Consider the following 115,343-nt stretch of genomic DNA (forward strand, 5'->3'; position numbering starts at 1 on the left):
CAACGCCATGGCCGACCAGCCGATCGGCGAGTCGAGCTATCAGCACCCCGCCTGGACTGCGGAGCGGGTGCGCCAACACGAGGCCGAGATGCTCGCGGTCGGGAAGTCACAGCGGTACGTCATGGCCGTGGACAAGCGCAGCGGGGCGGTGGCGGGCTTCACCGAGATCGCCATCGTCCCCGGGCAGTGGAGCTACTGCCACCAAGGCGACACGGCCGTGCTGCCAGAATTCCGCGGACTCGGGCTCGGCCTGGCCATGAAGGCCTCGATGATGCGTTGGCTCACCGCCGACCTCCCGCAACTGGAACAAGTGCGCACGATGACGGCAACCGAAAACCTCCACATGATCCGCGTCAACAGCCAGCTCGGCTACAAGACCGACTACACCATGGCCAGCGTCGAGGCCGAGGTCAGCACACTCGAAACCCGCCTCGCCGACCTTCTAGCGACAGGTCCTCGGTATCCGTTCCCGAACGGGGTGACTGGAGAGCATGAGCTGCATGGATCCGCAGGTGGCGCAGTGGCGTGACTACCAGGCCGCTCTGGACCACTGCGCCGTGGCCGAGGGCTGTGCCCGGCGTGTCCTGGAGATGTCCGAAGCGCTGGGAGTCCCCGCCGAGCAACTTCCCAGGGATGGCTGGCACCAATCCAGCAGCACGAGCGGCTCCCCCGCCATCGGGTGCGCGCCTACCGAGAGACTCTGCGGGCGTGGCGCGAGTGGCTTGCCGGACCGCCCGGTCCGCTGTGAAGCGGAAGTGTCTGATTTTTTGTGGGTGGCCTGATGCTGGTGGTGTGGTTTAGCGGTCGGTGACGGCTCGCCGTAGTAGCTGGCGAGGCTGTTGATGGCCTGCTTCCTGGCGGCGGTCTTGCCGGTGACGTTGGGCTGGTTCTTGATTGGGTTGCGGATCACCAGGTAAAGCGCCTTGAGCGCCGCGTCTTCGTCCGGGAAGTTTCTGCGTCGTCGAGTGACCTGACGGAAGCGGGGGTTGAGGGGTTCGATCATGTTGGTGGTGTAGACATCGGGGCGGGAGAGCGGAGGAAGACGATCACGTGTTCCCAGCTCCAGCGCCAGGTGTCCACCACGGCCGGATAGCTCTCGCCCCACTCGGCTTCGAAGAGCGCGAACCGCTGCTCGGCCTCGTCGGGTGTCTTGGCTGTGTAGACCTCCCGCAGCTGCTTGGCGATGGCGCCCCAGTGCTGCTTGGAGGCCTAGCGCAGGCTGGTGCAGACCACGTGGACCACGCCGAGTTGAACGTCGGCCTGGGGCCAGATGTCGTTGATCGACTCCGGCAGGCCCTTGAGGCCGTCGCAGCAGGCGATCAGGACGTCCTGGACGCCGCGGTTGCGCAACTCGGCCCGCCAGGTCATCCAGGTCTTGGCGCCCTCCCCGCCGCTGCCGACCCACATGCCCAGGACGTCGCGCTCGCCCTCGAGGTTCATCCCGACAGCGATGTAGACGGGCTTGTTCGCCACCGCCCCGTCGCGGATCTTGATGTAGATACAGTCGGTCAGCTGGACCGCATACACGCGGTCCAGAGGGCGGGTGCACCAGGCTTCCAGTCCGCGCTGACGTGGGCGGTGGCGCGGGAGACCAGGTCCCGGGAGACCTCCACCTCGTCACGCCCTCATGGGCGGGCACGCCACCCCATCAGTCCCCTGAGTCAACCCCTATGCCGTCGAAGGCTCCGCGATGGACATGTTGATCTCGTTGTTGGCTTGGTGGGTGGACGGGTCGTAGCAGGTGCCGTCGCGCCAGCAGGCCCACATCACCCGCAGCCAGGCCCGGGCCAGGATGCGGGTCGCGTGCGGGTGGCGCTTCTTCCGGTCCCGGGCGTCGTTGTAGATCTTCGCGGCACTCGCTGCCGTGCCGGCTGTTGTCAGCGAAGGTGGTCAGTGCCTGCCGGACTCTGCGGTTGGCGGCGAACCGGAAGGCGACCGTGTGGGACTTGCCCGAGGAGCGGGTCTCGGGGACGACGCAGGCCTCCGCGATGAGCTGCTCGCAGGACTGGGCGCGTTCCAGGATCGGGCCGAGCTCGCCGATGATCTGCCCCAGGTTCACTACCGGTCGATGCGCTTGCCGGACTCATCCATGACCGTCACGTCGTGCGTGCCGGTCGCCCAGTCCCATCCGATGAACACGTGCGTCGTACTCCACTGCCGATCCGGGAGCACCTGCTCGGTGGTGAGGTCGTCTGCCGGGAGCTCATTAATCGGCCCTCTGCGGGGCGTGTCCCTGAAGCCGATCAGACGGCCTCGGCCCGGCGGGGCTGGCGTCACTGATGGTGGACGTCGGACAGCTCGCAGTCTTGTCCATGCACCCACCGGGACCGAGAGGTCACAACCCTACCTGTCAGGGCTGCAGGAACCATGGTCCGCTAATGAGCGGTCTGGCCTCCCGGCCGACCAACAGGGGGCACGGTCTGATCCCAGAAGTCGAATGCTTCCGGCTACGAAAGTGCTCACCCGCTGGCGGCTACGACAACGAGTCTCTACGACCCGTTACTTCCCATTAGGATACGGATGGTGATGAGGGCGGCGGCCAGGGGGATGAAGAACTCCACGCAGGCTCGGCGGCGTTCTGTGCAGCGGCGGAGCTTGCCGAAGTTGTTCAACCACGAGTTCGTCCGCTCTACGACCCAACGGCCGTCCGCTTGGATCGGTGTCTGCTCGCCGCGCTTGGCGATCTTCGCGATGATCTGCCGCTCCGCCAGATCGTCGTAGACGCAGCGGTAGTGGTAGCCCGCGTCCAGGTAACGGCCCCAGCGCCTTGGCGAGTTCGCTGAAGCGGCCCAATGTGCCCGGGAGCAGGGTGTGGTCGCGGATGTGGCCGGGGCCGGGTCGGAGACCAGCGGGATGCCGTAGGTCTCGGTCAGCTGCTAGCGCTTGACGCCCTGCTTGGCACGGTCCACCGGGCTCTTGCCCGCACACTCCCCGCCACAGGGTGCCTTGGTCTGGCATCCGTCGGCGGCCAGGTGCTCCAGCTCCAGGCCGATCATGCGGTCGTAGGCGGCCAGCGCCGCCAGGCGCAGTGCCTCGCCCACTCCCGCGGCGATCCACGCGTCCTGGCGCCGCCGGATCGTGGTCGCCGAATATGCCTCGTCCGCCACCCGCTCGTAGCCCATCCCGGACACAGGACCAGGACCAACCGATCGAAGACCAGCTCATCGGCGATAGGCGGGTTGTGACACCCCCAAGGATGGCCGTCGCGATGCTCGGGCAACAGCGCGAGGAACTCCTCACGCAGCGGCTCCAGGACGCGTGCTGGAACAGCAGGCACGGCCCCTCCCCGGTCGCAGAGCGTCAGCAACTCCACGATGGGGACGCCGTGCCAGTCTGACTACCACCCAGCCCTGGCCACGCCCTACTGGCGGACGCTCTACATCAGTCTTATGGCCGAGTGATTCCAGCGCTGCTGACGCCTCGATGCGGTCGCCTACGGCTGGCGGTTCGCAACCTTGCTCCAGGTCAAGATCCGGCTGCTACGACGGCCGTCTCCACGGGCGCGATCACCATCGCTCGCTGTTCCCGACGCGTCATCAAGTAGACTGCCGAAAGTCCCAGCACCGCGGCCGCGGTGATGCAGAGTACTTGGTAGGGCAACACCGAAATCAACGCCGCGCCCGTCGCGATCCCCATCGACTGGCCACCCGCAACGAGGAAGCTGTCCGCCCCCGAGACCCGTCCCATGAGCTCGCCGGGCGTATTCAACTGCACTGCGGTCAGGGCTCCGACAACGACGAATGGGATACCCAATCCCATTAGCAGCGCGCCCCCGATGACAATCCAGTCCGTATGGGCGATCATGGCCAGCACGCCGGCGCAGATCACACCTAGCCCGAGCGCTGTCAACCGCCCCGGACCAGTGCGTTGCATCAGCGGTCCGGCCAGCATCCCGCCGACGATCCCCGTGATACCCATCGCGGTCACAATTACGCCAGTCCAGGACGGGGCATGGTGCAGGCCGACGGTGGCCACCGCGATACCTAGCGTCTCAAAGAAGCCCAAGACGAAGAGCGCTACCGTGAGCGTGACGGTCAACTGACGTAGCAGCGGGGTCCGCAGAAGGAAGGCAAAACCGGCCGTAGTCTCCCGCAGCCACTGCCCAGCAGGCGGCTGGGGCTCTTCCTCCTCGACCCTGATGGCCGCCCAGCATAGAACAGCCGCTGCGAAAGTTCCGGCGTCCAGCAACGCGACCGCACCGCCGCCGTAGAGGGAGAGCAGACCGACGCCGAGCGCGGGGGTGACCAGACGCTGCCCCTGCGTCAGTGCCTGCGTCAGCCCATTGGCCGTCCCTAGCACCTCGGAGGGCACCAGCTGCGGCAGTAGCGCGGCGGTCGCAGCGCTGGTGACCGACGAGGAGAGGCCGTAGAGGAACATCACCGTGTAGACCAGCCAGACCTGGTCTGCATGGTGAACTGTGACCAGGCTGAGGACTAGTAGTCCAGTCACTGCGTTGGTGGCTATCAGCAGCGGTCGACGCCGGATTTGATCGACCAGCAGGCCAGTGAGCGGGGACAGCAGCGTGCCGCAAGTGAGGCAGAGGAAGCTGAGCCCCGCGGCGGCCGTGGAGCCGGTCAGTTCCTTGACCCAGATGCCGGCCGCGAGCCAGAGCGCGTAGTCCCCGATGGTGCTGAGGGTGTTGCCAAGGAAGAACAGCCGCATGCGTGATGTTGCGAGGAGCCCGCGCATTGTCGTAGGTCATCCTTCCGGATTGTCGGGGTCTTCCGCGCCCGCGGGTTCGAGCTCGAACGGGAAGGTTGATAGGAGCAGTTCGAAGGGCAGCGCACCGAAGGGCCGCGCCGACGGCTCCTCGACCCGGTGCTGGTAGGCGAGTAGCACCTCAAGGATGTCCGCTTGAACCTGTTTGAGTTCGTCGGGCGTGCAGAAGAGCACGAATTGGCTGTCCCCGGTCACCGCGCGTACAGCGGCCGGGTACTGTTCGCGCCGCTGCCGGTATCGCTGGTGCCGACTCGACCAGCGCGTGGCCATGATCTCGGACAGGGCACGCGCAGCCTGCGCCACGGTCGGATCCGCGTCGTCGTCATCGAAGGTCATGCCAGTCGAGCCGAGCTTCCACGGCCTCTCGCGGCCGCTGCCCCCCTCGGCCTCCACGACGTAGCCGTGGCTCGCCAACGTGCGCAGATGGTACGAGGCATTCGAGGCGTTGCCGCCTACCGCCTCCGCAGCCTCGGTTGCGGTCAGCGTGCCGCGGACAGCGAGAACCTCGAGGAGTGCGATGCGCGTCGGATGCGCAAGGGCGCGTAGGACCCGCGCGTCTCGCAGCTCACGCAGGCGACTCTTCGCCCCTTGTGGATTTTCGGATGCCGTAGCGCTTCGGCCTTCAGTGCTCACGGTGCAAGACGCTAGCATCGAAGCATCTCTTTCGAAAGGCTTCTTGCGAAAGAAGCGCTTCGACTCTCTTCGGGTGCGCTACCCGCTCGCAGCCGAGCCGCCGCGAGGTTCCGGCCAATGAAGCTACGTAGGGGCAATGGACACCTCCGAGGCGGACCAGTCGGCCCTGACCCAGTCCGCTGGCAGTGCGTGCACGAGCAGCGACGGCGACTGCTCCACGGGGAATGCCACTGCGGCGCGGTGCAAACGACCGCACGGCACATCCAGGACAGTCCAGTCGGCTGGTCGCGCCGCCAGGGTCGCACCGAAGTAGTCCGCAGTCGGGTCACGGGCGAGTCCGGTGCCCAATGCTTTGAGATACGCCTCCTTGCGGGTCCAGATCTGCGCAAATGCGGCGGGATGGGCATCCAACGGCAAACCCTGGATCTCCGCGTGCTCCCGCGGGTGCAGGGCAGGTGAACAAGTGGCCACCGATCGAGGGTCGGGTAGTGACTCCACGTCCACACCCACGAGCGTTGCCGCGATACCGATCAGGACCATGCCGCGTCGGCGGGAGAGCGAGAAGTTCGCGGTGCGCGCACTGAGAGAGACCACCGGACGTCCGTGGGGCTCCCTGCAGGACGGGCAGAGCTCGCGCGCGAAGTCGACGTCCTGTGGAGGCATCCCCATGTAAGCGCCGAGCAGTCGGCGTAGGGCGATGTGTGCGCTCGCGAAAACGTCGCGGTCGGCTGTACGCAGAAATCCGGCCGCGCGTCGCCGCTCAGTATCGTCGAGGATGTTCCAGGCCAATTCGGCGGGGGCGTTCACGTCCGGCAGCTGCAGCAGCCACAGATCGAATTGGCCCTCGCATAGCTGGAACGATGGGGCGCCGGCGATGCGTTTGGGTCTTCCATTCGCGAATTCACTGGGACAGTCCAGCGGTACCCTCTCGTCGGCAGGAATGGACCTGCCTGTGGACGGGGCGGTGCTAAGGGCGCTAGCGAGTGATCCACCGAGCCGGTGGATCGGCTCCTCTTGGATCCCATGGCAAGCAGCGCGCGGGTCAAGTCGGACCGTCTCAACCTTGGACCCCTCCATGCGCAGTCGCTGATTCCCAGCGGAATCCATGTGATTCATAAGGTGTTCTCCTTTCGCTGTCGACCGCGTACTCGCCGCGGGCTCTCCAGGGATCTTCGGCGCCCTGTCAGGTGATCGAGACCAGTTCGCCGTTCTTGAGGAACGACCTGCCGAGGGAGCGCAGTGGCTCAGCGTCGCGGCACACGACGTACTCGGGGCGGGGCTGCTCCGGCCAGCTTGGCTGGTTGGCGACGTCGTTGTAAGTGGCGATGAGCAGTCGGCGCGGGTGGGGCGACATGTTCGGGGCGGAGCCGTGTACGACCTCTGAGGAGAAGAACACCACTGAACCTGCGGGGCCCTTGGGGCTCACCATCCCGCGCCGAGCGACGTGGTCAGACAACTGCTGCGGGGTCAGAGCGATATCGTCTGGGTCCAGGTGCTGGACGGACTTGGAATCTGCGGAGCGACGATCGTTCAGCATCCCTCCGTGGTGGGAACCGGGCAAGTAGATGACCGGACCATTGAATTCGGTCACATCATCGAGGAAGACTCCGACGTTGACTTGCCGCGGCGCGGGAAGATTATCTGCAATCCTCCAGGCGAGATAATCCTGGTGCCAGGACCACTTCTCTCCGCCGAAGGCCGACTTGGAGTTGATCTTGAATTGGTAGATGTAGACGTCTTTCGTGAGAATTTGCTGCACGGGCGCGAGTAGTCGGTGGTCGCGGACGAGGTCGGCGAACTCCGACTGGCGCCGATGGGAAGCGTATATGGCACGCACGCGCGCACTGCCCTCTTCGGTGATGAGGTGGGGTCCCGGCGATTTGCAGTCGCGAGTGAAGGCGGAGCGAAGCGCCTCAACCTCCTGCTGGTCCAGCAGCGATTCGATGAGGAGGAAGCCGTCGCTCCGGTAGCGCTCCAGCTGCTCGTTGCTCAATAGCATTGCAGTACTCCTGACTGATCGAAGAAATGGAGATGAAGGGATAGGAAAAGGACATGAAGATGCGAAATGACTGAATGGCGCAAATGACAACTTGGGGAATGCAGGCTGGGACCGATCACATAGGGACAGCGCTAGTCGCGGAGTTCGAGCGTGCAGCACTTCACGCTGCCACCGCCTTTGCGCAGTTCCGACAGATCCACTCCGATCGGCTCGAAGCCCCGAGCCCGCAATCGGGCGGCCAGAGCAGCTGCAGTCTGCGGCATGACCACGTGCAGTCCGTCGCTGACTGAGTTGAGGCCAAACACCTCGGCATCCGCGCGCGAGACAAGGACGGCGTCCGGGAAGAGACGCTCGAGTACCGCCCGGCTACCAGCCGAGAAGGCTTCGGGGAAGTACATGATCTCGTCACCGTCGAGGACGGTCAGCGCCGTGTCGAGGTGGTAGAAGTGCGGGTCGACGAGCGTGAGGCTCACAACCGGACGGCCGAAAAACTCCTGGGCCTCGGCATGTGCCTCATGTGCGCTGCGGAATCCAGTGCCGGCCAGCACGCACGTGTCGGTGACGAGCAGGTCCCCCTCGCCTTCGTTCACGTGGGTCGGTTCGAGGGTCTGTCGGTAGCCTTCAGCCCGGAACCACTCGAGGTAGGCGGGGCCTTCGGCTGCCCGCTCGGGGTTACGGAAGCGCGCTCCGAGCACTCTGTTGTCGATCACCGTGGCACCGTTTGCGGCGTACACCATGTCGGGGCAGCCGGGGAGCGGTGAGATCTGCTCCACCTGGTGTCCCAATGACTTGAAGAGATCGGCGAGGACTTCCCACTGAGTGACGGCCAGTTCGCGGTCCACCGGCTTGGAAGGGTCCATCCACGGATTGATCGCGTAAGCCACCTCGAAGTGAGTCGGGCGGCACATCAGGTAGCGGCGGGACTTGGCAGTGCGTGACCGCGGTGTACGGCTCATGGATCTCCTGGGTCAATGACTGTCGGATGAGGGCCGGGCGGATCCGCCCGATTGCATGGCGCAGGCAATCAGGCGGATCGTGGTCAGCGTCGGGTACCGACGCCGGCGGGCACCGGGAGCGTAGGCAGGAATCCGGACTCGGCGAGATAGCTGAAGTACCGGTTCAGCAAGTGGGGGTCGATCGACGGATCTACGATCCCGGCCCCCCGGAGTCCATTGAGCAGGTTGCTCCGGTCGAAGACGCTGGGCTGACGTCCTCGGCCCACGCCAGTTGTTGAGCTGTTCATGAGGACGACGGCCCGGAGCGAACTGCGCTCTCTGATGCCCGCAGCCTGCGCTGCTGATTCCAGCCGCTGCAGCCACTGCTGATAAGGGAGTGGGTCGACCGGGTACCCCAGGGCTCCGGCGTGATCCAGCACGTCGCCCATTCGCACCGGTGCTGCAGGAGCGACGTTGACCACCGTGCCGTCGGCGGATCGGGTCTGGATCATGTGCACGACAGCTCGGGCGACGAAGTCGACCGGGACCAGGGGGAGGAGATCGTCTTCGTCTTCCAGCAGTGGTCGAGCACCAATCTCGATACAGGCCCTGACGTAGTGCCAGAGTGCGTCCTCCGTGCCGACCACGCCGGTAAGCGAGTGCCCGCTGATTCGGGCCGTGCGGTAGATCGCCGTGGGGACCCCTCGCTCGTGGGCCAGCGAAGTGATCTGTTCCGCAACCCACTTGCTCCGCGCGTATCCGCTGGCCCCCAGGTATTCAGGGGCAGTGTGCCATTGCTCCGGGAGCACCTCGGGGTCGCCTGGGCCAGCAACAACCGTGCTGAGAGTGGAGACGTAGTGCACCGGCTTCACCCGGTGCAGCGCCGCCAGGCGCATGATGTCCTGGGCACTTGTGGCGTTGGCGGCCCGCAGCTGCGCGTAGGTGGCCATGACGTTTACCTGAGCGCCGTTGTGAACGATCAGATCCACCTGCCTGGCGATCTGGTCGAAGCGCTCCGGTGCCAGCCCGAGCAGGGGCCTGGCCAGGTCCCCCGGCACCGGCCTGATCCGATCGCCCAGCTCGTTGCTCCACAGCCCGTACCCGGCCATGCTCCGCTCGATCCGGGCCATCGCTGCCTGCGCATCGTCTGCCCGCACCAGGCAGAACACTTCACAAGCGGTGCGATCGAGCAACTCTCGCAGGAGGAATGAACCAAGGAAGCCAGTGGCACCAGTCAGGAAGACCGCCCGTGGCTCCGATGGTGGTGAGGTCGCGGGTGTGGCATCGCAGCCGCCGGCCGCAATCTCCCGGTCCAGGACTACGTCAGCGAGGAAATCGTCCGCGTAGTTGGAATCGGATGCCGCATCAGGGCCTACGGCAGCGTCCAGCAGGGGATCAAGCGCGGCCACGGTCTTGGCCTTAAAGACGACGCTCAGCGGTAGCGATACACCCAGCCGCTGATTGATCAGCCACACCAGCTGCGGGACGAGCAGCGAGTGGCCCCCAAGTTCGAAGAAGTTGTCGTCGATACCGACTCGCTCGACATCGAGGACCTCAGCGAACATATCGCAGAGGAGCTGCTCGCGTGTGGATCGGGCGGCCCGGCTGCTGATGGCTGATGCGTACATGGGAGCGGGGAGCGCTCGCACATCCAGCTTGCCGTTGATAGTCAACGGCAGCGCTTCCAAAATCACGATGGCGGCCGGCACCAGGTGACTCGGCAGTTCGGCAGCCAGCGCCGTGCGAAGCTGTGCGATTTGTACCTCGGCACCCGCGCTCGGGACCACGTACCCGACCAGCTGCGGCTCGCCACGTCGGTCCTCACGCACTACGACGGCGCCCTGGGCGACGTCCGGCAGAGCGTCCAGAGCGGCTTCAACTTCCCCTGGTTCGATCCGGAACCCACGGATCTTCACCTGGCTGTCGGCACGTCCGACGTAGTCAAGGTTGCCGTCCTTGCGCCATCGCACCAGATCTCCGGTTCGGTACATCCGTTCGCCGGCCTGGCCGAACGGGTTGGCGACGAATCGCTCGGCGGTCAGCAAGGAACGGTTGAGGTAGCCGCGGGCCACCCCCGCTCCCGCGAGGTACAGCTCGCCTGGCACCCCTACGGGCACCGGCCGCAGTGCGGTGTCAAGCACGTAGGTCCGGCTGTCCCAGATCGGCCTCCCGATCGGCGGTACCTCCGACCCCGCAAGCGGTTGACTGAGCGTGGCGCACACGGTGGCCTCAGTCGGCCCATACGCGTTGACCATGAGAGTACGAGCGGACCAGCGGTCGACCAGCGCGGGCGGGCATGGGGAACCGCCGACGATCAGGACTCGAAGGTGCGGCAGTCCTTCCTCAGGGAGCACAGCCAGTGCGGCTGGCGGCAGGTGCGCATGCGTGACACGTTTCTCGGAGAGCAGCTCTGCCAGTGGCGCCCCAGGCGCGACCCGCTCCGGAGGACCCATCACCAGGGTTGCGCCAGACAACAATGTGATCAGGACTTCCCAGATCGAGGCATCAAAACTGGCCGACGCAAACTGCAGGAACCTGTCGCCGCGCCGCACCTCGAACCGATCGATGGACGCGGCCGCCAGTGACGCCAGTCCCGTGTGCGGGACCACTACCCCTTTGGGCCGTCCAGTGGAACCGGAGGTGTAGATCAGGTAAGCCGGGTGTTCCGGCAACAGGGGTGTGATGTGGTCCTGCATTGTGAGCACGGCGCCCGGATGAGTCAGCAAGCGGGCTTGCTCCTCGGGATCATCCAGTACGACGACCGGCAGCCCCGGGCTCTGCGGCAGCCGGGACATTGTCTGCAAGTCCGTGAGCATCAGCAGTGGCTGGGCGTCGCCGAGAAGGAAGGTGATGCGCTCGGCTGGGTACGCAGGGTCGACTGGCAGGAAAGTCGCGCCTGACTTGAGTACGGCAAGGAACGCGACGATCGTGTGCTGGCTGCGCGCAAGCGACACGGCTACCGCCTGTTCCGGTCCCGCCCCCAGGCTGGCCAGACGTCGGGCGAGACGGTTTGACGCAGCGTCGAGCTCCGCGTAGCTGAGCTGGGAGTCCTCGAAGACCACTGCGACGGCATCGGGTGAATGCCGGGCTGTTTCCCCGAACAGCGCCGGCAGGGTCGCCGGCGCGATGCCTCGGGTGGTGTCGTTCCAGTCGTGCACGAGCGTGTGCAACTCATTGGCTGTGAGCACATCGATGGCGGCGACGGGCAGGTCTGGCTCGGTGGTGACACCGTCCAGGATCTGCTGGAACCTGGAGACGATCTCCTGAGCCGTGGCCCGGTCGAACAGGTCCGTGGCGAACTGCAGTTCACCATAAAGCCCTTGAGGGTGCCCGTCCGCATCGTGGGCCTCGCGCAGGGCGAAGGCGAGGTCGAATTTGGCCGTCTCGGGTGAGACCTCTTCGACCTCGGTGACTGTAAGACCCAGCAGCGCGTGCTCCGGGCCGTCGGTGTTCTGAAGCACGAGCATGACCTGGAAGAGCGGGTGGCGAGCCAACAACCGGTCGGGGTTGAGGATCTCCACCAGCCGCTCGAAGGGAAGCTCCTGGTGATCGTACGCAGCAAGGTCAGCGTTGCGTACGCGGGACAGCAGTTCCCGGAATGTAGGGTTACCTGAGGTATCGGTCCGCAGCACCAGCGTGTTGACGAAGAACCCCACGAGGCCATCGAGATGCGCGTCAGTGCGGCCTGCGACCGGGGCGCCTATGGGGATGTCAGTGCCTGCCCCGAGCCGGGTGAACAAGGCAGCGAGCGCTGCCTGCAGCACCATGAACGTGGTCGCGCCGGCCTGGCGTCCCAAAGTGGACACGCGTTCGTGTATGTCGGGGCCAAGGGTGAACATCAGGGTCTCGCCACGGCGGCTGGCGACCGCGGGGCGGGGTTGACTGCCGGGCAGGGTCACTTCATCCGGCAGGTCAGCCAGGGTCTTGACCCAGAACGCCGATTGCCGTGCTGCTGGGCTGTCGGGATCCTCTTCTGCACCCAGCATCGTCCGCTGCCACACGGCGTAGTCCGCGTATTGGACGGGCAGCGCCTCCCAGGTTGGCGCGGTGCCCGCCAGCCGGGCGTTGTAGGCCGCGGCCAGATCGCGGCGAAGCGGTCCCAGGGACCATCCGTCGCAGACGATGTGGTGCATCAGCAGCACGAGGACGTGCTCGTCATCACTGGTAGAGAAGACTGTGGCACGGACCGGCAAGTCACGTGCGAGATCGAAGACTTCGGCGCACACCCGGGCGATCTGCTCCCTCAGGTTGGCCGTGTCGGTCGCGCACCAAGCGATGTCGAGAGCCGCCAGGCGCGGAGGCAGGATGCGTTGGAACGGCTCGCCCTGAACAGACGGGAACACGGTGCGCAGGCTCTCGTGCCGCTCGACGACGTCGCGCAGTGCATCCTGCAGTGCGTCCGGGTTGAGCGTGCCACTCATCCGCAACACCAGCGGCGCGTTGTAGGTGGCGGACTGCCCCTCAAGCTGGTCGATGAACCACAGCCGTCGCTGGGCAAACGAGAGCGGCGGGTGCTCCTCACGTGGACCTGGGGTCAGGACGATCCGGGGCGCCTTGTTCTCCTCGCCGAGGTGTGCCGCTAGCCCGGCAACGGTAGGCAGGTCGAACAGGTTGCGGATGTTGAGGTCCCGGCCCATGGCCGCGCGCACGCGGCTGATCAGGCGCGTGCCTGCGAGGGAGTGACCACCCAGGCTGAAGAAGTTGTCGTCGATACCGACGTGGTCCAGGCCCAGAACTTCCGCGAACAGCTCGCACAACGCCTGCTCGGTTGGCGTCGTAGCCATCCTGTGTTGCTTGGCGGCGTAGTCGGGAGCTGGGAGTACCTTGCGATCGATCTTGGCGTTAGCGTTCATCGGGAATGTATCCAGAACTACAAACGCCGAGGGCACCATGTAGCTTGGCAGCGACTGGGCGGCGAACGTACCCAGCTCCGCGGCAAGGTCGGCCTTGTCGCCGACCGATGTGTAATAGGCGACCAGCCGTATGTCCAGTGGCTTGTCCTCACGGGCCATCACCACAACCTGGCCGACGCCCTCGTGCTGCGCGAGTACGGCCTCGATCTCGCCGAGTTCGATCCGGAAGCCCCGCAGTTTCACCTGAGCGTCGACTCGGCCGACGTAGTCCAAAGTGCCGTCCGCGCGCCAGCGCACCAGATCCCCAGTGCGGTACATGCGCTCGCCCGGAGCGAATGGGCAGGCCACGAAGCGTCCGGCCGTCAGTCCTGGCCGCTTCCAATACCCTCGGCCCAGACCGGCGCCGGCCAGGTAGAGCTCACCGGGAACGCCCGGCGGGACCGGCTGCAGCCACGCGTCCAGGACGTAGGCCTTCGTGTTGTTCAGCGGACGGCCGATCGGCACCCGCCCGCCCGCCAGGTCTTCCTCGGATACCGCTTGGACTATCGAGAACGTGGTGGTCTCGGTCGGCCCGTAGACGTTGGTGAGCGGCAGGCCTGGCAACGCCTGAAGCACACGGCGCATGGGCGCCGCAGAGGCCGCCTCCCCGCCGGTACACACCTCGTGAAGGCCGCGGAACGCCTCCGGGTTCTCCTCGGCAAAGAGGTCGAACAAGGCCTTGGTGATGAATATGGCGGTGACGCCGTAGCGCTCGATCGCATCGCTGAGCACCCAGTCATCCAGGACGCCCGGGGGGGCCACCACTACTGTGCCGCCCGACAGCAGTGGCACCCACAACTCGTAAGTGGAGGCGTCGAAGGCATGCGGCGAGTGGAGCAGGATCCGTTCGTGCGCCCCGCCCTGCCAGCGCCGATCGGCCACCAGGTCGACCACGTCACGGTGCCGGATGGCGACACCCTTGGGCACCCCAGTCGAGCCAGAGGTGAACATCACGTAGGCCAGCTGGTCTGGGTGGCACATGACCGTCGGATCGCCTACGTCACCTTTGGGTGCGTCCGACATGCGCACCACCTGAGCGTCATGGGTGAAGCCCACTTCGGCCCGGTCGGTCACCAGGACGGCCGCGCGGGTATCTGCAACCACCAGGGCCATCCGGTCCGGCGGAAAGCTCGTATGCAAGGGCACGTAGAACCCCCCTGCCTTCACAATTGCCAGCGTCGCGACGACCAGGTCTACCGACCTGTCCATCACCATCGCTACCGGCGTCTCGGTGGTCACCCCGAGCCGGATCAGGTGCTGTGCCAGACGATTGACCCGCGCGTTCAGCTCCGCATAGGTGAGATCACCGTCATCGCCGGTCACCGCAACCGCGTTGGGAGTGCGAGCAACTTGCTGCGCGAAGAGCGCCGGAATGGGGAGGGCGGTCACCGGGGTGGCGGTGGCGTTCCAATCGGACAACACACGAGATCGCTCCTCGGCTCCGAGCACGTCGAGCCGGCCAATCGGCGTCAGCGGGTCAACCGCCGCAGCGGACAGCAGACGCGCCAGGCGCACTGCGATCAGTTCCACTGTGCTCCGGTCGAACAGGTCCGTTGCATACTCGACGGAACCCCTGATGCCTGCTGGCTGGCCTTCGGGCCCGAACGACTCCTGCATGCCCATAGTGAGATCGAACTTGGCAACTCTCATGCCAATGGGCTCGGCCGCACACTCCACGCCGGGCAACTCCAGCGCGGCGGCCGTGTTGTTCTGCATCACGAGCAGCACCTGGAAAAGGGGATGCCTGGCGAGCGAACGCGCGGGATTGAGCTCCTCTACCAGCCGCTCGAAGGGCAGGTCCTGGTGCGCAAGGGCGGCCAGCTGGGTCTCCCTGACCCGGTCGACTAGTTCGGAGAAGGCCGGGTCCCCCGAGGTGTCGGTTCTCAGCACCAGAGTGTTCACGAAGAACCCGACCAAGTCCTCCAGTTCATCGTCGGACCGGCCAGCGACGCCGGTACCGAGCGGGATGTCGGTACCGGCTCCCAACCGCGAGAGCAGTGCTGCGAGGCCCGCCTGCAGCACCATGAACACGGTCGTCCGGCGCTCTCGCGCGAGCTGGCGCAGGGCCGCGTGCAGTTCGGCGTCCAGGCGGAAGTCGACTGCCTCCGCGCCGCCGCTCATCACGGCCGGCCGCGGCCGGTCGGTGGGGAGTTCAAGTTCCTCGGGAAGGCCAGCCAGCTGGTTACTCCAGTAGCGCAACTGCTTCGCCTGCAAGCTTTCCGGGTCGTTCGAGGCACCCAGATGCTCTCGCTGCCACACGGCGTAGTCGGCGTACTGGACGGGCAGCGGATCCCATGCTGGGGCTCGACCCAGGGTTCGCGCCTCGTACGCGGTGCGCAAGTCGCGCAGGAAAGGTGCCAGGGACCAGCCGTCTCCGGCGATGTGGTGGAGGACCACCAGCAAAACGAACTCGTCGGGCCCTACTGCAAACACCGTCGCCCGCAGCGGGGGCTCGCGACACAGGTCGAAAGGTCTCGCCGCAGCCGCGTCGCGGAGGGTCGGATACTCATCAGCAGAGCAGTGGACGACGTCGAACCGGAGCTCCGCCTCTTCCGCCGGGAGCACCTGTTGCACTGGGATTCCCCCGACTTGCGGGAAGACCGTGCGCAGTGATTCATGCCGGGCCATGACGTCGGACATCGCTTCGCCAAGCGCCGACAGCTTGAGGGAACCGTGCAGACGCAGGGCGAACGGGAGGTTGTAGAGCGGGCTCGGGCCCTCGAGCTGATCGATCAGCCAAAGGCTTTGTTGGGCGAACGAAACCGGTATCACGAGTCTTCCTTTGAACATAGTGTCGCGTGCCTGGCTGTGCGCCGGTCGCGGCGGACACCCTCGGAGTTCGAAGTCGACGACTGCGGCGGAACGGACGGCGCGTTGCGAGGCTTGCCCGGATGGCGTCGCCGGACAGGAGCTAGCGCACGGTGGCCGCAATCAGGCTGGCGGGTCGGATGTCGGTCCAGTTGGCCTCGATGTAGGCCAGACAGTCCTCGCGGCTCTGCTCCCCGAAAGCGACGGACCACCCCGCCGGCACCTGGATCCAATGAGGCCAGAGCGAGTGCTGGTTTTCCTTGTTGACCAGGACCAGGTAGGTGGCGTTGTCGTCCTCGAACGGATTGGTCATCGAAATGATCCTTTTCTGATGTCAGGTGATTCAGCGAGCGACTAGAGAGACCGGAAACGATTCCAGGCCGAAGTTGATGAGCGATCGGTTGTAGACGGGCTCGCCCAGGAGCTTGATCTCCGCGATGCGTTCGACCGCGGTGGAGAACAGGGCACCCAGTTCGACCTTCGCCAGCGGAGCCCCGATGCAGTAGTGCGCTCCCAGCCCCAAGGCCAGGTGGCGATTGGGCGAGCGATCGAGGATGATCTCGTGCGGTTGGGAGAATGCCGCAGGATCATGGTTGGCCGGCCAAGTCCACACGACCACCCGGTCGCCGCGCCGGATCTGCTGTCCGCCGAGCTCGACGTCCTGGGTGGCGGTACGCAGGGTATGTAGCCCGACGGAGGTCCAGCGGAGTAGTTCATCGACGGCCCCGCCCATGTCGACTGATTCGTCCTGCAGCAATCGCCACAGGTCTGGGCGACGAGCGAGTGTCAGCAGGCACATCGACGCGGTGTGCCTCACCGTCTGAACCCCGCCAACGACGATGTTGTCCAGGTTCAGCACGATATCTTCCACCGGCAGTAGCCGGCCGCCGACCTGATGGGTCGCCATGGTGCTGATGAGGTCGTCGCCGGGGTCCAGCCGCCGCTGCATGACCTGGTAGAGAAGGTAGGGGATGAGCTGTTGGTGGCCTGCCCTGCGTTCCTCGGCGGTACGGCCGAGGAACGCTTGGTCGCAGACGCGGACCACCATTTCGCGGTCCCCCTCGGGCACGTCGAGTAGGTCGCACATGACCGCGAGGGGCAACGCAGAGACGACATCGACGAGGTCGACCTCACTGCAGGCCAGCGCCTGGTCGAAGAGTGTCCGCGCACGCTCGTTGATCCCGGGGGCCGCCACGCGGGCGCTGCCGGGCGAGAACGCCGCCATGGCCGGGGTACGCAGCTCGCGGTGCCGGGGCGGGTCGCACAAAGCCATCATTTTGCCCGCACCAGCGGGCGTCAGCCCTTCTCCGGTCCCCAGCAGCGAACCCTGCTCAGAACTGAAGACCGCGGGGTTCTTCAGCACCTGAGCGGCGATGTCGTAGGAGATCACCGACCACACTGGGCCGTCGTCAGTGGCTTCTGTGCGCTGCACCGGGCCCGCGCTGCGCGCCCCGTCGATAAGCTCGGCCAGGTCCGAACGGGACCACAGCTCCGGGTCACTTAGGTTGATTACCGTGTTGACCACTGGACCTCCTCGCGGGTGGGAGCGGCGCGCCGGGAGATGAGGGAGTTGAGCAGTTCCACCGGACCGGTCTCGGTCACGGTTGCCAGCAGGTGGCCTCCGGGGACAGTCCACTTGTCGAACAGGCTGGTGGTGAGTTCCGCCCAGCCGTCGAGTTGCGCCTCGTCCAGCATCGGGTCCGCGCTGCCCACCACCGCGTACAGATCGGATTCGACGGGTCCGAGCGACAGGTACCTGTATGTGCGACGAACGTCGAGGTCAGCCTGGATGGCACCCAGCGCGAGCTGCCGTAGCTCCGGCTCGGCGTCGATGAGCTCGCCCATTCCGGCACTGCCGAGCAGTGCCTCCGCGTTGCGCTCCTCCGGGATACCGTCGACCCACCGGTTGGGGGGCGGGGACGCAGCGGCCACCAACAGTTCGGGACGCCGCCCCGGCAGCAGGGCCAGTGCCACTTCGTACGCAAGAAGTGCGCCAAAGCTCTGCCCGTAGAACCCGAAGCGCCTGCCGCGGTGCCGGCGGACCTGTGCTGCGACGGTCCTGACGAGCTGGTCGAAGGTGGCAGGCATGGAGTCGCAGCGCCGCCCCCCTCGGGCTGGCATCCGAAGCGCCCACACCTCGGTGGTGGGGCCGAGGGCGCGTGCCAGCAGGGTAAAGGCTGTCGCGTCGCCGCCTGCGTGCGGAAAGCAGAACAGCTGGAAGTCCGGGTCCTCCCGGGGCGCTGGTACCAGCAGCCAGTCTCCCGCGATGTACGGTCGCGCTGCGGTCACCGAGGGCCACCGGCCCGGCTGATCGGAGCCCTACGCGGAGCTCCTGTGCGCAGCTTCTCGCGCAGCGTTTCGGTGAAGTCGGCAAGGTTGTTTGAGTTGAGTAGCAGCACCAGGTCGATGTCCAGGTCCAGTTGGCGCCGGAGTGTGTGCACGATCCGCAGTGCGTGCAGCGAGTGTCCCCCGCAGCCATAGAAATCGTAGAAGGGCTCGACTGTCTCCAGGCCAAGTACCGTGCGCCAGGCCTCTGCGACCAGCTCGTCCAGTTCGGGTGTAGCCGTCATGGGGTCGGCAGCCAAATCGAAGGCTGGCACGGCCTCGGCCTTCTGTGCGTCGATCACCTCAGGGCCTCTCTCTTTCGTCGTTTCAGCGAGTTGATTGCGCGGCCATCTCGTCGAGCGCGGTCTCGTAGGCTTCGAGGTACGCGGTGGCAACCTCGTCGGGGACCAGCGACCTCTGGTAGTCCACGGCCAGCAGCACGCGCTGGGTGGCAGAGTCTTGGATCAGCGCCGCAGTGAAGCTGAAGCTGTTTGGCTCGTGTCGCAGCGTCGGCTCGCAACCGATCTTGCTGTCCAAGATCCGTGCGGACCTCAGCCGCCCGAGTGCGTGGAAGCTCAGGTAACCGAACTGGCTGTCCAACCGTGAGTCCGCCATCAATCGAGCCAACTGGGCAAACGGGACACGGCGGTGGGGCATCATCTCGAGTTCTGCTTGGTGCACGGCCCGCGCGAGCTCCAGCGGCTCCATCTGCGCCGGCTGGCAGACCAGCGGAAGCGAGTTGACGAACAGCCCGTAGACCTCGGTACCGCCAGGACGCTCCAAACGGCCGTTCGTCGCCAAGCCGGTAGTGATCCGGCGCCGCCCGGTGACGTGGTGCAGCGCCCGCATGTGGGCGGCGAGTGCCACTGATTTCACGGGGACACCGGCGGCGGCGGAAGCCAGGCGCAGTTGCTCAGGGGCCTCGGGCAGCACTCGATCGGTGGTAACCGGCACGTCGTGGACGTCCGCGGTTCCGGGCCACAGGTCGCCACTGACGTTGGCCAGTCTGTCGCGCCAGAACGCGAGGGATTGCGGATCGGATGCTGCCTCCTGCTCGACGGCCACGAACTCTCTAAAGGAGGACCTCGGCGCGGGGGGTGCCTTGCTGAACGGATCGGCCGAGAGCTCGGCGTGCCGCTGGAGCAGCTCGGTCAGCAACGATGTGAAACTCCAGCCGTCGAGGATGGCGTGGTGCTCCGACACCGTGAGCTGGAAGGTGTTCGCGTCCAACCACTGGACGGTGATCCGGAATAGCGGGGCCTGAGACGGTTCGAACGACCTTTGCCGGTGGTATTCGAAGGCATCTCGCACCGCCATGTCCTGTGCGTCGCTGCCGCGCAGGTCCTCGAATTCGATGGGCAAGGGAACCGATGCGTAGACGAGCTGGAGCGGTTCGCTGTACCCGGAGACCTCCAGGCCCGTGCGCAGCAACGGATGGCGATCGATCGCCTCGGCAACTGCCTGCATGAAGGCAACCTCGTTGAGGCACCCGGCAATGCGGTAACTGTTGACGTTGTGGTAATGCGCGGTCTGCCCGGAAAGCTCCATGTGGTAAACCATGCTCAGCTGCATGGCGGCCATCGAGTAGGCGTCCACGACGCCGGGCGGCAACGCGGCCCGGTCTTCAGGGCTCAGCGGCGGCCGGAGTTCGTGCGCCGCCGCCTCGGGCTCCGCAGGTTCCGCGGGACGCGCCAAGGCTATGAGGCCAGTGATCGTCGGTGCGTCAAAGACGTCTCGGAGCGCCACCTTCCAGCCGGCTTCACGCAGTCCCCCGACCAGTTCAACGGCGCGGATCGAATCACCGCCGAGGTGGAAGAAGTTGTCGGTTACACCGATGCCCGTCACGCCCAGCACGCGGGACCAAACCCGGGCGAAGAGCTCCTCGGCCGGTGTCTGCGGCGGCTCCTGGGCTCCGCCCTGCGAGGACGGCAAGTCAGGCACCGGGAGTGCGGCTCGGTCGATCTTGCCGTTGACAGTCAGTGGCAGCGCATCGAGGACGGTAACGCTCGCCGGGATCATGTAGTCGGGCAGGGAGTTCGCGAGGAACTCCCGCGTGCGCTCGGGTGCGGCGCCGGTCACATAGGCGGCCAGCCGGTCGTCGTGGACGGTGACCACGCAGGCCGACACAGTCGGATGCGCACTGAGCGCGTTCTCGATCTCACCGAGTTCGATGCGGAAGCCGCGCAGCTTGACCTGATGGTCCGCGCGTCCGAGGTATTCAAGGCCGCCGTCCTCCAGCCGCCTGGCCACATCGCCCGTCCGGTACATCCTGGAGCCGGGAATTTGGCTGTCGGTGTCGGCCACGAAGCGCCCTGCAGTGAGCCCCGGCCGTCCCCAATAGCCATAGGCAAGGCTACCGCCGTAGACGTAAAGCTCACCCGGCGTGCCCACGGGGCAGGGGCGCAGCCAGGTGTCGAGGACCTTCACACCCAGATGCGACATGGCTTCGCCGATCAAGCTCCGCTGGAAGCCACCCTCAGTTCCGGGCACGTCGAAGGTAGTGACGTGGACGGTTGTCTCGGTGATGCCGTACAGGTTGCAGAGCCGGGCAGACGGGAGCCGATCGAGCTGGATCCAACGGCTGACCACGGCGGGGTCCAGGGCCTCACCACCGAGCATGATCTGCTTGAGCCGGGGAAGGCTCCGTGGAATCTGCCGCAGCACCTTCTCCAACTGCCGTAGGGCCGACGGCGTCAGGCACAGGAAGGACACGCCTTCGCGCTCCAACAGCTCGGCGAAATCCTCTGGCGACCTACTGGTCAGATAGGGCACCACCACCAGCTTGGAGCCGTGGTGCAGCGCGCCCCATATCTCCCAGACAGTCCAGTCGAAGGCGTAGCTGTGGTAGAACGTCCAGACTTCATCCGGGCCGAATTCGAACCTTTCGGCGCCGGCAGCCATCAGGCGGCTGACATGCTCGTGGGCGACCGCCACGCCCTTGGGGCGCCCGGTAGAGCCGGACGTAAAGATCACGTAGGCGATGTCGTCAGAGCGGACCGGGTGCTGCGGCCGACTCGGCGACATCGCCGCCACGAAGGTGGCGCGCTCCTCCAGGTGGAACCGCTGCCACGGTCCTTCAGGTACCGCCTCGGGTTGGTCAGTGACGACGAGGACAGTGCCTGTATCCGCGAACACCAGCTTGGCACGTCCGGCGGGTGCCGCCGGGTCGACCGGGACGTACGAGGCGCCGGCCTTGAGCACGGCCAGGATCGACACCAAGACATCCGGTGTGCGCTCCAGCAGCAGACCCACGCGGTCGCCATGCCCTACGCCCGATGCTGTGAGCGCTCGGGCTAGCTGATTGGCCCGCTGGTCCAGCTCGGTGTAAGTCAGCTCCGCGCGCCCGAAGCTGACGGCCGTGCGTTCGCCGTGCCTGTCCACCGCGTCTTCGAACAGACGGTGCAGACAGCGGTCCTGGCTCTGCAGGAGCATGCCGACCGCTGGCTGCATAGCTGCCGGGGAAGTCAGTCTACGGACAGACTGCGAACTGTCGTCCAGGGCCGCGTCCAGCAGAGTCCGCCATTCCTGGATCATTCGCAGCACCGATGCTGTGTCGAACAGGTCCGAGCTGAACTCCACTTCGCCGCGCAACTCCCCGCTGTCGTAGACCGACCAGGTGAGGTCGAACTTGGCCGTGCCGTTGGCCCGGACGCCGCGTGTCGCCACGGCTGTGCCGAACCGCATGGGTCGGTGGTCCTCGGCGTGGGCGCCAAATACCACCTGAACCAGCGGGTGGTGCTGCGTGGAGCGGTCCAGGCCGAGGGAATCGATGATCGTGTCGAGGGGCGCCTCCACATAGGCGTAGGCGTCGAAGGCCACCTCCTGCACGTGCTCGAGCAGGTCCAGGAATGTCATGGTCGGTCGAAGCCGGATCCGTAGCGGGAGCAGATTGACGAAGTACCCGATCAGGTTCTCCAGCTCCGGACGGTTGCGCGTTGTAGCTGGCGTGCCGATGACCATGTCCTCGGCCCCGGTGTAGCGGCTCAGCAGCAGCGAGAAGGCTGACAGCGTCACGATGAACGGTGTGACGCCTTGGGCTTCAGCGAGCTTCCTAACGCGCGCGGCGGTTCCGGGCGCCAAGCCAAACGGCTCTGTCGCGCCGCGGTAGCTCTGCACCGGCGGTCGCGGCCGGTCGCTGGGAAGCTCCAGCGGCGTCGCCTCGGCAAGCTGCCCTTTCCAGTAGGACAGGTGCTCCTCCAGGGAGCCGTCCAGTTGCTCCTGCACGTAGTCCGTGTACTGCGCCGTGAGCTCAGGCACTGCCGGAGCGCGTCCGTCTACGAGGGCGGAATATGTCTCGGACCACTCGTGTTCGAAGGCGTCGGCCGACCACCCGTCCCAGACGATGTGGTGGACCACGAGGACCACGGTGACCTCGCGATCGGAGCGTCGAATCGCGCTTACGCGCAGCAGCGGCCCCGATTCCAGATCGAAGGGCCAGCCTGCCTCCGTAGCGATCAGGGTTTCCGTCGTTTTGTCCCGCTCAGGCTCCGCGAAGTCCCGCAGGTCCAAGACAGCCATGCGGAGCGTCAGTCGGTCGTGGACCAGCTGTACGGGCCCGCCGTCCCGCAGCGCGAATGTCGTGCGCAGGGAATCATGCCTCTGCACCACCAGCTCGAGTGCCTCCTGCAGTTGCCGCAGGTCCAAGTCGCCGTCGAACTGGAGGATCCAGGGGATGTTGTAGGTTGCGGCCTCCGGGTTCCAGCGATCGAGGAACCATAGGCCTCGCTGCAGCCCCGACACGGGGGCGGCACGTACCACGTCTCCGTATCCGGTCACTGTCCCACTCCACTTCCTGCGGTCGCCCTGGTTGTACTGGCGCCTGACTGCGCCAGAGCGACCAACTGTTCTGCGATGGCTCGTACGGTCCGGGCACGGAACACCAACTGCGGTTGGACTCGGCTACCGATCTCCCGAGAGAACCGCATGGTGGCCCTGAGCGCCGCGAGTGAGGTGCCTCCGATCCGGAAGAAGTCGTCGTCGAGGCCGACCTCGGCCGCGTCGAGCACCTCACGCAGGGTGTCAGCGACCAGGCGCTCCATCCGGACTTGTGCAGTCTCGGTAGTGTGTGACGCCCTGACTTCGGACAGGTCTGCGACGGGTGGCCTCACCACTTCGGCGAGCGTCGCCAGCCAGGCGTCGCACAGGCCTGTGATCGCATCGGCGTCGAACAGGTCGCAGTCGTACTCGAAGCGGCCGGAGAAGTCGGTGCCGCGGTCGTCCACGGAGATCGTCAGGTCGAACCGCGATACGGCGTTGAGATGGAGTTCCCGGGACACGGGTGTTCCGCCGATGGGCAACCGGGTTGCATCCCATGGATGCAGCTCGAAGACGATCTGGCACAGCGGGTTGCGGCCCGCCAGCCGGTCGTCGAGAACAGCCCCCGCAATCGCGTCGAATGGGGCCTCCTGGTGGCGGTAGGCGCCCACGGAGACCTCGCGAACATGCCGGACAAGCGCTCGGAACGACCCGCCGGGATCGACCCTCAACCGTAGTGGCAGGAGATTGACGAAGTACCCGATCATGTCGGCTAGTTCCGGCCGGTTCCGGACGCTCACGGGCGCGCCTACGACCAGGTCGGTGTGGCCTGAACGCCGCTGAAGGGTCAAGGCCAGCCCGGCCAGCAGCACCATGTACGGGGTCGCGTCCTCACTTCGGGCCAGCTCGCGAACGGCAACGGCGGTCTCCGGCGCGATCGCGTAGTGGTGCTGCGCTCCGCGGCCCACCTGCATCTCTCGACGCGCGTTGTCGGTCGGCAGCACACTTTCAGCCGGCACGTCACGAAGGACGCCCCTCCAGTAGTCCAGCTGCTCCGCGGCTATACCCTCCGAGCTTTGCCACGTGCTGTAGTCGGCATACTGAACTGGGAGTTCCGGTAGCCGGTGGGGACGGTCTTCGGCGAGTGCGGCGTAGATTTCCTGCAGCTCCCGCTCAAGAACCGGCAGCGATCCCTCATCCCAAATGATGTGGTGGAAGTTCAGCACGACCGTGAGCCTGCGGTCAGGTGACCGGAAGACGTGGGCTCGGAAGAGGGGCCCTGCCTCCAGATCGAAGGGCTCTGCAGCCGCATCGGCGATCAGCTCCTCCACGCGGTCAGCGGAGGTGTCCACCAGCGTGAACGGAAGGATGACCCGGGCCCGGACCAGCTGCTCCGGATGAGCGTCGCCGAAGACGAAGACGGTCCGCAGAATCTCATGGCGGCCGACGATGACCTCAAGGGCGGCACGAAGCAGGTCCGGGTCGGCTGGCCCATCGAAGCGGAACACCCAGGGCACGTTGTAGGTAGGGGCACATGCATTCCAGTGATCGAGGAAGAACAAGCCGCGCTGGAACTTGGAGAGCGGTGCCGACTTGTGGCCCATCGATGTGAGGCCGCTCTGCTGTGTTGCCGAGGTTCCAGTCACTGCCGCAGCAAACTCAGCGAGTGTCGGGGCATCGAAGATTGCGTAAGGTGAGACTGCCCCGAAGTCCTCGTATACCCGGCCGATCATTCGGACCGCAGTGAGGGAGTCGCCGCCGAGATGGAAGAAGTTGTCCCGAGTGTCAACCGCGGCCACACCCAGGACCTCGGCCCAGACTTCGGCGATCCGCTGTTCGACAGGTGTGCGCGGTGCGCAGTACTCGGCCCGTACCGCCGACGGGGACACCGGGGTGGGCAGTGCGGACCTGTCGACCTTGCCGTTGCCAGTCAACGGGAAGGCCTCGAGTGGGGTGAGCGTCGTGGGGATCATGTATTCGGGAAGTCGCTGCGCCAGAAACTGCCGTGCGTGTCCGTACTCCGGCACGGACCCGGTGGCGTAGGCGACGAGGCTGCCGTCACGGGCTACCACCAAGCACCCGGTCACACCTGGATAGGCGGCCAGGGCCCGCTCGACTTCACCGGGCTCGATGCGGAAGCCGCGGATCTTCACCTGGTGGTCAGAGCGCCCGATGAACTCCAGCACGGCGCGCGGGGATTGCTGCCTCACGAGGTCTCCAGAACGGTACATCCGGGCTCCCGGAAGTCTGGAGAAGGGGTCCGCCACGAAGCGCTCAGCGCTCAGCGCAGCGCGGTTAAGGTAGCCCCAAGCGAGCAGCGGCCCACCAATGAACAGCTCACCTGCAGTGCCGTACGGGCACGGCTGCAGCTGCTCGTCGAGGACGTACAAGTACCGCTCCCCTAGAGCCTGGCCGATGCCGACCGACTGCCCCACATCCTGCTGTGACACGTCTTGGACGGTCGTCGTAACCGTCGTCTCGGTCGGCCCATAGGCGTTGAGAAGAGGGACGCCAGTGAGTTCCCGCCAGGCGGCTGCTGTGGCCGGGTACAACCGATCGCTCCCGGAGACCATCAGCCGCAAGGTCTGTGGCGGACCCCCGTGATCGCGTAGCTCGGTCACCACCTCCTGGAGATATCCGGCGGACAGGTTCGCTACGGTGACCCTCTCCGTGTCGAGCAGATGCAGGAGTTCCCTCGGCGTCAGCAACTGCCGCTCCGGTAGGACCAGGCATGCGCCCACTGTGAGTGCAGCAAGAGTCTGCTCCAGCGACACATCAACCGTTGGCCTGGCGATCTGGAGAACGACATCATCGGCGGTCAGGCCGAAGCGCGCGGAAACGGTCGCCAGATGCTCTGCAAGGGCAGCGAAGGGAACCCAAACACCCTTGGGGAGCCCAGTCGTGCCCGAGGTGTACATAACGTACCCCGGAGCACCAACCTCACCGCGTGGCTCACCACGAGGGGTGACCACGCCACGGTCCACCAGCATGGTTGCTCCCGAGTCATCGAGGATGTACTCGGTCCTCTCGCGCGGCGCCTCCGCGTCAACGGGCAGATAGACGCCGCCTGTCCGCAACACCGCGAGCATGCCGATGATGTAATCGAGCCGGTCGCGGCTGGCGACAGCAACTATTTGGCCCGTAGTCAGCTTGGCAGCAAGGGCAGCGACCTGGGCATCGAGCTCCGAGTACGTGACGATCCGGCCCGCCTGCCGCACCGCGGGGCTGGCCGCGTTGCGGTGAGCCAGCCCCTCAAGGGGAAACCTGCGTGATGACATCATCCGACTCCGCTGAATGAATGGGGCCGACCGATTCGGTCGGTCGTGGTGCGCATGCGGGCACCAGGGTCACTAGGTGGAAAGGGAGAAAGCCGGCCCAGTCGCCTGAGGCCGCGAAGTTCCAACCAGGAATGCTTACGGCTAGGGAGGTGCATCAGAACCCCGAGCTATGAAGGCACCGCCGCAGGCGGGCTTCTTCGGACGGGAGATCGGTCTGAAAAACGAGGGAAAAGACAGAAGACACCGAGTTCCCATCAAAACCAGCGGCGGATCCGCCTCCTTCCGTTGCGGCTTCGATGAACCATAGGTCGGGCCAGCGGAGGAAATCGGCAGTTGCCAGCAGCAATCAACAAGCAGTCCTCAGGCAGTTGGCCTGATCCTTGCGCGTGCGCGCGCCTGTCTCGGGTGGTCGACTGGAGTTTGGTTTGACCGGTTCATCCCTCCCGGGTGAGTGTGGTCGTGCGCCGGTGTGTCGTCCCTGGCGGGCGCCGGTTCCACGGCCGGGGGTGCTCCAGTGCTCCTTTCTGGTCCTCGTGCGGATCTTCGGTGCAGGTCAAATCGGGGCTGATAGGGCCTGGATGCGGATGAAGTCGGCGCCGACGACTGGGCTCCAGGGCCAGTCGTCGGCGAGTTTGAGGACGCGGCGGCGGCCTCCGCGCGGGGATGTCGAGGATCCGCAGGCGGATGGTGTCGGGTTCGGCTCGGAGTCCTCGCCGTCCAGGGCGAGGTGCTTGAGCCAGACCGTGAGGTCGACGGCGATTGCGACGGCCTGGCACCGGCGTGGCTTATCGCGAACTCGCGGGAGGACATCCAGCGCAGGCCGGTCCGCTTCGCGGACTTGATCGCGACCTCAACATCGGCGTGCGATTGGTGGCGGACCTCGAACCAGACCTCGTCCCGGCCCGGCGCCTTGAGCGTGGCGCTGACCAGCGCGCTGAATCGCCAGTCGGTCTTGCGCTCGGTCCAATTCTGGTCGCGGAGGGCGGATCCGCGAGTGTCCGATGACCAGGCGCATGTCGTCAGACCAGCTGGTCCGGCCGGCGGTCTCAATGACCCAGGTGTGGCCGATCGGGCGGCGGGCCACGTTCATCGCAACCCGCCAGGCCAACCGGGGCACCTTCGCGATCAGATTCCCATGGTCCTCGGTGACGGTGAGGCAGAGCGAGCAGTGCCAGGTGACCTTCTTATTACCGCCGCCGGGGCGGATCCACTGGATGGGCCCATGGGTGCCGCCGGCCCCATCCGCGCGGATGAGGATCTTGTTGCGGGCCGGGCGGGAGCCTGACGCACGCCTTCGGCGAAGGTAGCGAGCTGGTCGGCGACGGTGCTGCTGTCCGCGTTGCCCGGACGCAGATGCGCCGCCAGCATCTCGCGAGTGTCGCCTCTTGGGATGCCCTCCGTGACTCGCAACACAAGGCAGTAGCTCGGCGGTACCTGTTCGGTAGGGGGGCCGTGGACCCTGAACTAGACCTGGCCGCAACACCTCGTAGCGCGGACTAACACGGAGGAGGGGCATCTGGAGTCCCTGGAGCTGGCGATGGCCGTTGCCCAATTGCAAATTGCGCGAAGTGCCAACATTTTCCCTCGGAGGTAATTGAATCCTCACGAGTCGACCTTCTCGATTAATAAATGCAGCAGTGCGAGGCTCCGGTATCGGCCTTGGTAATGTCAGGGGATTCATGGGTATGATGGGCGAAAGCAATACATTTCACACGTGCCTGCGCCGCCTTCGGGGACGCTCGGGACTGACCCAGCAGGAACTCGCGGACTTTTCCACCTTGAGCATTCGGGCGATCAGCGACCTGGAGCGGGGGCGGGTGGGCCGGCCCCGTCGGAATACCGTGGAGCTGCTGGCCGATGCGCTCCAATTGCGCGGGGCGGAGCGCGACGTCTTCGAATCTGCAGCCGGCCTCGAGGCGACGACTGCCAGCCGGGTGCACCCACGGTCGTCGCCCGGCGACTGTAGCCTTCCCGGTCGGGACGCAAAGGTCGGGATGCTGATAGATCTGCTGCGTTCCGATTCGCAGCGCCTCGTCACCGTCACGGGTCTGCCGGGAGTCGGCAAGACCTGGTTGGCTGCCCAGGTGGGGCAGCGTCTGCGTGCGGAACACGGGTGGACAGTGACCGCGGAGTCCCTTGATCTCCTCGGCTCCCGTAAAAGCTTGCCTCCGTTCAGTGTTTCAGGCACAGGTACGGACGTCCTGCTGATCCTCGAGTCGCGACGGTCGGATGGGCATGGCCGCTCCTGCGGCGAGGCCGTACGGTCCTTGATGCGTAGGCACCCGGATCTGCGCGTACTGGTCGATCACGGGTCACCGCTGGGTGTCGCTGACGAACTGCTTCTGCCGCTTGCGCCGCTGGCGGTGTCCCGGCCGGGTGAAGTTGCCCGGTTCGAAGCTCGGCCGGGTCCCGCCGCCCAGCACTTCCTCTCCTGCCTTCGCCGAGTGCGCCCCACGGACCCGCCTCCCAGCAGGGTGGACCAACGGGCGGTCGAGGAGTTGTGCTGGCTCGTCGACGGCATACCCGGCGCGATCGAGCACCTCGCGGAGCGGTGCCGGGTGCAACCGCCGTGGCGGCTGGTCGCCCTGGCCCGGGAGGATCCGCTCGCGGTGGCGGCATCCCCCACCGCCGCGAGCACTGCTGCGGGGCTCGCCGCCGCCCTGCGCGCCGCGTTGGCGGCACTCGACTGTGGCGAGCGCAGCTTCATGGAGCGGCTGGCAAACCTCGACTGCACGTGGACGGTCGAGACCGCCGCTTCCGCCACAGGCCGGACGCTACTCGAGGTGACCCTCCAGATGCATACGCTGCTCGTCCGGGGCCTGCTTATCAGGGAGACCGAGGACGACTCAGAATTCCGAGTGCCCAACGTCGTACGCTGCACGCTCACCGCCAGCCTGGCAGGCGGGCGCGACGTGCGGAAATTCTCGGCTTCCCTACAGGCGGTGTAGCACCGTCGCCAGGGCCGCCTCGTTCAGGGGAACTGCACGACCCGGCCCACCTGGGCGATCATGGGCGGAGTCAGATGATGGTTGCCCCGATTGGGACGGTGAGACACCGTCGAACGGGCCATCTCAGAGTAGTGCTCGCCGCGCTCGCACCCGCCGCCGGGGCGACATGCGACAGCAAGGGGTTGCCCGAACCGTCGGGGCGCCGGAGCACATTGCACCGTACGGGGACGGAGTCGGCCTGCCGGCCCGCGCTGTGGGTGAATGCGCCCTTCTTCGCCCGCACAGTGAACCCCGGGTTGCCAGCCACCGCCGCCGTGTTGGTGGCGACCGGGCGTAGCCGCGCGCCGCCAGAGGCGATGTGCTGCTTGGCGGCTCGGGCCACGCCGTTCGCTAGCAGCGGCGACAGCGGTCGTCGGTTTCGGTCCCGGTGCGTCACCGAGGTGTGTCCGGGTGCGCCGCGGGGGCGCCGGGGCGCAAGGCGTTCTGCATGATCGTGCGGCATCGGCCCCAGGCGCCGGGGACCAGGTGTCCGTAGGTGTCGACGGTGGTCTTGATGGATTTGTGGCCGAGCCAGCGGGAGACCTCGTGGATGGGGATGCCGTTGGCGAGGGCGGTGGAGGCGAAGAAGTGGCGCAGGCAGTGTGGGGTGTACTTCGGCGTCCCGTCTGCCTTGACGATGCCAGCGGCTTTGAGTGCCCTGCTGAAGTGGTAGCCGTAGGTTGTGGCGGTGGGCATGGTCCCCTTGCCGCGTTCGCGTGGCGCGAAGAGTACGTCCATGCCGCTCGCCGACCTGGTTCCCCATTCATCGAGGTGGGCGTCGATCTCGTCGGCGAGGAAGGGCGGCATGGGGATGTCGCGGTACTCCCCGGTCGCGCGGTGCTTGAGGGCGACGAAGCGGGTCCGGCAGTCGGTGCGGTTCGCCTTGGAGCTGATCTGCCAGCGCACCCGGATGAAGTCGTGGCGGCGGCACTCGGTGGCGAAGGCCAGGGTCTCGCTGATGCGCAGCCCCGCTCCCGCCTGGAGGTAGACCGTCGCCCGGTAGTGCGGTGCGATTTGCTTGGCGATCAGGTCGACCTCGTCGAGGGTCGGGATCTCGTCCTCGTCGACTGCCCTGGCGGGGATGCGAGGAGTTTTGACGCCCCCGGACGGGTCGTCGGCGATGCGCTTCTCCTCCACCGCCGTGGCGAACAGGTGCTTGACCATCTTCATGCGGTCGTTGATCGTGCTCGGGGCGAGCTTCGAATTCAGGGCTGCGACGAAGGTCTCGATGTCTTTGCGCTTCACTGTGGCGAGCTGCTTGTCACCGAGGTGGGGTAGAAGGTGCAGGCGGATGAAGCCCTCGTAGTTGCGGCGGGTGCTCTCAGCGACGACCTGGCGCTCGAGCCAGTCGGCGGTATAGGCCCGGATGGTGATCTGTCCGCGCTTGGGGTCGAGCAACGCGCCCAGGTCCTTGTCGTGTTCGATCTTCGCGGCGAACTGGTCCGCGAGGCCCTTCTTCGCGAACGTCTCCTCGCGCTGGCCACCGGTGCGCCCGGCCGGGCGGTACCGGACCGTCCACTCGTGGCCGCAGCGCGGCGTCTCGCACAGGTAGAAGCGGCTGCGCTTGTCGGACTTGCACCGCTGGTAGACCGTGGCCATGCTGTCTCCCGTCTTACGTCGTGCGCTCGTTCGCCGGTGGGATCGGTGCGCGGTCTCATCCGTGGTTGCGGTCCAGGTAGGCCTCGATGTCGCGCTCGCGGAAGCGCAGGAGCCGGCCGACCCGCTGGGGCTTGAGCCCCCAGGCCTGGTACCGGTTCCTGACTGTGGAGGCGCTGACCTTCAGCCACTTGGCCACCTCCTCGGGCGTCAGCAGCTGGTTGCTGCCGCCGCGCGTCATGCGGATACCGTCCCGAGACTGCTCCCGGTGACCTTCTCCTCCCGCCCTTGTGAGGTGCGACGCCCGATCCCACCGGCGCCTCGTTCCGGCGTCATCCGCGTGACGGGCTGCGCCGGACGTCCATGGACGCGTTCACGGCGCGCCCGCGTCAACGGGTGGCTCGGGTTGATAGCGCCGGGTTCGCCGGAGGCAGAAGAAGATGCGGCCACCGGACCACCACCGGGTGGCACCGGGGCGAGCAGGGGGTGGACTGCCCGCGCCCCTTGGATGGGGTGCGGGGGCGAGGTGGGGCCCGAAGTAGCGCTGCTCATCGTTTCCCATCCGCTTGTCGGCCAGCGCGTGGGGCTGGCAGGACGGGGACGGTGAGCCGATCGACCCGGGGTTCGGTGGCCCAGTCGACGCGGGTGCTGTCTCCCGAACGTTCCTGGCCCGCGGAAGAGCCGACGGAGCGCGCGGCCTTGGCGGTGGGGTCGCTGTCGACAATGATGTCGAGGGCTCCGTCGAAGACGCGCTGGACAGCGAGGTCCAGACCCCCGTAGCCGCTGCACTTCGACCCGAGGCGCAAGCGGCGGCGTGTACTCATACGGACCGCCAGGTGGCGGCGTCGGGCCAATGCTCGGCCGATACCGGCCCGGAGGAGGGGATCGTCGCCATGACCAGCACGTCCTCATGCGCGATCACCGACATCGGTACTCCGGCAGCGCGGGAGTTGCGGACGTTCTTGGTCTGGAAGAAGGAGGGGCGGGCGACCAGGTCGCCGTCGCGGACTGCGGCGAGCAGCGCCACGCAGCGCTCGACGGGGACCAGGCCGGCGGCGCGTCCGGCGGCGAAGACGGCGGAGGGCAGGTCGACCAGTTCGCCGTGTGCGCGCCAGGGGCGGGCGGTGACCACGACGAGGGCGTCGTCGGCGAGCAGGGGGCGGCAGGCGCGCAGGATCTCGGTGAACGCGGCCAGCAGTTCGTCGGTGGGGGCGTGGGCGAGGTTGCCGTGGGAGTTGCCGTAGGTGCCGTGGAACTTGGTGATGCCGGGCTGGCCGGTCTCGCGGGTGGCGCGGACCTGGCCGTGCAGGGAGTCGCCGTACGGGGGTGAGGTGAGTAGGAGCTTGACGTGGCCGTGGAGTTCGGGGTTGACGATGCGGTCCGCGTCGCGGGCGTCGCCCTGGTAGACGGTGCCCGCTCCCTCGGCGCCCTGGCGGTGGGCGAGCTGGAGGTTGCCGCGCGCCAGCGGCGGCCACTGGGGTTCGAGTTCGATGCCGATGCCGTGGCGGCCCAAGTGGGCGGCCTCGACCAGGGTGGTGCCGATGCCGCACATCGGGTCCAGGATCACGTCGCCGGGCTGGGTGTAGGTGCGGATCGCATGGCGCGCGATGGCGGGCAGCATTTTCCCGGGGTGGGCAACCGAGCCGGGCAGGTAGCGGCCCCGGCGCTGGCCCAGGGAGTTGCGTTGCGCGGTAGTCCATACCGAGACCGGGACGGACCGCGGCTGGTCCTGACTGCAGTCCAGGACCGGGTTCGGGATCGGGTCGGGCTTGGGGCGGGTGGTGGCGGGCACGGTGCCTCCGGAGTGTGCTGAACGGGCGGGGCGCTGGCGGGGATAGTCGTGTGCCGTCACGGACGGCGAAGGATGATCACGTCGCTGTGCGCAAGGCGGTGCCAGCCCGGGGCGGAGGCGCCGGGGTGCTGGCAGGCGCAGTCGGGACCGTGACCGGTGGGCTCGCCCTGCACTGCGACCAGTCGCTCGCCGTCGGCGGCCGCCTCGACGGCGGCGATGTGTTGGAGGTAGACCAGCCCGGCGGCCTGACCGTAGGTGACCAGGTGTCCGGCCATGTCCAGGCCGGAGTTCTGCCGCGAGCAGATCGCCAGCACCCCGCCCGGGCCGAGCATCCGGGCGCATGCCTCGGCCAGCGCGGCCAGATCGCGCGGGTCGGCGGGCAGGTGCGGGGCCAGGACGGCCAGGGCCGCACGGGGCCGGGTGCGCTCCGCCTGCCCGGGCAGGTTCCGCGGTTCGCTGCGCCGCAGCACTGTCAGTGAGGAGACCTCGGTGGCCTGTTCGCGCATCGCCTCCTGGGCGACGCGGGCGTGGTTGGCGCTGTGGGCGTACGCCAGAACCCTGCGCCCGGTCCGGGCGGCTGCGATGACCAGCTGCGCGTTGCCGGCGTCGGGGACGTAGACCAGGTCACCGGGACGCGAGTAGGCGGCGACCAGTTGGTCAGCCAGGTCTTGCGGGAGCCGCTGGGCGCAGGCGTGCTCGGGCTGCTCGCATGTCGAACAGCAGCCGGTGGGTGGGGTGGTGAGCCACACCGACAGCGGGACCGGCGTCGGGCGGCCGGAGCCCGTGGTGCGGCGCTCGGCGCGCGCCTGTCGGCGCTCGGCCTCCGTGGCGGGCCGCGGTTGGGCGGGGAGGGGCAGTTGGGTCTGGGTGGGGTGCTGGTGCATGAGCGGGTGGGCCCGACGGCCGCCGCGAAGACGCTGACATTAACTAAAACGCCTTCGGGGCGGGCAGTTCAGACACTTGCACCCGAATCTCGCCATATTTCACATGAGTGGGCGTTTAGAGAGGTCTGTTGCTATAAGTGGCTTTCAGTCGTGACCGCATTCGTGATGCCATGCCTGGTATGAGAGCTCCGTCCCTGCCTTGTTCGCCAATGTAGGTGCCCGTCTCATCCGCTTCTGTGTTCGGAAGTCCGTCTGGTCTGACGAAGTCATAGAACCGCCCACCCGGCGGCGGAACAGCACATTCCGCCATGCTCATGGCAAAACCATGCCGTGAGCCAGCGGAAGCCGTACCCCAGCGACCTATCCGACGCCCGATGGGCCCTGATCGAGCCGAAACTGACGGCCTGGCGGAAAGCCCGGCTCGACCGCAGGCCCACCGGCCAGCCGGCGAAAGTCGAACTACGCGACATCTTCAACGCGATCCTCTACGTCAACCGCACCGGAATCCCCTGGAAGTACCTCCCGCACGACTTCCCGACTCATGCCTCCGTCTACTACTACTATTCGGCCTGGCGCGACGAGGGAATCTTCGTCCAACTCAACTACGACCTAACCGGACTGGCACGGGTGAAGGAAGGCCGCAAGCCCGAGCCGACCGCCTCGGTGATCGACACCCAGAGCGTGAAGACCTCCACCAACGTGCCCTTGAACAGCCAGGGAACCGACGCCGCGAAGAAGATTGTCGGCCGGAAACGGGGCGTCCTCACAGACACAATCGGACTCCTCCTCGCCGTGACCGTCACCGCCGCGAGCCTGTCCGAGAACGCCCTAGGAATACGGCTCCTCAATCAGGCCAAGAAAACCTACCCCAGCATCTCGAAGAGCTGGGTCGACACCGGCTTCAAGAACGCCGTCATCGAGCACGGAGCCAGCCTCGGAATCGACGTCGAAGTGGTCCACAGGAAGTCCGACGTCCGCGGCTTTCACGTCGTGAAAAGGCGCTGGGTAGTCGAACGAAGTCTCGGATGGATCATGCTGCGTCGGCGTCTCGCCCGCGACTACGAGACCCTCCCGGCCAGCTCCGAAGCCATGATCCACATTGCCTCGATCGACAACCTCGCCAAGCGCATAACGGACGAGACCACACCAACCTGGCGAGGAACCTATTAGGACATAAAGGGCAATCCACTCACTTCAAACGCCCTCTGAGATGCCCGCTGATGTCGGGGGGTTTGTCGCTGCCCCTGCCGGTGCCGAAGGCACAGGATGCGCGGGCTGCAGGAGCAGTCTCAACGACTGGAGGCAGGTCAGTCGCGGCCACTTCCGTGTGCCATGCGGCGGTCCACGGCGCCACGGCAGGGTCTCGCTACTGAAAGACAGAGGCCGATGCCACGGGTTACAGCGTGGACTGGTGATTCCAGACGGCATGTTCGAGGCCGCTGCGCTGGTGGCCGAGAGCGTCGGCGGTCTGCTCATAGAGCGACCGCAGCGCGGCGTAGTCGCTGATGGTGACTCCGGCCTGCTTGGCGAAGGCGCGCAGGTGGATGTCGATCGCGATGTCGTCGCGGCCGACCAGACACCCCAAGTAGTCGACAGTCTTGGGGCCGATGCCCTTGAGTGTGCGCAGGCTGGCTCGGTGGGCCGTCTGGTCGAGCCACTGGTGGAGGTCCTGCCGGGATTCGACCCCGGCCTGCGCCAGATGGTCCGTCAGCTCCTTGATCAGACCCAGGTTCTTCTGGGGCTTGAGGCGCAGGACCTTCTCCAGCCCCTCCTTGGAGATCCGGTCGCGGAAGCCGCTGACCGTGGCCGCGTCGGGCCACTGCTTTTGAAGGCCCTCGACGCGTGGCCGGACTTGGCGCTGATAGTTCCAGCGCTGCTGCAGGACCGAGTCAGTGATCACGGCTCCCATGTGCGACCAGCCGCCCGGTGCAGGAAAGGGCCCGTCTCCCAACGTCGCTCGGACATGGTTCACGAGCAGGGCGGCGGAGTCGTCAGAGGCCATGACGCGCAGTCTCCCAGGTCCGACGCAGCTTCGCAGGGGTGTTCAGCGCGCCCGGCCGATGACCGATCGAAGCCGATAGAGGCGGTCAGCGAAGGCCTCGGACTGGTGGATGCTGCGCCCGCATCACTATGGGTCCGAAGCCCAGGAGTTTTCTTCGCAACTCTCTCGGTTCCCACCGCCGGCAGCCGGAAGCTCGACCGTGGGCCGAGTCTGCGCTGGTCAGGGCCGGATTCTGGATGGGATCTGGATCGCGCCCGGGGTGCGCGTCCCGATCCTGTCCAGATCTGATCCCGGCCTCTCCCCCAGGCTGTGCGGATCTTGTCCAGATGTGCTGGTGCGGCATGGAGATCGGGCGGCGATCGGTCGCCGTCCGATCTCCAAGGGAGCACCACCATGCGCATCATCAACATGCTGTCCGTCTGCGACATCGAGGCGGAGCCGCTGCGGCAGGTCGAGGCGGAGTTTCGGGGACTGGTCGAGCGGGAGGTTCCCCTGGCGCTGGAGACCGGGGGGCTTGCGGAGGGTCTGCCGGCGGAGGCGGTCGATGTGGTGCGGCTGCGGTCGCTGCTGCTGCACCCTTCGCTGGGCTATCCGGAGCGGGCCGCGGTGTGGGGGCGGCTGATCGAGCTGACCCGTGAGCCCGGCGAGCTGGGAGCGCAGTGGCGGCTAGCGGCGGTCGGGATGGTGGCCTGGGGGCTTCGGCGAATCGCGGGGCGGGTGTGCCGGGAGCTGCCCGAGCACAACGCGGACCTGCAGCAGGTGATCCTCGAAGCCGCCTGGCAGGCCCTGCTGAAGGCACAGGACACCCCCGCTGGCGAGGCGGGGAAGATCGCGAGCCGGATCGTGTGGGCGGCCGACCGTGCCGCCCGCGCCTATGTCAAGGGCGAGGCGGCGCGGGCTGCTCACACCGACATGCTGGGCGAGCCGCACACCGCGGCCCGGCAGCCGATCCACCCCGACGCGCTGCTGACCCTGGCGGTGCGGCAGGGCGTGCTGAGCACCAGCGAGGCGGCGCTGGTGGGCGACTACCGGCTGGGCGGGATCTCGACTCGAACGCTGGCCGAACAGGCCGGAGTTTCTCCACAGGCTGTGGACAAGCGCCGTCAGCGCGCCGAACGCGCCCTGACCAGCGCGATCACCTCCGGGCGGCTGGCCTTCACCGAGATCGAGCACCTGATCGAACGTTGAGGTCGGCGTCCGTAGCGGCGCTTTAGTCACTGACAGGCAGGGCCCGGACCGGAGTCGGTCCGGTTCAGAGCCGGCAGATCCGCCGGAAGGCGCTGACACCCCTTTCCGACCGTGCCCGCACCCGACCCGTGAGGGGAGGTGGGGCCCACGGACCGCCGCCCTGCTCCGGCCGCTCGGCCCGGGCCCTTCCTGTCGCTCCGTCAGCCAACCTTGGTTTCCCTGGAGTCCTCGTGCCGCCCATGCCCCGCCGCCCGCCGTTCCTGTTCCATCAGCTCTCTCCGCTGGCTGTCCGCGCCGCCCTGGCCACTGCCGTGCTCGGACTCGATCTGTCCGTGCCCGGCACGGCGCATGCCGCAGGTGGCGTCCAGGTGCTGGCGGTGGCGTCGATCGACCAGACGATCAGCAACATCACCAACTGGATCGTGGGGATCCTGGCGGGGACGGCGACGATGTTCCTGACCATCGGAGGACTTCGCTACCTGATGGCGGGCGGTGAGCCGGGCGAGGTGGAGAAGGCCAAAGGCGCACTGAAGAGCGCCTGCACCGGCTACATGCTCGCGATCCTCGCGCCGGTCATCGTCGGGGTCCTGAAGAGTCTGGTCAGGGCATGACCTCCCGTCATCGGTGGCAGGTGGCCTGGCTACTGGCGCTGACTGCGGTAGTGCTCGTGTTCGGCGCTGTCACCGGCGGCCGCGCACTGGCCGCTCCCCCACCACAGCCAGCTCCGGGGGCGGGGCTCGCGCCGAGCGCGGGGACCACACTGCCCTCGGATCCGATGGACGGCGCCCCCAAGGTGCCCACGCCGTCGCCGGGGCCCGCGCCGGACCCGCACTACAAGCCACCTTCCCCGACGCCCAGGCCCGCTCCGCCACCAGACGGCGGGCTGATGCCGCCGGCGAACCCGCCGGACCCGAACGCCACCGGGATCTTCGACATCCCCGGGCAGATCAAAGCAGCGATGACCTCCCTGCTCGCCTCGCTGCTGCAGCCGCTGGTCGTGCCGCTGATGAACATGCTCGCGCACTTCCTGCTGACCACCCCGGAGGTGACCGCGCAGCCGCGGGTGGCGCACCTGTGGGACTCCCTGCGGATCCTGGCCTGCTCGCTGTACGGGCTGTTCGTCCTGGCCACGGGGATCCTGGCAATGTCGCACGGCACGGTGCAGCAGCGCTGGGCGCCGCGCGACCTGATCCCGCGTCTGGCCCTGGGGATGTTCGCGGCCAACCTGTCGCTGTTCGTGTGCCGGCAGGCCATCACGCTGACCAACGCCGTCTCCGTGGCGATCTTCGGCAACGGGATCACCGCCCAGGACCTGGCCGGGACCATGGTCGGGCTGATGACCAACAGCAACCCCGACACCGCCCCGCTGTACATGCTCGTGTTCCTCGGCGCGGTCCTGGGCACCGGAGTGGTCCTACTGGTCACCCTGCTGGTGCGCACCGCCGTGGTCATCGTGCTGGTGGTCGCCGCCCCGCTGATGCTGGCCTGCCACGGCTTCCCGGCCACCGAGGGCGCCGCACGGATGTGGTGGCGCGCCTTCACCGGCGTGCTGACAACCCAGATCATCCAGTCGATCGTCTTCCTGGTCTGCGTCAAAGTCGTCCTGGACCCCTCGAACTACAACATGTTCGGCCTCCCGACCTTCACCAGCATGATCAACCTGATGCTGCTCTGCTGCACCTTCTACCTCCTCATCAAAATCCCCGGCTGGATCAGGACCCTCGTCACCCAGCCCGTGCACCGCTCCATGGGCGCCGGGCGCGGCGGCGGGATGCACCTGCTGAAGAAGGTGGCACTGGGCGCGATCGGACTGCCCCTCGGCCCCTATGCGCTCGGCGCGCAGCTGGCCGGACGAGCCGGGATGCGCGCGGGAGCGGGCCGGTTCGCCAGGGCCGCCGCAGGAGGACGACCACCTCGGGGAGGTGCTAGGCCGGGCGGCCGTGGTCCGGGGCCGGGGCCGGGCAACCGGCCGCCCGGTGGTCCGCGTCCCGGCAACCCGGCAGGAGGACCCGGAGTTCCGCACTACCAGTGGGGCCAGCCCGCCGGCCGCGGACAGGGCCCCGCTCAGACGCCGGGCAACGGCCCCGCTCCGGGGAACGGCCCGACGCCGCCGGGCGCAACGGGGCCCGGGCCGGGCGCGCCTCGTCCTCCCGGCCCCGGTGGAGGCCCGGCCCCGCAGCGGCCCGGCGGCCCGGCGTCCGCCCAGTACGTCTGGGGACGCCCGCGCCCGCGCGGGGCTGCCAACCACGTGCCCGCTGCTGGGCCGATCCGGCCGCAACTGCCTGGTGGCCGAAGCGGGACGGCACAGCCCGGCTCCGGACCTCCGCACCCCGGCGGCGCACCGCTGCGCCCTACCCCGCCAAACCCCCGCAGCCGGCCGACAGCACCGCCGCCGCTGCGCCCGGCCCGCGCGGCCCTTCCGCCGCCGCTACCGCGGCCCGCCCCGCTTCGACCGCCACTGGACGACGGCCCCGCACCGGACCGTCGTGGAAGGAGACCGTGAGATGAGCCGTCGCGAAACCGAGAGCGAGTGGCACGAGCTGGTGAAAATCCCGGCCGTGGACCAGGAGGACCGCGTCCTGGCGAACCTGACCGCACGCCAGGTCATCGAACTCGGCGCACTGGTGGCGGTGCTGTGGCTGGCCTACCAGGCCACCCACCCCTTCGTCCGCCCGCTGGTGTTCGTCATCGCCACAGCCCCCGTCCTGGCAGCGGGGGTCACGGCGGTGCTGACGCGCCGCGACGGGCTTCCCCTGGACCGCTGGCTGCTGGCCGCCTGGAGGCATCGCCGCACACCCGGCCGCCTGCTGCCCACCGGCATCAGTGAAGACAAGGGCTCCCCACAGCCGTACCGGCTCAACGAAGCGGGCCTCGCGGCCCTGCCACTGCCCGCCTATGGCCTGGCGGCCGACGCAACCGTGGACCTGGGCCCCGAGGGCTGTGCCTCGATCAGCACCGCAGGGACAGTGAACTTCGCCCTGCGCACGGCCGGTGAGCAGCGGATGCTGATCGGCGGGTTCGGGCGATGGCTGAACGCGCTGACCGCCCCGGTGCAGATCCTGGTGCGCACCCACCGCCTGGATCTCGCCCCGGTGGTGGCAGTGCTGCGCCAGGAGGCGCCCGGGCTGCCGCACCGGCTGCTGGAGGACGCCGCATTCGCGCACGCCGACTTCCTGGCCGACCTCGGCCAGGGCCGGGACCTGCTGACCCGGCAGGTGCTGCTGGTGCACCGCGAACCCGGCGCGGACCGGGCCGCCGCCCAGCGGATCCAGCGCCGCGCCGCCGAGAGCGGATCGCTCCTGGCCGCCTGCGAGGTCGCCACCGTGCCGCTCGACCGGGCGGGCACATACGCGGTGCTGCTGTCCGCCTGCGACCCGGGCAGCCCCGTCCGTCCCAACCCGGCCACCCCCCACGTCCCCGTCACCCAGTCCACCGGAGGCCCGGCATGAACATCCCCACAACCTTCACCGCCCGCCTGGCCGCAGCGGCGCACCCCGTACTGCCGGGGAGCCACGCCCTCGGGCTCGGGCCGGACAGTGTGCAGGTCGAGCCCCGCTGTCTGGCGGTCGGGGACCTGCTTGCCGCCACGCTGATCATCACCGGCTACCCGGCCGAGGTCGGACCCGGCTGGCTGGACCCGCTGCTGTCCTACCCGGGGCGACTGGACGTGTCGCTGCACGTGGAACCGGTAGCGGCGGTGGTGGCCTCGGACCGGCTGCGCAAACAGCGCGCCCGGTTGGAGTCCACGCGCCGAAGCGCCGCCCAGCACGGCCGCCTGGAGGACCCCGAGACCGAGGCCGCCGCGGCCGACACCGCCGAACTGGCCTGGAGAGTGGCGCGCGGGGAGGGCAAGCTGTTCCGGGTCGGCCTGTACCTGACCGTCTACGCCGAAAGCCGCAGCGATCTCGCGGACGAGGTCTCGGCGGTGCGGGCACTGGCGGAGTCGATGCTGCTGCGGGTCCAGCACGCCACCTGGCGCTCCCTGCAGGGCTGGACCAGCTGCCTGCCCTTCGGCACCGACCAACTCGCCCACCAGCGCACCGTCGACACCGCCGCCCTCGCCGCGACCTTCCCCTTCGCAAGCCCCGACCTGCCCACCGGCGACACCACCGCGGGCGCGGTCTCAGGAGTGCTGTACGGGGTGAACACCGCCGCCTCCGGCCTGCTGTTCTGGGACCGCTGGAGCTGCGACAACCACAACTCCGTCACCCTGGCCCGCTCCGGCGCCGGCAAGTCCTACCTGACCAAGCTCGACGTACTTCGCTCCCTCTACCAGGGCGTGGAGATCCACGTGATCGATCCCGAGGACGAGTACACCCGCCTGGCCGAGTCCGTCGGCGGCGCCGTCATCCGCCTCGGCGCCCCCGCAGTGCGCCTGAACCCGCTGGACCTGAACCCGCACGGCGGCCCCGACGAGCTCACCGTCCGCGCGCTGTTCACGCACACCTTCCTCGCCGTGCTGCTCGGTGACGACCTCACCGGCACCCAGACGGCACTACTGGACCGGGCCATCCTCGCCGCCTACCGCGAGGCGGGGATCACCGCCGACCCGCGCAGCCACACCCGTGCCGCGCCCCTGCTCGCCGATCTCCAGGCGGCACTGTCAGCCCTGGAGACGCCGGAGGCCACCGCCCTGGCGGAGCGGCTGGCCCCGTTCACCACCGGCACCCACCAGCAGCTGTTCGATGCTCCCACCACCACCGTGCCCGGCGGCCACCTGACCGTCTACTCGCTGCGGGACCTGCCCGACGAACTGGCAGCCGCCGGAACCCTCCTGGCACTGGACCGGATCTGGCGCACCGTCACCAGCCGCCAACAACCACGCCGCCGCCTGGTAGTGATCGACGAAGCCTGGCTGCTCATGCGCGAGATCGAGGGCGCCCGGTTCCTGCACCGGATGGCCAAGGCCGCCCGCAAGCACCAAGCCGGGCTGGCGGTCGTCACCCAGGACACCGCCGACCTCCTCGGCTCAGACCTGGGCCGGGCGGTGGTGGCCAACGCCGCCACCCAGATCCTCATGCGCCAGGCCCCGCAAGCCATCGACGCGGTTGCCGACGCCTTCCACCTCTCCGCCGGCGAGACCGCGTACCTGCAGACCGCGCAGCGGGGCGAGGCACTCCTTTCCGCAGGCCCAGGACGTAGGGCAGCGTTCGTAAGCGTGGCGTCCGAAATCGAGCACGAATTGTGCGTGACGGGGATCCAGGCCCCCGCCCCACAGGAGACCGACTCCGAGCCCGGCACGGGCACCGGCGGCGTGTGGGGTGCACGCTGAGCGGGGACGGCGGCATCATCGGCCGCTACCTGCTCAATCCCCACGCCCCACTCACCCACCTCCCCGCCCTGGCCGGTCAGTTCGCGCTCACAGACGGCTGGTGGCTCGCCCCGACCCTGGCCGCCACAGCCACCGCCGCAGCAGTGGGCCGACGCGGGCTACACCGCCGCCACCAACGGCAACTGACCGCCGGCGGGCACGCGCTGGCGATCCTGGCCCCGCCGGTGGTCGACCCGGCCGGAGCCGAGGCGCTGTGGTCCCATCTCGTAGGCCTGCTACGCCCGTGGTGGAAGCGGGCGCTGGGCCAGCAGCCCCACCTGGTGTTCATCTACCACTTCACCAGCGCCGGACTCGAGGTCCACCTGTGGGCACCCGCCTCGGTGCCCTCCGTGCTGCTGCACCGCGCGGTCGAGGCCGCCTGGCCCGGCGCTCACACCAGGCCCACCTTCCGCCCCGTCCCACTGGCCAAGGAGCACCCGGTCACCACCGGCGGCACCCTGCGCCTGGGACGCCCGGACATCCTGCCGATCCGCACCGAGCACGACACAGACCCGCTGCGCGCCCTGCTCGGAACCGGCCTCGCCCTCAAAACAGGCGAGAGCATCACCGTGCAGGTCCTGGCCCGACCCGCCACCGGCCTACGCGTACGCCGGGCCAAGGCGAAACTGCGCGCCCTGCGCGCCGGGGCCGGCAACCCGACCCGACACGGGGCCCTGTTCGACCTGCTCACTCACCAGCCCCAGCGCACCGTTCCCAGCCAGCGCGACCCCGAGCAGGCCGCCGAACTACGCGCAGCCCTGACGAAAGCGGCAGGGCCGCAGTGGGAGACCTGCGTGCGCTACGCCGCCACCGTCCCAGCCACCGCGGACGGCCAGCGAGGCGCGACCCCGCGGGCCAGGGGCCGGGCCCACCAGACCGCCTCGGCGTTCGCGGTCTTCTCCGCCCGCAACTGGTACGCCCGCCAGCGCCTGCGCAACCCGCAGAAGGTGCTGGCCGAGCGGCACTTCCCGCTGCGCGGGGACCTGCTCTCCCTGTCCGAGCTCGCGGCGATCGCCCATCTGCCGCTGGATGCCGGAGCGCCCGGCGTCCAACGCGCCGGAGCCCGCTCGGTACCGCCGCCCAACCGGATCGCCCTGCCCGGCCCGCTCGCGAAACCGATCGGCACCGCCGACACCGGCCCTGCCCGCCCGATTGCCCTGTCCGTGCCTGACAGCCGCCACCACCTGCACATCGTCGGCGCCACCGGCTCGGGCAAGTCGACCCTGATGGCCAACCTCGTCCTGGCCGATGTCGCCGCCGGGCGCGGCGTGCTGGTCGTGGACCCCAAGGGCGACCTGGTCCTGGACATCCTCGCCCGGCTGCCCGACTCCGCCCTGGGCCGCACCGTGGTGCTGGACCCGGGCGACCACGGCGCACCGCCGCGCCTGAACGTCCTGGAGGGCGGACGCGAACAGGCCGACGTCGTCGTCGACAACCTCGTCGGGATCTTCCGCCGCATCTTCACCGCCTTCTGGGGACCGCGGACCGACGACGTCATGCGCGCCGCCTGCCTCACCTTGATGACCTCACGCACCGCCGGCCAGGTCACCCTCGCCAAGATCCCCGACCTGCTCACCGACCCCTTCTACCGCCGACTGACGGTTGCCGGACTCACCCCCAGAGACGCCACCCTGCGCGGCTTCTGGGCCTGGTACGAGCAACTGTCCGAACCCTCCCGGGCCGCGGCCACCGGCCCACTGATGAACAAGCTCCGCGCGTTCCTACTGCGGACCTTCGTCGCCGACACCATCGCCGCCGGACCCTCCACCTTCGACCTCGCCGACGTCCTGGACGGCGGCATCGCCCTGGTCCGACTCCCCAAGGGCGTCCTCGGCGAGGAGACCTCCCGCCTGCTGGGCTCCTTCGTGGTCGCCAAGACCTGGCAGGCCGCCTCCGCCCGCGCGGCCCGAGGCGAGAGCGCCCGCGCGGACTGCTCACTGACCCTGGACGAGGCCCACAACTTCCTCACGTTGCCCTACCCGCTGGAGGACATGCTCGCCGAGGCCCGCGGCTACCGGCTCTCCCTCGCCCTGGCCCACCAGAACCTCGCCCAGCTCCCGCCCGACCTGCGCGAGGGCATCTCCGCCAACGCCCGCAACAAGATCTTCTTCAATGCCTCCCCCGAGGACGCAAGGCAACTGGAACGCCACACCTCCCCGCACTTGAGCACGCACGACCTCGCTCACCTCGGCGCGTTCCAGGCCGCCGCCCGCCTGGTCACCGGGCACGCCGACAGCCCGGCCTTCACCCTGACTACCAACCCCTTGCCACCGAAGATCCCGGGACGGGCCACCGAGATCCGCCACTCCTCCCGCGCCCACTTCGGCCCCCCGGCCAGCGCCGAGCCCGCGCTCGCCACCACAGTCGAGGAGAACGACGGTGACGCCAGCGAAGACGCACACCCAGACACGTCCCCGCACTGATCCAGGCACACCGCCCACCGCAAGGAGTACCGCTGTGCCGCACCGCCCTGCCTCGCCCGCCGTCACCATCCGTCGCGGCCCCACCAGGACCGCCGCCAGCGGCGGACGGCGCCGCACCCCGCTGTCGGCGCTCGCCTCCCGTCTGACCGCCCGGGACCTGTGGCTGCTCGACATGCTGGCTGAACACACCGCCCTGACCAGCCACCAGATCACCGACCTGGCCTTCACCGGCCACCGCACCGCCAACCGCCGCCTGGCCCTGCTCCACCAGCTCGGACTGCTCGACTCCTTCCGACTGCGCCTGCCGGTCGGCTCCGCCCCCGAGACCTATGTCCTGGGCCAGACCGGCGCCCAACTTCTCGCGGTGCGCCACGCCACCACACCCGCTGCCGTCGGCTGGACCACCGAACACGCCAGCCGCACCGCCTACAACCCCAACCTGGCCCACGACCTCGGGGCCAGCACCTTCTTCACCCAGCTCGCCCACACCCGCGCCGAGCCCGACCCGACCTGCGGCAGACTCGCCGCGTGGTGGTCCGAGGCGCGCTGCGCCCGGTCCTGGGGCGACCTGGTGCGCCCCGACGGCCAAGGCCGCCTGACGACCGGTCACCGCTTCGTGTCCTTCTTCCTGGAGTACGACACCGGCACCGAGGCCCTGCCCCGGCTCGCCGCCAAGCTCGACGACTACGCCCAGGCCGCCGTGATGACCGGCCAGCGGCCCCTGGTGCTGTTCACCCTCCACAGCCACCGCCGCGAGGCCAACTTCCACCAGCGCCTTGCCGGGCACCCCGCCCTGCCGCGCGTCGCCGTCGCCACTTGCGCCCGCGACCTACCCGCCACCGCCAGCGACATCCACCGCCCCTGCGAGGCGGTCTGGCTCCCCGTCGGCCAGCCGGCCGTCCGCAGCCGACTGATCGACCTTCCCGACGCCTGGCACGCCGACTGGCGCCCCGCTGCGGCCGACTCCCTGGTCCCCGACACTTCCCCCCTGCCCGCACCCCGCCCCGTGCCACCCGTACAGGACCCGCTCACCGGCCTGCTGCGACGCGGCTGAGAGCCGGAAACCATGGCCTCGACCACCAGCGCCGTCGGAGGCGCGACAGCAGGCTGCGCCAGTGCACTTACGCTGGTCGTCGCGGCGGCCGTGACCGCCGTCACCGCGGCCCTGACCGCGGCCACCGGCGGACTGTCCCTGCTCGACTCCGCTTCGCCCAGCCCAACTGCACTGGCCGACATCCCGCCCGCCATGCTCGCCCTCTACCAGCAGGCAGCCGCCACCTGCCCCGGCCTACCGTGGACCGTGCTCGCCGGGATCGGCAAGGTCGAGACCGACCACGGCCGCGCCTCCGACCAGGTCTCCTCGGCCGGGGCCCTGGGTCCGATGCAGTTCCTTCCCGCCACCTTCGCCGCCTACGACCAACCCGTCCCACCCGGCGGCGCATCCCCACCCACCCCCTGGGACGCCACCGACGCCGTCCACGCCGCCTCAAGACTGCTCTGCTCCGACGGCGCCAGAAACGGCCACGACATCCCCGGAGCCGTGCATCACTACAACCCGTCGGATGTGTACGTGAATTCGGTCATGTCATACGCGCGCCAGTACGCCGCCGCGCCTCCGGCCGTCAGCGGTACCGCCGGAACCGTGATCGCCTACGCCCGAGGCCAGCTCGGCGTCCCCTACGCCTGGGGCGCACAAAGTCCCGGCGTCGCCTGGGACTGCTCCGCCCTGGTCCAGTCCGCCTACGCCGCCGCCAGGATCCGCCTACCCCGCACCGCCCAGGCCCAATACGACGCCGGACCACACCTCCCACCCGGCAGCCCCATCCTGCCCGGCGACCTCGTCTTCTACGGTTCGAGTCCCACCAGCGTGGTCCACGTCGCCATCGCGGTCTCACCCACCCAGATGATCAACGCGCCCAAGCCGGGCCAGGCAGTGAAGTACGACCCGATCACCACCGGCCAACCGATCGTCGGCTACACCCGCCCCATCCGCCCCGGCCCCAACGTGTAGGGTCTCGGCGCCTCACCCACTCAGGCTGAGGGTCCGTTGCCTGGGACGGTAGGAAGATGGCCGGGCAGCCCGAGGGTGAGAACTGCTCGCTATCCGACCACCCCACATTCTCGGCGTGCGACCGGACTTGTCGAGTAGCCACGTCGTTCGTACAGCGGCGAGCTCCACCTGGACGCCAGGGGGCAAACCGCTCCGCTGGCGTGTGGGACGACGGCAGACGGGATGGCAGCCGGGGAACATCGTAGTTCCTGCGGAGCCGCATGATCGTCCGACGGCTGGGCCCTGCCTCCTCAAGGACCGGCCGTTGAGGATGTGCGGGTGAATCGATGGATGAATGCCCGCAGCGGCTGGACGATCCTGCTTTGCTGGTGGGGCGTTACATTGACGGGTGCCTCGCTCGGGTTGCTGACGTCGCGCACCTTCTTCGAGACCCAGCCCCTCCCATCACTCACGGCCCAGCTGCACTGGACGTTCGGTGGCTCCTTCTTCATGGCCGTCACATCCACCGCCAGCACCCTTTCGCGGCGCAGGCGTGAGAGGCGGAAAGCGGCGGCAGCATGAATCTCGGCCATCGGAGCGACTCCGTTCGGGCCGTCGCGGGGCCGTGCGAGGCCAGCCAATGGTGCTCAATGACGACAAGCGCCAACCGCTCCCCCGCAGCTCAGGGAGTGATAGGCGACTTGGTCCCAGGTCAGAGAACCGGCGCATCACTTCTTCGACTTCTGATGCGTTGCCCGCCATGACGAGAACCGGTAAGCGTCGCAGAGCTTCTCTGTGGGCCAGGTGAGGCGGGGTGAACAAGGGGGTTCATGACGACGAAGTACCCGGGGTGAACCCAGTTACGCTCCTTGTCAAAGAGCCCCAGTCCCCCCTCCCTGGATACGTGACGGAGGAAGCGGTATACAAGCGGGTCGCCTGCCAGAAGTAGTAGTGGAGCCAGCAGCACGGCACCGATGGTGACGCCCAAGCGGGCTACCTGAGCCTGCGGTGTACCCATCCGCACTGACGCTCCCCTATGCCTCCGGTGCTGCCGCACAGCAGGAACGTACAGCAACCGTGGCGGACCGCTTCCGACCCCTCGTGCCCCCGGCGTGCCCGATCGGGCGGGAAGCGGCGGGGAATCACGGTCAACGACAGTCGAACACCAGGCGACCGGCCCCCGACCGTTCATGCTGGTCGAGGGCCCGCTTCAGCCTGCATGCATACGCTGATCTTTGGTTCGATCCGATCACTGCGGTCCACGCCCGGTCCACTCGCCCGACCGTCCCACCAGCGGCCACTCCACTCCCGGGTCGCCCATGATGAGCAGGTCTTGCTGACAGCGATGAGAAACGCGAGACTGTTCCGTCCGCGGCAATGGGTACCAGCACCTGGTTCGATGTGGTCTGCCCGGCACCGAAGTTGAGGACGGAGCTGTTGGGACGGGCACTGCCGCCGGCGTGCCGCCGGCGTCGGCGGTGATGTGCGTGGCCGCGGAAGGTGCAGGTGAAGGTGGTGATCGGCCACGGCCTGTTGATGCCGGTTTCGAGTGTGACGGTGAGCCCTGACGTCACAGGAGATCGTGATCCTATATGCCAGATATAAGGAGAAGGCATCTCGGTTCATACGCTCTGATGTCACCCCACTGTCCTGATTGTTGTCCTGAGGGGGCATCATGTTGGTCGTTCAACTTCTTCCGGATCAGTGGAGTGTCTGTGCCTTCTCGGTCAGCAGTGGTAGCGGCCATCGGTGTGGCCGTCGGAACGGTCTGGGCGAGCGTTCCGACGGTGGCCTTTGCCGACAGTGGCACGCTCTATGTCAACAACGCCGCCTCGGCCAACTGCTCGGACAGCGCGGCCGACGCCGGAACGCGGGCGCAGCCTTACTGCTCGGTCCAGGCGGCCGTCAATGCCGCGCAGCCCGGGGACACGGTGCAGGTGGCTGACGGGGCCTACGGTCCCGTGGACGTCAAGACCTCCGGAACCCCGTCCGCGCCACTCACCATCACCGGCGGGGGAGTGATCAGCAACTTCATCCCTCGGATATTTGTCCCCAACGGAAGTTCCGGTCCGTCGCTCACCTTCGACCATGTGCACAACGTGGTGGTCAGTGGTTTCGACATCGGGGAGACGGGAGCACCGACTGCCGTGGCGGTGACCGGCTCCAGCGACGTGACTCTGAATGGCAGCAGGACCGGCGGAAGCTCCCAGCTCTCCCGGCCGCCGGCCATGGTGGCCGTTGACGGGCAGAGCAGCCGGTTCACCTTGAGCCGGAGCATGGTCTGGGCGGACAGAAGCCAGACCGCGGTGTCGTTGGCTTCCGGAGCCAGCGGGACCGTGCTGACCACCAATGAGTTCAATTATGACGGGTATACCGGACAGCCTGCGGTGAGCGCAGTCGACGCCCCGGGCACCGTCGTCGTCAGCAACAGCTTCCTGTCCGGTGGTTGCAATACCGCGATATCACTGACCGGCAGCTCCACCGGTTCTACCTTGGAGAACAACGCCGTCGAGCTCGGTACCACCAACGAAGGATGCTTCTACGGCACCGGTATCCCGGTCGTGATCGGCCCAGCCGCCGTCAGCGGAGCCAAGGACGACTACAACACCGTCGAGACGGCCTCCACAGGCGCGCTCTACAGTTGGGCCGGGCAGTCCTACACCTCCCTGTCGGCGTTTCAGGCCGCGACCGGTCAGGGAGCCCACGACAGCTCCCTCCGATTCACGCCGGGCACCACGACGCGGGACCAGATCCAGACCCCGCTCATCGACTCCGCGGACACGAACGCCCCGGACGAGTTCGGCACCGATCTGCTCGGACGGGACCGGGTCGACGACCCGGTCATCCCCAACACCGGTACCGGGGTGGGCTACTACGACCGAGGCGCAGCCGAATACCAGGACCCCTATAACCTGACTGCCACGCTGTCCGCCGCCAAACTCCCGACCGGGGCGACCGAGACCGTCGGCGTCAAGGCCAGCAACCCCTGGAACACCCAGGTCACCAGCTACGCCTTCGACTTCGGCGACGGCAGCGCGCCGGTGGTATCCACCAGCCCCACGGCCTCCCACGTCTACACGACTACCGGCGGCCACAATGTCACGGTGACGGCGACCATGGCCTCCGGCGCGACCCACAGCGGTGGTGCCCCGCTCCAGGTAGCCGCCCCAGCCCAGCTGATACCCGCCCTGACATTGAGCCGCCAAAGCGGGATGACGGTGTTGGCAAACGCAGGTAACACAACGGACGCCTGGAACCTCGCTAACACCACGGTCAATTTCGGCGATGGCACCATCCCTGTCAGCTTCGGCCCCGGCACGTTCACTAACCACACCTACGCCAAGCCGGGCACCTACACCGCCACCCTGACCGTTGTCGACGCCGACGGTCAGTCAGCGATGGTGACCCAGACCATCTCCGTGGGCAGTGCACTGTTCCCCATCGGCCCGGTCCGTTCCCTGGACACCCGATACGGCACCGGTGCGCCCAAGGCCAAGGTCGGTCCGCGCGGCGTGGTCCGGCTGAAGGTCGCCGGCGTCAACGGCGTCCCCGCGACCGGGATCACGGCCGTTACCCTCAACCTAACGGCTTTGAACGCAACCGACAGCACCTGGATCGCCGCCTACCCCGACGCGGCGCCGGTGCCCACGGCGTCCAACCTCAACCTGACCCCTGGTCAGGTCACCCCCAACCTGGTCACCGTGCCGGTCTCCGCGGACGGATACATCGACCTCTACAACTTCACGGGCAGCGTCGACCTCGTCGCAGATGTGGAGGACTACTACAGCACAGCGATCGCGGCCGGAGCTCATGGCGGGTTCTTGGCCACCCAGGCACCGGCCCGGGCGCTGGACACGCGCTACGGCACCGGCACCCTCAAAGGCAAGGTTGGCCCTGGTGGTCGCGTCACCTTCAGCGTGCCGACCGGCTCCGTGTTCGCCGCCTCGGCCGTGGTGCTGAACGTCACCGAAACGGACGCGACGGCGAGCAGCTACATCGCGGTCGACCAGTACGGGGGGCAGCCCACCAGCTCAGTCCTGAACTTCTCCGCTGGGCAGACCAGCTCCAACCAGGTCGTGGTGCCATTGGCGCCCGGCACGGGCAGTGTCACGCTCTACAACAACGCTGGCAGCACCGACCTCGTCGCTGATGTCCAGGGCCTCGTGACGGACGAGGTCGCTGCACAGAACGGACAGGGCGCCCCGTACTTCCCGGTCGCGCCGACCCGGATCGTGGACACCCGCACCGGCCTCGGCGCGCCTAAGGCTCCGCTCGGCGCCAAGTCGCATCTGGTGGTGAAGGTCGCCGGAGTGAATGGCATCCCCGCCGGGGTCAACGCGGTCCTGGTCAACCTGACCGGCATCAACCCGACCGCGGCGACGTACGTCTCCGCCTACGCCGACGGCGGCACCCTGCCGATCAGCTCCAACCTCAATCAGGCCGCTGGCACATTCCGCGCCGTCCTCGCCTTGGTCCCGGTCGGCACCGACGGTTCCATCGACCTCTACAACAACGTCGGTAGCACCAACATCGCCGCCGACATCGAGGGCTACTACACCAACTGACAAGTAGCGAATGAGCGGGCCCGTCCTGCCCTGCGCAGCGCGGGCCAGCTTCTTTGAAGGGCTTTGCTTACTTGGCCGGTCGGGATGCCGAGCGGCTGCCGCCTGCGTTCCTGCCCCTGCCGCCGAGCGGCCGCTTGTGCTGGTGCACCCGGAGAACTCCGCGTCGGCGCGGGTGGCCGTGAGCGCGGGGTTCCGGTTCTCCGCCGCTCTTCCGGCGCATCGTCACCGCGACGGTGTACCTCTGGACTTTCTGCAGTACGAACGGGAGGCGGGCAACCGCCGGGACCATCTGCCTGCGCCATTGGGCTCAATCTGAGAGGGCCACCCGCGCGATCAGCCGCCTGCTCACCCCGGGCACCACGCTCGCACAAACAACCCCATCCGCCAGACCTTGACCAACCTCGCCCCGAGGCGCACCAATAGTGGTTGGCCCCAACACCCAGCAGCGATCGTCCCGCGCCCACGATCGCGCGGGCAGCCAGTAGAGCCGGTCGCCGCCGCGCGCCCCGGACCGCTCACATCCGTTCGCCGCCGCCACGCGCAACGCCGCCATGTAGGGCCGCTTGCCGTGGCCCTGCCACGACGGCTCAGCGCTTTTGGAGTGACCGTCCGCGGCGCTGCGCTGGACGGTCCCCGGGAACCGTCCGCGGCGAGTGGGGCCAGCATCGAGCAGGCGGAAACGGTCGCGTAGCGGCGCCCCGCATCCCTGCGCTTGGAGCGGCTTTGGAGTCGATGACGAGAAGGTGCCCCCTCTGAGTGCAGCTCAGACCGACGGATACCGACGCTCTGACCTGGTTCTTCGGCAAGACTCGGTCGTCGTCGATCTTGCCGTTCCTAATTCGGGACGAAGAGGCCAGCTGAAATCTCTGCCGAACCATGATCTGCATGAAGCAAGTCTTCGTGCTGTACCCGGCACACGCGCACCTGCACGGCATGGCCCGCCGCCCCGACAGATCGAGGCAGCGGGCCATCTGGGGGGTGCTGATACTGCAGGGTTCAGCCGGTGTAGTAACCCTCGATGTCGGCCGCGATGTTCACGCTTCCGGCGGAGTTGTAGATGTCGATCGAACCGTCAGGACCGACGGGCACCAGGGCGAGGCCCGCGCGCACGGTGCCCTTACCGAGGTTGAGGTTGGAACTGTTCGGCAGGGCGGAGCCGTCCGCGAAGGCGCCGATCCAGGTGTCGGCCGTCGGAGCGATGCCGGTCAGGTTCACCAGGACCGACTGCACCCCTGCGGGGATGCCCTTGACTCCGGCGATCTGGACCACCAGTTGGGACTTGCTGCCGAGTGCGCCGGCCTTGGCGGCCCCGAGGCCGGTGCGGGTGTCCAGGACCCGGGAGGGGTTGACCGGGAAGTACGAAGAACCGGCCACCTTCGGTGACGCCGAGTCCCAGACGACGTAGCCCTGCACGTCGGCGATGAGGTCGACGCTGCCCGTGCGGTTGTAGAGCGTGACATTGCCGTACTGGTCGACCGGCGCCAGCACCTGGTTGGAACTGGTCTGCCCAGTCGAGAAGTTGAGGATCGAGGTGGTGGGCACCTTGCTGCTCTGCTGGACGGCGACATAGCTTGGGTCACTGGCGTTGGTCTCGGTCACATTAAGGATCACCGCCGAGATACCTGCCAGCGTCGCGTTCGGCAACGCGCTGGTCGGCAACGGGAACGAGACCGAGCCGCCGGCTCCGACCTTGTGTGTCCACGTCCCTGTCCCGTCGCGGGTGTCCAGCACCCGGGTGGGCCCCTCGGAGATGACGAAGCCTGTAGAGAAAGCAGCGGATACGCCCAAAGGAGCCGCGGTGCTGTAGTAGCCCTCGACATCCGCGACCAGGTCCACACTTCCCGCACGGTTGTAGAGATCGACGTAGCCGTCAGCGGACACCGGTACGGTGACCAGGTTTGGCACGGCCTGGTTCGGAAGCAGGTTGAGGTTGGACGCAGTCGGCACCGGGGTGCCGTCCGGGTAAGCGCCGACCCAGGTCGCGGTCGTCGCGTCGACGCCGGTCAGATTGAGCGTCACCGCGGTGACCCCGGTGGTCGGGACGCCCTGCACACCAGCCACCTTGAGCCGGACCACCCCGCCCGGGCCCACCTTCACCTTCGCCGCACCGGTACCGGTACGGGTGTCGAGGAAGCGGACCGGGCCGAAGGGCACAAGCGCACTGCCGACTCGGAGCTGCTTGGTCGTCGTAGCGGTGTTCCCGCCGTCGTCCTTCACAGTCAGCTTCACGGTGTAGGCACCCGGATTGGCGTAGGTGTGCGTGGCGTTCTGGCCAGGTGCGACGGCGACGGGCGTGGTCTCGTCGCCGAAGTCGACGCTGTAGCCGGTGATGCTCCAGTCGTCGGTCGTGCCGAGCCCGTCCGCCTGCACCGTCAGGCTCGACTGTCCGGAGGAGTGCTGCACTGAAAGGACGGGGACCAGCGGCGCGACAGCAACCACTTGCACGCCTCCACTGCCGGTGAACGTCGCACCGTCCGCCGACGTGGCGGTAATCCCTGCGGAGTAGGAACCCGTGGCGGTGTAGGTGTGGCTGACCGTGGGGCTGGAGGACACCACCGGGTCGCTGCCGTCGCCGAAGCGGAAGGTGTAGCTGACGATCTTGGTGTTCCACGGGTTGCTCTCGGTGGCGGTGACCGTCTCGGTCAGCGGTGCCGGGCCCTTGGTCGCAGACAGGATCGGCGCCACCTTGTAGGGGTCCTGGTACTCCGCCGCGCCGCGGTCGTAATAGCCGACACCGGTGCCTGTGTTGCCCACCAGGGGGTCGTCCACCCGGGCCCGGCCGATGATGTCCGTGCTCAGCTCGCCGGGCGCGCTCACGTCCGCCGAGTCGATGTTCAGCGCCTGCATCTGGACCCCGGTCGGGCCGGGGGTCAGTACCTCGGACAGCTCATGGAACCCGTGGCCCGTCGCCTGCAGTGCGGTCGGCGTCGCGTAGGACTGCCCGGCCCAGCTGTACAGGGCGCCGGTGGAGGCGGTCTGGATCGTGTTGTAGTCGTAGACGGTTCCGACCGCGGAGCCGACCGAGACCACGACCGGCGTGCTGGTGCCGTAGTAGCACCCACCGGCCCCGGTCCCGAGCGTGACGGCGTTGTTCTCGACCGTCGCTCCCGAGGACGCGCCGGTCAGGGATATCGCGGTGTTGCAAGCGTCTGAATCGGTGAAGGTATTGCTGACGATCACCGTGCCCGGTGCGTCGACGGCGGTCACCGCAGGCTGCCCCAAGTAATCGAACTGGTTGGTCGTCAGCACCGTCCCGGTGGCCCCGGAGGCCACCGCAACCCCTGTGGTGTGCGACACGTCGCTGATCTGAGTGCGGCTCAGAGTGAACGAACTGCTCTGCCCGTCCACCGTCAGAGCCGGGGAGACGGCAGTGTTCGTACCGCCTCCCCATATCCGGCTCCGATCCACGGTGACACTTGTGGACCCCGAAACGGCAACAGTAGGTGCATCGATGTTCGTCCAGACGAAGAGGCCGCTCACCCGCACGTCGTGCACATGGTCGAAGGCCAGCGTCGGCCCTGAGCCGCCAACCTGGGTCATCAACGAGGGCAGGCCCCCGCTCGCGGGACCAGTGATAGTGATCGGCGCGGACGCCGTGCCCGAGGTCTTGATGTCCACGGGCTGGTAGTGCCCGTAGGCCACCTGCACCGTGTCCCCCGGCTTCGCCGCATCCACGGCAGCCTGGACGCTGCAGTACGGCTGCGCGGCCGTCCCGGCGGCTACGGCGCTGTCGGAGCAGTTGGCCGCCGTCGCGTTGCTGACGTAGAGCGTGCTGCCGTCGGCGAAGGTCGTGGTCGGGACGGCCACTAGTGCCATCCCGGCCACGACACCGAGAGCAACCGCGACGGCTGTCGATCGAGAAGGCACAGAAACTCCACGGGTCTCGGCAAGTCAAGCGGAGCACATGATGCACCCCGCTGCCGACGCCTTCGATAGCGGGGTGCGCGCGGCCACCCGACTACGCCCCCGCGTATCACCCGTTCGCGTCCTTCCCGGACAAGTTCACGCCCCGAAGCACACGCGGACAACGCCGTTCCGCTGTGCACTGGCCCTCCACGTCGGCGGGCACGTTCACCAGAACGCGCCTGCCCTCGGCCAGGACGGCGTGGTGGCGGTGTTCCAGGGGACCCCGAGGCCTTCCGCGACGCGCTCCCGGTTGAGCTCGTCGAAGGCGCGGGCGCCCCTCCACGCGGACCGATCGGTCGCCCGAGCGCGCGGGATCACCCTCACGGGTGACGTTGCGAAAGACACGCCTAGCATCCGCTGGGAACCGCGTACACCTCGGTGAATCGCCATTCATCGGTGCTTCCATCACCTTGATTGTTGTACACCAGCACACCCAGGGCCACTGTTCCCCGGACCTCCGACAGCGAAATGTGGGAGGTGTTGTGGGGGTAGCCGATCAATGCCCCGCCGTTGACGGACAGCCACATACTGTCGATGGGGACGCCCGACGTATTGATGTCCAGCGCAATCACCCCGCGGCAGTCGATGGTGGCCGTTGCCTTCGGCGGTGTGGTGCCGTGCAACGGGGGGACCGCGACTCCCTGCAGGATCACTGTCCGGGTCAACGGGGGTGGGGTCGTGGACTGTGCGATGGTCAGGTTCAGCAGATGGATCTTGACCTCGGCGTCGGCGTGGAGGAACAGGACCTGCATGTGCAGCGCGACGTCGGCGTCCAGGGTGAAGCCGAGCCTCCACCAGGGGGTGTTCGCGGGATTGACGGTGCCGGTGAGGTCGGCGGTCAGGGCGACGTCGGGTCCGGCCACGTTGTAGAGCTTCCCTTGAAGGTCACCGACGAGAGCCACATCGGCCGTGCCGACAGCAGGGCTCACACTGGGGCCGGTGTGACTGATCGTATTGGTGATGCTTTGGTAGGGGGATGCCGTGCCGGTAGTGCTGTCAAAGGAGAGTCCGGCGTTGGCGGTGATGTTCTGGGTGAGCGAGGTAGAGATCGAGGCCGTGCCGTTGATCGTCGCTTTGAGGGTCAGGGTGAAGACCGGGACGATCACGACGGGCACGTCGCCGACGAAGAAGGTAATCGGCTTGAAGGTGTAGGTGTCGAGTCGGGTGTCCCACTGGCAGGTTGCTGTGCCGTTGAACTGGACGCTCGCGCCAAGGGTTTCGCTGATCTGGGCGCCGATGCTGGCGCTCAGGGTCGGGATGAGGCCTCGGTGGCCGAGGTCCGCGTGAAAGTAGAGGGTCGGCGTGATGCTGTGTTGAGTGTCGACGTGGGAGCTGCTGTCTCCGGTGCACGGATTGTGGGTCGTGCCGGTGATCGGTCCGCCAGGCACCGTGCCCGCGACGGCGCGTGCCTGAAGTTGCCGGACCGCTAGAGCGCCGGTGTGTCCGGTCGCTGCGGCCGGGCTGCCAGGGCTTGTCTGGACGGTTGCGACATCATCTGCGCCCAGTGGCGCGGCCAAGGTGATATCGGCGATGCCGAGTGCCTGCTGCAGGGTCGCCGGCTGGGTCTGCGCGATGATGTTGCCGTTGGCGTCGGTACTGGTTCCGGTCACCTGGGCGAGGAGGCCATCTGGGGTGGCCGCGGTGGAACCCGAGGTGATGATCTGACCGACGTTCGGCGGCGTGGACCCGGCCGCGATGGTGACGCTCTGGTTCGCACCCGGCGCTCCGCTCACGGCTGTGATGGCACCGGCAGCTGGGACGACGGTTGAGGAGGGGACGTCGATGCCGCCGATGAAGTAGCCGTTCAGGTCGATGACGTAGTTCGTTGCGCTGGAGGCGTTGTACACGTCCACTGCGCCGTCCACTCCGAGCCCGGCCAACGTGAGGTTCGCGGTAGTCGCGTTCGCGGAGGCGTTGACGTCCGAGGTCGCAGGCCTGGCGGTCAACGAGGGGTAGACCGTCGCGAAGTTGGCTTGTGGAGGCGTGATCATCGTGACCGTCAGCGCCGCGGCGGTCGGTGGCATCGCCGCGTCGGCGGCGGGCAATGCTGCCTGGCCGGCTACCTGCACCGGCAGGACGCCGGACGCCGCGACCGGCTGCTTCACCGCGCCGGTGCCGACCCGGGTGTCGACGAGCCGGTGAGGGGCCGTCGCGACATAGTACGACCCTCCTGCGCTCGGGTCGCTGCCGTCGGTGTACCACCCGGCGACATCGGCGATCAACTGGGCTCTCCCGGCCTTGTTGAACAGCGATACCTGGCCTCCCGATCCCAGTAGCACGACCACCCGGTTTGCTACCGTTTGACCTTGGACGAAGTTCACCGACGACGTGTCCGGCAGTGTCCCGCCGGTCGGATAGACCGTCACATACCCGTCGGCCGTCGGAGTAGTGACCGTCGTATTCAGCACGACGGCGGACACCCCCGTCGCCGGGACCCCGCCGCGCCCCGCGACCTGCAAGGTGACGCTCCCGCCAGGCCCTGGCTCGGCCCCGCCAACACTGCTGCGGGTGTCGAGCAACCTGGAGGGCGCCAGCGAATGGAAGAGACCCGTGGACGATGCCGCAACCGTGGACGCCGCCGCGGGGGTCGAGTAGTAACCGGAGACGTCAGCGACCAACTGAGTCGTCGTTGATGAATACAGCACAACGGCGCCCCCCGAGCCGAGTTGCGCGACCACGAGGCTCGCCAGCGTCTGATGCGCGCTGAAATTCATGCTCGACGCTGTGGGCCGAGACGCACCCGCCGGGTAGGCGGTCACATACCCGCCGCCCACAGGTCCGGTCACCGTTACATTTAGCGCGACAGCAGCCACCCCGCTGCTGGGGACCCCACCTCGGCCGGTGACCTGCAGTGTGACGGACGTCGTGGCTCCTTGCGGGGCGCCAAGGCCCGACCTGGTATCCAGCAGCCGAGCGGGCTTCAGCGCCGTGAGTGTGCCCCCTGGCGCCTGGACCTGAACCGGACTCGCCGCGTTGATCGAGGTACCGGCACCGGCCCCCGTCAGCGCCGCGACCGAGACCGTGTACGGCACGCCCGGCCGCAGACCCGTCAGAACCGCCGAGTCGGCGCCCGGCGGCACTGACACGCTAGTCAACTGCGGAGACGCGGAGACCACGTACCCCGTCACGCCCGCAGTGTCACCGTCTATCCACGACACGGCGGCATTGAGTCCCTGCACGGACGCGACCACGTTTGTCGGATCGGTCGAACCGGGTGCTGCCGTTGCCGGACTCACCCCCAGCGCCGATCCCAAGACCGCCAGCACGAGAACGCAGCCGAAACGCGCCAATCGACGCATCAATCCCCCCAGAAGGTGCACCCCCGCGCACCGCGCGGCATGAGCGGAGTGTAGGCGTGCTGAGTCTGCGTCACTAGGGTTACGTACGAGCCAGGATGTCCTTCATGTACTTCATGTACCTTCTGAAACACGCTCCCCAACGTGCCTCCCCCCGTGGGTGGCAACCGCGGCCGATATCCGGGGCAGCAGCCCTCGGGTCAGATGACGGAGAGCCAGGTCGCCCGACGCCAGGGTGGTGGGATTCAGCTTCGCGCGGCTGATGAGGAGGGCCTCCGGCGGACTGCCTGCGGAGGGCCCCGGGGAGCAGCAGCGGGTGTCGGCGGTGGCCCGGCCAGCGGCGGGGAAGCCGTTCACTGTCAGGCGAGGTGCGAGGCCAGCACGCCACGCTCGCCGAGCAGTGTCCTGAGCGACAAGGCGGGATCCGTGGCGGTGGTGATGGCGGTGGCCTGCGTATCGCTGATCCTGACGGTGGGGAGCCAGCCGTGCTCGGCCGGCAGCAGATCGGCAAGCGCGTCCCGGTAGGCGCGCTGACGATGGCGGCCACCGTCGCCCGGGAAGAGCGGCGGCTTCGGCTTGGCGAATCCGCCACCGGGTTCGAGCCCGGTCCGGGCGTGGGAGCGAGCCTGCCATTGCGTAGCGTCGAAGCCGAGCTTCAGGGTCGCCTGGTAGTACTCCAGGGTCAGAGCGCGGGCCCCGGTGAAGTGCTGCTGTTCGCCTACCTCCAGGATCTGCTGCTGCCCATCCGCGTAGGTCAGCACGACGTCCAGGCTTCGCCACTCACGAACAGGGGCGTGCTCGGGCAGGACCAGCCCCGTCAGCGAACCGTAGATCGCCGAAACCGTCTCCCACATGCCAGCGCGCTCGACTCGCCCCGGCCGCCGTAGCCAGGCCGGACAGCTTTCAGGTTCGATCTCCGCCCTCACTACCGCAGTCGGTAGAGCAGCGATGCCGTTTTGTAGTGCCTTCACACCCACTCCTAGCGGCCGATCAACTCCGGCCTCAGCCCGTTGGCTTCGAACGGATCTTTTGGGCTCTTACATGATTTTCGTAGGCGTTGATCGGGATCGTGGGAGGTCGGTGGCTGGAGCAGGCGGGTGGCTGCTGAAGCAGTGGTCTGCGAAGTGTGTTGGTCGGTAGGGTGTCCGCCTGCCGATCAAGGAGTCGAAGGAGTCTCATGACCTCCGAGGGACACGTCAACGCGGCCCGTAGCAAGGTCTTCGGTGAGGTGGCCGAGCTTTACGATGCCGCCCGCCCCGGTTACGCGGACGCGATGGTCACGGAGGTCCTGGCGTATGCAGCTCTCGGGGGCCGTGCGGCTGTTGAGGTCGGCGCGGGCACTGGGAAGGCCACCGTGCCGTTCGCCGCGCTGGGGATTCCGTTGGTATGCGTCGAGCCCGACGCGCGCATGGCCGGGGTACTACGGCGCAACACCGCCGACTGTCCGAACGTCCAGGTCGAGGTTGGCGACTTCGAGCGGTGGCAGCCTGGCGGGCGGCACTACGGGTTGTTGTTCGCCGCCTCCGCCTGGAACTTTCTGGATCGTGACCGACGCTGGGACCTGGTCCACGCCGCACTCGCACCCGGTGGTGCGGTGGCGCTGGTCAGGAACCCGCACGGGATCCATGACGCCGGATTGCGCGCCGAACTCGCCCGCATCGGAGACCGTCACGGCATCACCGGCTCACCGCACCGCTTCCTGGCTCGCGACCTTTCCGGTGACGAGCCCGGGAACTGGGACCCGGCATGGCCCGATACCGAGTGCCGTCAGGACGGCCGCTTCACCGACCTGCGATCGGTCCGGTTCCGGCAGGACCTGCGGTACGACACCGACCGCTACCTCGGTCACCTCGCCTCGCTGTCCGCCTATCGCATCCTGCCCGATGACGATCGCGAACAGGCAATTACTGAAGCCGGCCGCCTGCTCGACGCCCACGGCGGCGGAATCGATATACTCCAGGTCACCGACCTCTTCCTCGCCCGCGCCCTGTGAAGGTGGTCAGAGAAGATGTTCGTTTGCGTTAACCACCCAGGGGTCGTAGCCCGCCTCGGTGTCGTCGGTGCTCCGGCGTGACCTGCACCGCGTCGGGTGCGCCGGCGGTGATACCCGCGCGGTAGACCTCCGAGCCGTCGCGGCATACGACCTGCACGCCGGGATGCGCGCGCAGCCACGCGGCCAGCGCCTCGGCCGTGCGGCCCTCCCACACCTCGATCGGCAGCCGGGTTAGCGTGTCGACCATGTGCGATATCCCGTGGGTTCCCGTCGGTCGGCGATCACGTGTCAGCGGTCCGACCAGGGGCTTCGCGGTCACTTGCCTCCACTTTGTTGTGGAGATCATGACGGTTCGTCGGGGTTCCTGAAGAACCATCGTGATCCATTCGGGCTGTCCGGGCCTTCGCACCATGGCGACCTGGGACAACGCGGTCAATCTGAGGAATGGACGCTCACGCGAACCCAAGGGATATCGCACAGTGAGACTCCTCCCGGCCACCCGACAGATTCGCAGTAGATCGCTTCCTGAAATCACTTGGTTACTGGTTCCATAAGCGCTTGGTCCACTCGGCGGACCGGCAAGGCAACGGGTCGGCCGCCCGTGCTGGCGCGACCGACCGTGCGGGACCGCTTGGACTTAAGAGGCCACGTAGAACGATGCCTCGCCGACGCCTCGCCATCCGGAGACCGTGTCGGCGTAGACGTACAGGGTGTAACTACCCCAACGCGAGAGGGTTTGCGTGAATTGGAGCTCGCCGTTCACTGCGGGGGTGAGTTGGCAGTTGGAGGGCGGCGCCTGCTGGAACGAGTAGCAGAAGCCGGCGATCTCCTTCCCGGCGGAAGTGCCCGTTGACGTGGCCGCAAGGGTGATCTGGACGGCCATACCCGTGTGCAGATTCGTCGCAGGACTGACCGTCGCCGTCACTGAGGTGACCACCGTGTCGGCATCGACCTGGAAGTAGCAGGTCGCACTGACCGGGGACACTGAAGCACCATTGCTTGACACCGCGTGCCAACTGTAGGAGCCGCTAGGCAAGCCGTCGAGGTAGAGGCTCATCGGAAACGGCGGTGATCCCAGACTCGGTGAGCTGTCGTAGACGCTAACCCCGTCGGGCCCGGTGATGACCGCCTCCAGGGTGTAGTCCTGGTTCGCCGTCGGCTGGGTCACGTTGGCCGTGAGGACTACCTGCCGGGCTTGAGCGGTCGCACCAACGCCCGACTCAGACGCTGCCACCCAGGGGCCAGGCGGTGAACTGGCACAGGTCTGTGTGCCATTGGCGCCGTACTCGGACAGGCCAGTCGGTGCTCCCTGCGGCAGAGCGAAGTATCCGAAGATGTCCGCGATCGCGTCCGCCTTACCCGCGGCATTGTAGATGTCGATCTTCCCGTCGGCCCCGATCGGGACCACGACCAGGTTGGAGACCGCCTGCCCGGCCACAAAGTTGACGTTCGACGCAGTCGAACGGCTCTGACCGCCCGGGTACACCGAGAAGTAACTTGCGCTCGTGGCATCTGCTGACGTGACGTTGAGGACGACCGCGGATGCACCGGTCGTCGGCACTTCCGCGACTCCACCGACCGGAACCGCGACCGACGCCCCGGCGGCGAGCGGACTCTTCGAGGACCGGGTGTCTTCAATCCGCGTTGGGGTCACCGGTGAGAAGCCACTGCCCAGCGGGGACGTGGAGTAGTAACCCTGCACGTCAACGATCGCGTCAGCGTGGCCGGCGTGATTGTAGATGTCGATCTTCCCGTCGGCCCCTACTGGCGCGACCACCAGGTTCGGCACCGGCATGCCCGTGCCGAAGTTCACGTTCGAGACTCCGGGTAGCGAGCGGCCATCCGCATAGACCGTGAAAAAGCCGGGTGTGGTGGCGTCCGCCTCCGTGACGTTCAGTACTACTGCCGACACTCCGGAAGAGGGGACTCCGGCGCGCCCTACTACCGGTACCGAGAGCGAAGCGCTCCCACCGATCGGAGACCGGGATGACCGAGTGTCGAGCAGACGGGAGGGTGCGACGGGGTAATAGGACGAACCCGCCACTGCCGTGTCGTTCGTGTAGTAGCCCTCAAGATCGGCGATGACGTCCGCGCTACCAATGTGGTTGAAGACGTCTACCGAGCCGTTCGTTACAGCAACTGTCGCCAAGTCCGACCGGGTTTCACCGGAGGAAAAGTTGAGATTGGAGCTCGTCGGCCGCGTACCTCCGTCCGGGTAGACCGTGAGATAACCGGCGGATGAGGTATCTGTCACCGTCAGGTTGAGAACTACCGCGGTGGCATCGGCAGGCAGACCCAAATGGAGTGTGACCAAGCCGCCTGAGCCCAGCGGCGCTTTGTCCGCCACGCCTATTGGTATCCGGGTATCAAGAATGCGGGTCGGTCCCGACTGCACGAATTTCCCCGGCTGAGACGGCACCAGGGGCGTGCTCGCCGATGTCACCGTGCCGGCGCGAACCTGGAGGGCCTTCGGGGTGGGACTGTCCGCAATGCTCGCGGGCGCGGCGCCCGCGATGAGGGCAACGGCCGTGGCCGAAATGAGACCTATGCGCCAGATATGCCGCGGCCAGCGACCGATGCCAATACCTTTATTCATTGGTTTATGATCCCGTGAGGCCAAGTCTTCATGAGTGAGGGATCACGTATATCACGCAGCCATGGCGAGACGAACCCAAGGGTGCCGATCGCTGCAGCGCTTCCCCGCCGGAATGTCCATATACACGATACGTGATGGCATATGTCCAGGCGAATCGCCGAAGTTCGACCGTTCAGGTATGTCCAGCTGCCCCGCAAGTCCTGCACCGCCCTCGCCTGCTGGTCCGCCCAACACCGTGGTGGCGACACACTCGACCATCGGCAGCTTCAGATCATTGAGGAGCGTCGCACTGGAGAATTCAATTCAGCCTGTGGTTGAACGGCACGACCATGCGTGACGGCAATCTGGAGCGGACGAGCATCGGCGTCTTCAAACCCGAGATCAGCCAGAGCGACTGGATCACGATCCTGGAGCAGATGCGGTGCCGCCGCATCCTGCTCTTGGAGCTGGACGCACCGGACGGCGTGAAGACTCCGCAGGTGGCCAAGGCCCTCGACTACTACCGTCGTGCCGAGAAGCACTACCAAGGTGGCGTGTGGCGGCTCACCGTAGAGGGCCTCCGACAGAGCCTTGCTGCTCTGGTGGGGAAGAAGGCTCAAGAGGGGCCGCGCCGTCGCTGACCGCGTCCGGGCCAAGGACGTTGCGCGCCGAGTCGATGCCCTTGACCCGGTAGGAGGCACGCGAGGCGAAGGCGTTGCGAAGGTCGGGGGTGACCGGGGAGTCGGGGGCCGGGGCGGTGGACCACCGCGACGCAGATGCCGCCCTGGGAGGAGTTCATGCGGTTGAACACCGTCAGCGAGTCGCGCAGCATCGAGGCGTAGGCGGGGTCCGGGCCGCTGTTCGCGGCGCTGCGCGACCGTGGGGCCATCGTGAGCGGCTGCCGCAGCCAGCGTCCAGGATCCGCCGACCGGCCACGTCTCCGGCGAGGGCCAGCACCTCGCCGTTGATCGCGTCATTCATGCCGTCGCCGCCATCTGCATCGGATTGTGCCGCCCTCACTCGGCGGCCGAGCAGACAGCACAGTGCACGCGCTCGGCCGATCCCGCCAGCTGCTTCAAACCGTCGCTCCTTGACCGCTTGATCGACTTGCCTAGATCCGAGAACCCGTGTCCCAAGGGTTTCGCCGCCGCCGAACTCCCTGTTGACGTGATGACTGCGTACGCCACGCCTTGGCGGCGGCGACTGCAAGAGCGGGGCGCACCTTCGCCTGCCGCCTACACGGCATCGCTCCCGGGGAGCAGCTTCTTCATCATGACGCCAGCTCGGTACACCCGCTCGCCGTACAGCCACCGCCTTCACGGGCATCGAACTCCCGCATGCGCCCGCACTCTTCCTGAGCAGGAGCGATGCCGTCAATCGGCTTGCCTTCCAGGGGTGTTCAGAGCGTTCATGGTGGACGGACCGAACAACGCGGTGGCCACCGCGCGGACCCACCGGGCAACTCAAGTCGCCCACCCCGGCCGGGGACCTCCCCTCATGACCACGCGTTCACCCGGAGGACCCCATGTCCCACACCAACCATGCTCCCGCCACCGACCCCCACGAGGGGCTCAGCGGCATCCCGAAGTCCCTCTACGAGGCGGTCCTCGCCCAGCCCGGAAGCAGCGCCGCCGCCCTCGCCAGCGCCGCCGGAATCGGTCGCTCCACCGCCGGGAAGGTCCTGACCGTCATGGAGAGCCAGGGCCTGATCCGCCGCGAGGTCGGCGGCAACGAGGACGGCCGCCGCCAGCCCGACCGCTGGAACACCACCGGCGAGTCGAACCCAACCACCAACGCACGGGAGGGCCGGCAAGGCGAGGAGACACAACCGCCGGTCGACCAGCAGGAAGTCACCGAGGGGCAGCCGCTCACCAACACCTCGTCCCCGGACTTCGGGGACGACCAGCTGACCGGTGATGCAGGCCCGCACGACGGGCCCGAGGCCGACCGGCTCGGGGACCGGGCCAGCAGCCCCGGCAGCGGCGTCACGGCAGCGGAAGACGACGTGCAGCAGCCGGACGATGTGGCTGCCGCTACGCAACCTCCGGCGAACGGGTTCTACCAGGAGAGCGACCTGATCCCGGACGCCGAGCTGCAGTCCACGGCGGGCGACAACACCCCCGCGCCGCCCGCGTCGGCCCCAGGGGTAGCGGCGGGGGCCGTGTGCCCGACGTGCGGGCACCGGACGGGTACGCCGGGCGTACGAACGGTCGACGCAGGGGCCCGGCTGGGGCAGGGCGGACTGCACCAGCTCGCCCTGGAGCACCTGCGCGCACACCCCGACCAGGAATGGACCTCCACCGGCATCGGCAAGGCCATCGGCCGCTCCTCGGGGGCCATCGCCAACGCGCTGGCAACCATGGTCACGCGCGGCGAGGCCGAGCTCACCTGCGCGGCCCCGCGCCGATACCGGGCACTGTCCCAGCCCGTACCGACCCCCTGCGGGTAAATGATCACTGCTGCCAGTCGTGTCCCCTGCACCGCGTGCAGGGGACACAGCCTCTTGTCCTGACGGCGAGTTGGCACGATGGGCGGCATGGTGAAAGCAGCGCTTCCCGAGCCAGTCCGGTCAGGAATTGATCGCGTTTCTGGAGCTCGGGGACGAACTGCAGGAGGCGTTCCTCGCCTTGGAGGACCGCGACCGCGAGGAGGTCGTCGACGCCCTCGCGCGCATCGCCCGCCGCGGCCTGGCCGCCTGAATGCTGGTCGGGGACGCGCTCGCGGGCCGCTTCCTGCCAGTGCAGTGGCAGGACACGTTGGCCGTGCCGCTGTTTGTCCTGCTCGCCGCCCCGTATCTGTTTTTCGCGCTGGCTCCGGGGCTGCCCGTCGCGGTGGTAGTGGTCGCGGTCGCCACGTTCGGTACGCGGCAGGGCTGCTGCTGCAGGACCGACTGATGGCACTGACGCCCGAGGAGCTGAGCGGGCAGGCGTTGGTGCTGCACACGTCCGGGATGCTCACCATGCAGGGCGTGGGGCGGTGGTGGCTGCTCGGTGGCAGAGCTGACGTCGCCCATCACTGGCATGGTGGCAACGGCGGCCGTCTCGCTGGTCGCGACCCTGTTGCTGGCGCACGGGCTGCGATGCGGCGCGGGAGCCAGCGAAGCGAAGGGCACGGAGAAGGACGCCGTCCCCGTCACGCAGTGACGGGCCCGCGTGCACGCGACTTCGACCTCGTTTCCACACGGCTTCGATCTGGGCGAAGCAGTCTGTACGTATGCTGGCTTCGAGTGACGATCTGTCACGGTTATGTGCCTCCGTGTTCGACTCCATGGCCCGCCTCGACCAGCGTCGCTAGGCCGCCTCGATCGCCGGTTTAGCCGTCATCGTCCTGGCCGCGCTGCGCATGATGGGCGGAGCACGGAAGGACCGGGTCAATGCCTCGGCGCAGAGGCCGGGACGAGGCGGCGGTGAAGCGGACGCAGATGCCTACCGCGCGCTGATCGAGTCAGCGGAACAGCGACACGAATCCGCCAACGATGAGCAGCAGGCCGGTTGCTATGCAGGGCGAGCCCAGGGCAATCAGCGTCCATCCGAACACTCGCAGGGCTCGGCTCGGCCCGTGCGAGTGGAGCACCATCAGCTTGTCCCCGGCTCGGAAGGGGGCCGGCGGCGGAGCGTCGGCGCGTCCCTTCCGGCGTTGGGTCTGTCCCGACCAGAGGAAGACCAGGCCGAGCAGCAGGGCGAACGCCCCGGCTTCGAGGGTGCTGCCCGGCGTTTGGTGCTGCGTTGCCGCGTAGTAGGTGATCACTCGTGTTCCTCCCCTGGCAGGGTTGCCGGGGGCGATCTCCTCACGGGGTGATGAGCAGTGTCAAGCGCTGCCCGCAACGCCTGGGGAGCGGCGCTGACCAGCCCTCGCGTCCTACCCTCGGACCGGAGCCTCTGCCGTGTCCCCCGTCGGCTGGGGCTTGGCCATGCCCGGACCCTCAACCCCACACATCGGGTCCGCCGCGGTGCCAGCCGACCTGCTCCGGGTCGCGCGGATCCAGATCCTCCAGCCCGGCCCGGCGGGCGAACTCGACGACGTGCGCGAGCGTGAAGGCCCGGCCCACCGGCCGGCGCAGGATCTCGATGCGCCGGAAGGGCGGGTCCCCGTAGACGGGCGGGAACACGATGACCGGCGGATGGGTCGGCAGATCCATGACCTGATGGTCCGCCCGGACGGATTCACCCGTATTGCGGCCACGTTCGAGGCTTGCGACTCCGGCCGACGAGTCGCAACCATGTCCGTCCGAGTTGCCGAATGCTGGGCGGCGCAGTCCCATTCCATGTACAGCACCTTCGAACGCTGGGTATCCGTTGAGCAACTCTCCGAAGCAGCCGCATGCGCCGCTGCCATGATCCGGGGATGTACCGAACCCTCACCCTCATCACGACCGCCGCTGTGCTTGCGCTCGCCGGATGCGCCACCACGGCCGCGCCGAGCAGCGACACCGCGACCAGCGGAGCCAGTACCAGCGTCGTCGTACCCGCCAGCCCCGCAGCACCCACCGCCGAAGCCGCCGGCTCCGTCGACGCCACCCACGCCATGACCCAGCTCGCCGCCAAGGTCCACGCCGCGAAGCAGACATCCGTCGTCACCGAAGCCAACGACGGCAACAACCTCATCGGCCGGCCTCACGAATACACCTCGAAGGTCACCTTCAAGGACACCCGCATCCCCGCGTCCGAACTCCAGATGGAGACCGCGCTCGACGTCGAATACGGCGGATCCATCGAGGTCTTCGCCACCCCCGAAGACGCCGCGGCCCGCGCCAAATACATCCAGGCCGTCACCGCCGCGCTGCCCACGGCCGCCGAATACGACTATGTCCACGGCGATGTCCTCGTGCGCGTCTCCCGCTTCCTCAAGCCCAGTCAGGCCAAGGACTACCAGGCTGCCGCCAACAGCATCGGCTGACGCATACCCCCCAACGGCGAGGCGCCCCGCACCAGTCCGGTACGGGGCGCCTCTGCAAGCCTGGGGTCAGGCCGGGGTGATGTTCTCGGCCTGGGGGCCCTTCTGGCCCTGGGTGACGTCGAAGGTGACCTTCTGGCCTTCCTGGAGCTCACGGAAGCCGGAGGCGTTGATGTTCGAGTAGTGGGCGAAGACGTCAGCGCCGCCGCCGTCCTGCTCGATGAAGCCGAAGCCCTTTTCGGCGTTGAACCACTTCACGGTGCCACTGGCCACGATGCTGCTCCCTGTCCGGGATCGCGAGGTACGCACTGGCGCGTACCTCAGGGTTGAGGTGATCGCCCTGGTCCTCGGACTGCTGGTGAGCGGAACATCGGAGCCACGACTGCTAGCGGGAAAGTTATCGGATCCGCGTTCGCCTGGCTACGGGGCGCTGCCGAGTAGGTCGTGGCCCGGTGATGCAGAGATACGGCGAGGCGCCTCGGGGTGCCTCGCCGTATCTCATGGAGTGCGCTTACTTCTGCGCGGCCTTGGCCTTCCACTTGGCGATCTGCGCGGCCGAGGGTGCGTAGATCCGGGTGGCGTCGTTGACGGACCCGGCCTGATTGCCCTCGACCAATACCGTGTCACCGCTCGCGAGCACCGACTCGGTGGTCTTCTTGCCGTCGCGGGTGATCTTCAGCTTCGGGTCGGCGGTCCAGGTCCAGGTGGTGCCGTCCGCGCTCTTGACCGTCAGTGTCGTCCCGGACACCGCGGTGACCTGGCCGCGCTGCCACTCGCGGGTCACGTACTGGCCGGTCTTGCCGTTCTTCACCGTCACCTGGCCATGCACGCCGCGCGGTGCGTGCCGGTGATGCTTGGCCTTGGCCTTCGCTGCGGCGGTGCTGGTGGACTTGGCCGGGCTGGAGCTGGTGGCCGCGTAGGCGGTGGCCCCGCCAGCTGCCAGGATGCCGGCCAAGACGACCGCTCCCGCCACGGTTCCGCGCCGACGCAGGGACAGCTTGCCCATGATGCTCTCCGTCTTCCTCTTGGCAGGCGTCCCGCCCGCCCGTTGCCGTTCCGTACCGTCGGGACGGTAAGCCGGCTCTTTGTGGAAATCGTGTGGTGCTGATCGCAGCCTTTGGGGCGGTGTACGCCGCTGCGCTGCCTACCGGGGAGTGGGTATGCCCTCGAGGGTGCACGCCGCGCGGACCCGGCCTCCTAAGCCCTCACGCCGCCGCGAAACCCGGCCCTATTTGCTGCCACGGCTCGGGAGCGGCACTGAGTCACCCTCGGGCCGGTCAGCGGGACTTACCCGGTGGCATCGTCCTCGGCGACATGTGGAGTGGTTGATTCCTCCCTGGCCATCACCAGCGCGTAGAAGCGCCGCTGAGCCGGCCAGACCACTGCGGTCACCACGGTCCCCAGGACGACCGCAGCGAGGGACTCCCATCCCGCCCAGTGCCGACTCCTGAGGCCGAGTGCAACGAGCGGGAACAGCAGCGACGCCATCATGAACGCCAGGAGCGCAAAGGCCGCCCCGAGGTGCTGGACGGCCCACGTCACCGGAAACCTGACGCGCTTGGACATGGCCAGCCAGAACCACGAGGCGCCAACGAGCTCCCCCACTGCCCACCGCGGACCGCAGAACGCCAGGACGACCAGTGCGCAGAACGGCGGCATGCACGCCAGGAGGATGCGCTGCCCAACTGTCAAAGGGCGTCGGGATTGCCTACTGGGCTGGGGATTCACAGACGCGATTATCCGATTTTGATTCGGCTTGGCCAATCCCCGCGCAGTCACGACGCGGCCATGAAAACGGTGACCCTGTCTGTCGTCCTGGCCGCGCTGCGCATGATGCGCGGCATACGCAAGGACCAGGCAAAGGCCGCAAAGGCGGCGCGCAAGGGGCGCTGACCTGCCCGCGCAGCCGTACGGTGAATTGAAGCCTCTGCTGCAGCCCCTCGCGAGCAGGGGCTTCACCACGGCCGATCATCAGGCCGGCGATCGGTCGCTGACGACGAGCTCGCAGTTGGCCTCATCGTTCATCACGCGGAAACCGGATTCGATCAACACCACTGTCAGCGCGAGATGCATGGCGGTACGCATCCGCGCGATAGCCGCCGACGTCTCAGCCGCCGCGTCATACGCATGCGTCGCGGCACTCACCGCGGCCAACTCCTCACTCGGAATCCAGCGCACCACGACGAGGGTCCCTCCGCCCGTGCGCTCAACACCGGGCCGCCCTCACTGGACATCCTAGGGTCGAATCCCGCCCGGCGTAGCGAGCGAAGCACACGACCGAGCAGAGTCTCCTCGCCGCTTGTCATGGCCAGCATGGTAGAGCGCGGAATTCATATTCTGACGCCCGTCGGCGGACGTTTCGGCAAGCCATGCCGGACTACTCCGCCTCCCGGGCGTGGGAGCCGCCGCCGATCCAGTGCACGCGGCCGGGTGCTTCGAGGTCGAGGTCCTCCAAGCCGGCCTGGCGGCAGAACTCGGCCACGTCCGCCAGGCGGTACGCCTTGCCGACCTGCACGCCCAAGATCTCCACGCGCCGAAACGGCGGGATGGCGTCAACGACCGGGTGCGCGACGACAAGCGCGTGATGCTGGTGAGCCGCGTCGGGTGTGCTTTCGCTCATGTGTTCAGCGTCCCCGCTCCGCGGCGCCTCGGCACCCCGAACGCGTGAGCGGGAACCCCTGGGCAAAGAGTGGGGGTTGGGGTTCCCGCTCAGCCGGGCCCACGGGGGACGTACGCCCAGGGGCGCCGACCGAGCCCTCGTACAGCCGCCCGGCGCCACAACCAGTAGACCCGACGCTGGAGGCGGGTGGCAGCGAAGGCGCGGCGGAGGGGCCGGCTTCCACCCGTCCGGCCGCTGTAGTACAGCAATGGGAGGCTCCCGCTGCAGGTCCGCAGCCGGGAGCCTCCCGGGGTCGGGGAGAAGATGTTCCCGGTCCGGATGCTGGCCATGTCCGCCAGGGAGCGAACCAGCACGGCTCAGCCTGGGGCGCGGTTCACGGCTGCAATCTCGTGCGGCCGTACGGGGGACGGCGGCGTGTCGCCATGCACAAGGAGGCCGGGCGAGTCGTTGCTCCCACGGCGACAACTCAACCGCAGGGATCCGCCCACGGCTGGACGCGCATGCGGTGCCCTCTGGGCGACCGAGCTCTAGCGTCGGCACCATGAACGGCTACGCCGCGGTCTATGAGATCGCCACGCACAGGCACTGGCACCTCGGTGGCAGCAGTTCATCGGTAGAGAGCATCGGCAAGGTGCACGCCGCTGAGACCCAGTCCGACGGCCGCGCGCCCGGACCGTTGACACTGTGCGGCCTGGACACTGCGGATCTCCGCGCCGTGCCGCTCGACAACCCCACCGACCTTTACCCCACCTGGTATCCGCCTGGGGACCACGTCCACACCGTCTGCCAGAGATGCAACAGGCTCGCAACCGCGCATTGACCCTCCGGGGAAGGCCCGCAGCCCCCTGCCGTTCTGGGTCGCCGGTGCCGGTGCCCGGGCCGGTGGTGCGGCCCGGACTCGGCGGCGCGCTGGTTCAGCAGCGGGTCGGCTCGGGGGTTTCGAGGTGGGTGTAGGCGTCGATCTGGGCGTGGAGTTGTTCGCGCAGGAGGTCCTGGCGGTGCAGGCACAGGTCGATCTCCGCACCCAGGGTGGTCATGGCGGCGCTCGCGAAGCAGGGGGTGACCCGTGCCCCGGCGGCGAGACGGTCGGCGTACTCCCGCAGGGTGGTCAGGTGCCGGGCCAGGGTGTCGGCGGTTGCGTCCAGGCGCGCTGCGGTGTCAGCGAGTTGGGCCGCGATCAGTGCCAGGGCCGGGGTGCCGTGCTTCTCGGCGCGGGCGAGCAGGTCGCGGGGGCGGGGCGCGCCGAGGCGCTGGTGGATCAGGTGGCGTCCGGGTGAGCGGACCGGGTCCGGAAAGGCGGCCGGGCTCGCCGAACCGGCGGTGGCGGTAGCGGGGTTGGGGGTCATTGCGGTACTTCCCTTCGAGGAGCGGCGGGGTGGGGGTGCCGCCCTGGGCGCGGGCGGCACCGGTGACGTGGGGTCGGCTGGGGGTGGTCGGTGGGGTGCGGGTCAGGTTTCGGTGGCCAGGGTGTGGGCGAGGGCCTGGTCGGGGCCGTGGTGGAGGGTGCCGTCGGGCAGGAGCATCTGGCCGCTTGCGGTGACCAGGGCCAGGTGCAGGGTTCCGTCGCCGGTGCGGCCGGTCAGGAGGTCGCCGGGGTGGAGGTGTCCGGCGGCCAGCAGCGGGGCGAGTTCGCCGGTCGGGGTGGGGTCGGGGTCCGCGATGGCCAGTTCGGGTGCGCGGGCGGCGAGTTGCAGGGCGCGGGCCACCGTGGGGCGAACCTGTTCGACCCAGTCGCCGGGGTGGGTGTCCTCGGTGACGCGCTGGGGGCCGCACCGGCCGCCGAGGCGGATCAGGACGGCGGTGCCGTGCGGGGCGGGGGTCCAGGTGATGCCGACCCGGCCGGGGGGCAGCGGCCGGTTGGCGGGGTGGGGAAGGGCGGTGAAGGCCATGCCGTGGGCGGGGTCGACACGCAGGGCGATGACCTCGGCGACATCGGCGGGCATGACCGCGCAGGTGCGCAGGTCCAGCGGCTCGGGGGTGGTGTCCATGGGTGTTCCCTTCAGGTGGGCCGGGCGGCGGGCTACCGCCCGGCGGGCGGGGTCAGGAGTTCGGGTGGTCGGGGTGGACCGGGCACTGCCATACGGCGTGGCCCACCACGCGCTGGTAGGTGTTCAGGTCCTCGTCGAGTCCGGGGGCGAGGTGGACGGTGTAGTGGCAAGCGCGCAGCATCCGGGCGGCGTTGCTCGCCTGCGCGTTCTCCTCTGCGGCGCTCTGGTCGTAGGCCAGGCGGTAATAGCCCCGGGTGAAGAAGTCCTCGGGCCGGAAGGAGGCCCGGGTCAGGATCAGGGCGACCAGGGGGTCGTAGCCGTGGGCCTGGGTTCCGGTGGTGGCATGGCGGCAGATGACGATCTCGACGTCGGGGGTGACGGCCATGGCAGGCCTCCTTCGCGGATGCTCCGGGTGGGGCGGGACCGGTCGGTGGTCCCGCCCTCGGGTGGCGGGTTTTCAGCGGTGGCGCAGGGCGAAGGGCAGGGGCGCGTCGGGGTGGGTGGTCCAGGGGATGTGGACCGGGGCCAGCCAGCCGGTGCCGCGCGGGTTGGCGGGCCGGACCTCCAGGCCCTGGGGCGTCATCAGGTACACCCACCAGTGCCACAGGGGGTCGGCGTCGTGGTGGGTGAGGAGTTGGGGCTCCTCGCACCGGTCGCCGTGGCAGTAGCACTGCGGCGCGCCGAGGCTGCGGGGGGCGGTGCCGGGTTCGGTGAAGCCGATGTCCCCGGTGACCTCGAGCCCGAGGGAGGACCATCCGGCGGGGTGCCGGTCCAGCAGGAGCTGCTGCATGGCCTCCAGGTCCGTACCGAAGCTGTCCTGGTAGAGGGCGAGCAGGAGGGGGACGCGGGCGGTGGGCTGGCCGTCGTGGTGGACGTAGCGTCCGGCGAAGCCGTCCGGGGTGGGGCGGGCGATGATGGAGCGCATCGACATGCGGATCAACTCCTTGATCGGGTCCGGTAGGGGGTCCGGGGCACCGCCACCGGGACGGCGGCACCCCGGGAGCGGGTGGGGGTCAGCGGGCGGCGGCCCAGGGGTCGGGCAGGGCCCCGCCGCGGGCGAGCCAGCCGTCGAGGGCTTCGATGCCTTCGAGTGCCTCGCGGGCCAGGTCGGCCCAGTCGCGGTCGGGATGGTTGTCGATCTCGTCGATGCGGGTGGTGAGTTGGCGCAGGGCGCGCAGGATCGTGTTCGGGTCCATCGGGTGCTCCCCAGATGTCGGTTGGCGGGCGATCGGGCGGGGTGGCGGGTCCGGCCGGGGTGGCCGGACCCGGTGCGGCGCGCTAGGGGCGGTCGGCGGAGCCGGGTTCGGGCAGGAGTTCCACGTGGCGGTGGCCGCCGAGGACACTGGTGACCCGGGGCATGCCGTCGTCGGGGTCGAGGGTGATCTGCGACCAGCCCCGGCCGAAGGTCATGCCGTTCGCGACGGTGACCACCCGTCCCCGGAAGGTCACCTGGCTGCCCGTCTCGCCGTGGCCGTCCGCTTCCATCTCGTGTGTGCACATGGTGGTGAATTCCACCAGCCGCCCCGCGTCGTACGGCCGCATTTCGACCGCATTCACGAATTCCCGTTCCGCCATTTCCTGGTCCTTTCTCGCGCCCGCCGGGCATGGGTGTCCCCGGGTAGAGTTTCCCTGGGGTATTCCGCCGGGCGGCTTTCTCGTTTCCCGGTATTCCCGGGCACATTTCAAAGATAGCTCGACGTCGCCGACGAGTCGAGCCGGAATAGGGCTGGGAATTGCTGGAATTCTCGCGAATTCACGACGCTTTTGAATTCGATTCCCAGGGGCCTCGACGCAAAGCGTCGTGGAGGCCGCCGACCTCGACCGGTCAGCAGGCCCACCCGGGCCAGCGCGGCGAGGCGCCGATGGTGATCACCGGCCCCGCCGGCCTCCCCAAGATCCTTTTGCGTCGCGTGGCCGCGCTCGGGCCTCCGGCATACCGGGGCGGCGGGCCACCCACACGGAGCGGATAGGGCTCCGCCGGCCGGGTTGGCACCGTCTGCCTGAAGCAGTCGGGCAGGTAGTGATGAAGAGAACCTGAGCCTGGAGCTATATGACACGTACAAGAGCGGGGGCGTCGGGAATGACGTGGGGTAGCCGGGCTGGGCCGTCGTGCGCGGGAGGACCGGGGAGCCAAGGACTCCCGGTTAGTGAGTCTGGGCTCCTGCGCGCACCAGAATAGGCGGTCTGACCTGCTGCTTCGCCGCTGTTCGGGGGGTCCCGCCTGTAGGAGGAGCTCCTGCGGGAGCGGCAAGACAGGACCCCCAAGGCAGGACCCCAGACAGGACATCGGCGGCCGGCGCGTCACGAGGGGGCTGCCGGTCACTGTCCGGAGAGATCTGCGGTCGGCGACGCCGAACCACCGCCGAAATCGAGAGGGATCATGGCTGGAAGCGCGCGTGACCTGGCGGCTGGGCTCAGTCCGATCGATGGTGCCGTCCGGCTGTGGCCTCCAGGACGATTGATCGCTCAGCAATGGGGATTTGTCAACGGCGGAGGCGGGCGGGCGTGGAGCCTGACGCAGGGGCGGGTGAGCCGAGGAGAAGGTGGAAGGCGCCCAGGACAGCGGGGTCGGGGCGAGTGCTGATCTCTTTGAGCCGTTGCTGAAGCCGGTTCATCGTGCGGCGGACGGCGTCCGGGTTGCCCAGGTCGGCGTGCAGACGGGCCTGGCGCAGGTAGAGCTGGTCGTTGTAGGGGTCCAGGCGCAAGGCGTGGTCGAGATGGACGAGGACCTGTTCCGGGGCGAGACCGGGTTCCCCGGCCAGGATGTTCAGAGCGTCCAGGGTGCGGCGACGCAGGTCCTCGCGGTGGATGTCCAGCCATTCGGAGTCGCTCGTGGCGTGCAGGACGCCGGTGTCGAGTTCGGCGATGCGCCGGCAAGCGTCGAGGCGGGCCTCGGCGTCTCGACCTGCAGCGTGGGCCTGGCGGAAGGCCTCGCGCAGATCGTCAAGGTCGCTGGAGATGAGATTCGGGTCCAGTCGCCACAGACTGCCGGACTGGACGAAGACGGCAATCGAGCGGCTGTGCTCGAGGGCAGCGCGTAGAGCGCCGCGGGCTGTGCTTTTGGTGTTGTCGAAGGTCTTGGCGGCTGCTTCGGGGTCGTCCTGCTCGGGCCATAGGGCGGTGATGATGGCGTCCTTGCTCCTGCCCTCGGGGTGCACGGCGAGGTAGGCGAGCAAGTCGCCTACGTTGCCGCGGATGCCGCGTTCGAGGGGCTCGCCACGTACCTCGACGGTGAGCGGGCCGAGGAGGTTCAGTCGCACCGATGTCGCGGTGGCAACCGCTGTCCCAGCAGGTGTGGCGGCCGATCGTGGAGCCGCCACGGGGGCCACGGGCGGGAACGTGCCGCTGTGGCCCTCAGGAAGGGGTGGTTCTTCCTGGATCGCGGGCGACGGAATTTCCGTCGGGGTTTCGGCGCCGTCGCTCAGCGGAACGCTGATATTTGATTCCGTGCCGCGTGGAAATGAGGGTGGATTCGGTTCCGTGGTTTCCTCGCGATGGGCTCTGACGAGTCGCAGTAAAGTGTCGGCTGCCTGTGTGCGGAGGTGGAAGAAACGCAGGGTCTGTGCGGCGGTTTCACCTCCCGACACCGGTTGCCGGGCGCAGAGGCCGTCGTCGGCGATGACGTAGTGATCGGCGTCCGGCGTGGGTCTGGGATGGACGGCGGCCAGGGTGCCCCATTGGTCGGTACGCAGGAGCGCGGCCAGGCGTTGGTGCTGTCGCTGGTCGAGGTCCGCGACCAGAACCAGGCGCGGGAACGGCGCGGTGTCGCCACCGTGCCGGGCTCGGGCTGCGCGCAGGGCGTGTTCCTCGAGCGCGGTCAGGGCGGCCTCGCCGTCGGCGGCGACCAGGAGTTGGGGGAAACGGGTGCCGGTCAGGGCCGGGGCCAGTTCGTCCAGATCGGTAGCGGGCACGACCAGGTGTTCGGTCGGCGTGGCCGCGGTCAGAACGGAGGCGAGCAGTGCGCGGACCGCGTCGGCTCCGCCGGGGCCGGTCAGCGACAGCTGGCGGGTTGGCGAGCGGTCGAGCAGGTCGCTCAGGCTCAGTGTCGTGTCGCCGCTGGCGGCCAGGGACGCTGAACCCTCGGAGGGCGCTTGGGTGTTGGAACCTTGGAGGCGGTGGAGGTGGCGCACCGCGTCGACGAGCGGTGCCTCCTCGGGTCCGGCGGGCTGGGGCTGCTGGTAGGCGCGGGGCTCGGCGGGTTGGTGCGGGCGAGCTCGGCGTCGGGCCAGCAGTAGGGCGGCGGCACCGCTGAGGGCGGCGAGCAGAGCGGCGTCGATGTACCCGGCTCCGCCGGGCAGTCGACTGCCTGCCGGACGGGAGGCGTGAGTCGCATTGCTCGGGCCGGGAACTACTGGGGTGTGCGTGCTGCCGCTCGGGAGCGGTGGAGCGGCGGTGGGGGCGGCGGCCGCCGTACCGGAGGGGGACGGTGCGGTGGCGGTGCCCCGGGGCGTCCCGGTAGGCGCCGTGCCGGATCCCGGCGCGGACGGAGGAGCCGAGGCTCGAGGACTGCTGGGCAGTTGGAGCCGCCAGCCGGGGTAGATCCAGTCCGGGTCGCGCAGGGCACGGCCGTCGGCCTGGACCAGGCCGTGGTTGAGCTCGTAGATCTCCTTCCAGCGCAGCGGGTCGTCCAGGTGACGGCGCGCCAGATCCCACAGGGTGTCGCCGCGTCGGACCTCGCACACCGCCGGCGCGGTGGCCGCGACGGAGGCCGTAGTCGTGGGTGCCTGGCCGGAGACGGCCGGAGCTGTCGCGACGGGGCGGGTGAACGCGGCCGTGACCAGGCCGGGACCGTGCTGCGGTGCCGGAGGCACGGCTCGAAGGGAAGCGACCAGGCCCAAGACGAGAGCGGCCAGCAGGACGGCTGCCACCCCGCGCCGGGCGGTGAGTTGGCCGAGGTCGCCGCCCTGTCGCAGCAGAGCCGGGAGGTGGGCGGCGTACCAGCACAGCTCGCGTGCGGTGGAGAGGGCCAGGACGACCCAGATGCCCCAGCCGGCCAGCACCAGCAACTCCAGGAGGGTGCTGGGCAGCGGGTTCTCCAGCATGATCAGTAGCGCGCGTCCACCGGGCCAGTGTCCCGGCAGCAGCCCGGCTCCCCACCGGGTCAGGGCCAGGGGCATCCCGGCCAGCAGGCCGGCGAGTAGCAGGGCGCCGCCGGTTGCGCGGACGAGCGGGAGCAGCCGCGCGGATGCGGAGGTGCCGGTCACGGGGTGGCCTGGGTGACGGGGTGGGCGGTGGCGCTTGCGCATTCGGTGATCTCGGGGACGCCGAAGAGCGAGAGCAGGTGGGTGGGGGTGTGCACGGTGACGGTGACTGTGACGCTCTGCGTGTCGGCGAGCGCGGTGCCGGTCGCTGCGCTGCCGCTGAGATAGTCCAGGGCCCGCTGCTGGGCGACCTCGGGCCGCAGGGCGACGAGGTTTTCGAGGCGCAGGGCTTCGGTGTCGATGGCGCCGGCTCCGGCGCGGGCTGCGTCCTCGGCCTGGCCAAGTGCCTGGACGCGTGCGTCCAGGGCCATGCCGCCGTCGACGACCAGTCCGGCGAACCCGAGCAGGGCCAGGAACACGACGGCTGTGAACGCGGTGACGCTCCCCTGGTCCGTGTCGGGGCCCGGTCGTGGGGCACTCCGGCGGCCGGCACTGGGGTGCGGGCGGTGGGCTGGACGGTTCACGGTGCCCCTCCCGAGTCCGGCGCTGCGCGGTATGGATCAAGGGGCGACGAGGCGCTGCCGGTGGTGGTGTGCCGGATTCCCGGGAATGGGATGCCCAGGTCCGTGAGGTCGGTAGTGCAGTCGACGCTGACCGTGACCTTTCCGCCGGGGGTGAAGTCCCTGGTGTCAGCAGTGGTCCTCAGGTCATGGCAGGAGCGCCCGGCCCGCGCCAGCACATCGGCGGCGGTCTGCTGGGCGTCAGCGGCGGCAGCGCCGGGGGTACGGTCCAGTGAGGCGGCGCGGGCGGCCTGCTGGGCGGCGTCGGAGACGTCCAGGTGCGCGTTCACCGCCCGACCAAAGCCGATGACGATCAGCAGCATGAGGACCAGCAGTGGTGCTGCCAGTGCCAGTTCGGTGCTGGCTGATCCCCGGTCGTCGCGGATCGGCGGCAGTACGGCACCTCGGCGCGGACCGGGGTCGCCGCTACGGGACCTCATGGCGCTCCCCCTTCGTAAGGGACGGGCAGTGGATGGGGATGTCTGGGTGCTCAGTTGCCAGGTTGGGGTGTCGTGAACCTCTCGATGTGGCCGCTGGTGTGGGCGTCCACGCGCAGGTGCAGGCCCGGGAAGACGGCAGCCGCCTCGCCGCTGATCTCCACGTCCGCGCCGGTAGCGGTTCGAGTGACGGTGACTTTCGGGTGTTGCAGGCTGGGGCCGGCCAGGACTGCGAGCTGTCCCTCGGCTTCGGCCTGGCCGGCCTGCGCGGTGGAGTCCTGCGCGCAGGCGACGGCCAGGGCGCGGTCCGCGACAGCCTGGGCCAGGTGCTGGGCGTGCTCAGCAACGGCGAACTGCACGATCGCGAGCAAGAGCAGCAGCAGGAGCGGCGCCGCGACGACGAGTTCGGCGCTGGCCGCACCCCGGTCGCTGCGGGCCGCGCGCACCGCGGCTGCGCGCACATGAGGGCGCCGCCGAGATCGAGCGGATACGCGGGCGGGGTGATGAGCCACGGGCGCGGGCTCCTTCCGGTAGGTGTCGGGAGGCTTCGGCTCCGGTGGGCGCCCGGTCCGACGATGCGGGCCGGGGCGTCCACCGGGGCTACATGGAGATGGAGTTGACCTTGTCCATGAGTTTCTGTCCCAGTGCCGTCATGACAGCAATGGCGATGATGACGAGCAGAGCGGTGATCACCCCGGTCTCGGTGCTGTAGCCGTCGTCGCGACGGGCGGCGGTGTACAGGCGGTCGCGCAGCGACGTCCAGGCGCAGTGAGCGCGGACGGTGGTGCGCAGACCGGCGGTGGCAAGGATGTAGCGCATGAGGGTGCTCCGTTCGAGAAGGGGAAGAGGGCGCGGCCGAAGGACTCGCAGCCTTTGCCTGACAGTGCTTCAGTTCACGCGAACCCAGCGATCTTCTACAGGCCGTGGAAAGCATTGATGACCGCCGGATAGCCAATGAAAAGCAGGAACCCGGACAGCAGCAGGACCACCGGCAGGCTCATCCGCTCGGTGGCGGTTCCGGCGTGGGCCTCGTCGGCCGCCAACAGGTGGACGCGCAGGGACTCGGCCTTGGCAATGAGCGAGGCGCGCACCTTCGCCCCCTCGCTGCCCGCCAGTTGGATGGTGCAGGCCAGCTCCTCCAGTTCGGACACGCCGAGCTTGTGACCCAGGCGTCCCAGCGGCCCCCAGGGCGGGGTGCGGGTGATCGCCGCCTCCGCCAGGACGTTGCGGAAGTCGGCGAACGCGGCGCCCTGTCCGCAGGCGGCGGCCTGGGACAGGGCCTGGTGCACGCCGGCGCCGCCCGACAGGGCGATGGCGGTCATCTCCAGGAACAGCGAGAGCGCGTAGCGGGTCTCGGCGCGCCTGGCCTCGGCCCGCGAGCGAAGCGAGAAGTCGGGGGCGAAGAACCCGGCCGCGGCCAGGACCAGGGAGGCCCATCCCCATGTCGCCCAACTGCCGTGCGCTCCGAGCAGGACCAGCAGGCCGTAGCCGACGTACGGGAGCAGCAGCCCCGCCAGCGCGCCGGTGGCCTTCTCGGCCAGGTGCCGTTGCGGGTCGGCGTCCAGGCAGGCCAGGTCGGCGGCCTGACTTGTGCCGGGCAGTCCGAGTTCGCGCAGTGCCGGGGCCAGGAGGAGGCCGGTGCGCACCGACCATCCGTCCTGCCCGGCGGCCGCCACCGGTGCCGGTGGCGGGAGGTGGACGGCGGCGGGGGCGTGGAGGTGGGCGAGCGCGTCACCCAGCGCCGGGCGTTGGGCGGGGCGCAGTACGTACAGCAGGCCGAACAGGCCGAGCCCGGCGCCGCTGCCCAGGAGCAGGTTGACGATCATCGCGGGCCTCCGGCGGTGGGGGTGAGGTGGGCGGCGGCGGTGTGCGGGTTGAGGAGCCTCGGCGGCTCCGGGAACGTGTTGATCTTCACCAGCCAGTGGAAGGCGAGGGTGAAGATCCCGGCCACGGCCGCCAGTGCCAATTGCCCGCCCAGGCTCTGGTAGGGCCGCAGGAAGGAGCTGTTGATGACGATCAGCGCGGCTGCCAGGACGAATGTGGTGATGGTGATGACGCGCACCGAGGTGCGGGTGCTGGCGCGGGCGGCCGAGGCGCGGACCCGGGTGACGACCTGGGCGCGGGACGAGGCAGCCAGGGTGCCCAGCAGGTCGGCCAGGCGCCCGGACTGGCGTGCACTTCCGCTGATCAGCGCGATGGCGACCAGGTCGGCGGCAGGGTCGGCGAGTTCCTCGGCGAACAGGGTCAGTGCCTGGGGCAGTCGCATCCGGGCGTCCAGGTTCGCCACCAGGGCGGTTACCTGGGGGCGGATCGCCTCCGGGGCGAGCGACGCGGTGGCGCGGATGCCCTGCTCCAGCCCGGACGCTGCGGCCAGGGTGTCGCGCAGTTGCTCGGTCCAGGTCGCCAGGGCCTCGATGCGCCGCACCCGCTGCTGCTGAGCGCGGTCGGAACCCAGCAGCCCCGGCAGCGTCCACGCGGCAGCGGCCCCCATCGGCAGCAGCAGCGGCCAACCGGTCAGCAGCAGACCAGCGGTCCCGACCGCCAGGCACAGCAGGGTGCGCCGGCTGAGGACCAGCGGACGCGTGCGTTGCCACCAGGCGGCCAGCGGGTCCGGCAGCGGTTCGGCGTCGGGGCCCGGGCCGTGGTCTGGCCTGCGCGTGGGCTGCCTGCGCAGCGCGTGGCCCATACCGGCAACACCCAGTGCCAGGCCGACGCCCAGTGCGACCGTCAGCGGGTCCATACCGACGCTCATCCCTGCCACCCCCAGCCGATCCGCGCACCGCGCTCGTCCGCATAGTCCCGACCTGCGCGAACCTCGCGGCTGTCCGCAGCGCCCTTGCCGCCCCGGTCGTCCGGATCGGGCCAGCTGACCGTCTCGGCATCGAGGTCGGCCTCGGCGCGGTCGAAGGCGGCCTGGGTCGCCTCCTGCAGCTGGCAGACCTGCACTGCCAGCCCGTCCGGGCCGGACGCGAAGATCTCGTTGGAGACCACGTGCATGCCGTCCGCGCCGACCACCTCGCGGATCGAGGACAGGCAGCGGCGCCCCTGGCGGTCCCGGCCCAGGTGGACCACAAAGTGCACGGCCGAGGCGACCAGCAGGTTCGTGGCCTCCATCGACAGCCGCTCGGGCGACTGGGCGGCGTAGGCCGCCAACTTGGTGAACACCTGCTGGGAGTCGCTGGCATGGATGGTCGAGGTGCTGCCGTCGTTGCCCATCGACATCGCGTTCAGCATCGGGACGATCTCGGCCCCGCGGATCTCGCCGACGATGACCCGGTCCGGGGACATCCGCAGCGCCCAGCGCACCAGCTCGGCCTGGTCGATCGCGCCCACGCCCTCCAGATTGGCTTCGCGAGCCTGCAGCGCCACCGTGTTGGGGTGCCGACCGTCCAGGTGCACCCCCAGTTCGAAGGTGTCCTCGATGGTCACCAGCTTCTCCCAGGGCTCCACCTCGGCCAGCAGCGCGCGGCACAGCGTCGTCTTGCCGCCGTTCGTACCGCCCGACACGACCGCGTTGCGCCGCGCCCGCACCATCAGCCGCAGGAACCGCTCGCTCGCCTCGGTCAGCATCCCCATTGCGCGCAGCTGCGGCAGCGTCGCGTCCGGGAAGCCGTGGCGGCGGATCGCCACGCTCGGCCGGTCGCACACCGACATCAGTGCGAACATCCGCGACCCGTCGGGAAGGTTCAGATTCAACCGGGGAGTGGCCCGGTCGAAGCGCCGCTCCTCTTGGCCTGCCCGGGCCGCGACCGTGCGCAGCAGCTCCACCAGCGCCTCGTCCGAGGAGGCGATCGGATCAACCTGGGACCTTCGGCCGTCCGCGTAGCGCACGAACACCTGGTCGCAGCCGACCACGTCGATGTTCTCGATCCCCGGATCATCCAGCAGCCGCTGCAGTCCCTCCAGGCCGAACAGCGCGTCCTCGACCAGGCGAAGCACCCGCCGTTCCACCCCGGCATCGAGCGGCGGGAGCCCGTGCATCAGCCGGTCGGCGGTGTCGAACTCCCACTCCTCGCCCAGCCAGCGCTGCCCGAGCGCGCGCCGTTCGGACTCCGGTAGCCCGGTGCCCTCGGCCTCGCGCTCACGGGAGCGGGCCACCAACCTGGCTGCGACGCGCTCGCGCAGGGTGTTCGCCAGTGCCTGCTCCTGTCCGCGGTCGCCCGCCTCCAGTGGCGGTGAGGGTGATGGAATGTGATGCGTCGTCATGGACGGCGTCTCCTTGCCTGGAGGGTGTGCGGGATCGCGGTGCCGCGGATCAGTGCTCAAGTGCGGCGAGCGCGCTGGCCAGTGGTTCTGGACCGGCACCGGTCCGCGCCGGCCAGGCTGTGCCCGCCGGGTCGGGGTCCGGCACCTTGGACGCGGGCAGATGCGACTCCAGCCGCGTACCGAGCTCACTGACCGCGTGGAGCAGCGGGAAGCGAGCAGCAGCCCGCCGCCACTGACCGGCCCGCTTGGGGACCCGGGCACCGCGGAGAACTGCCGCACTGAGGGGGTCGTGCGGCAGCAACGCACAGTCCGTCGCATCCAGGTGCGCGACGATCTCCTCGGGCCCGTAGGCGCATTCGCCAGTGACCGCGACCGCCACCGTGGGCGCCAGGATCACGCCGATCGCATCAGCCGTGTGGGTCAGCTGCACCCGGCTCCCGCCGCTGGCCAGCACCACCACGTCCGCCAGGGAGACCAACTCGGTGGCCCGACTCGTGGTCAGCGCACCCACGTCCGCGACCACCAGCAGGTCCTCGAACTGGTCCGCCCGCCACAGCGGCTCCAACGCCTCCAGCGCCGTGCGAGCCTGCCCGAAGGCCACCGGGGCATGCACGGCCCGCACCCCTGACGACAGGAGTTGGGCATGCGCGCGCAACAGGACCGAGGTCATGCCGCCGCGCCGGGCCGCCGCCGCCAGCGCCACCAGGCCCGAGGCGGCCGGAACGTCGAAGTCCAGCTCCAGATCGCCGCCCGACGAGTCCGCCTCCAGCAGCACCACCTCCGGGCCGCCCCGCACCGCCGCGGCTCCCGCCAATCCCAGCGCGACTGTCGTCGCCGCGGTACCGCCCTTCGCACTTCCCACCACAACCAGCGCCACTACCGCTCACCGCCCTTCCGTCGAAGCCAGCGCCACCAGCGGACTCGCCGCCTGCGCCAAGACCGCCGCATCCGCCACCGCGCAGCGCACAGTTACGACCTCCGCGCCAGGCGTCGCACTCCCCGCGCTCACCCCCAGCACCAGCGCCGACACCGCACCTGGTGCGGCGGAGGTGGCAGAACTGCCGCCCGTCGGCCCGCTCGCCGCGCCGGCGCCGTCGTAGACCACGACCTCAGCCCCCGGGGCCAGCGCCGGCGGATAGCGGCCCTCCTTCACCGACAGCGGCACCACCTGCCACCCCGCCCCCGGCCCGGGATCGGCCAACGCCTGCGCCGCCAGCGGAGCGCCCGCCCACAACGGCTCCGCCACCCGGCGTCCCACCACCCGCGACTCCTCGCCGACGGGCAGCGCCGCGACCCCGCTGTCCAACGGCAAGGAGACCTCCGTCAAATCACCGGCCACCAGCACCTTCCCTGCCGGGACCGACCGCGCCAGCGCCAGGACGTGCACCCGCTCCCCAGCCGCCGAGACCCGCCACTGCACCCCCAGCACGCAGACCACGACCAAACCGCCCGCCGCCCACGCCATCAGCGAGCTACGCCGTCGACGCGCCCGAGCCGGCGTCATCCCCGCCCGAAGGCCGGGACCGCCAGACCTACCCGCATCTCCCGCCCCGTTCTTCGCCGCTTCCCCGCGCTGGGCGAACACCCCGCCGAATCCGTCCGTTCTCACTGCCATCAGTCGCTCCCGTCTCTCGTGAACTGCCGTGCGCATCAGTGCCCGTACTCGGCCTCAGCCGCCGGGGCGCCCCTCAACCAGGACCTGCACCTCCTGCACCCGCACCGGGACCTGCGCGGTCGTGGTCAGATCCGGGAAGACCCCGCCCTGTCCGGCCCCGCTCCAGGTCACTCGCCAGTGCGCAGTCACCGTCACCGTGAAGACCCCGCCCTCAGCCGCTGCCGATCCACGCCGGTAGCGGTAGCCGCAGTCCGGCGACGGCTTCGACCCGTCGTCACCCCGCACGAACGGCGTCCCGGGACCCGCGCACTCCACGGGCGTGCCGCCGTCCCCCGGATCCCAGGTCACCGACGCGGCGGTCGCCACCGCCGTGACCGCCACTCCGGGCACCTGCACCGTTGCCGACACCGGCCGCAGGGAGCCCTCGTCCAGCCAGAACCAGGTCGGGACGTTCACCACCTGGAAGGTTGAGGGGCTCATCGCCACAACCGGACGGGGCAGCGCCAGCTGCTTCTCTGCCTGCAGCGCCACTACGCGCGGATCCACGACCGGAACCGCCGCCAGCGCGCCCACCGGGGCCGAGAACGGCAACCCCACCCCTCCCAACATCCCTTGCGGGTACGGCCCCCCACAGTCGCGGCGGTAGTCCACCCACTTCGAGCCGTCAGGAGCCGTCGTCGGACCACCCGACACTGGCACGACCGTGCACTTCGGCCCCGAACCGCCGCCGTGGGCCGGGACGCTGTCGGAGGAGGGCCGCATCGGAGTCGAATCGCTGGTCCAGGCAGTCAGCGAACAACTGCTTCCCCGGCAGGGGACGCTAACGCCCTGTCCCGGGCCGGTTCCACGGGCCCACGCGCCGTTGACCATCGCGGCGTTGGATGATGCCAGCAGGAGCGTGATCGCCAACACGCGGACCGGCGCGGCGGTCAGCACGAGCCCGCTTCCCCGAAGACCTGCTGCGTCACCTTCCAGTAGCCGTCGATGTCCAGTGTCGCGAGTGCCTCGGTCCGGCGCCTAGTGCCGGGAGTGTTGTCGACTGGCTTGAGGGTCCTGGCGTCCACGACCGGCCACCTCGTGTTGTCGAAGCAGTCGGCGATCTCCACCTGGGTCGGCCTCGGACTGGTGTCGACCTTGACGACACGCGGGTCGATCACGGCCTCACCAGTGGAGACCTCGCCGCGCTTCGCCTCGTCCGCCAGCGTCTGCGACCAGTCGTGCAGCGGCTGATAGAGCATGTGCGTGGCCAGCGTCGGGTCCTTGAATCCCGTCATCGGAGTGCGGCCCAGCCGCTCCAGGTCAGTCCACATCCCCCGGTACGCCGCCAGCGCCTCAACGGCCGCGGTCTGCTGTGCCGCTGTCCCTGACTGCGACGCCCACGGCACCGGCAACGCCAGGCCCGCCGACATAGACACCGACGGTGACGGGCTCGGTGACGCACTCGTCGAGCGCGACACCCCGTCCACGCTGCCCGGCCTCGCACCGTTCCCCGTCCCGGAGCAGCCGACGACGCCGACGAGGACCAGCAGTACGCCCAGCGCGACGCCAAGCCGCCTGCCGTGACCAATGGTTGCAGTCATGAACCTCACCCCTTCTCCACCGCGGGGCCCGATGGCCCCGCGAGCGATCCGTGTGACTGGTTTATGGGATCCCCGGTGCCCGATGGACCCGACATGCCCTGGATGCCACCTCTACGGAGGACAGCCCCCCTCGGTACCAACCCAGTTGCGGTATGACTTTTCATGGATCTCCAGCTCCGTGGGGGCCGACAAGCCCCAGCCACCGCCTGAACCTGTCGACCCGCCAAGGGCTCCGGTGTTCAGACGCTGCTGCAACCTGGACCCCGTCATCCGTCCTCCTCCCCAGCTGCGTGACGGCTTGGCATCGATCTGGCCGCTGCTCTCAACTCACAGGCGGAAACGCAAGCCACATCACACGGTTTCCATCTATTCCGGGAATCCACCCAACTGAGCGCCCCAGACCGGCATCGTTGACACCACGCCTACAAGCCGACCGTCCTACTCGGCGCACCGGGAGGCCGGTACATCAGCGCGGAGGGCCAGCCCAGAGCACGATGACCAGCACGCCACCAAACAAGAACGGCCCCATGGCCACCGCCGCACGGCGCGTGACCGCCGCTGTCAGGGCCGCCCCGGTGAACGCCACGACTCCAGCCCATGCAAGCCCCGACCAGCAGGTCCAGCCAGCGAGGGGCCCCAGCAGCCCAGTCACTGCCTTCACGTCGCCCCAGCCGAGCCCTTGCGGCAAGAGCCACGCGACCGCTCCCAGGCACAGCCCGGCAGCAACTGCCCCGAGCAGGGCACGCCTCAGCGAGGCGCCTCCGTCAGAACATCCGAGGGCCGCCGTGCCCAGCAGGACGAGCAGCACGGGGACGGCCGGCAGGACGATCCGGTTCGGCAGGCGCATCAGTTCCAGGTCCACGACCATGAGCACCGGACCGAGTACCGCCAGCACGAAGACGTATGCCGGGAGATCCCACCGCAGTCCCACCCGCCACACGAGCGCCGCCCCCACCAGCAAGGCGAGACCGGCGATCACCCAGCGGCACCGCATCACGATGTCCACCGGTCTGATCGCCTCCGGCGCAGCGCTCGCATCCTCCTGCGCGCGCAGAACATCAGATGGCGAGGACCAGCAGGGTGAATCGGCCACGGCGAGGCCCCCGGACAAATCGGATGGAGCGCGGACGGTCAGTGTCCGGCAGCGTCGGCACCTGCCCTCGCCCACGGTCGCTCACGCACAGGACCACCGTGATGCACCCGAACGTGCGACCCGCTCTCCCCGTGCCCGACTCCCCCAGGGACTCGGGCAGCGCTCCGCGCCCGAGCCGAACCCGCAGGTGGGAACTGGTGAAACCTCACGGAGAACGGTTCCGCTCGCCGCGCTGCTCAGGGTGTGGTGTTCGTCAGCAACCATTCCGGCCACGGAGGTCTCCGTGCTGACGCTCCTGCTCGTGTCACTGCTCGCAGTCGCCCACCTCACCCCCACGAACCTCGCCCTACTTGCCGCCGACACCCGCGCCCGCCTACGCCCCGGGCCCGGCCGACACCGCCGCTCGACCCACCGGCCCCGCCACTCCGCACGTCGTGAGGCACGACGGTGAACAAGCACCGCTCCCCCCAGCCGCACCGCACCCTGCTGGCCTGGAACCGTGACACCGTCAGCCCCGCCGCCCAGGCCCGCGAACACCTGCGCCCCTGCCTCGTCGGGCTCGGTATCACCGAGGACCGGATCGAGGACGCCCTCGTCATGGTCACCGAACTCGTCTCCAACACTCGCCACGCACAGGGGCCGTACCAGCTTCGGGTTCGCCGTACCCAGGCTGAGGCGATCATCGAGGTCCAGGACCGGACATCGGCCGTGCCCGAGCTGGTCGAGCGCGCGCCCAGTGACCTCCTGGCGCACTGCGGCGCGGGTCCCGACGCCCTACTCGGCAGGATCAGCGAGGGAGGGCGCGGGCTGCAGATCGTTGACAGCCTCTCGATGGGATGCTGGGGCTTCCGTGTCTACCCCGGCTTCAAGATCTCCTGGTACGCCCTCGCCCTGCCGCCGCGATTCTGACCAGGGAAAAGCCACCGGGACCAGGGCCGGTCGACGCCCGAGACGATGGCGTCGCAGTCAAGTAGAGGGTCACTGCACCGTCCGCCTTCACGACACTGAACGGCAGGGGCTCGGAGCGTAAGGGTCTCAGCTGTACGGCTGTCATACGCCGCATCCTCCGTCGACGACAGCGTCAACCTCAAGTGCGCGGTCCCTGCTCTGACGACCCACAGGCTCGTGGGCCACGGAGTTCCAGCGTCAACGCAGGTACGTCTGCTGCCACTCGAGCGATGTCATATTGAGTGCTGCCTCGGCCAGGGTTCGGGCGGATTCGGTCTTGAGCTTGGCCAAGCTGCTGTCGATCCAGTTCTGCACGTTCTGGTAGCCCTGTTCGCGGTATTCGACTGCTTGGATGAGGCATTCCAGCTTGTCGGCGTCGTGGGCGACCTCGACCTCGGGGGAGCTGCCGTTCTCGTACTCCGCGACGATCTTCTGCACGCCTTCCGCAACGGCCGGGTAGGCGCCCGACACCTGGTCCGCGGTCACGCCCTCGTTCGACATGGCGTCCAAGTAGCGGCGGCCGATGTGGGGGATGTCGCTGACGCGGGTCTCCTGCGTGTCGTGGAACAGGCACAGCAGGGCGACCTTCGCCGGGTCCGCGCCCTCCATCATCGCGAGGACCGCGCCGATGATCCCGGTCCGGAACGAGTGCTCCGCAATGGTCTCCGGATCCTTCACACCGGCGATCCACCAGCCGGAGCGCTTGGCCCTCTTGAGCATCCCGGTCTCGAAGAGGAACCCTGCCGTGCCCGCCGCGTGCTGGTCCGTCATCCCGCAGTCCTCCGGTACTCGTTCAAGGGCGATCAGTGCTGACGCCACTCAGGCGTAGACCGTAATGCACGGCTTGAAGTTCCCGGCGGGACTGCGGGGAAATCGCGTCGCCGTCCAGAAGTTGGCCAACGCTGGCGGCCAGGTCGCAAGCCAGGGCCCGGTCCGCGCTCAGGAGTCCCGGCCGCGCGGACAGCAGCGCCCACACCGAGTGGGCGTACAGGTCGGTGTATTCGAAGGCGCGCGCGAGTCGGTCGGTGAAGTTTCGCAACAGCGCGGCGGCGTCCCAGCCGGGCGTCTGCCGCGCCATGAAGGAGTCGTCACTCTGGGGCCGGGTATCGACGCCGACCCAGTGCGCCCAGTAGTTGAGGTTCGCGGCCTCGCTGGCGTCATCCCCCAAAGACCGGGCGATGAAGTCCAGCAGTTGCTCCGGGTCGCCGCGGCGGGCCAACGAGGCAGCCAGGGAGCGGTCTTCGGCCCACTGCGGGGACCAGCCTGCCGGGGCTTTGCGAGGGCGCTGCGCGCGTGCCAGCCAGGTTGTGGCGTCGGGGGTGCGGTCGTACCCGCACAGGTAGCGGGCCTGCCGGCGCAGCAGCGCGCCGTCGTCGCCCGCGCGTTCCGCCAGCTCAGCTGCGTGTCGGAGGCTGGCGAAGACCTGCTCTCGCTCAGGCTGGCCCAGGAGTGGGGCGACCGCGACCGGGCCGCGACGGGCCGAGGGCGTATCGGTGTTGGCAGCGACGGATCCCGGCAGGATGCCGCTCATCGCCCACGCGAGCATGTGCGTGGTGTCCCGGTTCAGCACCCATCCCGCTAACGGGTGGTCCCCTGCCAGGCGCCCCGTGGTCGGCTCGGCCAACAGGACGCCGAGGATGAAGTCCGCGTCCATGGAGGTGTGCATCAGCTGCACGAGGTTCGCGGAAGCACCCAGACGCAGCAGTCGCCTGCGGATCGCGATCAGGTTCCCGGCCTTCGTAGCAGGCAGGGGGCGCCGTCCCGACTCCCAGCCCTGGACGGTGCTTTTGTCGACGCCCAGATCTTCCGCTAATTCGTCCTGGGTGCGGGGAATCGACTCTCTGATGATCTTGAACAGATAGCCGGTGATGACGCCCTCGCGGACGCGCGCCAGCTCGGGCTGACTGGCGGTCAGCTTTCTGATAGCCATCCGGTCTCCCCCGTGCCTGCGGCCTCCGAGAACGCGTACCCGCAGTCTGTCGATTCACGATGCCGAGCGACCTAGCGTCGTAGCCAAGGACGTTCAGCCGCTTCAGGCCACTACCAGCGTAGCGGCGCGAGACGTCCCGCCAAGCAGAACCACCCGGACAGAGTGCATGCGAACGGAGTCACGACATGAACGCGACCGCCGAGGCACCGCTCCCCCACCGATCACCAGGGACGCACTGCCCAGGAACCTTCCCGTGCCCGCTCGTCCCGCGCCCCTCGCTGCCCGGTCCGGAAGAGATATTCACGCCTCGCACGCGTGAACCCCAGGGTGGCGAGGGTGGTGGACGCCCATGACCCGGATGACCATCGCCGTCTACACCCTCAACCCCGCCACGCAGGAACGCCAGGAAGTACGGGAGGCAGAGGTGGTCGACGTCACCACTCCGATCGCCGCCGAGCTCTACCGGGCAGCGGGGGACTTTCCGCCGTGCAGCTGTCCGGACTGCCGCCACCGGCGCCGACCCCGGTAGTCCCACAAGCCCCGCCCGGCGCTCCGGGCGGATGCGGCGGCCCTGGACTCTGTTCCCCCTGCAGCGGGGCCGCCGCGCGCCCGTCCAGCCTCAGGCACCACTCATAGGAGGTGCACCACCGTGTACGCACCCGCGCCCGCTGACACCACCGCGCTGGCCAACTTCGCCGCCCTCCGCGGACAGCTCCGCGTCTCTCTCACTCCACGCTGCCCGATCAGTTGCTGGTTCTGCCACAACGAGGCCGACGTGCCACCCCACCTGTACCGCTCCGACCCGACGACACAACCACGCAAGCGGCGGGTAGACGGCCCATGGATGACGGCCCGGATCGCCTCCCTCGTCAGGTCGGGGATCCGCCGGGTGTACTTCACCGGCGGTGAACCCCTGGCCTCCCCGCTGGCCAAGCCCGTGCTCACGTCGTGCCGGGAATGGACCGGCGATGACGTGACGGCCGCGCTCATCACCAACGGACTGCCGTTACGCAAGGCGATGCCCTGGCTGCGGACCTGCGCCATCGACAAGGTCAAGGTGTCGCTGCACTACCTGTCCGACGCGTCGTTCCATGCCATCGCCAAGACGCCCCTGCCGGTGGCGCGGGTGTTGGACGGCATCGATGCCGCCCGCGACGGCTTCGAGCGGGTCGAACTCAACACCCTTGTCCAGGACGTCAACGCGCACGAGCTGGACGCCATCTTGGACTACGCGCTGGAGCGGCGCCTACCGGTGCAGTTCATCGAACTGGTCGGCACCCCGCACAACACAGGACGCCCCAACCCGGCCGCGGCCATGAGCCGGCTCCTGGCCCGGCTTCGGGCGGCATCGCCCGAACGCGTGGAAGTCGCGGGCGTCGGACAGGGCCGCCGGGTCTTCGCCGTGGACGGCGTGGAAGTGGAGGTCATCGACCACACCTTGGGACGACACCACGTCGGCCAGTGCGGCACCTGCCCCCTCAAGACAGTGTGCGTAGAGGGGTTCTGGGCTCTTCGGCTCAACCACGACGGCGCCCTGTCGCCCTGCTTGCTCCGCGATGACCTGCGGCTGGATCTGACCGTCGAAGACAACGACACGCTTCGGTCCGTCGCCGCCCATGTCGCCGCCTTCACGGAGGGAATCCTGTGACGCACCTACCCAGCGCCTACCGGCCCGACGACCAGGCCCCGCACAGCAGAAGGTTCGTGGCCGTGGAAGGCGTATCCGGCTGCGGCAAAACCACCCTGGTGCGCCACCTGGGCGCAGAACTCCCCGCCGCGACCCTGCACACCATCCCGCAGCCACTGTCCAAGCTCTCCGGCTGGGTCAACGGGCACTGCCTGCCGCTGCCCCAACTCGCCTTCTACCTGACCGGCCTCCTGCACGCCTCAGACAGCATCCGCGCGTATCTGCCGCGCCGGCACGTGGTAGCCGACCGGTATGCCACCTCCGTGATCGCCAACCACGCTGCCGTGAACGGCATCGAGGTGCGCAAGGTCCAAGAGATGCTCCACCCGTTCACCCCCTACCTGGTACGCCCCGGTATCACCCTCTACCTGCACACCAGCGCCTCCGAGTTGCGACGCCGCATGGCCGACAAGCCCGACCTGTCGCCCTCGGACCGGCACCTTCTGGACAACCCGCAGGTCCTCACCCGCCTGGTCAGCCTGTACGTGCAGTTCGCCGAGGACGACCCGAACGCCGTGGGCATCGTCACCGACGGCATGACCATCGCCGAGGTCGCCGACACGGCATGGCTCGCCGTGAAGGAGCGAGCATGCTGACCACTGACACCAACTTCGCTGCCGTCGTACACCACGACCACGTGTCCGGGCGGGCCGCCACCGAACTGTCCCCCGGGGCGGCCTGGCTTCTGGGTGCCCTGCTGATCCGCACCCAGCAGGTGTCCCAAGCAGTGGTCACCCACGACGGCGACACCACCTCGGAACTCTTCGCCCGCACGTTCCTGCGCGGCGTCATCAACGCCGACAGCTGGGCCGCACGCGCCACCTACGCCGGTACCGGGACCCTGGACTACCATCTGTGGTGCCAGGACACGCTGAGCGCCCCCGGCGGCCGCATCACCACGACCGACGACGTGACCAGCATCCGCCTGTACCGCGCCGACGGACACATCATCGGGGGCGCCGCGCTGGCCGACCTGGGCGAACGGATGGCCATCAACCGGGCCCCGCTACCGGTCAACGACCAGGCCAAAGGGACCATCGAGGACCGTGCCGCAGAGCTCCAGCAGGCATGGGCCACGACCCGGGAGGAGGGAGCGGGGTGATCGACACCACGGCCTGCATCCCCGGTCGCCACATCCTGTTCGTCACCCTCGACTCGCTACGCTACGACGTCGCCCACCAGACCACTGCAACGGGCCGAACCCCGTGCCTGAGCGCGATCCTGCCCAGCGGCCAGTGGGAGCGCCGCCATACCCCAGGCACCTTCACCTACCCGGCCCACCAGGCATTCTTTGCGGGATTCCTGCCCAAGCCCGCCCTGCCGACCCCACCGTCCCGCCTGTGGGAATGCCGCCCGCCCGTCGGGAAAGCCATCCGTCCCACCACCTACGTCTTCGACGCCCCCGACATCATCACCGGCCTCGCCGACCTCGGCTACCGCACCGTGTGCATCGGCGGCGTCTCCTACTTCTCCAGGGAAACCCCACTCGGCTCCACCCTGCCGGACTACTTCACCGAGGACCATTGGGAACCGGCATTCGCCTCCGCAGAGCCGGATTCCACCCGCCACCAGGTCGACCGCGCCCTGTCCCTCCTGAACGACGTACAGAACAGACAGCCGGTGATGCTCTTCCTCAACGTCTCCGCCACCCACATCCCCCACCACCACTACGTGACCGACTCCGACGGTATCGACAGCACTGACTCCCAAGCGGCGGCCCTGGCCTACGCCGACGGCCAGCTCGGCCGACTGCTGGACGCCCTGCCCGCATTCGGGGCGTGGCTGGTCGTGGCGACCGCCGACCACGGCGACACATTCGGCGACGACGGATTCACCGGCCACGGCATCGCCCACCCTGCCGTATTCACCGTTCCCTACGCCGAGACGCTGGTGGGCTGACGGATGCGCGACGCCCCCACCGAGGACACGACAACCGTGTCGTACCAGGCACAAAGGTCAGCGCGCGAAGGCTGTTTCCTCGCGCTGGAAGGAGTGGGCGGCAGCGGAAAATCCACACTGGCGAAGCTCCTCGCCGCCAGGCTGGACTGCCCCCGATTCCACACCGCCCCAGACCCACTCAGCTCCCTCCAGTCCTTCATCAATCAGCAGGCGGCAGCACTCACGCACCTGGCGTTCTACCTAAGCGGCGCATTGCACGTCTCCGACCTCGCCCGCGCAGCCCTGACCCGGGGTCCAGTCATCGTCGACCGCTACATCAGCTCCGTCATCGCCAACCACTCCGCCACGCATCGCATCTCCAACCAGGATGCGCGCCAGATGATCGAGCCGTTTCTGGACTACCTCGCCCGACCCGACCTAACCGTGTATCTGCATACCGACACCGCGGAGCTGATGCGCCGCTCCCGCACGCGCACGGAGCGCCAAGGCTCAGGCCGACCAGAAATGAGCCTCGACCGCCTACGGCGGCTGCAAGCTCACTTCGACGAGGTGGCGGCGAGCGATCCCACCGCCGGCCACGTCCACACAGACGCCCGGAGCCCGGAACAAATCGCCGCCAATGTCATCGCCCTGCTGCCCGCGCACTCACCCCAAGCCCCACACGCGCAACCGGCTACCAGCCATGAGTACCAAACACCGTCGCCTGCTGACAGTAACGAAGCGCGGTGACCGCGTAGTCCACCGTATCGACGGGCAGGTCATCCACACGGAACCACGACAGCTTTGAACACTTCTCCGGTTCGGCGTTCACCGGCTCACCCGACCAGAGGAACGCGGTGAAGAACACCCCGACCCGAGCAACACCATCAGCATCCAGATGGTGATTCAGATGAACGAACGACAGGCTCTCCGGAGCGATCTCGATGGCGAGCTCCTCACGGGCCTCGCGAATCGCACCAGCCGGAAGGGACTCACCGCGTTCAAGCCGACCACCAGGAACATGCCACCAACCATCAGCAAAGCCCGTGTTCGCCCGCTGCCCCAACAGAATATGATCCTCCTTGACCAGGATCAGATGCACCCCAACACCGTGTCCTACGTTCTGCGCCATAGCGGCTTCCTCGATCAGCTGGGTCCCTGGGGTGCGACGCTACGCGGAAACCACCCCCGCCGCAGGCGTTCACCGCCCCGTCGGAAGCATCCACCCGATCGGGTTCGCCGCCCCAAGAGGGGCAAACCTCACCACAGCGCTTCTCGATGTATCTGTGAACGGGACGGTCCTCACGGGGGCGAGGAAGCTGACGGTGATGCAGGTGATCTCGGCACGTCCGGGCCGGTGGGCCAAGCTACCTATGGGCATCGATGCGGATCCCCACGTGGTCGCGTGGCGCAATCATGCATCGCGATGATTGATCTCTGCCCGCCGTGTCCACCTCCCCCTCACCGCTCCGCTCAGGGTCATGGGCGTCGGCAAGGGCTTGGCCGGCGTGGACGAGCACCAGGTCCGCCGCTGGATCTCCTGGCATCGGTGGGTCACCCTCGCCATGTTCACCCACACCTTCCTGGCCGTCACCGCAGCCGCCGTCGTGAGCAGGGACTACGCGGATCATCCGGCAGCGCGCTCCAATCTGGCCTCGGTCTTTCATGGCGGCCTGAAGGATGGTGACTGAGTGTCACCCGGAAGCAGAGACGGTGCCCCTACCTGCGATGATCCGTGATGTCGAGTCAAAGATCATGCACTTGATGGGGGCACCGTTTCCGTGCGCAAGAGTAGTGGACGTCTTGCCGGCCTGGTCATGTCGGCCGACGGCAGGAACCAGATCGGGCACGCGGGCGGAGTGCACCTGCAGTTGCTCGCCGACCGGGTCGGCCTGGGGACCGAGCTCGACCACGCGATGCGCCGGCCGGGCTTCCGTCCGCGGCACCCGCGCGGCTCCGTGCTCAGCGACCTGGCCTGCGCGATCGTGCTGGGAGCCGTGGCCATCAGCGATATCGCGGTGCTGGAGCACCAGCGCGAAGTGCTCGGCCCCGTCGCCTCCGTGCCCACCGTGTGGCGGACCCTGAACGAGGTCGGCGAGCTGCAGCTCAAACGGATCGCGCTGGCGCGGGCGAAGGTACGGCGCCGGGTGTGGGGCCTGCTCGCGGCCCGCGACGAGGGCTTTCCGTGGATCACCGTGGACGCTCGCGCACTTGAGGGCTGGACCGTCATCGACTCCGACGCGACCCCGGTGGCCTGCGGATCGGAGAAGGAGGGCTGCGCGGGCGCCTACAAGAAGGGTGTCTACAGCCTGTGCCCGATCTTGGCCTACTGCGACAACACTGGCGAGCTGCTCGCCCAGCAGCTGCGGCCCGGAAACGCCGGCGCCAATCATACGAGCGACAACATCGCCGTCCTCGAAGCCGCCGTCGCAGGGCTTCCCTGGCAGCACCGCAAGAAGATCCTCTTCCGCGTCGACGGAGCCGGGTTCTCCACCGGCCTGCTGGCCTGGATCGCCGCCGCGGGCGGCCGCGTGCACCCCTCCTACCGCTGGGAGTACTCCACCGGCTGGGCCTTCACCGACCGCGAGATGGACGCCTTCCAGGCCCTGGACAAGCTGGAGAAGGAAGAGAACAAGCAGGGCCGCAGCGTGTGGCAGGCCGCCGTGGACGCCGAGGGCACCGCGCGCGCCGATGCCCAGGTCGCCGAGATCACCGGCCTGCTCGGCGACCTGGCCGCCTGGCCGAAGTGCCACCGGGTCTTCGTGCGGCGCGAACCCCTGCACCCGCGCTACGCGAAAGACGCCTCCGCGTACGAGAAGAACTACAACGTCCGCCTGCAGGCCTTCGCCACCAACACCGCTGGTCACCAGGCCGCCTGGCTCGATTGCCGGCACAGGAGTCACGCCCGGGTCGAGTCCAAGATCCGCGATGGCAAGGCCGAGAGCCTGAACCGGTTTCCCTCCCGCTGGATGCGCATCAACCAGGCCTGGCTCGCCGTCACCGCGCTCGCCTGTGACCTGCGCTGCTGGCTCCAACTCCTGGCCTGCACCGGCGAGATGGCCAAAGCTGTGCCCAAGACCCTGCGCTACCGCTTCCTGCACGTCCCCGCCGTCCTCGTGCGCGGCCAGCGCCGCCGGCGCCTGAAGATCCCCGCCAGCTGGCCCTGGGCGAACGAGATCGTCGAAGCATTCCGTCGCCTGTGGGCCCTGCCCCGCCCGACCTGACCACCCACCATCGTCCCGACGCCGCCGGGAGGAGGCACCCGCAGCACACCGGCCCGTGGAAGCCGGCGCCACCGGCGCGACAGCCGACGCGCACACCTACCCGGCGAAGCCCGACGGGAAGGACAGAAGCGACATCACGGGCACAAGATCAACCGGCGACTGTCGTGAACGATCGAGACTGGATCACCTCACCACCCATACCTGGGCGAGCTGACGGGGTCCCACCTGTCCCCCTGTCTCCGTTATACCGCTGACCTGCGACGACGGGGCGGGGACAGCCAGGTGGCCTGAGGGTGCGTGTTCTGCTGAAGCAGGCCGATAATCACCCGCCTGTCTCAGCAGGAGGCCAGCACCTCTGTTCGGGATGTTGGAGATCGGGTCCGTGATCGATCACCAGTGGGTATCCTGAGCCGCGCCAGCCTGTCAGAATCGACTCGCGGGTTGACATCAACTGGCTTAGACGTCACTCACTTTGACACTCCATTGTATGATTCGGGCCGCTCAGCGTGGCGCTGATTCTAAGGAGGTTGCGCGCGATCAATCGATGGCAGCGAGCGATCCCTTGCAACCGGACACCCGTTCAACTGCCGTGCCCGATCATTGAGGGGGCCACCTGGGGCTCCGAGAGCGATTGGCGCGGCCAACTCTATAGTCATCTGCGAAAGTCCCTCTGAGGGGTGGAATAAGTGGCATCGTTCAACTCCAAGATTCTCGATCGCATGTGGGACCGCGTAGAGCAGAGCAAGCTTGATTCGGATATCGCCTATTTCCACGATCTGATGCTCCTCGGTGAGCTTGCCCTCAAGTTGATGACTTCGACAATTCTCGCATGCGTCGAAAACGATAGAGATCGACAGCGTTACAAGATCGAGTATCAACTAGCGCGCAGCGATGGCATCGGCGACTGGTCCCGCGCACTCACGGAAGTTCTTGTCGGCCCGGCAAATGCATACATCGCTCCGGAGGCGCGTGGCCTTATCCGCGAGTTTACAGAAAACTTTCAGCTAAGTGACGCAGCGTGGCAGAGAGTGGCAATTGAGACTCTAAGCAGTGCGTCCCAGCTTATAGACTCAAGCCTAGAAGAGGTACCACGTAAGTCCAACCTGCAATGGTGGGTTAGAGCTTTCACTACCCTGCGCAATAGAACCCGTGGCCATGGTGCCATTACAGCGAGCAAGTGCTCCGCAGCGGCCCCACTACTCGAAGAGTCGATTCTGTCGCTACTCACGGGATGCACAGCATTCCATATGCCATGGATGTATCTTCACAGGAACATCTCGGGAAAGTATCGCATCTCCGTCATTTCCGGCGATGCCTCGGATTTTGCGTACCTGAAAAACGAAAAGGAACACGTATACCAAAACGGGGTATACGTGGCAATTGATAAAAAGCTAATGCGCGTGCCCCTCGTATCGAGCGACGTCGACATCCAAGACTTCTACCTGGCCAACGGTGGCTACAAGTCAAGTACGGCACAGGGCGAAGCAACATTTGAAATGCTCTCATATATTTCAGATACGCGACAACGCGAAAGTGCCCAGGCATATCAGACGCCGCCCGAAGCTCTGCCATCAAGCGAAACGGAGGGCCTACCCAATCTGGAGGTCGAGGGAGAGTCATTCGCAAATATCCCGCCATCGGTCCCAGACTACATCGAGAGGCCGGATCTCGAGAGCGAAGTGCTCTCATTGCTCAAGGATGACCGCCATCCGATAGTCACACTCGTAGGCCGAGGGGGCATAGGCAAAACATCCCTAGCGCTCGAGGTTCTCCATCGGCTGGCTCAAGACGGGAACTACTTCGCTATTCTTTGGTTTAGCTCCCGGGACATTGATCTCTTGGCCAATGGCCCAAAGCAGGTGCGACCTGCCGTGCTTTCAAAGGATGATATTTCCAAGCAATTCGCGGACCTGATGCGGCCTAGCTCGGCGAAGATTAAGGGCTTTAAGCCAACGGAGTACTTGGCCGCCAGCCTTTCAGAGTATAGTGCGGACAAGCGCATTCTGCTGGTCTTTGACAATTTCGAGACAGCATCCCATCCAATGGAGTTGTACCAATTCATAGACTCCTACGTGCGGTGTCCTAACAAAGTCTTGATCACGACTCGCATGCGTGACTTCAAAGCAGACTTCCCTGTCGAGATTCGCGGTCTGAAGCGCGGCGAGTTCGAGAATCTCGTCATGACAAATTCGCGAAAACTGGGCATCGAGAGCCTGATAACTAGTGGGTACGTCGAGTCGCTCTACGAGGAAACAGACGGGCATCCCTATTTCGCGAAGATCCTTCTTGGCGATACCCAACGGGAAGGTAAGGCCATTCCCGTTGGGCGGTTGTTTTTGAACAAGGAGGATTCTCTTCGCGCCCTATTTGAGCGCTCTTTCGGCCTTCTGACTCCGGCAGCGCAACGTGTGTTTCTCACCTTGAGCAACTGGCGCTCGCTCGTTCCGCGCTTGGCCCTCGAAGCGGCCCTGATTCGACCCCAGAACGAGACTATTGATGTAAGTGATGCACTGAGTCAGCTTGAACGCTACTCGATGATCGAGGTTTTGACCGATAACGAAGGCACGCAATTTCTCAGAACTCCGATGACTGCTAGTGTATTTGGGCAGAGCAAGCTCAAACTTAGCCCGTTTAGGTCTTCAGTACTGGCGGACACTGAACTTATTCAGCAGTTCGGGCCAATGCAAGTGATCGACGTAACGCGCGGAATGGCACCTAGAATTGAGCGCATGATTCGGGTCATTGCCTCACGTCGCATGAATAGGCAAGATTATAGCTCGCAAATGCGAGCCCTGGAATACGTGGCCGAGCAGTATGCTGACGCATGGATTAGAATCGCCGATTTCTACTTGGAGAGTTCAGATCGAGATGACTTGACCAAAGCCCGTGAAAGCATACAGAGATTCCTGGAAAAGGACAGCGAAAGCATTGCAGCTTGGCGCAAACTGATCTACATAAATAGGCGACTAGTGGACGTCGTCGCGGAGTTGAATGCTCGAATTATGCTCGCGGAAATTCCGGAAGTTGAATATTCTGAGATCGCCAATGCCGCGAGCAGCTTCGCTCATGCACAACGCAGTCAGGCTTTGCAGTGGGATCCTGAGGCTCGGAGCGTGTCGATCTCGAACCTGATTCGCCTTATGGAAAGCAGGTTCGCCGAAGCTACACCCACAGATCTGGGTCTGCTTGCCTGGCTCTACGTTTATTCGAAGAATACCGCAAGAGCTAGTGAAGTTGTAAAACAAGGACTCCAGCGCGAACCCACCAATCCTCACCTCGTAAAGCTAAATCAGAGCTTGAGTGAAATGCCAGAGGCACCATAGATGATGGCCGAGAGGCTGGCTGGCCGCCCGGCGCGGCGATCTGCGGGCCCCGCTTTCCATGATGTGGACCGATAGACGAGATCCAGGATGCGCAATGCGATGGCGACATGGGGAGCACAGCTGTACGCCAGAGCGTGGACACACTAGTGCCAACTCAGAGGGTCTCCCGCATCACACCTATTAGGCGCTCGCGCTCCTCGTTGAATTCCTTCCGCGGGCGGCGGACTTCCTCGTGGTCGTGGCCCCGACCCACTGCATCGCGATAGTCGATCAACAGCTTGATCAACTGGCTAGTCGAAGCGCTCATCTCATCGTCCGCCACCAATGAGAGTTCGAAGCGACGAGACAGGACACTACTGTCCCGGGGCGCGGTTTTTGCCCGTATTTGAGCAGTCTCGCCGCTGTCGTTGCCATGGCTTATGTTCCAAAGAACCTCACTAGCCTCTGCGGTGGCTTGCAGAAAAGCCGCATACACAAACCGCAGGTTATTTCGCTTATTCTGCTCACGATCCCTGCGCCATCGGGACCGATCAACGAGGAACGAAGATCCCAATCCGATCACCGCACCAAGAGCTGTACTCACAGGTGCCGTCCAGTCCATAGCACCAGCCTTCTCTCATCACGAGCCGTTCAACCCTTGTGGCCTGGCCGATCGCCGCCTGAAGGTCAGCGGTTGGTTGCCGGGCCACCGTGGCGTCGGGCGGCTTATATCGGAAGGTCTCGACGTAGCTGCGGGAGATCGCATCGGGCACGATGCTCTGCGGTGCGTCGTAGCCGACCCAGGCGATGGTGGAGACCGACTGGCCGGGCACCAGTGACTGGCTCGCGGCCCACAGGTCGTTCGTCTTGCCCAGGTTGCCGCCCATGGTGTTGCTGACGACGACCTCCCGGAAGGCAATGCCCGCGGAAGGCTCACGGTCGATGTGACGCAACGCGGCGATTGCAGCGCAACTGTCATCACCATCGATGAGGGCTGATTCGAGCGGTGGCATGGCCAATGGCCCACCGCGGGCGGGGTGTTGGCACGTGGTCAGCGGGTAGCCTGGGTGAGCGGTTGTCGGCGGACGTCCAAGGGATCGGGGGCAGCGGTGGGTCGGGACATGGGCGACCACTACGCGGATCTTGCTGATCACTACGACGAGCATTGGGCCTACAGCCTGACGGGTCGCCTGCATGCCGGGGACCGCCTGCGCTCCCCCTACAAGGGCAAGGCACACGAGGCCGAACTCCGCTCAGACGGCTCCATTTGCCTCTTCGACTGCGTCTACACGAGCGTTTCTACGGCTGCGGTGGCCGTTAGGCACAAGGTCAACGGCTCCGACCCAAGCGCTCCAGAAGCTCACGGACCGCGGGTGGACGTTCTGGTCGGCGATCGACCGGATCACCAGGGATGATGACGTCAAACTTGTCGAAATTCGACGCCGCCATGCCGCCCAGGGGGACGCCGCCTGATCGGGATGGCGTTCATCGCAGGCTGCGCCCTAGATAGCCCAAGATATGACACCACATCAGTTTGAAAGCCGAGAGATCTGCTTGTCCAGGTTGCGGACCTGGGTCGATGCAGATCCGAAGGCTGCGGCCAGGAGGAGGCGGACTGCCTTCAGCTCGGCCAGGGCCTCGTCGGGACGTCCGGCAGTGGCGAACATCTGGGCGATAACGAAGCGGGACTCACGGATCTTGGCGCTTTCGTCGTCTGTCGAGCCGTCGGCGTTCTGTACGTAGAAACGAAGGTGAGGGAGGGCCTTGTCCGGTTTGCCCATTTCGGCGTAGGCGTGTCCGGCGTAGTAGGAGCAGTCGAGGACGAACGGGTCCGTCGGGGGCATGTGCTTGCGGTAGTCACGTCCTGCGACGTCGAACAGCGGGGCGGCGCGTGAGAACTCCCCGGCGTGGAAGAGCGTCGCTCCGAGGAAGTGGCGGAGCCTCAGTTCGAGGAACGGGTCATGGGACGCTCGTTCCAAGCCGTCCTCAAGCAGGCTGATCGCCTCGGACGGGCGGTCGTTCTCCAGGAGCACCCGGACGTTGGATTGCAGCTGGTCGGCCTCCTCGTCGGTGAGGCGGGGTCGACCGGTGGCGCGATTGCGGCGCTTGGGCGGTGCCAGAAGCGGCCGTCGGAACGGAAGGGTCGGGTCGCGGCTCTCGTCGCTGTTTTCCGGTACGGCCGGCGCGGACGCCAACGGGAGGAGCGCCGCGTAGACATTCTCTGCTGAGGGCCGTGCTGCCGGGTCCTTGGCCAGCATCGCGGCCACCAGGGCAGCCACTGCCGCGGGTGCGTCGGTACGCAGCGTCAGGACGGAGGGAGGGGTTGACTGCAGGTGGTGAGCGCGCAGTGGCATGCCGGTCGAGGCGTGGAAGGGGACTTCGCCGGTGAGCAGCTCGTGCAGCAGGCAGCCGAGCGAGTAGACGTCCGAGGCGGAGGTGACGGATTTGCCGAGACACTGCTCTGGCGACATGTACGCGGGGGTGCCGACGGTGCGGTCGACTTGGGTGAGCCGGGGAAGGGCTCCGGCGCCGCGAAGGATCGCGATGCCGAAGTCGAGTACCTTCACCAGGCCGCCGTCGACGAGCATCACATTGGCAGGCTTGATATCACGGTGAACGATGTCGACCCGGTGCACATCGGTCAGGACAGCTGCGATCTGTGCCGCGATCGAGACCGCCCAGGCAATGGTGGGCGGTGCTGCGTCGTAGTCGGCGCGGAGGATCGCTGCTTCCAGTGTCGAGCCGCGCAAGAGCTGCATGATCAGCCACAGCTGGGGGCTGCCGTCGGAAAGGGTCTCCACGCCAGTGTCGTAGACGGCCGGCGTGCCGGGGTGCTCCAGCTGGGCGGTGGTGCGGATCTCGCGCAGGAAGCGCTTCCGGTCGCGGTCCAGGGCGTCGAGGATCTCGACGGCTTCCGGGCTGTCCGGGGCAGCTGGGATGGAGCCGGGGGAGGGCTGCTGCAGCAGCTTGACCGCGACGGGCCGGTCCAGCCGCTCGTCATAGCCGTAGTACACCTCGCTCATGCCGCCCTTGCCGAGCAGGCCGTCCACCCGGTAGCGCCCGGTGATCAGCCGTGCCTCGGCCGGCTGCCCCGTTGAGTCGTCCACGCTCCACCCCTACCCGGAGACCACTGCTCTTGGCCCAACCCTGCCATGGCTGGTTGCGGTGGACGTGCTCATTCGCTGATCGCGCTTCTGTCGGCTGTGCCGCCCGTCTCCCGGCGCATCTCCGCGCGTAGTCGGGCCAGGGCCTCGTCCCGGGCGGGTTCGGTGATGATGCGGTAGGCGCGCTTGCGGGCGGCCTCCTTGATGGCCTTCTGGAACTCGCCGTTGTCGAAGTACAGCTTCATGAACGCGGTGTTGCGCTCGGCGTTCTCCGCGACGATGTCGTCCAGCCGGTCGTCGGCGACTTGCCCGAACCGGCCCTCGTCGTTCATCAGTGCGATCTGTTGCATATTGGTGTCCTGGACCAGGCCGACGACCTGCTGGTAGACCAGGATCTGGTCGGCGGTGTCCAGATCGAGGCCGAAGCGCTCGTTCAGGTCCTCGATAACCTCTGAGAGGGGCCGTACTTCGGGCTCGCGGTAGCCGCCGCCATCTGCGGCGTGGCCGCGTACATCGCGGTCCCCAACGGCCGATAGGGAGACGTTGTGCCGTCCGGTGAACTCCAGGCGGAAGTGACTCAGATCCGCGTCCCCTATGTCCACGGACATGGAGGGGCGGCCTGGCAGCCGGATCAGCAGGACCCGGCCGAACTGGTAGAGCCGTTCCAGGTCGCGGTCGCCCCAGTCGACGATCTGCGCGATCAGGCTGTAAGCGCGTACGTACTCGGTCAGCGCTTTGCGGAAGCCCTCGCGCTCGTCGTCCGAGTCGAGCGCATCGAAGCGGTCGAGGGCGGGTTTGAGGTATTCGTGCAGCTCGGCATGGAGCTTGCGTTCGGCGGCTTCTGGCATGCGCCCGGGCGCGGCGGTCGCCAGGACCCGGATGAACGCCTCCATCTCCGAGGCGATCAGCAACTGGTAGTTCATCACCTCGCGCTGCTTGTCGTAGAGCAGGTTCGGGTCGGTCTCCTCGGTGATGGTCGTCTCGAACCAGTTGGCGAAAGCTTCCTGGATGTCGGCGGCTGTGTTGACGAAGTCCAGGACATGGACGTCGTCCTGGGACTTGAGAGGATGGATGCGGTTGAGGCGGGACAGGGTCTGGACGGCGGCGACGCCGGTCAACGGCTTGTCCACGTACATCGCGCACAGCAGGGGCTGATCGAAGCCGGTCTGGTACTTCTCGGCGACGACCAGCAGCCGGTATTCGTCCTGGTTGCGGGCGGCTGCCTGCGGGTCGTCGGCCTTGGTGTAGCCGAAGCGGTCCGGCAGCTGGCTCTCGGGGAATCCGTTGAGCTGGGACTCAGTGAACTCCAGGCCCGCCTCGTCCTTCAACTGCCCGGAGAAGGCGACCAGGACGCCGCAGTCAGTGAACCCGCGCAGCGCCACATAGGTGCGGATTGCCTGGTACAGGTCCAGCGCGTGCTGGCGGCTGGTGGTGACCACCATCGCCCTGGCCCGGCCGCCGAGCCGCCCGACGATGTTCTCCCGGAAGTCATCGACGATCAGCTTCGCCTTCTGCTCCAGCGACTTCGGATGCTGCTCGGCATAGCGGACCAGCTTCGCCTTGGCCTTGGCAGCGTCGACCTCGGGATTTGCGATCTGTGATTCGGCCTGGTCGACGGCGAGATTGCGCAGTCGCCACTTGGTGTCGTAGGTCAGGTAGTTGGCGAGGACGTCGAAGATGTAGCCCTCGTCGATGGCCTGCCGCATCGAGTAGACGTGGAAAGGAGCGTACATGCCCGGCTTGCCGGTGCGCGGGTTGATCCGCTCCGGTTCATGCCGGCCGAACAGCTTGAGCGTCGCGGAGGTGGGGGTGGCGGTGAAGGCGAAGTAAGAGAGGTTGGGCTGCTTGCCGCGGACCCGGGTCAGATACGTGGCGTCGTCCTCGTCCTCCTCGCGTGGGGTCGCCCTCGAGCCGAGCACCTGCTTGAGCTGGACGGCGGACTCGCCGCCCTGGGAGGAGTGGGCCTCGTCGATGATGACGGCATAGCGCTTTCCGTTCAGCCCCATGGCGGCGATCTTCTGCAGCACGAAGGGGTACATCTGCAGGGTGCTGATGACGATCTTCGCGGTGGCGCCGCCGAGGGAGGACGCCAGCTGGGTCGAGTCCTCATCGATCTTCTTGACCACGCCGGGGGTGTGGTCGAACTGGTAGATCGTGCGCTGGAGCTGCCGGTCGAGGACGGTGCGGTCGGTGATCACGACGATCTTATGGAACACCGGCTGGTTGTCGGCGTCGAAGAGGTTGGAGAGGCGGTGCGCTAGCCAGGCCAGAGTGTTGGACTTGCCCGAGCCGGCCGAGTGCTCGATCAGGTAGTTATGGCCAGCGCCGTTCTGCTGGGCGTGCGCCACCATCTCCTGGACGGCGTGCCACTGGTGGTAACGGGGGAAGATCCGGGGCGCGGTGTGCGGATTCTCCTTCGCGCCCCGTTTGTCAGGTGCCTTCACGTGGACGAATCGGTACAGGATCTCCAGCCAGTTGTCGCGCTGCCAGATCGTCTCCCAGAGATAGGCGACGCTGTAGGAGCCCTCCTTGGCGGCGGGGTTTCCGGCTTCACCGGACTTGCCAGGACCGTTGGAGCCGACATTGAAGGGCAGGAACTGGGTCTCGGCGCCGCGCAGGCGGGTGGCGATGAACGCCCGGTCCGGGTCCACGGCGAAGTGCACCAGGGCGCGCCTGGCGAAGAAGAGCTCGTTGGCGTCGCGGCCCCGGTACTGGGCGATGGCCTCGTCGGCGTTCTGGCCGGTGCTGGGGTTCTTCAACTCGACGGTGGCGACCGGGAGTCCGTTGAGAAACAGGGCCACGTCGAGCGACAGGCGCGGGTTGCGGGCACTGTAGCGGAGCTGTCGGGCGACGGTCAGGCGGTTCAGGTTGTATTCGGCGAGTGCGTCAGCGGCGAGGGTGTGGCCGGGGCGGAAGTACGCCAGGTCGATCTGCACACCCCTGTCACGGACGCCCTGGCGCAGGACGTCGAGGACGCCGCGGGCATCGATCTCGGAGGCGACGCGCTGCGCGAACTGGCGCTGGGCGGTGGGGGCGTCGCCACCGTAGAAGGTAACGAGGCGGTCCCAGGCGGCAGGCTGGGTGTCGGTGACGAAGCCGTGCATCTCGTCGGGGTCCAGGCCGAGATCGGCGCTGAACGTGCCTTTGGCGGGGGACCAGCCGTGCAGTATCAGCTCGGCCTCGACGCGAGCCTCGAAAGCCAGCTCGGAGAGCGGGGCGGTGATCATACGGACGCACCTCCAGACGGGAGCGAGGAGCGGGCGGTGGTGACGTCAAGCTGGCCGGTTACGGCGGCGGTGATTAGGGCTTGGCGGCGCTCGGCGAGAACGTTCATTCCGTCGCGGATAGCTGCAATCGAAGCATCCGTTCGAGCTACGTAGGAGTCGATCTGAGTCACGGCTTCTCCCTGACTATCCAGGGGGAGCAGGGGCATGATTCTCTTGTGGATATCATTGCGATTGATGCCAGGAACAGCGGATCGAGCCTGCTCCATCTCGTATGGAATATTTCGCAGTACATAAAAGCAGTACTTGGGAATATTTCCGTTGAAGTTCTTGACGTACAGCGTAGTATTGTGCGGCCAATAGTCTTGCTCGATCCAATGCACCGAGCCGGCGGAACCGTAGCGTCCAACGACCACTCCAGGCCCCAGGGCGATCCTCCGATCATGAAAACCATTGATGCCAGCAGTGGTGACGACAGGAATTTTCCCCGGTCGCCGCTGCTCGTCGGTGAGGTCGACGCCACGCTGGAGTGTCGCAATCCGCTGAAGCGGTACGAGTGTGGTTTGGCGATCAATCTTGCCAATCCAGGGGAGCCCTGAATCGACCGCCGTCGCACTGAAACCCCCCGCAATGGCATTGCGCTCGAAGAGCGATTGGCGTTGATTGAGTACGTCGATCTGACGCCTCCGCGCTTCGAGGATGAAATCGATCCGGGCCGTCTCGGCGTCGAGGAAGTCGGCGATGCGGCGCTGTTCGTCGAGAGGCGGGAGTGGGGCAGTAATGTCGCCGAGATCTTCTGGATTGATACGGGGGGTCCGCACCGCACCGCTCTCCGTATTTCCGATGCCGCGGAGACGGGATACCATCTCTCCGACGAACCAAGCGGAGCGAAACAGATGGTGCAAGTAGCGGGCGTCAACGCCTGGCCCGGGTCGGAGTACCAGATAGTCAGGGCTGACCAATCCTTGCTGTGGGCTAATTCCGATAGCGCCTTGAAATGCTCGCATTCGGTTCAATACGATGTCGCCGGGTTCGCAAATCTTGTAGTTGCTAAGGTCCTCGGCGCGCGGCAGGTCCTCGGTGAGAGTGTCCCGTCGGACTACTCCGTGGTGGATTGACACGGCCATGAGTGGAGGCCGATCTAGACCGGCTCGTTGGTCAATTACGCGATACTGAAACTTGATGCGGAGTTGTTTCATCCCGTCACCACGCCCAGCAGCTGCTGAATCCGCGTCTCGAGCTCGCGCAGCTCTGCGTCGATCTCAGCGAGCGGCCTCGGTGGCGTGTACACGTAGAAGTGCCGCGTGAACGGGATCTCGTACCCAACCTTGGTCTTGTCGCGGTCGATCCACGCGTCTGCCACGTGTGGTGTGACCTCGCGGGCGAAGTAGGCGTCGATGTCCGCGTCGAGCGGGATGTTCTCGTAGTCGCGCAGGTCCGGGTCCGGCAGTGGGGTGCCGTCCTTGTCCTTCTGTACCTCGCCGTCTGGGTCGGAGACGGCGACCGCGCCCCAGATGCCCTTGAGTACTGCTGCGGCCTTCGGCCATTCCGCACCGACTTCGGCGACCGCGGCGTGGAGCCCGTTGGTCGCTTCCCTTTTCGTCCACCACACCGAGCCGACGACTCCGCGCAGGGCCGCGATCAGTCGTTCACTCCCGTCCCACTTGGCCAGGGGCTTGGCTTCCGCCAGGGCGGCCAGGGTGTCCTCCGTGATTTCGAAGCGCAGTTTCAGTGGCCTCTCCACCGTGATGCGGTAGTAGCCGAAGTCGCGGGTGCCGAAGACCTTGACCTTGGCGTGGTCTGGGTGGTCGGCGTCATTGGCGACGGTGAGCGCGTCCACGTACAGCGCGGTGATGTGCTTGATCTGGTCGTCGTTGATCTTCTTGCGCTTATCGCCGAGTGCCTTGCGCATCTTCTCCCACTGGTCGCGGGCGTCGAGGAGGATCACCATGTTGCGCAGCTTTGCGGGCTTCCGGTTGGAGAGGATCCAGAAGTAGGTGGAGATGCCGGTGTTGTAGAAGAGCTGGTCCGGCAGGGCGACGATGCCTTCGAGCAGGTCATTCTCCAGGATCCACTGGCGGATCTTGGATTCGCCGGACTCGGCCGCGCCGGTGAACAGCGGCGAGCCGTTGAAGACGATGCCCAGGCGTGAGCCCTTGCCCTCGGCCGGTTCCATCTTCGAGATCATGTGCTGCAGGAAGAGGAACGAGCCGTCGTTGATGCGGGGGGTGCCGGCGCCGAAGCGGCCGCCGTGGCCGAGTTCTGCTTCGGCGAGGATCTCGTCCTTGACCTTCTTCCACTCCACGCCGAAGGGCGGGTTGGCGAGCATGTAGTCGAACTTGCGGTCCGGGAAGCCGTCGTTGCTGAAGGAGTTCCCGAAGTGGATGTTGCCGCGCTGGTTGAGCATCAGCATGTCGGACTGGCAGACCGCCCAGGACTCGGGGTTGAGCTCCTGACCGAACAGGTAGACCGTGGCCTTGGTGTTGATGGACTCGATGCGGCCCTTGGCTGCGGTCAGCATGCCGCCAGTGCCGCAGGCCGGGTCGAGGATGTTGATGACCTGTCCTTCGCCGGCGACGGTGTCGGCGTCTGGGGCGATCAGCAGATTGACCATCAGTTCGATGACTTCGCGCGGGGTGAAGTGCTCACCTGCGGTCTCGTTGGAGTCCTCGGCGAACTTGCGGATCAAGTGCTCGAAGACGTAGCCCATGTCGTGGTTGGACATCTTGTCCAGGTCGTCCAAGCCCTTGAAGGTGCTGACGACCAGGTGGAGGATCTTCGCTCCGGCCAGTTTGGTGATCTGGTTGTCCAGGTCGAAGCGGCTGAGGATCTCACGGACATTGGGGGAGAAGCCGTTGATGTAGTCGCGCAGGTTCTTCGCGGTGTTCTTGTCGTCGGCTGCGATGGTACTGAAGTCCTGCTTGGAGGTGTTGTAGAAGGGCAGCTTAGCCGCGATCTCCAGCAGGCGGTCCTTGTTCTGGACGTCTAGCGCTGCATCCCGGGTCCGGACCGCGCCGCGGGTGGGGGCCATCACCGCATCCAGTCGGCGCAGCAACGTGAAGGGCAGAATTACCTGGCCGTACTCGTGACGCTTATAGTCGCCGCGCAGCAGGTCGGCGACCGACCAGATCTTTGCTGCCATCTGGCTGTGCGTGGGGCCTGAGCTCACGGGGTTCTCGTCTCGTCGTCGATCGCGAATGCGGTGTCAGTCTTGTTCACAGCAGGGGAGCCCGGCACCAGAACGCCGGTAGTCAGCCCGTGGACGGTTTGTTCGACCACCCGTGCGCCCACCGTCGCCAGCGATGCCAGGATGGCTCCGAGCTCTTCCAGCTGACGGAATGCCTCGCCGTAGCGGCACTGCTCGGGAAGCGGCATCCGGGGGATGCGGCAGCGGCGCAGGTCTTCACGACTGAGGGCGCCCAGGGTGTTGGTCACCGGTTGGGCGTTGGCGTCGGCGCGCAGGAATGTCGCCACGAAGTGCCCGTCGAGCCGGTCGGTGTCAATCTCGACGACCTGCGCGACCCCAGTGTCATCGGAAGCCGTGCCGGTGGCGATCACCGGTGGCCGGCCTAGGGTGCGCAGAAGCAGGTCTCCAGCGCGCGGGGTGGTGTCGCGGGGCCGGATCGTCAGGGCACCCACCCGTTCGAGCTCGCCGAAGGTGACAAAGGAGTGCCGGGGTGGCTCCTGCGGTGCGCCGAACCGGGGCAGTCCCCGGCCGAGGCGGGCGTGGATGGCCTGGAGCCGGTCGGTGACGTGGGCAAGGTCGCCGACGCTCACCTCCGAGCGCAGGGTGACGTGTCGGGAGGGCAGTACGTTGGCGTCGCTGTCAAGTAGCTCCAGCCGAGGCACGGCGGAGATGATCGAGGGGTCGCTTCCCTCGAACAGCCGCTGCCAGGCTGCGAAGTCTTGCGGAACGTCGGCCGCGTCTGCGAGCCCGGAGAGGTCGACCACACGCACGGGTGCATGGTCGGGCGCGGTGTCGTAAGGGCGTCGCAGCACCCACAGAACTACGTCGGTCCCCGCTGCCGAGCCCAACCGTCCCGGCAGTGCGATCACGTCGCGCAGTATGCCCCTGCGGATCAAGGCCGCGCGGATGTGCTGCCCGGACGCCTGGACGCAGGTGCGCGGTGTGACTGCGACCACGGCCACACCGTGCGGCCTCAGATGCGCGTAGCAGTGCTGCACCCAGGCGAGTTCGCTGTCACGCGGGGCCGGGATGCCGAACTCCCAGCGCGGATCGGTGGTCAACTCGACTGAGGGCCACTGCGGCAGGTCAAAGGGCGGCTCGCAGACCACGGCTGCTGCCGCACCCAGGAACCTGCTCAGCTGATTGTCCAGCAGGGAGTCGCCGGTGTGGATCTCGTACGGCACATGGTCGCCCTGGTAGCTCAGATTGAAGGCGGCGACCTTGGTGGCCGATTCCAGGCTGTCCTGGCCGACGACCTTGACGCGGTCGCTGAAGCGGTCGGCTGCGGCCATCAGCAGAGTCGCGCTGCCGCAGGCCGGATCGAGTACGGCGTGGGAGTCCGCGTCGGCGGCGCTGACGGACCACTCCGAGGCAGTTGACCGTGGAAGTAGCGACACCATCACCTCGGCCAGCAGTTGGCCGGACGTCTGGCGCTCGACGCCGGGCTCTTGGATGTCTTCCAGCGATCGCCGCATCGGTTCCAGGGAGAGCACATGGGTCATGCCGATGCGCTGGGTGCCGGTGTCAGTTCGGCCGGCCGTCGCCAGTTGGTCGCCCTTGCCGGTTGCCTTCAACCACGCCAGCACTTCGGCGCGCGAGAAGGTCGGGCTGACTTCGTTGCCGCCGACAGGCTGCGGGAATTCCGGGTAGCGGCGACGCCAGTTCGACACCGCGGCGCGTCCGACGCCAGCCAGCCGTGCGATGGCGGCGGCTGTCATCTCGGCGGGCTCGTCGGGGTTCATGGCACTGACCCTACCGTCCGCGAGAGAGCATGTCGAGCAACTGTGAACGCTGACGCTATGTGTCAACAAAGTCAAAAGGGTCTTGCGTCCCGTTCGAGATGGTGCTTAGTCTGTCTCTCGTGTCACGCAAGAGGCATCGAAAAAGCGCCTACTCTCCGGACCCCGGGTACCTCAGCGGGACCCGGCTGTGAACACTCGGCTCCCTCCGGCTCTCGTACGTCGCCGGGACAAAGCACGGCCGTGGCCGAGATGACCTCCCGCACCGTCACGTGTCCGCGAGTTCCGTATGGGCAGCACGGACCCCTCTGAGAGACCGGTTCCCCAGATGACCCAGTCGCCCGTCAAGACGCGCCTCGCCACGCTGTTCCGCCTACAGGGCGTCGGCGACGACCTCGACCGCGCCTTCGACCTCTTCGACGCCGTCTACCTCACCGAGCACCATGCCGCCCTGGACTTCTGCTACCTCGGCGACGTCCAGGCGGCCTTCATCCAGGCCGAGTTCCCCCGCAACCGCGCTACGTGGTGCGGCGACGCCCAGGCGACGACCGGGCTCGCGATCCAGCATGAGGAGCTCCGTTCCGGCGGAGTCCTGCTCTTCGGGATCGACGGCTGGGTCTACGCGCTGGGCTACGGCCAGGGGCACCTCCTCATTCCCGAGGAGGCGAAGGACCCGCGCTTCGGCATCGCCTTCGTCGCCCGCCGCATCGGGGAGGGGCGGGTACGGCAGCTGGTCCGCCGCCGCCCGGGTGCTGGCCGGATCGACAGCACGCATCTCGCGGACGGCGCGCCCCTGTGGATGGCGGGCTTCGAAGCGGGCGCGGAGATCGTACGCAGCCTCGGCGGAGAAGCGCCGAAGGTGAATTTCTCCTTCGCCGGGCGCGGCGATCGCGTGATGTACCTGGAGGGGGGCAGGGGCCTCCGCACCCGCTTCGGCGTGGCCGGGGCCGACCTGGTCGCGGACGTCCGAGAGATCGCGCGCGTGCTGCGCGAGGAGCCGGTCACTCCTGGGCTGCAGGCGGTGGAGTACCTGCTCCCCCTCACCGACCGGCTGCTGATACTGCAGTTGGAAGCCGATCTCGATGAGCGGCTCGGCGCTGGCGACGCCGGTGGCATCGCCGTCGTGCCGCCCGCCGACCGGCTTCGTGACTGGACGGGGGCCCGGTCCGTCTCCCTGCGCATCGGCAGCGTGCCGCGAGACGTGCAGGAGGTGATGCTCAGTGATGTCATGTTCTACTCGGCGCTCCAAAAGGGCGGCCGGCGCATCCATGAACTGCAGCGCGGAAAGGTGCTGCTGTACTCAGATTCGGAGCGCCACGAGCGCACGGCCAGCCTGAACCTCTACAAGTGCCTGGAGGTCGCCGCGTCCCTGGGCTCTCGCCGGTTCTTCCTCACCGAAGGCCACTGGTACGAGCTCGACGCCGCGCACCTGACCGCCCAGCGGGCCAGGATCGCGGGCCTGTTCCACACGCCGCCCTCCTTGGACCTCCCGGCCTGGGACCGTGCGCAGCACAGAACGGAGCGGGAGTACAACGACTGGCTGCCCAGCTGCCGCGAGGGGTACATCAACCTGGACCGCAAGCTGGTGCGCAACGCCATGGCCAGCCACGGAAGCATTGAGGTCTGCGATCATCTCGCTCCTGACGACAGCTTCGTCTTGGTGAAGCGTGCCAGCGGCTCCAGGGATCTCAGCCATCTCTACGCCCAGGCAGTTGTAGCGGCAAAGACGCTCTACGCTTCCGCCTCCGCACGGGCAGCCTTCGCCGGACTCGCCGCCGAGCACGGGCGGAACCTCCCCGAGGACTTCGTCCCGAAGAAGATGGTCCTGGCGATCCTGCATGAGCGTGGGCTCGTCCTCACTCCGGACACCATGCTTCCCTTCTCGCTGACCGCACTGGCCCAGACCGCCGACTTCTTGGCCACGTACGGCATCGACCTCGAGGTGATTGGCATCTCCCCGGCCGACACTGCGCGGAGCGTCTGGAAGCCGGGAGCAGGGGGATCCACCGGGACCTCTGCCAACTGACTGCAGCCGCATGGCTCGGCTTCCTCAGGTGCTGCGGCAGCCGTCCGAGGCCCGCCTTGGTCTGGCGCCCTGCCCAAGTCGCTCTGTATTCGCATGAACCACCCAAACGCCCCGTTGCACCGAGCGAAGGGGTCATCCAAGAGGAGACGCAGTGGCAGACATCGATGACCAGTTCAAGATTTGGGTCAAGCAGGATCCGAGTCTCCCAGGCTGCCTCTCCTCGACCGGGGCTGTCCTCAAGATCGGCCCCAAGGTTTGCAAGACCGTCAGTCTCGCTTCCTACGGAGACTCGGCCACGGGGGAGATCAGCCGTCGCGAACTGCGCTTCGCGAGCTCGCCGCGTCTCCGGGGAGAGCCTGGATACGACTTCCGCAATCCCACGGCATCTTGGTACTGCGAGGGCGACGAGATCGAGCGGCTGCTCGCCTTCGCGAATAGCGACGTCGAGCACTCGGGACGCTACCGTGTCGTAGACACCGCCTCGGCTGCCGCCACCGTGTTGGCCCTCCTCCAGGACGGCGACCTGTCGAGTAGCCAGCTCGTCTCTATCCTTGGCGAGCACGTCGACCCCGGGCAGCTCGTGCGGGATTTGACCACGACGTCAGCCGGGCTGACTGCTGCGGAGATCGCTGTGATCGCCAAGCGGCGCCGTATCATCGCCGAGCTGAAGGCATTGGTGCTGGACCCGGCGAGCACCGAGACTGATGTGCACAAGATCATCGGGAGCGAGCACTGGATCTTCGGAGGCCGCTATGCGGGGGTCGCCGAGCGCCGCAGGCTCACCGCTCTCGATGACGTCGACATTCCGCTTGTGTGCGCGGACCGCAGCCTGCACATCGTTGAGCTCAAAGGCCCCAACATCAAGAAACTTACCGAGCGTTACCGGAACCATTGGATCGTCGGCCCCGAGGTGCACCAGGCAATCGGACAGGCAGCCAACTACATCCGGGCCCTGGACGAGCAGGGGATGGCCCTGAGGACCGAGTTGCACGACGAACTCGGACTGGACTACGACTTCCGGCGGGTCCGCGCCACCGTGATCATAGGGCATATCGAGCACGCCAGGGGTCCGCGTGGAACGGTCGCACAGACGATCCGTTCACACAACACCACCCTCAACCGGGTGGACGTTGTTACCTACGACGAGTTGCTGGACGCTGCCGAGCGCGCCCTGGCCTTCGACGAGCGGGCACTTGAAGGAGCGGCACACTGACTTCCCTTCCTGGGGACGACTCCGGTCGAACGCTGATCGGTGTCAGTCCATCAGGGTATGGTCCCGACGAAGGTTCGTCTCTGACAACGGAACGTCAACCGTGGGGAGTTGGAGCGTGGATATCACAGACGGCTACGTCATGTGGGCTGGTCAGAACTACGGCAACGCGGAGGAGGGGATCAACTGGTACCACCAGGGCTGCTTCAGCGATGTCGAGAACTCCTACGGGAGTGTCCGCGGCAGAGCCGGCGGGTACATGGACGAGAGGGATGTCCACGTGTTCCTCAGGGACGGCTTGCTTGCCTTTGAGTGCGGCGACTGCAACTCGAGTGAGCCGTACGAAGAGGACGACGGAAGCAGGGAACCGAGTCTCTGCACGCATGCGGTGGCTGTTGCGCTTGCCGCAGTCGATGCCGATGCGGTCTGGTACGAAATCCCGAGGGACTCACAGCGCCCACCGATTCCGAGGCCACTTGGCTGGGACGCCAAACGCATCCAGGGAACCCTTCTTGACGTCCTCGGTGACGGCGATGCGCAGCATGTGCTGCGCCAACTGATCCAGCAGCACCCCGAGCACGTTTCGGCCGCCGAGCAGGCGGCGCTTCGCCACCTGGACCGCGACTCGAAGGTATGGGCGTACAACACGACCCGGAACGCCCTCCGGGCGTTCGATCCTGCGCAGGTGGCGATCTATGAGGACCCGACAAAGGGAGAGCTCACAGCCGACTTTGCTGATGAAGACATCGACGACGATGGCGTAGTGAAGTTGGAGGCCGATCAGGTATTGCTGGCATACGGGATGCGCCCGATCATCCGGGAGATGACGAAGCGCGCTTCGGCCGGTGCGTTCCAGGGAAGCCGCAGCGTTCTATTCGGCCTCATCGAAGGTCTCTACT

At 67.7% G+C, this 115,343-nt stretch carries 93 protein-coding genes and 3 pseudogenes (2 of these 96 running past the window's edge); 34 read left to right on the forward strand and 62 right to left on the reverse strand.

Going from position 1 to position 115,343, the window contains the following annotated elements; all coding sequences use genetic code 11:
• Positions 1-529: the 3' portion of a GNAT family N-acetyltransferase gene (locus tag ABIA33_RS06690; RefSeq protein ID WP_370078117.1), read on the forward strand. 563 nt of this gene lie to the left of the window's left edge; only the last 529 of its 1,092 coding nucleotides appear in the window; the start codon falls outside the window, past its left edge; it ends in the stop codon at positions 527-529.
• On the opposite strand, the pseudogene ABIA33_RS06695 reads toward ABIA33_RS06690, so the two are convergent.
• The 15 genes and pseudogenes from ABIA33_RS06695 to ABIA33_RS06765 all read right to left on the reverse strand — a co-directional run bounded on the left by ABIA33_RS06695 (position 530) and on the right by ABIA33_RS06765 (position 26,347).
• A pseudogene (locus ABIA33_RS06695) lies at positions 530-1,527 on the reverse strand (IS256 family transposase). It lies immediately after the preceding gene.
• Positions 1,528-1,648: 121 nt separating this feature from the next.
• Positions 1,649-2,059, reverse strand: a complete 411-nt coding sequence (locus ABIA33_RS06700; protein WP_370078119.1) for a transposase — start codon at positions 2,057-2,059, stop codon at positions 1,649-1,651.
• A 430-nt stretch (positions 2,060-2,489) separates the two neighbouring features.
• Positions 2,490-3,277, reverse strand: a pseudogene (locus ABIA33_RS06705) (transposase).
• Between the two features lie 188 nt (positions 3,278-3,465).
• Positions 3,466-4,662, reverse strand: coding sequence for an MFS transporter (locus ABIA33_RS06710; protein ID WP_370078121.1), 1,197 nt, complete (start codon positions 4,660-4,662; stop codon positions 3,466-3,468).
• A gap of 36 nt (positions 4,663-4,698) precedes the next feature.
• Complete coding sequence (locus ABIA33_RS06715) at positions 4,699-5,352, reverse strand: ArsR/SmtB family transcription factor (protein WP_370078123.1); 654 nt, start codon at positions 5,350-5,352, stop codon at positions 4,699-4,701.
• A gap of 123 nt (positions 5,353-5,475) precedes the next feature.
• A complete protein-coding gene (locus ABIA33_RS06720) occupies positions 5,476-6,159 on the reverse strand; it encodes a 4'-phosphopantetheinyl transferase superfamily protein (protein ID WP_370078125.1) in 684 nt (227 codons plus the stop codon).
• A 376-nt stretch (positions 6,160-6,535) separates the two neighbouring features.
• Positions 6,536-7,351: a phytanoyl-CoA dioxygenase family protein gene (locus ABIA33_RS06725; protein ID WP_370078127.1), complete on the reverse strand. Its 816-nt coding sequence runs from the start codon at positions 7,349-7,351 to the stop codon at positions 6,536-6,538.
• A gap of 131 nt (positions 7,352-7,482) precedes the next feature.
• Positions 7,483-8,307, reverse strand: coding sequence for a dimethylargininase (gene ddaH, locus ABIA33_RS06730; RefSeq protein ID WP_370078129.1), 825 nt, complete (start codon positions 8,305-8,307; stop codon positions 7,483-7,485).
• Positions 8,308-8,390: 83 nt separating this feature from the next.
• Positions 8,391-15,950, reverse strand: a complete 7,560-nt coding sequence (locus ABIA33_RS06735) for an amino acid adenylation domain-containing protein (protein WP_370078131.1) — start codon at positions 15,948-15,950, stop codon at positions 8,391-8,393.
• 139 nt (positions 15,951-16,089) lie between these two features.
• Complete coding sequence (locus ABIA33_RS06740) at positions 16,090-16,299, reverse strand: MbtH family protein (RefSeq protein WP_370078133.1); 210 nt, start codon at positions 16,297-16,299, stop codon at positions 16,090-16,092.
• Between the two features lie 30 nt (positions 16,300-16,329).
• Positions 16,330-17,511: a cytochrome P450 gene (locus ABIA33_RS06745; RefSeq protein ID WP_370078135.1), complete on the reverse strand. Its 1,182-nt coding sequence runs from the start codon at positions 17,509-17,511 to the stop codon at positions 16,330-16,332.
• On the reverse strand, positions 17,496-18,275 hold the full coding sequence (locus ABIA33_RS06750; RefSeq protein ID WP_370078137.1) for a thioesterase II family protein: 780 nt from the start codon (positions 18,273-18,275) through the stop codon (positions 17,496-17,498). Before ABIA33_RS06750 ends, ABIA33_RS06745 begins: the two co-directional genes overlap by 16 nt.
• Positions 18,272-18,613 carry a phosphopantetheine-binding protein gene (locus ABIA33_RS06755; protein ID WP_370078139.1) on the reverse strand — a complete coding sequence of 114 codons (342 nt, stop codon included), beginning with the start codon at positions 18,611-18,613 and terminating at the stop codon, positions 18,272-18,274. The genes ABIA33_RS06750 and ABIA33_RS06755 overlap by 4 nt, the downstream gene beginning before the upstream one ends.
• A 25-nt stretch (positions 18,614-18,638) precedes the next feature.
• Complete coding sequence (locus ABIA33_RS06760) at positions 18,639-23,087, reverse strand: amino acid adenylation domain-containing protein (protein WP_370078141.1); 4,449 nt, start codon at positions 23,085-23,087, stop codon at positions 18,639-18,641.
• Positions 23,084-26,347, reverse strand: a complete 3,264-nt coding sequence (locus ABIA33_RS06765) for a condensation domain-containing protein (RefSeq protein WP_370078143.1) — start codon at positions 26,345-26,347, stop codon at positions 23,084-23,086. Before ABIA33_RS06765 ends, ABIA33_RS06760 begins: the two co-directional genes overlap by 4 nt.
• 1,682 nt (positions 26,348-28,029) lie before the next feature.
• Here ABIA33_RS06765 and ABIA33_RS06770 point away from each other — a divergent pair.
• A complete protein-coding gene (locus ABIA33_RS06770; RefSeq protein ID WP_370078145.1) occupies positions 28,030-29,292 on the forward strand; it encodes a helix-turn-helix domain-containing protein in 1,263 nt (420 codons plus the stop codon).
• Between the two features lie 432 nt (positions 29,293-29,724).
• Here ABIA33_RS06770 and ABIA33_RS06775 read toward each other — a convergent pair whose 3' ends face one another.
• The 4 genes from ABIA33_RS06775 to ABIA33_RS06790 all read right to left on the reverse strand — a co-directional run bounded on the left by ABIA33_RS06775 (position 29,725) and on the right by ABIA33_RS06790 (position 33,603).
• The gene (locus ABIA33_RS06775; protein ID WP_370078148.1) at positions 29,725-30,930 is read right to left on the reverse strand and encodes a tyrosine-type recombinase/integrase; all 1,206 of its coding nucleotides are present in this window, start codon (positions 30,928-30,930) and stop codon (positions 29,725-29,727) included.
• A gap of 55 nt (positions 30,931-30,985) precedes the next feature.
• Complete coding sequence (locus ABIA33_RS06780; protein ID WP_370078150.1) at positions 30,986-31,168, reverse strand: helix-turn-helix domain-containing protein; 183 nt, start codon at positions 31,166-31,168, stop codon at positions 30,986-30,988.
• 579 nt (positions 31,169-31,747) lie between these two features.
• On the reverse strand, positions 31,748-32,719 hold the full coding sequence (locus tag ABIA33_RS06785) for a TRM11 family methyltransferase (RefSeq protein WP_370078152.1): 972 nt from the start codon (positions 32,717-32,719) through the stop codon (positions 31,748-31,750).
• Between the two features lie 56 nt (positions 32,720-32,775).
• Positions 32,776-33,603, reverse strand: coding sequence for a hypothetical protein (locus ABIA33_RS06790; protein ID WP_370078154.1), 828 nt, complete (start codon positions 33,601-33,603; stop codon positions 32,776-32,778).
• Between the two features lie 330 nt (positions 33,604-33,933).
• Between ABIA33_RS06790 and ABIA33_RS06795 the strand changes: the two genes are divergently transcribed.
• Positions 33,934-34,773 (forward strand): IS5 family transposase, encoded by an 840-nt coding sequence (locus ABIA33_RS06795; RefSeq protein WP_370078156.1) that lies wholly within the window; start codon positions 33,934-33,936, stop codon positions 34,771-34,773.
• Positions 34,774-34,999: 226 nt separating this feature from the next.
• On the opposite strand, the gene ABIA33_RS06800 is transcribed toward ABIA33_RS06795, so the two are convergent.
• Positions 35,000-35,605 carry a hypothetical protein gene (locus ABIA33_RS06800; RefSeq protein ID WP_370078158.1) on the reverse strand — a complete coding sequence of 202 codons (606 nt, stop codon included), beginning with the start codon at positions 35,603-35,605 and terminating at the stop codon, positions 35,000-35,002.
• Positions 35,606-35,998: 393 nt separating this feature from the next.
• Here ABIA33_RS06800 and ABIA33_RS06805 point away from each other — a divergent pair, with 393 nt between their 5' ends.
• From ABIA33_RS06805 to ABIA33_RS06840, 8 genes are all read left to right on the forward strand, one after another.
• On the forward strand, positions 35,999-36,793 hold the full coding sequence (locus ABIA33_RS06805) for a hypothetical protein (RefSeq protein ID WP_370078160.1): 795 nt from the start codon (positions 35,999-36,001) through the stop codon (positions 36,791-36,793).
• Between the two features lie 239 nt (positions 36,794-37,032).
• On the forward strand, positions 37,033-37,404 hold the full coding sequence (locus ABIA33_RS06810) for a pilin (RefSeq protein WP_370078403.1): 372 nt from the start codon (positions 37,033-37,035) through the stop codon (positions 37,402-37,404).
• On the forward strand, positions 37,401-39,296 hold the full coding sequence (locus ABIA33_RS06815) for a hypothetical protein (RefSeq protein WP_370078162.1): 1,896 nt from the start codon (positions 37,401-37,403) through the stop codon (positions 39,294-39,296). The genes ABIA33_RS06810 and ABIA33_RS06815 overlap by 4 nt, the downstream gene beginning before the upstream one ends.
• A 1-nt stretch (position 39,297) precedes the next feature.
• Positions 39,298-40,242, forward strand: coding sequence for a PrgI family protein (locus tag ABIA33_RS06820; RefSeq protein ID WP_370078163.1), 945 nt, complete (start codon positions 39,298-39,300; stop codon positions 40,240-40,242).
• Positions 40,239-42,065 (forward strand): VirB4 family type IV secretion system protein, encoded by a 1,827-nt coding sequence (locus tag ABIA33_RS06825; protein WP_370078165.1) that lies wholly within the window; start codon positions 40,239-40,241, stop codon positions 42,063-42,065. The genes ABIA33_RS06820 and ABIA33_RS06825 overlap by 4 nt, the downstream gene beginning before the upstream one ends.
• Positions 42,050-44,527 (forward strand): type IV secretory system conjugative DNA transfer family protein, encoded by a 2,478-nt coding sequence (locus tag ABIA33_RS06830; RefSeq protein ID WP_370078167.1) that lies wholly within the window; start codon positions 42,050-42,052, stop codon positions 44,525-44,527. Before ABIA33_RS06825 ends, ABIA33_RS06830 begins: the two co-directional genes overlap by 16 nt.
• Before the next feature lie 34 nt (positions 44,528-44,561).
• Entirely contained in the window at positions 44,562-45,581 is a 1,020-nt protein-coding gene (locus tag ABIA33_RS06835; protein WP_370078169.1) for a replication-relaxation family protein, read from the forward strand.
• 12 nt (positions 45,582-45,593) lie between these two features.
• Positions 45,594-46,538 (forward strand): NlpC/P60 family protein, encoded by a 945-nt coding sequence (locus tag ABIA33_RS06840; RefSeq protein WP_370078171.1) that lies wholly within the window; start codon positions 45,594-45,596, stop codon positions 46,536-46,538.
• A gap of 290 nt (positions 46,539-46,828) precedes the next feature.
• Here ABIA33_RS06840 and ABIA33_RS06845 read toward each other — a convergent pair whose 3' ends face one another.
• On the reverse strand, positions 46,829-47,110 hold the full coding sequence (locus tag ABIA33_RS06845; RefSeq protein WP_370078173.1) for a hypothetical protein: 282 nt from the start codon (positions 47,108-47,110) through the stop codon (positions 46,829-46,831).
• A 1,194-nt stretch (positions 47,111-48,304) separates the two neighbouring features.
• On the opposite strand from ABIA33_RS06845, the gene ABIA33_RS06850 reads away from it, so the two are divergent.
• Entirely contained in the window at positions 48,305-51,082 is a 2,778-nt protein-coding gene (locus ABIA33_RS06850; protein WP_370078175.1) for a PKD domain-containing protein, read from the forward strand.
• Positions 51,083-52,078: 996 nt separating this feature from the next.
• On the opposite strand, the gene ABIA33_RS06855 is transcribed toward ABIA33_RS06850, so the two are convergent.
• The 3 genes from ABIA33_RS06855 to ABIA33_RS06865 form a co-directional block, all read right to left on the reverse strand.
• The gene (locus tag ABIA33_RS06855; RefSeq protein WP_370078177.1) at positions 52,079-54,949 is read right to left on the reverse strand and encodes a PKD domain-containing protein; all 2,871 of its coding nucleotides are present in this window, start codon (positions 54,947-54,949) and stop codon (positions 52,079-52,081) included.
• Between the two features lie 386 nt (positions 54,950-55,335).
• Complete coding sequence (locus tag ABIA33_RS06860; protein WP_370078179.1) at positions 55,336-58,278, reverse strand: beta strand repeat-containing protein; 2,943 nt, start codon at positions 58,276-58,278, stop codon at positions 55,336-55,338.
• A 365-nt stretch (positions 58,279-58,643) separates the two neighbouring features.
• Complete coding sequence (locus ABIA33_RS06865) at positions 58,644-59,138, reverse strand: hypothetical protein (RefSeq protein ID WP_370078181.1); 495 nt, start codon at positions 59,136-59,138, stop codon at positions 58,644-58,646.
• 323 nt (positions 59,139-59,461) lie between these two features.
• On the opposite strand from ABIA33_RS06865, the gene ABIA33_RS06870 reads away from it, so the two are divergent.
• The gene (locus ABIA33_RS06870) at positions 59,462-60,277 is read left to right on the forward strand and encodes a trans-aconitate 2-methyltransferase (protein ID WP_370078183.1); all 816 of its coding nucleotides are present in this window, start codon (positions 59,462-59,464) and stop codon (positions 60,275-60,277) included.
• Between the two features lie 28 nt (positions 60,278-60,305).
• On the opposite strand, the gene ABIA33_RS06875 is transcribed toward ABIA33_RS06870, so the two are convergent.
• Both ABIA33_RS06875 and ABIA33_RS06880 read right to left on the reverse strand, forming a co-directional pair.
• On the reverse strand, positions 60,306-60,524 hold the full coding sequence (locus tag ABIA33_RS06875; RefSeq protein WP_370078185.1) for a hypothetical protein: 219 nt from the start codon (positions 60,522-60,524) through the stop codon (positions 60,306-60,308).
• Positions 60,525-60,914: 390 nt separating this feature from the next.
• Positions 60,915-62,873 (reverse strand): hypothetical protein, encoded by a 1,959-nt coding sequence (locus ABIA33_RS06880; RefSeq protein WP_370078187.1) that lies wholly within the window; start codon positions 62,871-62,873, stop codon positions 60,915-60,917.
• 314 nt (positions 62,874-63,187) lie between these two features.
• Here ABIA33_RS06880 and ABIA33_RS06885 point away from each other — a divergent pair, with 314 nt between their 5' ends.
• The 5 genes from ABIA33_RS06885 (at position 63,188) to ABIA33_RS06905 (ending at position 65,995) form a co-directional block, all read left to right on the forward strand.
• Complete coding sequence (locus ABIA33_RS06885; protein WP_370078189.1) at positions 63,188-63,493, forward strand: hypothetical protein; 306 nt, start codon at positions 63,188-63,190, stop codon at positions 63,491-63,493.
• Positions 63,494-64,377: 884 nt separating this feature from the next.
• Entirely contained in the window at positions 64,378-65,301 is a 924-nt protein-coding gene (locus ABIA33_RS06890) for a hypothetical protein (protein WP_370078191.1), read from the forward strand.
• Between the two features lie 127 nt (positions 65,302-65,428).
• Positions 65,429-65,551, forward strand: a complete 123-nt coding sequence (locus ABIA33_RS06895; RefSeq protein WP_370078193.1) for a hypothetical protein — start codon at positions 65,429-65,431, stop codon at positions 65,549-65,551.
• On the forward strand, positions 65,552-65,746 hold the full coding sequence (locus tag ABIA33_RS06900) for a hypothetical protein (RefSeq protein WP_370078195.1): 195 nt from the start codon (positions 65,552-65,554) through the stop codon (positions 65,744-65,746).
• A gap of 96 nt (positions 65,747-65,842) precedes the next feature.
• Positions 65,843-65,995 carry a hypothetical protein gene (locus ABIA33_RS06905; protein ID WP_370078197.1) on the forward strand — a complete coding sequence of 51 codons (153 nt, stop codon included), beginning with the start codon at positions 65,843-65,845 and terminating at the stop codon, positions 65,993-65,995.
• A 301-nt stretch (positions 65,996-66,296) separates the two neighbouring features.
• On the opposite strand, the gene ABIA33_RS06910 is transcribed toward ABIA33_RS06905, so the two are convergent.
• A complete protein-coding gene (locus tag ABIA33_RS06910) occupies positions 66,297-66,599 on the reverse strand; it encodes a hypothetical protein (protein ID WP_370078199.1) in 303 nt (100 codons plus the stop codon).
• A 175-nt stretch (positions 66,600-66,774) separates the two neighbouring features.
• Positions 66,775-66,990 (reverse strand): hypothetical protein, encoded by a 216-nt coding sequence (locus ABIA33_RS06915; RefSeq protein ID WP_370078201.1) that lies wholly within the window; start codon positions 66,988-66,990, stop codon positions 66,775-66,777.
• A gap of 206 nt (positions 66,991-67,196) precedes the next feature.
• Here ABIA33_RS06915 and ABIA33_RS06920 point away from each other — a divergent pair, with 206 nt between their 5' ends.
• Positions 67,197-67,748 (forward strand): hypothetical protein, encoded by a 552-nt coding sequence (locus ABIA33_RS06920; RefSeq protein WP_370078203.1) that lies wholly within the window; start codon positions 67,197-67,199, stop codon positions 67,746-67,748.
• Positions 67,749-67,814: 66 nt separating this feature from the next.
• On the opposite strand, the gene ABIA33_RS06925 is transcribed toward ABIA33_RS06920, so the two are convergent.
• The 5 genes from ABIA33_RS06925 to ABIA33_RS06945 all read right to left on the reverse strand — a co-directional run bounded on the left by ABIA33_RS06925 (position 67,815) and on the right by ABIA33_RS06945 (position 70,365).
• A complete protein-coding gene (locus tag ABIA33_RS06925) occupies positions 67,815-68,018 on the reverse strand; it encodes a cold-shock protein (protein ID WP_370078205.1) in 204 nt (67 codons plus the stop codon).
• A 238-nt stretch (positions 68,019-68,256) separates the two neighbouring features.
• A complete protein-coding gene (locus ABIA33_RS06930) occupies positions 68,257-68,751 on the reverse strand; it encodes a DUF5666 domain-containing protein (protein WP_370078207.1) in 495 nt (164 codons plus the stop codon).
• Between the two features lie 281 nt (positions 68,752-69,032).
• On the reverse strand, positions 69,033-69,404 hold the full coding sequence (locus ABIA33_RS06935; protein WP_370078209.1) for a hypothetical protein: 372 nt from the start codon (positions 69,402-69,404) through the stop codon (positions 69,033-69,035).
• Positions 69,405-69,716: 312 nt separating this feature from the next.
• Positions 69,717-69,926, reverse strand: a complete 210-nt coding sequence (locus ABIA33_RS06940; protein WP_370078211.1) for a hypothetical protein — start codon at positions 69,924-69,926, stop codon at positions 69,717-69,719.
• A gap of 196 nt (positions 69,927-70,122) precedes the next feature.
• Positions 70,123-70,365 (reverse strand): hypothetical protein, encoded by a 243-nt coding sequence (locus ABIA33_RS06945; protein ID WP_370078213.1) that lies wholly within the window; start codon positions 70,363-70,365, stop codon positions 70,123-70,125.
• Between the two features lie 541 nt (positions 70,366-70,906).
• Here ABIA33_RS06945 and ABIA33_RS06950 point away from each other — a divergent pair.
• Positions 70,907-71,185, forward strand: a complete 279-nt coding sequence (locus ABIA33_RS06950; RefSeq protein WP_370078215.1) for a hypothetical protein — start codon at positions 70,907-70,909, stop codon at positions 71,183-71,185.
• A 94-nt stretch (positions 71,186-71,279) separates the two neighbouring features.
• Here the strand turns inward: ABIA33_RS06950 and ABIA33_RS06955 are convergent, their stop codons facing one another.
• The 19 genes from ABIA33_RS06955 to ABIA33_RS07045 form a co-directional block, all read right to left on the reverse strand.
• Positions 71,280-71,711 carry a hypothetical protein gene (locus ABIA33_RS06955; RefSeq protein ID WP_370078217.1) on the reverse strand — a complete coding sequence of 144 codons (432 nt, stop codon included), beginning with the start codon at positions 71,709-71,711 and terminating at the stop codon, positions 71,280-71,282.
• A gap of 102 nt (positions 71,712-71,813) precedes the next feature.
• Positions 71,814-72,353 (reverse strand): hypothetical protein, encoded by a 540-nt coding sequence (locus ABIA33_RS06960; RefSeq protein WP_370078219.1) that lies wholly within the window; start codon positions 72,351-72,353, stop codon positions 71,814-71,816.
• 52 nt (positions 72,354-72,405) lie between these two features.
• Positions 72,406-72,738, reverse strand: a complete 333-nt coding sequence (locus ABIA33_RS06965; protein WP_370078221.1) for a hypothetical protein — start codon at positions 72,736-72,738, stop codon at positions 72,406-72,408.
• Positions 72,739-72,810: 72 nt separating this feature from the next.
• Positions 72,811-73,284 carry a hypothetical protein gene (locus ABIA33_RS06970; protein ID WP_370078223.1) on the reverse strand — a complete coding sequence of 158 codons (474 nt, stop codon included), beginning with the start codon at positions 73,282-73,284 and terminating at the stop codon, positions 72,811-72,813.
• 82 nt (positions 73,285-73,366) lie between these two features.
• Entirely contained in the window at positions 73,367-73,549 is a 183-nt protein-coding gene (locus ABIA33_RS06975) for a hypothetical protein (RefSeq protein ID WP_370078225.1), read from the reverse strand.
• An 82-nt stretch (positions 73,550-73,631) separates the two neighbouring features.
• Complete coding sequence (locus ABIA33_RS06980; RefSeq protein WP_370078227.1) at positions 73,632-73,928, reverse strand: hypothetical protein; 297 nt, start codon at positions 73,926-73,928, stop codon at positions 73,632-73,634.
• 908 nt (positions 73,929-74,836) lie between these two features.
• Positions 74,837-77,557 carry a LysM peptidoglycan-binding domain-containing protein gene (locus ABIA33_RS06985; protein WP_370078229.1) on the reverse strand — a complete coding sequence of 907 codons (2,721 nt, stop codon included), beginning with the start codon at positions 77,555-77,557 and terminating at the stop codon, positions 74,837-74,839.
• Positions 77,554-78,018, reverse strand: coding sequence for a TadE/TadG family type IV pilus assembly protein (locus ABIA33_RS06990; protein ID WP_370078231.1), 465 nt, complete (start codon positions 78,016-78,018; stop codon positions 77,554-77,556). Before ABIA33_RS06990 ends, ABIA33_RS06985 begins: the two co-directional genes overlap by 4 nt.
• Positions 78,015-78,494 carry a TadE/TadG family type IV pilus assembly protein gene (locus ABIA33_RS06995; protein ID WP_370078233.1) on the reverse strand — a complete coding sequence of 160 codons (480 nt, stop codon included), beginning with the start codon at positions 78,492-78,494 and terminating at the stop codon, positions 78,015-78,017. The genes ABIA33_RS06990 and ABIA33_RS06995 overlap by 4 nt, the downstream gene beginning before the upstream one ends.
• Before the next feature lie 50 nt (positions 78,495-78,544).
• Positions 78,545-78,952, reverse strand: a complete 408-nt coding sequence (locus ABIA33_RS07000; protein WP_370078235.1) for a TadE/TadG family type IV pilus assembly protein — start codon at positions 78,950-78,952, stop codon at positions 78,545-78,547.
• Positions 78,953-79,091: 139 nt separating this feature from the next.
• Positions 79,092-79,310: a hypothetical protein gene (locus ABIA33_RS07005; protein WP_370078237.1), complete on the reverse strand. Its 219-nt coding sequence runs from the start codon at positions 79,308-79,310 to the stop codon at positions 79,092-79,094.
• A gap of 95 nt (positions 79,311-79,405) precedes the next feature.
• Positions 79,406-80,317: a type II secretion system F family protein gene (locus ABIA33_RS07010; RefSeq protein WP_370078239.1), complete on the reverse strand. Its 912-nt coding sequence runs from the start codon at positions 80,315-80,317 to the stop codon at positions 79,406-79,408.
• The gene (locus tag ABIA33_RS07015; protein WP_370078241.1) at positions 80,314-81,243 is read right to left on the reverse strand and encodes a type II secretion system F family protein; all 930 of its coding nucleotides are present in this window, start codon (positions 81,241-81,243) and stop codon (positions 80,314-80,316) included. Before ABIA33_RS07015 ends, ABIA33_RS07010 begins: the two co-directional genes overlap by 4 nt.
• Positions 81,240-82,697 carry a CpaF family protein gene (locus tag ABIA33_RS07020; protein ID WP_370078243.1) on the reverse strand — a complete coding sequence of 486 codons (1,458 nt, stop codon included), beginning with the start codon at positions 82,695-82,697 and terminating at the stop codon, positions 81,240-81,242. The genes ABIA33_RS07015 and ABIA33_RS07020 overlap by 4 nt, the downstream gene beginning before the upstream one ends.
• Positions 82,698-82,746: 49 nt before the next feature.
• Complete coding sequence (locus tag ABIA33_RS07025; protein WP_370078245.1) at positions 82,747-83,574, reverse strand: hypothetical protein; 828 nt, start codon at positions 83,572-83,574, stop codon at positions 82,747-82,749.
• A 6-nt stretch (positions 83,575-83,580) separates the two neighbouring features.
• Positions 83,581-84,312 carry an SAF domain-containing protein gene (locus ABIA33_RS07030; RefSeq protein WP_370078247.1) on the reverse strand — a complete coding sequence of 244 codons (732 nt, stop codon included), beginning with the start codon at positions 84,310-84,312 and terminating at the stop codon, positions 83,581-83,583.
• 54 nt (positions 84,313-84,366) lie between these two features.
• Positions 84,367-84,903 carry a hypothetical protein gene (locus tag ABIA33_RS07035; RefSeq protein WP_370078249.1) on the reverse strand — a complete coding sequence of 179 codons (537 nt, stop codon included), beginning with the start codon at positions 84,901-84,903 and terminating at the stop codon, positions 84,367-84,369.
• 338 nt (positions 84,904-85,241) lie between these two features.
• Positions 85,242-85,892, reverse strand: a complete 651-nt coding sequence (locus ABIA33_RS07040; RefSeq protein WP_370078251.1) for a hypothetical protein — start codon at positions 85,890-85,892, stop codon at positions 85,242-85,244.
• Between the two features lie 466 nt (positions 85,893-86,358).
• Entirely contained in the window at positions 86,359-86,871 is a 513-nt protein-coding gene (locus ABIA33_RS07045; protein ID WP_370078253.1) for a prepilin peptidase, read from the reverse strand.
• A 561-nt stretch (positions 86,872-87,432) separates the two neighbouring features.
• On the opposite strand from ABIA33_RS07045, the gene ABIA33_RS07050 reads away from it, so the two are divergent.
• Complete coding sequence (locus tag ABIA33_RS07050; protein WP_370078255.1) at positions 87,433-87,894, forward strand: ATP-binding protein; 462 nt, start codon at positions 87,433-87,435, stop codon at positions 87,892-87,894.
• Between the two features lie 237 nt (positions 87,895-88,131).
• Here ABIA33_RS07050 and ABIA33_RS07055 read toward each other — a convergent pair whose 3' ends face one another.
• Positions 88,132-88,704 (reverse strand): HD family hydrolase, encoded by a 573-nt coding sequence (locus tag ABIA33_RS07055; RefSeq protein WP_370078257.1) that lies wholly within the window; start codon positions 88,702-88,704, stop codon positions 88,132-88,134.
• Positions 88,705-88,726: 22 nt separating this feature from the next.
• Positions 88,727-89,863 carry a helix-turn-helix domain-containing protein gene (locus ABIA33_RS07060; protein ID WP_370078259.1) on the reverse strand — a complete coding sequence of 379 codons (1,137 nt, stop codon included), beginning with the start codon at positions 89,861-89,863 and terminating at the stop codon, positions 88,727-88,729.
• A gap of 349 nt (positions 89,864-90,212) precedes the next feature.
• On the opposite strand from ABIA33_RS07060, the gene ABIA33_RS07065 reads away from it, so the two are divergent.
• The 6 genes from ABIA33_RS07065 (at position 90,213) to ABIA33_RS07090 (ending at position 94,178) form a co-directional block, all read left to right on the forward strand.
• The gene (locus tag ABIA33_RS07065) at positions 90,213-90,392 is read left to right on the forward strand and encodes a hypothetical protein (protein ID WP_370078261.1); all 180 of its coding nucleotides are present in this window, start codon (positions 90,213-90,215) and stop codon (positions 90,390-90,392) included.
• Positions 90,393-90,512: 120 nt separating this feature from the next.
• Complete coding sequence (locus ABIA33_RS07070) at positions 90,513-91,511, forward strand: radical SAM protein (RefSeq protein WP_370078263.1); 999 nt, start codon at positions 90,513-90,515, stop codon at positions 91,509-91,511.
• On the forward strand, positions 91,508-92,146 hold the full coding sequence (locus ABIA33_RS07075; RefSeq protein WP_370078265.1) for a dTMP kinase: 639 nt from the start codon (positions 91,508-91,510) through the stop codon (positions 92,144-92,146). The genes ABIA33_RS07070 and ABIA33_RS07075 overlap by 4 nt, the downstream gene beginning before the upstream one ends.
• Positions 92,140-92,652, forward strand: a complete 513-nt coding sequence (locus tag ABIA33_RS07080) for a hypothetical protein (protein ID WP_370078267.1) — start codon at positions 92,140-92,142, stop codon at positions 92,650-92,652. Before ABIA33_RS07075 ends, ABIA33_RS07080 begins: the two co-directional genes overlap by 7 nt.
• On the forward strand, positions 92,649-93,449 hold the full coding sequence (locus tag ABIA33_RS07085) for an STM4013/SEN3800 family hydrolase (protein WP_370078269.1): 801 nt from the start codon (positions 92,649-92,651) through the stop codon (positions 93,447-93,449). The genes ABIA33_RS07080 and ABIA33_RS07085 overlap by 4 nt, the downstream gene beginning before the upstream one ends.
• Positions 93,450-93,452: 3 nt before the next feature.
• Positions 93,453-94,178, forward strand: a complete 726-nt coding sequence (locus ABIA33_RS07090; RefSeq protein WP_370078271.1) for a dTMP kinase — start codon at positions 93,453-93,455, stop codon at positions 94,176-94,178.
• On the opposite strand, the gene ABIA33_RS07095 is transcribed toward ABIA33_RS07090, so the two are convergent.
• Positions 94,123-94,560, reverse strand: a complete 438-nt coding sequence (locus ABIA33_RS07095; RefSeq protein ID WP_370078273.1) for an NUDIX domain-containing protein — start codon at positions 94,558-94,560, stop codon at positions 94,123-94,125. The two genes, ABIA33_RS07090 and ABIA33_RS07095, sit on opposite strands and share 56 nt — an antisense overlap.
• Before the next feature lie 322 nt (positions 94,561-94,882).
• Between ABIA33_RS07095 and ABIA33_RS07100 the strand changes: the two are divergent.
• The 3 genes and pseudogenes from ABIA33_RS07100 to ABIA33_RS07110 form a co-directional block, all read left to right on the forward strand.
• Positions 94,883-95,065: pseudogene (locus ABIA33_RS07100) on the forward strand (IS701 family transposase); the annotation flags it as partial.
• Positions 95,066-95,209: 144 nt separating this feature from the next.
• Entirely contained in the window at positions 95,210-96,652 is a 1,443-nt protein-coding gene (locus ABIA33_RS07105; RefSeq protein WP_370078275.1) for an IS1380 family transposase, read from the forward strand.
• Positions 96,653-97,338: 686 nt separating this feature from the next.
• A complete protein-coding gene (locus tag ABIA33_RS07110; protein ID WP_370078277.1) occupies positions 97,339-99,975 on the forward strand; it encodes an NB-ARC domain-containing protein in 2,637 nt (878 codons plus the stop codon).
• 154 nt (positions 99,976-100,129) lie between these two features.
• Here ABIA33_RS07110 and ABIA33_RS07115 read toward each other — a convergent pair whose 3' ends face one another.
• Positions 100,130-100,282: a hypothetical protein gene (locus ABIA33_RS07115; RefSeq protein ID WP_370078279.1), complete on the reverse strand. Its 153-nt coding sequence runs from the start codon at positions 100,280-100,282 to the stop codon at positions 100,130-100,132.
• 223 nt (positions 100,283-100,505) lie between these two features.
• Entirely contained in the window at positions 100,506-100,967 is a 462-nt protein-coding gene (locus tag ABIA33_RS07120) for a hypothetical protein (RefSeq protein ID WP_370078281.1), read from the reverse strand.
• A gap of 108 nt (positions 100,968-101,075) precedes the next feature.
• On the opposite strand from ABIA33_RS07120, the gene ABIA33_RS07125 reads away from it, so the two are divergent.
• Complete coding sequence (locus ABIA33_RS07125; RefSeq protein WP_370078283.1) at positions 101,076-101,369, forward strand: hypothetical protein; 294 nt, start codon at positions 101,076-101,078, stop codon at positions 101,367-101,369.
• A gap of 114 nt (positions 101,370-101,483) precedes the next feature.
• On the opposite strand, the gene ABIA33_RS07130 is transcribed toward ABIA33_RS07125, so the two are convergent.
• The 5 genes from ABIA33_RS07130 to ABIA33_RS07150 form a co-directional block, all read right to left on the reverse strand.
• Positions 101,484-103,061: a protein kinase gene (locus ABIA33_RS07130; protein WP_370078284.1), complete on the reverse strand. Its 1,578-nt coding sequence runs from the start codon at positions 103,059-103,061 to the stop codon at positions 101,484-101,486.
• A 68-nt stretch (positions 103,062-103,129) separates the two neighbouring features.
• Positions 103,130-106,285 carry a type I restriction endonuclease subunit R gene (locus tag ABIA33_RS07135; protein ID WP_370078286.1) on the reverse strand — a complete coding sequence of 1,052 codons (3,156 nt, stop codon included), beginning with the start codon at positions 106,283-106,285 and terminating at the stop codon, positions 103,130-103,132.
• The gene (locus tag ABIA33_RS07140; protein ID WP_370078288.1) at positions 106,282-107,403 is read right to left on the reverse strand and encodes a restriction endonuclease subunit S; all 1,122 of its coding nucleotides are present in this window, start codon (positions 107,401-107,403) and stop codon (positions 106,282-106,284) included. Before ABIA33_RS07140 ends, ABIA33_RS07135 begins: the two co-directional genes overlap by 4 nt.
• A 74-nt stretch (positions 107,404-107,477) precedes the next feature.
• A complete protein-coding gene (locus tag ABIA33_RS07145) occupies positions 107,478-109,424 on the reverse strand; it encodes an N-6 DNA methylase (protein WP_370078290.1) in 1,947 nt (648 codons plus the stop codon).
• A gap of 23 nt (positions 109,425-109,447) precedes the next feature.
• Positions 109,448-111,211 (reverse strand): N-6 DNA methylase, encoded by a 1,764-nt coding sequence (locus ABIA33_RS07150; protein ID WP_370078292.1) that lies wholly within the window; start codon positions 111,209-111,211, stop codon positions 109,448-109,450.
• Between the two features lie 325 nt (positions 111,212-111,536).
• On the opposite strand from ABIA33_RS07150, the gene ABIA33_RS07155 reads away from it, so the two are divergent.
• The 3 genes from ABIA33_RS07155 to ABIA33_RS07165 form a co-directional block, all read left to right on the forward strand.
• Positions 111,537-113,234, forward strand: a complete 1,698-nt coding sequence (locus ABIA33_RS07155; protein WP_370078294.1) for a DUF6119 family protein — start codon at positions 111,537-111,539, stop codon at positions 113,232-113,234.
• A gap of 151 nt (positions 113,235-113,385) precedes the next feature.
• Positions 113,386-114,447, forward strand: a complete 1,062-nt coding sequence (locus ABIA33_RS07160; protein ID WP_370078296.1) for a Shedu anti-phage system protein SduA domain-containing protein — start codon at positions 113,386-113,388, stop codon at positions 114,445-114,447.
• A 115-nt stretch (positions 114,448-114,562) separates the two neighbouring features.
• Positions 114,563-115,343, forward strand: partial view of a hypothetical protein gene (locus tag ABIA33_RS07165; RefSeq protein ID WP_370078298.1) — the 5' portion only. It continues 182 nt past the right edge of the window; only the first 781 of its 963 coding nucleotides appear in the window; it begins with the start codon at positions 114,563-114,565; its stop codon lies beyond the right edge, outside the window.

The organism is Streptacidiphilus sp. MAP12-16, assembly GCF_041262165.1.
Lineage (GTDB): Bacteria > Actinomycetota > Actinomycetes > Streptomycetales > Streptomycetaceae > Streptacidiphilus.

Bases quoted from the DNA above. Each gene is read 5' to 3' on its own strand.
- ABIA33_RS06710 (WP_370078121.1), bottom strand. From the start codon at position 4,662: ATGCGGCTGTTCTTCCTTGGCAACACCCTCAGCACCATCGGGGACTAC.
- ABIA33_RS06725 (WP_370078127.1), bottom strand. From the start codon at position 7,351: ATGCTATTGAGCAACGAGCAGCTGGAGCGCTACCGGAGCGACGGCTTC.
- ddaH (WP_370078129.1), bottom strand. From the start codon at position 8,307: ATGAGCCGTACACCGCGGTCACGCACTGCCAAGTCCCGCCGCTACCTG.
- ABIA33_RS06740 (WP_370078133.1), bottom strand. From the start codon at position 16,299: ATGACCAATCCGTTCGAGGACGACAACGCCACCTACCTGGTCCTGGTC.
- ABIA33_RS06765 (WP_370078143.1), bottom strand. From the start codon at position 26,347: ATGATGTCATCACGCAGGTTTCCCCTTGAGGGGCTGGCTCACCGCAAC.
- ABIA33_RS06770 (WP_370078145.1), top strand. From the start codon at position 28,030: ATGATGGGCGAAAGCAATACATTTCACACGTGCCTGCGCCGCCTTCGG.
- ABIA33_RS06775 (WP_370078148.1), bottom strand. From the start codon at position 30,930: ATGGCCACGGTCTACCAGCGGTGCAAGTCCGACAAGCGCAGCCGCTTC.
- ABIA33_RS06780 (WP_370078150.1), bottom strand. From the start codon at position 31,168: ATGACGCGCGGCGGCAGCAACCAGCTGCTGACGCCCGAGGAGGTGGCC.
- ABIA33_RS06790 (WP_370078154.1), bottom strand. From the start codon at position 33,603: ATGCACCAGCACCCCACCCAGACCCAACTGCCCCTCCCCGCCCAACCG.
- ABIA33_RS06800 (WP_370078158.1), bottom strand. From the start codon at position 35,605: ATGGCCTCTGACGACTCCGCCGCCCTGCTCGTGAACCATGTCCGAGCG.
- ABIA33_RS06805 (WP_370078160.1), top strand. From the start codon at position 35,999: ATGCGCATCATCAACATGCTGTCCGTCTGCGACATCGAGGCGGAGCCG.
- ABIA33_RS06810 (WP_370078403.1), top strand. From the start codon at position 37,033: ATGCCCCGCCGCCCGCCGTTCCTGTTCCATCAGCTCTCTCCGCTGGCT.
- ABIA33_RS06815 (WP_370078162.1), top strand. From the start codon at position 37,401: ATGACCTCCCGTCATCGGTGGCAGGTGGCCTGGCTACTGGCGCTGACT.
- ABIA33_RS06820 (WP_370078163.1), top strand. From the start codon at position 39,298: ATGAGCCGTCGCGAAACCGAGAGCGAGTGGCACGAGCTGGTGAAAATC.
- ABIA33_RS06825 (WP_370078165.1), top strand. From the start codon at position 40,239: ATGAACATCCCCACAACCTTCACCGCCCGCCTGGCCGCAGCGGCGCAC.
- ABIA33_RS06840 (WP_370078171.1), top strand. From the start codon at position 45,594: ATGGCCTCGACCACCAGCGCCGTCGGAGGCGCGACAGCAGGCTGCGCC.
- ABIA33_RS06845 (WP_370078173.1), bottom strand. From the start codon at position 47,110: ATGGCCGAGATTCATGCTGCCGCCGCTTTCCGCCTCTCACGCCTGCGC.
- ABIA33_RS06865 (WP_370078181.1), bottom strand. From the start codon at position 59,138: ATGTGGGAGACGGTTTCGGCGATCTACGGTTCGCTGACGGGGCTGGTC.
- ABIA33_RS06870 (WP_370078183.1), top strand. From the start codon at position 59,462: ATGACCTCCGAGGGACACGTCAACGCGGCCCGTAGCAAGGTCTTCGGT.
- ABIA33_RS06875 (WP_370078185.1), bottom strand. From the start codon at position 60,524: ATGGTCGACACGCTAACCCGGCTGCCGATCGAGGTGTGGGAGGGCCGC.
- ABIA33_RS06880 (WP_370078187.1), bottom strand. From the start codon at position 62,873: ATGAATAAAGGTATTGGCATCGGTCGCTGGCCGCGGCATATCTGGCGC.
- ABIA33_RS06890 (WP_370078191.1), top strand. From the start codon at position 64,378: ATGTCCCACACCAACCATGCTCCCGCCACCGACCCCCACGAGGGGCTC.
- ABIA33_RS06900 (WP_370078195.1), top strand. From the start codon at position 65,552: ATGCTGGTCGGGGACGCGCTCGCGGGCCGCTTCCTGCCAGTGCAGTGG.
- ABIA33_RS06915 (WP_370078201.1), bottom strand. From the start codon at position 66,990: ATGGATCTGCCGACCCATCCGCCGGTCATCGTGTTCCCGCCCGTCTAC.
- ABIA33_RS06920 (WP_370078203.1), top strand. From the start codon at position 67,197: ATGTACCGAACCCTCACCCTCATCACGACCGCCGCTGTGCTTGCGCTC.
- ABIA33_RS06930 (WP_370078207.1), bottom strand. From the start codon at position 68,751: ATGGGCAAGCTGTCCCTGCGTCGGCGCGGAACCGTGGCGGGAGCGGTC.
- ABIA33_RS06935 (WP_370078209.1), bottom strand. From the start codon at position 69,404: ATGCCGCCGTTCTGCGCACTGGTCGTCCTGGCGTTCTGCGGTCCGCGG.
- ABIA33_RS06945 (WP_370078213.1), bottom strand. From the start codon at position 70,365: ATGAGCGAAAGCACACCCGACGCGGCTCACCAGCATCACGCGCTTGTC.
- ABIA33_RS06950 (WP_370078215.1), top strand. From the start codon at position 70,907: ATGAACGGCTACGCCGCGGTCTATGAGATCGCCACGCACAGGCACTGG.
- ABIA33_RS06955 (WP_370078217.1), bottom strand. From the start codon at position 71,711: ATGACCCCCAACCCCGCTACCGCCACCGCCGGTTCGGCGAGCCCGGCC.
- ABIA33_RS06960 (WP_370078219.1), bottom strand. From the start codon at position 72,353: ATGGACACCACCCCCGAGCCGCTGGACCTGCGCACCTGCGCGGTCATG.
- ABIA33_RS06965 (WP_370078221.1), bottom strand. From the start codon at position 72,738: ATGGCCGTCACCCCCGACGTCGAGATCGTCATCTGCCGCCATGCCACC.
- ABIA33_RS06970 (WP_370078223.1), bottom strand. From the start codon at position 73,284: ATGTCGATGCGCTCCATCATCGCCCGCCCCACCCCGGACGGCTTCGCC.
- ABIA33_RS06975 (WP_370078225.1), bottom strand. From the start codon at position 73,549: ATGGACCCGAACACGATCCTGCGCGCCCTGCGCCAACTCACCACCCGC.
- ABIA33_RS06980 (WP_370078227.1), bottom strand. From the start codon at position 73,928: ATGGCGGAACGGGAATTCGTGAATGCGGTCGAAATGCGGCCGTACGAC.
- ABIA33_RS06995 (WP_370078233.1), bottom strand. From the start codon at position 78,494: ATGAGGTCCCGTAGCGGCGACCCCGGTCCGCGCCGAGGTGCCGTACTG.
- ABIA33_RS07005 (WP_370078237.1), bottom strand. From the start codon at position 79,310: ATGCGCTACATCCTTGCCACCGCCGGTCTGCGCACCACCGTCCGCGCT.
- ABIA33_RS07010 (WP_370078239.1), bottom strand. From the start codon at position 80,317: ATGATCGTCAACCTGCTCCTGGGCAGCGGCGCCGGGCTCGGCCTGTTC.
- ABIA33_RS07015 (WP_370078241.1), bottom strand. From the start codon at position 81,243: ATGAGCGTCGGTATGGACCCGCTGACGGTCGCACTGGGCGTCGGCCTG.
- ABIA33_RS07020 (WP_370078243.1), bottom strand. From the start codon at position 82,697: ATGACGACGCATCACATTCCATCACCCTCACCGCCACTGGAGGCGGGC.
- ABIA33_RS07030 (WP_370078247.1), bottom strand. From the start codon at position 84,312: ATGGCAGTGAGAACGGACGGATTCGGCGGGGTGTTCGCCCAGCGCGGG.
- ABIA33_RS07040 (WP_370078251.1), bottom strand. From the start codon at position 85,892: ATGACTGCAACCATTGGTCACGGCAGGCGGCTTGGCGTCGCGCTGGGC.
- ABIA33_RS07055 (WP_370078257.1), bottom strand. From the start codon at position 88,704: ATGACGGACCAGCACGCGGCGGGCACGGCAGGGTTCCTCTTCGAGACC.
- ABIA33_RS07060 (WP_370078259.1), bottom strand. From the start codon at position 89,863: ATGGCTATCAGAAAGCTGACCGCCAGTCAGCCCGAGCTGGCGCGCGTC.
- ABIA33_RS07065 (WP_370078261.1), top strand. From the start codon at position 90,213: ATGACCCGGATGACCATCGCCGTCTACACCCTCAACCCCGCCACGCAG.
- ABIA33_RS07080 (WP_370078267.1), top strand. From the start codon at position 92,140: ATGCTGACCACTGACACCAACTTCGCTGCCGTCGTACACCACGACCAC.
- ABIA33_RS07090 (WP_370078271.1), top strand. From the start codon at position 93,453: ATGCGCGACGCCCCCACCGAGGACACGACAACCGTGTCGTACCAGGCA.
- ABIA33_RS07095 (WP_370078273.1), bottom strand. From the start codon at position 94,560: ATGGCGCAGAACGTAGGACACGGTGTTGGGGTGCATCTGATCCTGGTC.
- ABIA33_RS07115 (WP_370078279.1), bottom strand. From the start codon at position 100,282: ATGAGCGCTTCGACTAGCCAGTTGATCAAGCTGTTGATCGACTATCGC.
- ABIA33_RS07120 (WP_370078281.1), bottom strand. From the start codon at position 100,967: ATGCCACCGCTCGAATCAGCCCTCATCGATGGTGATGACAGTTGCGCT.
- ABIA33_RS07125 (WP_370078283.1), top strand. From the start codon at position 101,076: ATGGGCGACCACTACGCGGATCTTGCTGATCACTACGACGAGCATTGG.
- ABIA33_RS07135 (WP_370078286.1), bottom strand. From the start codon at position 106,285: ATGATCACCGCCCCGCTCTCCGAGCTGGCTTTCGAGGCTCGCGTCGAG.
- ABIA33_RS07145 (WP_370078290.1), bottom strand. From the start codon at position 109,424: ATGGCAGCAAAGATCTGGTCGGTCGCCGACCTGCTGCGCGGCGACTAT.
- ABIA33_RS07150 (WP_370078292.1), bottom strand. From the start codon at position 111,211: ATGAACCCCGACGAGCCCGCCGAGATGACAGCCGCCGCCATCGCACGG.
- ABIA33_RS07155 (WP_370078294.1), top strand. From the start codon at position 111,537: ATGACCCAGTCGCCCGTCAAGACGCGCCTCGCCACGCTGTTCCGCCTA.